Here is a 115,343-nt window from a genome sequence, read left to right on the forward strand (position 1 = left end):
TTCACAGACCCGCTGGGCAAGCCCTTGATTCAAAGCGGAGGCGGTGATATTGACCCTTCGGTTTTTATTAATGAGGATGGGCAGGCCTATCTGTATTGGGGCAACCCCAAATGCTACTACGTCAAACTGAACGAAGATATGATTTCTTACCAGGGAGAAGTCATGCCCGTGCCCAACACCATAGAAGCCTTTGGCAAGCGCGAGGGCAACCCCGAAAGGCCCACCACCTACGAGGAAGGCCCGTGGCTCTATAAACGCAAGGGCTTGTACTACCTTCTATTCGCCGCTGGCCCCCTACCCGAGCACATTGGCTATTCCACCAGCTCCAGCCCCACCGGCCCCTGGAAATACCAGGGCGTTTTAATGCCTACCGAGGGAGGCAGTTTCACCAACCATCCGGGCCTGGTAGATTTTAAAGGAAAGACCTATTTCTTCTACCACAACGGGGCCCTGCCCGGCGGCGGCGGCTTTACCCGCTCCGTGTCTGTAGAAGAAGCGGCATTCAAAAAAGACGGAACCCTCCAGCCCCTAAAAATGACCAAAGGAATTACCAAAGGTCTGGCTCCTTTAAACCCCTTTGTGAAGAACGAGGCAGAAACCATCGCCTGGTCAGAAGGCGTGAAAGCCATGCAGAATGAGAAAGTGGGCGTGTTCGTGACGGCCCTCCGGAGCGGCGCCTATACCAAAGTAAAAGACGTTGATTTCCGGAAAACAGGTGCTACCAGATTTACGGCCCGGTTGGGCACCACGCATAACACTGAGGTGACCCTGGAAGTACGGCTAGGAAGTGTAGACGGGGAATTACTGGGAACCGTGAAAGCGCCCCTCACCGGCGGAAATGACCGTTGGGCCCTGGTCTCTACGGAGGTTAAAAAAGTAACCGGCGTGCATGATGTCTACTTTGTCTTTAAAGGAAAAGAAAGAAGCAATATCCTGTTTTTTGATTACTGGAAATTCTCCCAATAGGCATTGCACCTGTTAACTAATGGGTCGCGCTGCCTTTGTTGGTGTTCACAGGGGCCAACAAACCCAATGGCTGGAGCATTTATGCTTGTTGTGGATAGCACCAACAAGGGCTAAAAGGACAGGATACCGCCTTCTTTTTTGTCATCCTGAAAGGATCTTGGTAGCGAACGGTAATGGCGGGTCAAAAGAGTATTTCTAGTTCGCCCACAAGATCCTTTCAGGATGACAAAAAGGGGTAATACATAAAAGGGGAAACCCTAAAATACAGTCAGCATATCAAATCTTATAGCGACCATATCTAAATCATCTCCCTATGAACTACACTCCATTAAAACTGGCTAAAAGATTCCTACTGGCCGCCTTATTAGTCTCTTCCGCCACCGCCATGGCCCAAGACGGCACTATCTATCCGCTCAAAGCCCCTGCTGAACCCAAAGCCATTCCGCTGGGCACCGGTGGCGTGGAGGGCCAGAAAGCCCCTGAGACCTGGTTCAAGCAATGGGGGGACCCCATGGCCAGAAACATCTCCAAGGCTACCCTCACGCCATTCCTGCCTGCCCCGGGCAAGGCGAATGGCACGGCCGTGATTGTGGCACCCGGTGGTGGCTACCGGTGGCTATCCATGGGCAATGAGGGCTGGGAAGTTGCCCAGGCCCTCGCCGACAAAGGAATCACTGCCTTCGTGCTGAAGTACCGCCTCCACCCTACCCCGGAATTATTAGAGGAATTTACCGCCTCCATGAATCCACCCCGCCCGGCTCCCCCTGCGTCTGCCAACGCATCGGCCAGTGCCACTCCACCCCGCATGCCGCAAGTAGATCTGTCTAACCAACTCCAAGACGCCGAAGCTGCCTATGCCCTCATCCTCAAAAGAGCCAAGGAATGGGGCGTTGATACGGACAGAATAGGCATGATTGGTTTCTCGGCGGGTGCCGGCCTCACCATGCACGCCACCCTAAACTCCAAGACCATGAAACTGGCGTTCATCGGGCCAATCTATGGTGGCATGGGTCCGGTGGAAGTGCCTAAAAATGCGCCGCCCATGTTCAACGTGATCGCTACGGATGATTTCCTTTTCAAGGGTCAGTTTGGCGTGGTGGATTCCTGGTATAAAGCCGGCATACCGGTTGAGTTTCACCTCTACCAGAACGGTGGCCACGGCTTCGGGATTGGCAACCCAGACCGAACCAGTAACCGCTGGTTTGATGCCTTCATGCATTGGCTGGACGTGAATAAATTTCTCAAGCCTCAGGCCAAGAAATAAGCAAGCGATCTTTTAAGAGAAGGCCACCTTTGGCCATTCACAGATATAAGTAACCACTTAAAATTTAAGATGAAGAGAATTGAATTTGGATCTGCTCCTCAGGGAAAAACACGGGTAAGAATACTCTGTGTTTTGGTGGCCCTGTTTTCTTTGATAGGAGTAAGCGGCAACAGCCAGAATGTAAAAATGCCTAAAAATGCCCCGGTGTTTTCGAACTCGGTCTACGAAGGCCATGACAAAGTTTACCAGGATAATCCCCTTAAACCCGGCGAGTTTTATAACCCCATTATACAGGGTGCTTATCCAGACCCGGCCATTACGCGCAAGGGCGGAGATTACTACATGGTACACTCCTCTTTCGCCATTTTCCCGGGGGTACCTATTTTCCATTCAAAGGATCTGGTGAACTGGACGCAAATCGGGCATGTGCTGGATCGTGTTTCCCAGTTGAATGTACATGATACCGGAATAAGCCAAGGGGTTTATGCCCCAGACATAGAGTATAATCCCAACAATGACACCTTTTATATGATCGTGACGGCCTTCGCCGGAGGGGCCGGGAACATTGTGGTGAAGTCAAAAGACCCGGCCAAGGGTTGGAGTGAGCCGTTCAAGCTGAACTTCGGGGGAATAGACCCCTCTCTTTTCTTTGATGACAACGGCAAAGCCTATGTGGTCCACAATGATGCCCCGGACAAAGGGAAAGAACTGTATGAAGGGCACCGGGTGATCAAGGTGTGGGACTATGACCTGGAGAAAGACCAAGTAATTGCCGGAACCGACAAGATTATCGTAGACGGTGGCGTGGACCTCTCCAAGCGGCCCATCTGGATTGAGGCCCCGCATATCTACAAAAAGAACGGACGGTATTACCTCATGTGTGCCGAAGGCGGTACCGGCGGAAACCACAGCGAGGTGGTTTTTGTGAGCGACAGCCCCAGAGGCCCCTTTACCCCCGCCCCCAACAATCCCATTCTCTCACAAAGGCATCTGAACCCCAATAGGCCACACAAAGTAGACTGGGCCGGTCACGCTGATTTAGTGGAAGGCCCCGACGGCAAACACTACGGCGTGTTTCTGGGCATCCGCCCGAACGAGAAGAACCGCGTGAACATAGGCCGTGAAACCTTTATCCTGCCGGTTGATTGGTCCGGTGAATTCCCGGTTTTCGTCAACGGGCTTATCCCCATGGAACCGAAGCTGAAAACGCCTGACGGCGTGGTAAACAAAACCGGAAAAGAGGGGTTCTTCCCCAACGGCAATTTCACCTTCGCAGACAACTTTACTTCTAAAAAACTGGACTACCGCTGGGTGGGTTTAAGAGGTCCCCGCGAGGCGTTTATTTCCCAGACAAAGAAAGGGTTGCAGATCAACCCGTTCCCGGTCAACATCAAAGAGGTAAAGCCCACCTCCACTCTTTTCCTGCGTCAGCAGCACAATAGTTTCTCCTACACTACCACCCTAGACTACAAACCTGCCTCAGAAAAAGACCTGGCGGGCATAGTGTTGCTGCAAAGCGAGAAGTTCCACTACCTGTTCGGACTTACCAGAAAAGGCAAAGACGCTTACCTGGTTCTGGAAAGAACAGAAAAAGGAACCTCAAACCTCATCGCCAGCCAAAAAATAGATATTAAAAAGCCCATACAACTTAGGGTAAAGGCAGAGGGAGACGCCTACCAGTTTAGCTACTCCACAGACGGGAAGACCTTTGTTGATCTAGGTGTCCCTGTATCAGGTGATATCCTCTCCACCAATGTGGCGGGAGGCTTCACGGGTACTTTGATTGGTTTGTACGCCACCTCGGCCAATGATATACAGCCTCAGTAAGAGCTCCTACTAACACTTATTCTTTTTGAACAGGAAAAGACGGATTCAAGAAATATGAAAAAACGAAAATTATACTCCCTGGTATTGCTGCTACTAGGGGCATTCCAGTATGCTACGGGCCAGGACTTGAAACTCAATGACCGGGAGTATTTTGAGCAGCAAGGCGTCAATGTGCTGGTGTACAATAACCTTTTTACCGGAGGCTTCAATGATGAGAAGAACGCCGGGATAGAACTGATTCACCATGGCGTGAGAACAGCGCAGGGCGGCGCGGTTCGGCTCTCCAACACGCCGGAGCAATGGGACCTTGTACCTGACATACTAAACCGGAAGGTGGACCGGGCGGCAAAGACCATAGAAGCAACGCTACGCTACAAAGAGTACAACTTTGATTCACGGGTAGTGGTGACGGCCAAGGGGAAAGGCGTAGAGATAGCGGTTTACCTGGACAAACCCCTCCCCAAAGCATTGGAAGGAAGTGCCGGGTTTAACCTGGAGTTTCTGCCCTCACAATATTGGGCGAAGAACTATCTGGTGGATGGGCGCCCTAATCTCTTCCCGCGCTATGTGGTGGGCAATACGGTGACCAAACCTAACAGCCAGAAACCGAAGCAATACAAAGGCTATGTGACCTCAGATGACCGGGGCACCGGCAAATTCATTGATCCCCTTCCGCTGGAAACCGGCCGCACCTTTCTCTTTGCCCCTGATGCCCCGGAACGGATGGTAAAAATCACTTCGCCAGATACTGACCTGATGCTGTTTGACGGCCGCATGCTGGCCCAGAACGGCTGGTTTGTGGTGCGCAGCCTGCTCCCGGCCGGCAAAACAGGCAAGGTATTGACTTGGACCATAGAGCCAAACGCCATCAAAGATTGGGTAAGAGAGCCCAACATTGGCTTCTCCCAAGTGGGCTACCTTCCTGCGCAACCAAAAGTGGCGGTTATTGAACTAGACAAGAAAGATAAACCAGCTAAAAGCGCCTTCATCTTTAAAGTAGGCGACGACGGCAAAGCCACCAAAGTGTTCAGCGGCGCTATTAAACCCTGGGGCGACTACTTCAAGTACCACTATGTGAAATTTGATTTCTCTGCGGTGAAGACGCCCGGTATCTACTACATCCAGTACGGAGGCAACAAGACCAATAATTTCCTCATTGGCGATCACGTGTACAGCAAGATCACCGATGCTACCAGCGACATCTGGATTCCCATCCACATGAACCACATGTTTGTGAACGAAGCCTACCGGGTGTGGCACGGCGAACCTTTCAAGGATGGTTACCTCCAGGCTCCGCCCAACACCGATCACTTTGACCTTCACGCGCAAGGCCCCACCACCGATACTAAGTTTAAACCGCTGGAAGTAATTCCTGGCCTGAACGTAGGCGGCTTTTTTGATGCCGGGGATTTTGACATTGAGACCGGGTCTAACATTAGCGTGGTGCAGAACTTTGTCAAAACCTGGGAAAGTTTCAAGCCCTTGCGTGACCAGACGTTCATTGACCAGAAGCAACGGTACGTAGACCTTCACCGCCCCGATGGGACCCCAGACGTGCTGCAGTTCATTGAGCACGGCACCCTTAACCTGGTAGCCCAGGCAGAGATTCTAGGTCACATGGCCCAAACGCTCTCTAACTCGGTGCTGGATAATTACCACCACCTGGGTGACGCCGCCTCTTTAACAGACGGTCTTCCCTACAACCCTAAGTTGGGCCCTTACGAAGTAGCCAAGGATGGCCGGTCCAGCGGCGTGAAGGATGATCTATGGGCCTTTACCAGCCGTGAACCCGAACTGGATCTCAGGGCCGCCACCATGTTTGCCGCCGCCAGCCGGGCCTTGAAGGGATACAACGACGATCTATCGGCAAGAGCATTGACACAGTCAAAAAGACTCTTGAAAGAAGCGACCGCTTTAATGGCCAATCAGAAGCAGGATACATCTGGCCGGGGCAATGCCGCCAACATGGCTACCAACCTCCAACTGTACATTGCCACTTCTGAAAAGCAATACCTTGATAGATTTCAGGAGCTTCTATGGCCTGCTCTGGAGCGTAACGTGAGTGCTAATTTGTTAACGGCCCTGGATGCTATCCCGCACCTGGACGCCTCTTATAAAGAAAAGCTCCGTCCGTATGTAGTGAAGTACAAAGAATACATTGCCGGCCTTGAAAAGAATAACCCTTATGGAGTGCCCATTGGCCTAACCAACTGGGCAGGCAGCGGAGACGTGACGGCCTTTGGGACCACCGTTTGCTTTGCCAGCAAATACTTTCCTGAGATCATTGACGCCAGCCATGCGTTCAAAGCGACCAACTATCTGTTTGGCGCCCACCCGTATCACAATTATTCTTTAGTAGCCACAGTGGGTGCCACACGCCCCAAAGCAGTTTTCTACGGGAATAACCGGGCTGATTTCTCCTTTATTCCAGGCAACGTGGCTCCCGGTATCTTATTCAGAAAACCAGACCATTTTGAGAACTACGACGACTGGCCTTTTCTGTGGGGACAGAACGAAGGCACCATTGGCGGAAATACCGCTTATTTGATCTTTGGATCAGCGTTTAAGAATCTGGTGAAGTAAAACAGGTAGTATTGAAAAGGCTTGAATCAGCAAATGACTCAAGCCTTTTCACATGCCAGAATTTGCCGACCAGAAGCCGCTTTTCATCCTGCCAGCTTAAGTTAGCATATAACAGAAAGGCCGCTTGAGATTTCTCCCAAGCGGCCTTTCCTTTTCTAAACTTATCTTCCTCCTAGAACTGCTGCAGGAACGTGTTCAACGTAGCACTTGGGCGCATGGCTTTCTCGGCTTTGGCCAGGTCTGGGTGATAGTACCCGCCTAAATCCACTGGTTTGCCTTGGGCGGCAATCTGCTCTTCCACAATCTTGCTCTCGTTCTCGGTGAGCTGCTTAGCCAGGTTAGAGAAACGGTCTTTCAACTCCTGGTTTTTGGTCTGCTCAGCTAAGGCCTGGGCCCAGTAAAGCGCCAGGTAGAAGTGGCTACCGCGGTTGTCAATGCCCCCTACTTTTCTAGACGGTGACTTGTCTTTCTCCAGGAACTCGGCATTGGCCGCGTTCAGGGCTTCGGCCAGAACCTCGGCTTTTTGGTTTTTGGTTTTGTAGGCCAGGTCTTCTAATGAAACAGCCAGGGCCAGGAACTCGCCCAGGGAATCCCAACGCAGGTAGTTTTCTTCCATGAACTGCTGCACGTGCTTAGGGGCAGAACCACCAGCACCGGTCTCAAACAGTCCGCCGCCGTCTAGCAGAGGCACAATGGAAAGCATCTTGGCGCTGGTACCCAACTCAATAATCGGGAACAAATCCGTTAGGTAATCACGCAGTACGTTACCGGTCACCGAGATGGTGTCTTTGCCGGCTTTGGCGCGCTCAGAGGTGTACCGAATGGCTTTCACCGGAGACATGATCTGGATATCAAGGCCGTTGGTGTCATGGTCTTTGAGATAACGCTCTACTTTCTTGATCAGGTTGGCGTCATGCGCGCGCTTCTCATCTAACCAGAAAATGGCCGGCGTGTTGGTGATGCGGGCACGGGTAACGGCCAGTTTCACCCAGTCCTGGATAGGCAGGTCTTTGGTCTGGCACATTCTCCAGATATCGCCTTCCTCCACTTGGTGCTCCATTAAGGTAGTGCCATCGGCGGTCACCACGCGTACGGTACCGGCCTCCGTGATCTGGAAGGTTTTGTCATGCGAACCGTATTCCTCAGCCTTCTGGGCCATTAAGCCAATGTTAGGCACGGTGCCCATGGTTTTAGGGTCAAAGGCGCCGTTCTCTTTGCAGAACTGGATAATCTCCTGGTAAATACCGGCATAGCTGCGGTCTGGGATCAGGGCTTTGGTGTCATGCAGCTTACCATCGGCACCCCACATTTTACCTGATGACCGGATGGCGGCCGGCATAGAGGCATCAATAATCACGTCACTAGGTACGTGTAGGTTGGTAATGCCTTTGTCAGAGTCTACCATAGCCAAGGCAGGGCCATTTTCATAGGCGGCTTTCAGGTCGGCCTCAATGGCGGCCTTCTGATCTGCTGGCAGGCTCTCAATTTTGTTGTACACATCGCCTAAGCCGTTGTTAGGGTCAACGCCCAGCTGCTTGAAGGTATCGGCGTGCTTAGCAAAAACGTCTTTGAAGAACACGGTTACCGCGTGGCCAAACATGATAGGGTCAGAAACCTTCATCATGGTAGCTTTCAGGTGCAGCGACAACAGCAAGCCGTTGGCCTTGGCATCTGCGATCTCTTTTTCAAAGAAGGCGCGCAGGGCTTTTTTGCTCATTACGGCGGCATCAATCACCTCGCCGGCCTTTAGGCTGAGCTTGTCTTTCAATACCTTGGGAGCACCGCTGGCGCCTACCAGTTCAATGCGCACCTCGGTGGGCTGCTCCACTACCACAGATTGCTCACTGCCGTAGAAATCGCCGCCGGTCATATGAGCCACGTGCGTTTTAGAATCTGCCGTCCAGGCACCCATGGAGTGCGGGTGTTTTTTGGCGTACTGCTTTACGGCATCGGCCACGCGGCGGTCAGAGTTCCCCTCACGCAGGACAGGGTTTACGGCGCTGCCCAATACCTTGGCGTAACGGGCCTTGATCTCTTTCTCGGCGTCGGTTTGCGGGTCTGCCGGATAATCTGGGATGTTGTAGCCCTGGGCCTGCAGTTCTTTAATGGCCGCGGTGAGCTGCGGAATAGAGGCAGAGATGTTGGGCAATTTAATGATGTTGGCTTCGGGGGTCTTGGCCAGGTCGCCCAGTTCCGCCAGGTCATCGGCCTGCTTTTGCTCAGCCGTCAGGTTCTCCGGGAAGGTAGCCAGAATACGGCCGGCCAGGGAAATGTCTCTGGTTTCTACTTCAATGTCGGCTGCCTTGGTGAAGGCCTTTACAATGGGCAGGAACGAGTGCGTGGCCAGGGCCGGCGCCTCATCTGTGATGGTATAAATGATTTTAGCGGTATTTTTCGTCATAGCGTTCTTTTGGTTTAGGGTATAGGGCCCGGGCCTGTGGCGTACCGGCAGGAAACCCCTGCGCGGCCTCCTTATACGCACCGGACAAGGATTGGCAAATATAAGCGTCTTTTCTTTACAGGCTACCCCGGCGCCCGCCTTTCCTACCAATCAAATAGACATAAAGAAAACAGGCTACTGCGGAAGCGCTAAATTGTGTTTTAAGCCCGTTTTCCCAAAAACGGGCTTAAAACACAATATGGGTATACCTCCCCAATATTTAGAGTAGGGGCATTGCCCTTCAAGGTTAGTATTGGAACGAGGCAGCCAAAGGGAATGCTCCAACCATTTACTTTTACCCGAAGTCCTCGTATATAGCGTTATGAAGATATACCTTCCCCTCCTGGGCCTTGGCTTGCTGCTGGGCTGCCAAAGCAATTCCACCACCCAAACCCCGGAAAGAACCAGCCCCGCCACCGCCACCCTGGCAAAATCTGAGGCCCGTCGGCAAGCCGATGTCCTGGTAAAGGACACTCTGAATGCGGTGCAGGAAGAAGTGGTGCGCAAACCGTCGCCCAAGGCCGAAGATGATTTTGAGAAGTTTTTCAAGCGGTTTGAGAAAATCATTAAAGAGCAGGACCGTGCTGCCTTCAACCAACTCATTGACCCCGAGCTGGGCCTTTACCTCATTGACACCCCCGGCGCCATGCCCCAGTTTACCCGCGTCACAGACATTACCACCTTCAAGCGCGCCGACCAGCAGCAGCGGCCTTTCTTCACCATTGGCGAGACCTTCAAAGACTGCCACCTCAAAGAAGTAAAGACCTTGCCCAAAGTCACCTGCGAAGGCGACGTAGAACCCTATTCTGAGCACGGCTGCTTTATAGCCGACGCCACCGCCTTCCGGAAAAACGATGCCTACAAATATGCTAGTTTGCCACCTGACGAAGAGAAAACCGTAGGCCAGACCCAATTGCTTGTTCAGAAAACCGTGCTGCATACCGCCAGCGGTTTCAAATTCCATTTCGGGCAGGTGAAGGGCCAGTGGAAAGTGCTCTTCATTGACCTGATGATTCCGTGTAGCGCGTAAACGGTAGCAAGTAGTGCGTATCACGTAGCAAGACACAGGATATGGGACATTGGACACAGGACATAAATCGTAAGGCCGTCTCCTTGGTCTGTCCCCTGACAGACCAACAAAGCAGGGGTGCGGGTTGAAGCGCAAAGAGAATGGTTGCAGGTTTAGGCGCCGTCTTTCCGTCCTGTCAGGGGACAGGCCGGAGGTAGGTTTTAAAATATCCGATTACAATATTGATCGTCCCCCTTCAAAGGGGGACGGAATGCGTGGGAATCCTAAAGACGGAACAAGCCTTCCAGCCAGGCGAAGCATCCAAAGAACTAAGAGCCCGTAAGAGAAAAGGCAATTCCTGTTTTGGGCCCGTTTTCCCGAAAACGGGCCCAAAACAGAACTTTCAACTCCTAACTCCCTCCTATGGCCTGGCCCAACCATCTTCCGCCCCCAGATCCAAAGATTGTCAAAGAATTAACCGAGAAGCAGGAGCAACTCCGGCAGCAGGTTATCCTCCAGAAACCAGACTTTGAGCTGAAGTTGCTGGCAGGTTGTGACTCATCGTTTATAGGGGAGAACATCTTGTCGGTGTTTGTGGTCTTGACCTACCCGGAGCTGGAACTGGTGGAGAAGGTGTACCACTACGGGCCGGTGGAGTTGCCCTACATTCCAGGATTTCTGGCGTTCAGGGAGGCGCCCAACCTGGTCAAGGCCTATGAAAAACTGCAGCACAAACCAGACCTGATCATGGTAGACGGCCACGGCATTGCGCACCCGCGCCGCCTGGGCATTGCCAGCCAACTGGGCGTGCTCCTGAACAAACCTACCATGGGCGTGGCCAAGAAAGTGCTCACGGGCAAGCACGAGGAACCGGCTATGGAGAAAGGCAGCATTACGCCCCTCACCCACCGCGGCGAACTCATTGGCGAAGTGATCAGGACCAAGGACAAGGTGAAACCGGTGTTTGTGTCGCCGGGGCATTTAATGGACCAGGAAACTGCCACGGCCATCGCTTTGAAAACAGCCATCAAACACAAACTACCGGAACCCACCCGCCTGGCCGACCACTACGCTGAGGTGTTCAAAGCCGAGGTTCGGTAAGTCAATATAGACCTCTTAAAGCGATTTAATAAGCATAGCACAAAGGCCCGGCGACCTCGTATCGCCGGGCCTTTATGGTAAAACCCAAGAAACTCCCTAAGATTCACCGCCCAACCCTAGCCTTCTCTATATAGATTGTTTAATATTGGTTTCTGAACCTGCTTGTCGGCTACCACCCATGAAACCCAAACAATTGCTTTTGCTGCTACTGCTCATCCCGGTAGACTTCCTTTCCTATACCCAGATTACCCAATTGCTGCGCCAGCCCTCAGACAGCTCCGTGATGTTCGGCGCTTTCTTTTTATTGGCCTTACTAGTCGGCAACTTCATTATCATCCGGTACCTCATCTTTAAATTCAAACGCCCATGACCCGCCCCGTCCTCACCAGCATTATCTCTGGTCTGTTAATTCTAGTGTTCGCCATTACGGCTACCCAGTCCTGCACCCGTATTGACGCCGGGCATGAAGGAATTCTGGTAAAAATGTACGGCACCGAGAAAGGCGTGCAAGATGTGTCCCTGGTGACGGGCCGCGTCTGGTTCAACCCTTTCACCGAGGACGTGTATGAGTTCCCTACCTTCATCCAGACCCAGGACTATACCGCTTTCACGGTCAATGCCCGAGACGGGTCGGTGTTCACTGTTGACCCCACTATTTCCTTTTTCGTGAAGCCGGGGGCGTCACCTCAGATTTTCAAGAAGTACCGCAAGCCCATTGATGTGATCGCGCAGACCACGCTGCTTAACTACGTGAAAGACGCCTTCAGAATCAGGCTGAACCAGTACAGCACCGAGGAGATCATTTCTAAGCGCCAGCAGTTTGAGGCCCAGGTACAGTCTACCCTGGACTCGGCGCTGCAGAAAGACGGCTTCAAGCTGGAGCAGATGACCAGCGGCCTCTCTTACCCAGAGGAAATTGTACGGGCCGTGAACCTGAAGAACCGCGCCGTGCAGCAGGCCATGCAGGTAGAGAACGAACTGAAGGTTGCCGAGGCCCAGGCCCGCAAAAAGATAGTGGAGGCCCAGGCCGAAGCCGATGCTAACCGCCTGCGCCAACAGACCCTCACGCCGCTGCTCATCCAGCAACAGTTCATTGAGAAATGGAACGGTGCCACCCCTCTTTACGGCAATTCGCCGGTGTTCTTCAAAAACATGGAGTAGGCGCAGGCACGCCAGTTCTGAGTCTTGAGTTATAAGTTCTGAGTCTGATCTGTTTTAAGGCCGTTTTATCGAAAACAGGCTTAAAACAGACAGCGGCTTTTGGCGGTGCAGGTTGATTGCTTAACCTAACAGCACGGCGGCACGTCTATAGGTGTGCAGCCGGGCTGTTGTTTTTCTGAGGCCCAGCTTCCCTAACCCAACGCAACCAAAACTATGGAAACCATCAAGACTTTCACCGCAACTACTGAAGACGAACTTTGGCAACAGGTAGCCACTGATATGGCCCAACACCAGGACCTCCTGCAATATTCCGCGCAATTAAACCAGGGCGACCAGACCATCTACTTTGATATTGACATAGACCTGGGCGGGGGGTTTGAAGGCGGATTCTCCAGCACCAGTTTTCTGGCGCCCGTCCCCGGCAACCCTTCCCTCCGGTTCCACCTGCACGAGCAGGATTGGGTGAATGAAATCGGTACGGTCTTCGGTCTGGAAGATATTAAACTGGGGGACCCCGAGGTAGACGAAGCCTTCATCATCAAAACCAACCAACCCGACACCCTCAAAGCCCTCTTCGCAGACCCAGACCTCCGCGCCTTCCTCCTCACCCACCGCGACTGCGAACTGGAACTGAAACATCATGACGACGAGGGCGGCCTACAACTGACCTTCTCAAAAGATGACGCTATCTTAAATCCCGCAGAACTTCGGCAGGTGTACCACTGGTTGCGGGAGGTAGTGGCGCGGGTGAGCGGAGAGTAAGGGAAAGGCGTTTTACCGGTGTTTTGCGGAAAACGGGATGGAAACGAGTTGATCTGCAAAAGTGGTCATCCCCCTACCCCCTTCGAAGGGGGACGAGGAAGAGGGCAGCAGTATTTCCTCTTTTATGGCGCGGAAGCTACTTGCGTGCCTTTTGAGTTTGGAGATTTATCGTGCAGATTTACCCTCCTTTGTAAACACCCCTCTTCAGAGCTTCGCTCGCTTCCTCAAACTCGCGTTTGGGTAATCCTCAAGGGGAGAGTCTGCGTTTAGTTGGCGCTGCAGCGTTTTGAGCCTGTTTTTCAGAAAATGGGCTTAAAACACATTCCTCACACGCGCCATGCTGTTCGGGATTTTCAATCCCGAACTTCTGAAAAGCGGATTTGCAATCCGCCGGGGAACCAAGAACAAAGTCGCTACCGCCGGGGATTGCAAATCCCCCTTTCGGAACTTCCGGATTGCAAATCCGGAAGAGCTAAACTTTCATTCCCCAATTCCAGTCTTTACCTCGGGCGCCTCGCTTGTGGCCCTGCAACAGATTAAGCTAAGAGCGATAAACAAGAGTAGGCCGCAAGGGCAATGCGAGGGGGAAAGACGGGGTCCCGCGGCCGTGAGCGCTCGGAGGGGAAAAATGAAACATTACAGCATAAGGACTCAGGCATCAGCTACCACTACGCCAGCAACGGCCAACTGCATGCATAAAGGCGAAAAATTCCCGCCATTATGTCCATTTACCCAAAATCAACCTCTCAATTTACTGTCATTATTTCCGAAAAACGTCCTATTCCCATATCGGTACCCCATTTGCTAGTATCGTCGTAGAAACAAAAGGGAAAAGAAAATAAAGCCATGAACTTTAACAACTATACCATCAAATCGCAGGAGGCGGTGCAGAAGGCCACGGAGATTGCCGGCGTCAACCAGCAGCAGGCCATTGAGACCGGCCACCTGCTCAAGGGCATCCTGCAAACCGATGAGAACGTCTCCAACTTCTATTTCAAGAAGCTGGGCGTGAACATCAACCAACTCAATACCCGCCTGGACGAGGTGGTGAACGGCTACCCCAAGGTCAGCGGCGGAAGTCCGTATTTGGGAAATGACGCGGCGGCGGCCCTGCAAAAGGCTACCTCTTATCTGAAAGAATTCGGCGATGAGTACGTGGCCATTGAACACTTGCTACTAGGCTTACTGGGCGGCAAAGACAAAGTAGCCACCCTGCTCAAAGACGCGGGCATCACCGAGAAAGGCCTGAAAGCGGCTATCAAAGAACTGCGCGGCGACTCCAAAGTCACTGACCAGAACGCCGAGGCCAAGTACAACTCGCTCAAGCGCTACGCCATTGACCTGAACGAGCAGGCGCGCCAGGGCAAGATTGACCCCGTGATTGGCCGCGACGAGGAAATCCGCCGGGTGCTCCAGATCCTGAGCCGCCGGACCAAGAACAACCCTATTCTTCTGGGGGAACCGGGCGTGGGTAAAACCGCCATTGTGGAGGGCCTGGCCCAGCGTATTGTGTCTGGCGACGTACCTGAGAACCTCAAGTCTAAAACCATTATGAACCTGGACATGGGCCTGCTGGTGGCGGGCGCCAAGTACAAGGGTGAGTTTGAGGAACGCCTCAAAGCGGTCATCAAAGAAGTGGTGGACGCCGAGGGCGAGATTGTGCTCTTTATTGACGAGATCCACACCTTGATTGGCGCGGGCGGAGGTGGCGAAAGCGCCATGGACGCGGCCAACCTCTTAAAACCAGCCCTGGCCCGTGGCGAACTGCATGCCATTGGCGCCACCACGCTCAAAGAGTACCAGAAGTACTTTGAGAAAGACAAAGCCATGGAGCGCCGGTTCCAGGCCGTGACCGTAGATGAGCCCAGCATTCCAGACGCCGTTTCCATCTTACGCGGTATCAAAGACAAGTATGAACTGCACCACGGGGTGCGTATTAAAGACGATGCCATTATTGCCGCCGTGGAACTCTCCAGCCGTTACATCACCGACCGGTTCCTGCCCGACAAGGCCATTGACCTGATTGACGAGGCGGCCTCCAAGCTGCGCATTGAGATGGACTCTCTGCCGGTAGAGCTGGACGAGGTGCAGCGCAAGATCATGCAGCTGGAAATTGAGCGCGAAGCCATCCGGAGGGAAAACGACAAGGAAAAGGAAAACCAACTCTCCAAAGAGATCGCCGACCTGAGCGAAACCCGTGATGCCCTGCGTGCCAGATGGCAGAGCGAGAAGCAGGTCATTGAAGGCATCCAGAAAGAGAAAGAGGCTATTGACCACTACAAACTGGAAGCCGAGCAGGCCGAACGTGCCGGTGATTACGGCCGCGTGGCGGAGTTGCGCTACGGAAAGATCCAGGAAGCCGAGGCCAAGCTGAAAGAACTGCAGGATCAGGTGAAACAACAGCAGGAAGGCGAGCACATGCTGCAGGAAGAAGTCACCGCAGAGGACATTGCCGAAGTAGTGGCCAAATGGACCGGCGTACCGGTGAACAAAATGCTGCAGAGCGACCGCGAGAAATTGCTGCACCTGGAAGAAGAACTGGGCCGGCGCGTGGCCGGTCAGGAGGAAGCCATTGCCGCCATTTCTGATGCCGTGCGCCGCAGCCGGGCCGGGCTGCAGGACCCCAAGCGCCCCATCGGGTCGTTTATCTTCCTGGGGACAACCGGGGTGGGTAAAACTGAACTGGCGAAGGCCCTCGCGGACTTCCTGTTCAATGACGAGAACGCCATGGTGCGCATTGACATGAGCGAGTACCAGGAACGCCACGCCGTGAGCCGCCTGATCGGGGCGCCTCCAGGATACGTGGGTTATGATGAAGGCGGCCAACTGACTGAGGCCGTGCGCCGGAAACCCTATTCTGTCATTCTGCTGGACGAGATTGAGAAGGCGCACCCAGACGTGTTCAACATCTTGCTACAGGTACTGGATGACGGTAGGTTAACGGACAACAAAGGCCGGGTAGCCAACTTCAAGAACACCATTATCATCATGACCTCTAACATTGGGGCGCACCTTATCCAGGAGAACTTCCAGGATCTGGACGAGAAGAACCCTGAGCCCACCATTGAGAGAACCAAGGAAGAGGTGTTTGAGCTCCTGAAGAAAACGCTCCGGCCGGAGTTCCTTAATAGGATTGACGAGCTGATCATGTTCCGTCCGTTGAGCTCCAAAGAGATCCGGAAGATTGTGGAGATTCAGTTCCGCCACATTCAGGAGCGACTGGAGGACAGCGGCATCCGTCTGGAAGCCACCGACGAGGTACTGGACTTCCTGAGCCGCGAGGGTTACGACCCGCAGTTTGGGGCCCGCCCATTGAAACGCGTGCTGCAGCGCCGTATCCTCAATGAGCTCTCCAAAGCCATTCTATCTGGTGACATCCGCAAAGATGCCGTGGTAGAAGCGGTGCTGGACCGAGACCAGATCAGGTTCGTGAACATTGACATTGATCTGCCGGTGAGCCGCTAAGGCACTAACTTATTCCTTTGCAAAGGGGCGGGAGAAATCTCCTGCCCCTTTTTTTGTTTTCCCCTACCTCACCTCTTACCAAAAAAGTAGTATTTCATTCCGTTTCAAGGGTGTTTTCCGGAAAACAGTGCAAAAACAGAAACAGCCTTAAACCCCCTGCTTCCGTCCGAAAGGCTGGGGAAGATGCAAGTTTTACTACATCAGCAAAGCCCCAGCCGCACACCAAGTGAATATAACTTTAGGGTACTGAAGAATTTTTAAGTTGTTTTAAAAAGTGTTAAAACTAAATATTCAGGGAACACTATTACATTAATCCATGAACCAAGCGTAGCATGAGGGTTTATTTAAGGCTTTCTCTCCTTTACCATTTCCCCAGATTATTCAATCTTTACCCCTACCCTTGCCTAATCAAGCAATTTTTATAATTTTGTTTGTTCCTGTATTACTAAAATAGCCGAAATAGTGTCTTCTGTCTTCTCTACTTATCTCCAATTAGGGTTTCAGCATATTTCAGATTGGCGTGCCTATGACCACATGGTGTTTGTGCTGGCTATGTGCGCCGTGTACTCCGGCAGTGAGTGGCGCCGCATTCTGGCCCTCATAACCAGTTTCACCATTGGGCACTCCATCACGCTGGCGCTGTCCACGCTGGAGATCATCAAATTCAATACCGCCCTCATTGAGCTTCTGATCCCTGTCACTATTCTGCTCACCTGTATCTACAATTTCACGCAGTTGGGCACTTGCCAGCGTCGCAGCACCACGGCCTGGGCGCTGAACAACGTGCTGGCCGTTGGGTTTGGCTTGGTGCATGGCATGGGCTTCTCTAATTACCTCAAATCTCTGCTGGGCCAGGGCCAGAACATTGTGCTGGAATTGTTCGCATTTAACGTAGGTATTGAGCTGGGGCAATTGCTGATTGTAGTCTTCGTGTTACTGCTAAACTTTATGCTGACCCGCATGTTACCTGTTAAGAAACGCGACTGGGTTTTGGGGGTGAGCAGTGCCGCCGGGGCCATTGCCTTAATGCTTATTTTGGATCAGGATTTTACGGCTATTTTTTAGAAAACTGCCGTAAAACAGGAAAAACAAGATCCCTTACTTTTAGCTGCTTTTCCTGATGCTCGCCGAGTCTTACCGTGTGCTGCAAGTCCCATTTGGCACAGACATGCCCCAGGTAAGGCATGCGTACCGGCGGCTGGTGCTCCAGTACCACCCAGACCGTAACCGCGAAGCCGGGGCGCAGGAAATGTTTTTGCGGGTACAGGCCGCCTATGAATACCTGCAGCGTTTCCACAACGTGGTGCCCGTTACCGCCTATGCCACCGCCGGCGCAGCCTCCGCCTCACAGCCTAAACCGCAGCCCGTTTCAGACTGGGACCGTTACCAGTATGTGTATGACCCGCCGGCAGACCCCAAGGAATACAATGCCTGGGCCGCCGTGGCCCGTGAACGCGCCCGCAAACAGAAGGAAAAAGACCACGCCGCCTACATACGCGCTACGCTGGCCATGAAAAAGAAATGGTGGTACCCCGTGGCCCGCTACGGCAGCTATGGCGTCCTGCTTTTTGGCGTACTGGTGGGCGCTTCCTTTATCTCCATCCCTATATTCTTTTTGCTGAATGGCTACTTCAAACCCAGCCTCATGGGAATTATCACGGTGCCCATGGGCCTGAAAATAGTGCAGGTAATGCTGGCGTTTAGGGTAGACATTAGAAAGCATTTCGGGGAGGACCTGCCGGAGACCGTTTCCTAGGCCATGTAATTTTGTTCTTTGCCCATATTTCGCCAATTTGCTGCATTAGAGCTTGCTTAAACTTTGATTTTGCAGGCGAAAAATGCTAATGCACGGTTCTGCCGAAGCGATTTATGAGCAGCGTAGCAGCGCTACGGTGCGAGAAAAACGCAAGCGCAGGTTCTTGCAATGGCGTTTTGCAGCGCAAAAGGCAATTTTAAACAAGCTCTTACCCAAACAACAAACCGCACTTTTTCTTAATGAAACACTTCTTATTTGCTTCTGGGCTACTCCTGAGTCTGGCGGCACCGGCCCTGGCGCAGGAAAACATTGATAAGTCCAAATTCAGGCAACTGGCCCAGGAATTACCAACCCCCAACACGTACCGCACCGCTTCGGGGGCGCCTGGCCATGAGTACTGGCAACAGCGCGCCGACTACAACATCAAAGCCGAGCTGAACGATGACAACCAAAGCCTCATTGGCTCTGAGACCATCACCTACACCAACCTCTCGCCAGACGTGCTCACGTATCTTTGGGTGCAGCTGGATCAGAACATCTTTGAGAAAAATTCCATGACCAGCCTCACCCGGAGCACCAAGATTCCGGAGAAACCTACCTTCGGCGTAGCCGAGGCTCTGGCGGAGCAGACGTTTGACGGCGGGTACAAGATCAAGTCGGTGAAAGATGCCAACGGCAAAGCCCTGCCCTACATCATAAACTTCACCATGATGCGCATTGACCTGCCCCAGCCGCTAAAGCCGAAGCAGTCTGTGAAGTTTTCCATTGACTGGTCCAACCTCATCAATGACCAGAAAAAGCAAGGCGGCCGTGGCGGCTACGAGTTCTTCCCTGAGGATGGCAATTATGAATACCAGATGGCGCAGTGGTTCCCGCGCATGGCCGTGTATGATGACGTAAATGGCTGGCAGCACAAGCAGTTCCTGGGCACCGGCGAGTTTGCCCTTCCGTTTGGGGACTATAAAGTAAGCCTGACCGTACCCGCTGACCACGTGGTAGCCTCTACCGGAGAGCTTCAGAATGAAGACGTATTAACCTCTACGCAACGCAACCGTCTGGCCCAGGCCAAGAAAGCCAACAAGCCGGTCTTGATCGTGACTCCAGAGGAAGCCCTGCGGGCCGCGAAAAACAAAGCCAAAGGCAAGAAGACCTGGACGTTTGTGGCCAAAGACGTGCGTGACTTCGCGTGGGCCTCTAGTCGCAAGTTCATCTGGGATGCCATGAACGTGAACTACGCCGGCAAGAACACGCTGGCCATGAGCTATTACCCTAAAGAAGGCAACCCTTTGTGGGGCCAGTATTCCACGGAGGTAGTGGCGCACACCATCAAAGTGTACTCTAAGTTCACCATTGACTACCCGTACCCGGTGGCCATCTCAGTACACGGCGCCGTGGGCGGAATGGAGTACCCGATGATCTCGTTCAACGGAGGCCGTCCGGAGAAAGACGGTTCTTACACCGAGCGCACCAAGTACGGCATGATCTCCGTGATCATCCACGAAGTGGGCCACAACTTCTTCCCGATGATCATCAACTCTGATGAGCGCCAGTGGACCTGGATGGACGAAGGCCTGAACACCTTTGTGCAGTACCTGGCTGAGCAGGAATGGCAGCGGGACTACCCGTCTAGCCGCGGTGAGCCTCGCAACATGACCACGTACATGAAAATGGACAAAAGCATGCAGCAGCCCATCATGACCAACTCTGAGTCGGTGACGCAACTGGGCAACAACGCCTACGGCAAACCGGCCACCGCCCTCAACATCCTTCGCGAAACCGTGTTGGGCCGCAAGTTGTTTGACTACGCCTTTAAGGAATACGCCCGCCGTTGGGCCTTCAAACACCCTATGCCCGCAGACTTCTTCAGAACCATGGAAGATGCTTCCGGCACTGACCTAGACTGGTTCTGGAGAGGCTGGTTCTATACCACTGACCACGTGGAACAAGAGCTTACCGGCGTGAAATGGTACGCGGTAGACACCAAGAATCCTGAGGTGGAGAATGCCCGCCGCCGCGCAGAGATCAATGAGGCCCCAAAAAGCCTGTCGCAGCAGCGTAACCTGCAGGACATCCCTAAGACCCTGCTTGATGCCAAACCAGAGCTAAAGGACTTCTACAATACCTATGACCCGCTGGCGGTGACCGCCGAAAGCAAGGCCCAGTACCAAAAGTACGTGCAGAGCCTTACCCCAGAAGAGCGTGCCCTACTGGAAAAAGGCCTGAACTTCTATGAGGTGAGCATCAAAAACAACGGCGGACTAGTGATGCCGGTGGTGGTGCAGATGACCTTCCAGGACGGCTCTAACCAACTGGTGCGCATTCCCGCGGAAATCTGGCGCTACAATGACCAGGAAATCACCAAGGTGTTTGTGACCGAAAAGCCGGTGGTAAGTTTCCTGCTGGACCCGTTCCAGGAAACCGCCGACATTAACATGGACAACAACGCCTATCCGCAGCGCGCGCAGCCTAGCCGCTTTGAGTTGTTCAAGCAGCAGCCCCAGGCCATTACGCCTAACCCGCTGCAACGCCAAATGCAGCAACAACCGCAGGCCGCACCTACCAGCAACCGGTAATCCTGTTTTAGGGCTGTTTTCAGAAAAACAGCCCTAAAACGAGTTTGTGACAGAAAGGGCCGCTCTTTTACAAGGGCGGCCCTTTTCGTTTTCCCCGGAGGTAGTGACTCAATAACTTTTGTAGGGGCAATCCCTGGTGGTTGCCCTAATACGGTAACGAACGTGTAGGGGCAACCACCAGGGATTGCCCCTACTTTTCTGCCGTAACTTCCATCCTCTCCTTCGCACCCCCTTTGAAGTGGACAAAAAATCTTCTCCCTCCTCATACTACCCTTCCCCCTTAGAGAGAAGGAACTGGTGCATTGCGTTTTGGGCCTGTTTTCTGAAAAACAGGCCCAAAACAAGAAACGGCAAGTCTTCTGTCTCCAGAGGTGCCTTGCCGTTTCTTGTAGCTACCTATAAAATCTATTCTTTCTTCTTAAAGTCTCCGCGCTTAATGCCTTTGATTACTTCATACCAGGCAAAAGGGTTCAGGAGCGGGTTGGTGGCCCCCGGGTTGTAGCCGCCGCGGCGCATGTTCTGCTGGTTTTGAAGGCCCATGTAGGTGCGGTGGTTGGAGGTAGCGTCCATGGGCGTGTTCCTGAACATCTGGTCCAGGATCTGCTGGCTCATGGCATTCTCGCGGTCAATGTCGCCAATAGGCGATTTCATGGCCAGCACGGCTTGGGTAAGATCCCGGAAGGTAGTGTACGGGAACACCCTGATCTCAGGCAGCATATTGGGGTCTTCCAGCATTTCAATAATGATGGAATAACTGTCCTTGGCGAAGTTTTCCGGAATCACCAGAGACTGCTTGGCATAGCCCAATGAACTGAACACCACGCTATCGCCGGTTAAGACCGGCAAAGAGAAATAACCATATTCATTGGTGTTGGTGCCCCTCCCGGCCTTAGGTATGTAGACACTGGCACCCGGCAACCCGAAAAGGCTGTCGCCGGCGGTGATCACCCCGGTAAGCTGTACTACTTTGCGGCCGCCCTGGGCCTGGGCAGAAGAAACATTGAGAAGTGACAGAAACAGGAGCCCCAGGGAAAAGCGCATTAAAAGCAGCCACTTGCGCGAGAACGAACGGGAAAGGAGAAAATATAGCGTAGTCATGGGTAAGATCGTTTACAAGTATAGGCTTTTTATGCTACTTTGTGCCGTAGCGCTTTAAATAATTTACGAAGAGATACTCCATGAGGCTCAAAAATTTTAACGTCAGTTTTGGGGAACAAGTATTCAAGGCCCTGAGCGATGCCTCCAGAATTCGGGTTCTCCACCTGCTGTTGCGCAACAAGGAGCTCTGCATCGCGGACCTGGAACTGGTCCTGGACTTTACCCAAACTAAGACCTCGCGCCATCTCATCTACCTAAAGAACACGGGCTTGGTCTCTTACCGTAAACAGGACCAGTGGGCGTTTTATTATATCAAAGATGAAATGATGGACTTTCTGCAGCAGATGTTTGGCTACATGGAGAAAGACCAGCAACTGCTCAAAGACCAGCAAGTGTACCAGACCCTGTTTTCTAACCGCGAACTGGCCGTGAACCGGCTGCAGCAGCGGCGTTTTACGGGTATTTAATCGCGGCTGCATTTTGACCCAAGAGAAAGCCTACTTCCCGGCCCTCACCGGCCTTCGCGCCGTGGCCGCCTTGCTGGTGTACGCGCATCATGCCCTTATTCCGTCTATTGGCGCTACTCCTTTCGGTTTTCTGGGGCAGGAGGGGCATCTGGGTGTAAGCATCTTCTTTGTGTTGAGCGGTTTTTTGATTGGCGCCCGGTACAGCAACTCTTTTACCAACATCAGTCTGGCTGAAACCAGGCGCTTTTTCCTGCACCGGTTTGCCCGGCTCTACCCCATGTACCTGCTGTGTACCATAGCGGCTCTTTTGTTCAGGCATGATGTCAGGGGCATTAGTTGGGGGGTAAATTTGCTCATGGCCCAGGGCTTTTTCTCAGATTTGGCTTTTAGTGGCATAGGCATAGGCTGGTCGCTCACCGCCGAGGTCTGCTTTTACCTGGTGGCCCCGCTCCTGCTCTTTTATTTGCCCAGGCTCGGCGTAGCCGGAAGTGTAGTGGCAGTGGTAATTATTGGTGCTTTGCTGGCCGTGGCAGGCAACACGTTTCTTGCGTATGGCTTTATCCCGGACTGGCATTACTTCCTCCGGATGACCTTCTTTGGCCGGTGCCTTGAGTTCTGCCTGGGTATCTGGCTGGCCCGGCACCTACTGCGTATGTCGGCCCTCGGCCTCACTACCCGCGTGCCAGACGGGCTTTGGACCTATACCAGCGCACTCGTTCTGCTGGGGGGCATGCTGTTCCTGAACGCCTTGCCGCGGCTGTTCCCGGCTTACCAGAGCTGGCTGTTCCTGGGCACTTATCATGTGCTGTTACCGGTGGTCATTGCGGCGCTACTGTGGGGGCTTTGCCGGGAAACCACGGTGCTTTCCAGGGGGCTGGGGTCCCGACTGGGGCAGGAGCTGGGCAAAGGCTCCTATATTTTCTACCTGGTGCACTATACCTTCGGGTTTGATCTGCTGTACTTTCATGTGTGGCCCAACCGGGGCGGGGTCCTGCTTCTGCTGGCAATTTTTTCCGTGGCCGGCTATTATCTCCTGGAAGCCCCCCTGCACAAAAGTATCATCCGGGCGGGTGCTTTCACCCTTCCCCTCAAAACAAAACCGCTCTAAGTTCATTAATAAAGAAGAACTTTGTGCAGAGCTGGCTCGTTCCAGAGAAGCATTGCCGTTTACCCCATGAGAAAACCAAAAACGTACCGTCACCTGTTCTTTGACCTGGACCACACCCTCTGGGACTTTGAAAAGAACTCAGAGGAGACGCTTTATTACCTGTATGACCACTTCAAGCTAGGCGAACTGGGGAATTTCTCCCGCGAGTCCTTCTACAAAAAATACAGCTTTGTAAACACCCGCATGTGGGACCTGTTCCATAAAGGCAAGATCACGCAACAGCAGCTCCGCGAGAACCGGTTCACCAAAAGCCTAACCGGCCTGGGTATGGCTGCCGCCGATATTCCGGAAGGTTTGAGCAAAGCCTTTACGGACATCTGCCCTACCAAGACGGCGGTCTTCCCCTTTACCCATGAGGTGCTGGACTACCTGCAGCAGAAATACACGCTGCACATTATCACCAACGGGTTTAAAGACGTGCAATACATCAAGATGAAATCCGCTAAGCTGGATACTTATTTCTCTGAAGTGGTTACCTCTGAGTGCATCAATATCACCAAGCCAGACAAACGCATTTTTCAGCACGCCTTAGAGCGGGCCGGGGTAACCGCCCAGGAAAGCCTCATGATTGGTGATAGCCTGGACGCCGATATCCTGGGCGCTATGAACGCAGGCATTGACCAGGTGCTGTTTAACCCCGAGAAAAAGCGGCCCCGCCTGAAGCCTACCTATGAGGTGCACTGCCTCAGCCAGCTCAAGGAGTTTTTGTAGAAAGCCGTTTTAGGCCTGTTTTAGCCAAAACACCTCTGAAACAGGGAACCAGAAAAGACTGGTATTTGTCTTATATTTGGTTACTTTTGCAGGCATCGGCCGTAGAATAACCGAGATAGTTCTTTCACAATTGGGGATGACCGGAATTGACAGCTTGAGCAAGCTGAGTGTAAGCATGTCGGGAGTTGGCTGTTTTCCCGTAAATCAGAATTGACCGACTATTATCTGGCGAGTCTAACTACGCCATGGCTGCCTAGTCTAGGTACTAAGCATTTTGCCATTGTCCTGCAGCTCCTCGGTTCGGTGGGGGTTGGTCACAGGGCATCGTAATGCCGATCTAGTGTAGTCCAAGGTGCGGGGACTGCATGAAACTAAAGCATCTAAGGTGATTTCATAGGCCAGGCTTGGGCCTGAACTCACACGAAAACCTAACCAAGACTAAACATGTAGAAAGTGCTCAAGTTTCCTTGTCTGGACCAGGGTTCGAATCCCTGCATCTCCACTTTAAAAGCCCTTGTTACTTTTTGGTAGCAAGGGCTTTATTATTTACCGCTTCCTTTCCCGGAAAAGGACAAAAAAACTAATCCACTAATGTTTGTTTTCACCTCGCTTTTGCTTAAAATTGAACCGTCTGCAGAAAGCCCGTCCCCACGCCTTGTTCAGCTTTAACCAAAGAAAGGAATGCCTAAAAACTTGCCATTCCAGGAAATACCCCAGCCAGCATTCAGCACCGACTTTGTCTCTATCCTGGTTTTTGAGGCCTACTCGCTGCTTTTTCTAAAGTGGAAACGGCAAATTACTTTGCCCGAACGCAAAATTGGCTTTTTGAAAGGACTGGAGTTAACTAACCAGCACCACATTCGCTTCTGGCTGATTGACGATCTGGAAATTTCTATCATCAGGGAGGAAGAAAAGGCCTGGATCCTCACGGATTGGGTCACCGAATCTTCTAAGTCTTCCATTCTCAAACTTGGGGTGGTTACGCCAGATTTCTATCCTTCTTTGGTAGCCAATACCCAGTTCACAGACACAGGCAAAGAGAATTACCAGGCCACTGGCACCATCCAACACGAGGTTTTCACGGATTACACCAGCGCCTTGCATTGGCTTTACCCCAAAGGAATACCAACACTTTCATAATGTTGCTTCTATTGGTGTCACTTTAAAGCAACAACGTATGTTTGAAAACTATGCTTTCCTGTTTTAAGCACGTTTTCAAGGAAACAGGCCTAAAACGCTCAAAAGGTTTCCAGGCACACAAGTAACGCGAGATTCAGTAAATAAAAGAGGGCGTTGGTGTAAAACCAACGCCCTCTTTTATTTACTGAATCTCAAAGAAGCCTTAAGCTCCTCTCCTCTTTAAATAGCAACGACTGTTATTTCTTGGCCTTGTCCGAACTCGTCTCTACAAAGCTTATCGCGTAGCCTCCGCCGGGCGCCACGAACTGGGACAGCTTGGTTTTGCTGGTGACCTCCACCTTCCGGATGGCGTAGGCCTGCGGGTTGGTCTTGTAGTGGGCGTCTTTGGCATCAGCGTAGATGGTGGCCACGTATTTTTTGCCTTTGTCCAGGAAATCAAGCTTAATGGTAGAGGTGCGGGCATTGTTGCCGCCCACGCTGCCCAGGAACCACTGGCCGGTCCCTTTGGCCTTGCGGGCCACGGTGATGTACTCGCCGGGCTCGGCCTCCAGGTAGTGGCTGTCGTCCCAGTCCAGGGCAACGTCTTTGATGAACTGGAACGCGTCCAAGAAGCGCTCGTAGTTCTCCGGGAAATCGGCGGCCATCTGCAGGGGGCTGTACATGGTCAGGTAGAGCGCCAGCTGGTTGGCCAGCGTGCTGTTGACGTGCGATTTATTGGTAAGGTCCATCTCAAAAATACCGGGCGTGTAGTCCATGGGGCCGCCAATCAGCCGGGTGAAGGGAAGCACGGTCACGTGGTTGGGTTTGGAGCCGCCAAAGGCCTGGTACTCGGTGCCACGGGCAGATTCATTACCGATGAGGTTGGGCCAGGTGCGGGCCACCCCGGTGGGGCGCACGGCCTCGTGGGCGTTCACCATGATCTTGTACTGGGCCGCTTTCTCAATGGCGTACTGGTAATGGTTCACCAGCCATTGGCTGTAGTGGTTTTCGCCGCGCGGGATAATGGAGCCCACGTAGCCGCTTTTCACGGCGTCATAGCCGTTGTCTTTCATGAACCGGTAGGCCTGGTCCATGTGCCGCTCATAGTTGCGCACCGAGGACGAGGTCTCATGGTGCATAATCATCTTCACGCCCTTCGCCTTGGCGTACTCCCGTATACCTTGCACGTCAAAGTCTGGGTACGGGGTCACGAAGTCAAACACGTAATCCTTGGAGTTCCCGAACCAGTCTTCCCAGCCAATGTTCCAGCCTTCCACCAGCACGCCGTCAAACCCGTGCTTTGCCGCGAAGTCAATGTAGCGCTTCACATTGGCCGTGTTGGCGCCGTGCTTCCCGTTGGGCTTGGCCTTGGTGTAGTCTGTGATGCCTAACTGCACCGTGGGGTACTCATCGGTATAGGACCAGGTGCTTTTGCCCGAGATCATCTCCCACCACACGCCTACGTACTTCACGGGCTTGATCCAGGAGGTCTCCTTGATCTTGCTGGGCTCGTTGAGGTTGTAGGTCATCTTGGAGGCCAGGATCTCCCGGGCGTCATCACTCACCATCACGGTACGCCATGGGGTGCTGCGGGGGGCTTGCATGTAGCCTTTGTCGCCAATGGCATCGGGCGTGAGCCAGGACTCAAACACCAGGTTTTTGTCATCCAGGTTAAGGTGCATAGCCGGGTAGTCCAGCAGGGCAGCTTCGTGCAGGTTAATGTAGAGCCCGTCCTTGGATTTCATCATGAGGGACGTCTGCACGCCAGTGGGCGAGAACGGGGTCTGCGACAGGTTATTGGTGACGGCCTTGGCCATAATGCCCCTGATCTCAGACAGCCGGGAGGTGGTGTAGTCATACTCCTGGGTGTCATAGTCCCCGGCAATCCAGTAGGCGGTGTGGTCGCCGGCCATGGCAAACTGCGTCTTCTCTTCCTTGATCACAAAGTAGGTGAGGTTCTTCTGGGTAGGGAACTCATACCGAAACCCCAGCCCGTCGTCAAACAGCCGGAACCGGATGACCACCTGCCGGTCGGTCCCCTTCTGGCTGAGCGTGACGGCCAGTTCATTGTAGTGGTTTCTTATGGTTTTCACCTCGCCCCAGATCGGGTTCCAGGTATCGTTCACGCTGGCCGTTTTGGTGTCTGCGACCGTGAAGTTGCTGTGCAGCGAGCTTTGCAGGTTAACGGCCTTCTGGTCCATGTTGGCATCAGAGCCCCCAGACGCGGCGGCGGCAGTTTTGGTCTTCAGCTCAAACCCCATCTTGCTGGGCTTGACAACTGGCTTGCCTTTAAAAGCAAGCGTGTAGCTGGGGGTGCCGTCATTCAGGAGGGAGAATTTCATGACCAGTTCCCCGTTGGGGGATTTCAGGCTCTGCGCCTGGGCCAAACCCAGGAAACACAGCAGAAGAAAGGCGACTAAGGAAAGTTTATTCATGTGCAGTAAGCAATTGGTAAATGGTTGTTTTTTTTTGCGTTTTAAAGCCGTTTTCTTAAAAAGAGGCTCAAAACAGAAATAGCGTCCTGGAAAGCAGAAGCACTTGATGTTGGTCATAAAGGACGCCTCTGGTGATTTATTCAATTTTAGTCAGGCGAAGGTAATCTACCAGGGCCCGGTTTATGGCACCGTTCATGTTTTCGTTGGCCGGTTCAAAAGATAAGGTGAGCTTTTGGGTGCCTTTCTCCAGTTTTACCTGTACGGAATTGGTGAAGCCCCAGTCAGACCACTCGCCGGTGCCCCGTTGCGGTAGTACCACGGTCCCCAAAAAGCTATTGCCTTGCTTAAGCGACCTGATAGCGCATTTGTTCTCGGTGTTGATGGGCCCTTCGCCGTTGGCGTACCGGAAGTCAATGGCATACACCCCGGTTTCCGGCACCGACACGGTAAAGATGACGCTGGTGTTTTTAGTCTTACTGACCTCTATAAACCCCTTGCCCGAGAAGCCCTTGTAAGGCAAACTGGCTTTGGCCATCAGCGCCTCGGCCTCATAGATCTTCTGGTTGCTTGCCGGGGCTACCACCAATGGTTCACTGGCGAAGGATTCATGGCCTTTGCCGTCTACGGCTATGACCTGGTACTCGGCGTAGCCTTGGTCACTGGTTTTAAAAGCGGTGCTCTGGGTTTTCTCTACCTGCTGGCCATTTCTGAGCACGCGGTACTGCTGCGCCCCTTCCACCGGCCTCCAGGAAAGCGCGCCTTTGGCGAAGGTAACGCTGGGGGTTACCGGTGAAAACGCCACCGGCACGCGGTTCACGGTGCCTTCTGGCAGGGTATTATTGGCCAGCACTATTTTCACAGTGTGTTGGCCGCGCAGATTGCCGGGGATCTCAGCGTTAGGCAGAGGCTGGTTATCCAGGGTGATGGTCTTGATCTGGTCACCATGGCCTTCCATCTCAATATGCAGGACGGCGTTGCGATAGGTAAAGTTGGTCAGTTTTTTATTCCCGGCGAAGGCCTTGGGCACCACCGGCTTCAACACCAGGCTATTGGCTTTATACTCCATCCCGAAAATCACTTTATAGGTCATGCTCAGGTTACCGGCCAGGCTCCAGAGCATGTTGCTGGAGTTGATCTGCGTGCCGGCATAGTCTCCGTTGGTAGCCACAAAGTTCTCCTTGTTAGTGAGCCACAGGGCCGCCGGCCGATAGATGGCGCTCATGCTCTCCACCAAGGCCGCCTCGTTCTTCACCTTTGCCGCGGCCAATGACCAGTAGGACTGCACAAAAGGCCAGATACCATTATTGTGGTACGGCGGAATATTGGGGATCTGCGGATAAATGCAGGTAATCCCGAAGGGGGTCACGGGAGTGTTGGCTACCAGTTGCTTTTGCCTCTCGGGATCGGCGATGTCAAAGAGCACCGTGAGGGCCTCTCCCAGCGCCTCGGCTTTAGGCGAAAGGCTCAGGTAGTTGCGCCCGTACAGAAACTGGCCGTAGTAGCCTTTGTCGGGCATCCAAAGGTACTGGTTAATGCCTTGTTTTACTTTCTGGGCCAGGTTCTGGTATTTGGCGGCGGCGGGGGCATCTTGTAATAGCGTGGCCATTTCCGAGAGAATTCTGTTGGCCTGGTAAAAGACGGCATTGGTGCCCAGGTTCTCAGATTGGTAAATGTCTGCGGGCTGCATCCAGGCGGGGTAGGTTTGTTCGCGCCAGTCCAGGAAAGAAGATTCACCTTTAAACAGGCCCGTCTGGGGGTTATACACGTTCTTGAGGTCATCTTCCAGGGAGTTTTGGATGATGGGATACGCTTCTTTTAGCCAGTTCTGGTCGCCGGTCACCTTGTAGAGTTCCCAGGCGGCCACTGCCCAGACCATGCGGTCGGACGAGGCCGGGTAAGCCCCGCCGGTGCCAGTGTCCTGCACAATGCGGCCGTTCTTCACTTTGCGCATCAGACTATATTTGGCCACCCTGGGCTGCAGCGCCGCCATAGAAAGAATGATGCTGTAGCTGATGTCACGGGTCCAGACGCCGGCCCACTCCTTTCCTGTCCTGAAGGTGCTGTCCGGCTCCACGGCATTGACCATTTCCTCCAGGGCCAGGTTATACACCGCATCTAAGACCGGGTAACCCGACTGATACTGCGGGAAAGAGGCGGTGTTGCGGGTCATTTTCCAGGTAGAGGCAGTGGCGGTGCCGTCCTGGTCAGGGTTGAACACGAGCTCCAGTTCGTAGATTCCGTCCTTGTCCGGGTCTTTGAGTTCCAGCTGTTGGTAGTTGTGCAGGTTGTCAAAGTCCCAGGTGAGGGGCGCGGTGCCGCCGGCCACAAATACGCCCTTGAAGTCTTCTCTATATATCTTATCTCCGTTGAAGCTGGTATAGAAGCCTTTCTGCTGGAAGGCCTCCAGCACGTGGCGCATGTCCAGCCTGATCTTGAACCTGGTATTGGGTTTCAGGTAAGTATTGGCCGGCACATCGCCCGCCTGGGTCTGCGTCCCGAAGGTGATGAGTGGGGGTTCACAGGCTGCAGTGAGGCACGCAAACAGATGATCCCGGCCCGACACCATCTCATTGTCTTTGCCGTTGATGCTGAACTTGAACTTAATGACCGGGCTATTGAACTCCTTGGCCATGCTTTTGTAAGTAGACACTATCTCTTTGGGAGAAAGGATCCTGGCCTCAAACGGCCCCTGCACCACCCGGTTAGGGTAAAGGGAATAGGCTTCAGAATGAAAGATGGGTTGTTCCTGTGTTACCGTGGTGGTATCTGCTACCGGGCTGCTTCCCTTCTGGGTTTGGCAGGCGCCTAAACACAGGACCGATAGGGCTAGACTTATTTTCAGATAGATATTTCGCATAGCTGGCGGCTGGTAGTTCTGTTGTCTCCATGGAAGATAGGTAAGCTGGTTTGGCTGTTTTGAGGCTGTTTTACAGAAAACAGCCCTAAAACAGCATAGCCATCCTATTTAATCTACAGAGGTTGTGATTCCTTTAAACGGCAAAGCTAGCTTCTGGTGCAGGCACTTCTTTTCTTCCACCAACCTTTGCCTGCTACTACAACTGTAGCACCATGAAGTTCGCCTTTATTCCGTTGGGGTAAAGTTACGTATTCTCCCCATTCGGGCTAGCGACCTTGGCAGTGGGCTTCCTCAGCGAGAGAAGAAGAGGCAGCAATATTGGGGTGACTTACCGGCGGTTATACAACTCCATGAACTCCTGCAGCAAGCGGGTACCTTCCTGGCTGCTCCGATCCAGCACGTTAATAATCTGCAGGCCGTCTTCTTCTACTGCGTTTCCCAATTGCTCTTTTAACACTCCGGAAAGACTGTGAATCATACCAAGTGCCCCGGCAAGGTCATGGGCCAGAATATTCAGTTCGGGGTTCTTTGGCTCGGTTGGGTTCTGGGTATGCTTCTGGGCGGAAATATCTGCAGCAAAACCCAGAAGAAGCGGTTTGCTTAGCGCTTGCTCTAGCACGGTGAGGTTGAGCCGTACCCACCGCTCTTGCTGCATCCTGAATTCCAGAACCCCGCCCTGGTCTGGTTCCTGAAAAGTGGTCAGCGTTTGTGCTACCTGCCCTTGATCTACCGGGTGAACCTGCCTTAGAAGCACCTCTACGCTGGGGCATTCGTCTGGAAGGCTGAAAAGTGCCTGACAAGCCGGGCTCAAATACTGGAACTGCTGGGTGCCCTGGTCAAACGCAAAGAACGCCTGATGGGTCTTTTCTACCAAGGCTTTATATACATCAAGGGAGGCAGGCATAGGGAACTGGCATAGTAAAAACGGTCTGGTGCCAGGGCCGTTTCCTTTAACAAACAATTTCCCAATTTATACAATTTACTCCCGGCAAGTGTTTACGGCGAGTCGCAAAATATTTTAATGACTCTATTTATTCTCCTATTTCAAGATCCTACCAAAACCTGCCGCACCCACTTTTAGTAAAAGAAGACTTTTAAGGGGGGGGAAGCACCACCATTGACTGCAGGAGATACTTATGGAACCTATCCATTCGGAGGATAATATCAATTCTTTTTTTGTAGACCAGGTAAAAGACTACGCCATTTTTACCACAGACCCCAACGGCATCATTAATTCCTGGAACAAGGGGGCGGAACGTCTGAAAGGATATACTGAGGCCGAAATCATAGGGCAACACAAAAACGAGGAGCTGGAAAGAATCAACCTGGACCTGGATAACTTCATCTACACCGCTCGCATGACCTGCGGTCACCTATCGTCAATATTGAGGCGCTCATGGATGTCTTAAAGGACCAGTTAACCGAGAAGGGCTGGCTGAGCCCAGATATTGAGGAGATCCTGCAACGGGTGATCCTATCGGTGAACCGCTTTAAAAACACCGTGGCACACCTAACCGAGATCAGTCGCCTGCAGAAAGATTTCAATGAAGAGGCCCCTGAAGTGGTCTCCAACGTGAAAGAAATCTATGAAGATATTATGGCCGATCTGGACTACCCCACCAAACAAAAGGCCTGCTTTATCAAGACCGATTTCTAGGTGCACCAGTTTAACTTCTCGCGCAAAAACTTCCGGAGCATTCTCTATAATTTGATCAATAATGCCATCAAGTTTCAGTCGCCGGACCGGGATTGTATTATCCACATTGACACTCGCCTGCGGGAGCCCTATGTAGTAGTAAGCGTGAAAGACAACGGCCTGGGCATGAACAAGCGCCAGCAGGAGCAGCTGTTTACCATGTTCCGGCGTTTCCATGACCACGTGGAGGGCACCGGCGTGGGGGGGGCTTTATGGTGAAGCGCATAGTGGAAGGGGCCGGCGGAAAAATTGAGGTAGATAGTGAGGAAGGAGTAGGCACCGAATTTAAGGTGTACCTGAAGGCCGCCATGTAAGCCTTGCCTCCTCATACCCCACCCTTAACTTTAACTAAGAAATAGATTAACTCATGGAGATGGAAGAGCAAAACGCCGCCGGGGCTACCCCCCAGAAACTACGGCAGGTAGATACCATTATGGTGGTAGACGATGACGATAACTGGATCTTTGTCTCCAAACTTATCTTGAAGAAAGCCAGCGTGGGAAACGAGATCATCACCGCCAAAAACGGCCGCGATGCCCTCTCCAAGTTAAAGGCCATGGCCACAGAAGGCGACCAAAAGATGCCAGACCTGATCTTTCTGGATATTAGAATGCCGGTTCTGGATGGCTTTGAATTTCTGGAAGAGGCCACCCAACCAGACGGCCTGGATTTCACCAGAACCCGAATCTACATGTGCAGCAGCTCCCTGAACCCCGTTGACCAGGCAAAAGCAAGCCAGTTTCCGGTCTCCGGTTTCCTCACCAAGCCCCTCACCCAGGCAGCCTTGCAGGAAATTCTGGGCTGATTTAAAAGCTGAGCTTTGGTTTCGTAAAGATTGGATGGGCTACTGCCAGAGCAGGTTCTGTTTTAAAGCACAAAAGGCCCGTAACATGTTCTGTTACGGGCCTTTTGTGCTTTAAAAGAAGAGGCAACCTTAATACGCCAACTCCTCTTTCACAGAGGCGCCGGGCGCAGACCCGAAGAAGCCGTAGTAGACAATGAACAGATAGCAGGCCAACGGCACTAAAAACGACAGTTGTAGGGAGGTCACATCGGCCACGAAACCTTGCAGTGGCGGAATGATGGCCCCGCCCACAATGGCCATTACCAGCAAGGAAGAACCTTGGCTGGTGTGCGCGCCCAAGCCTTTAATGGCCAAGTCAAAGATGGTAGGGAACATGATGGAGTTAAACAACCCTATGGCAATAACCGACCACATAGCCATCTGGCCCTCGCCAAAAATAGTCACCAGCAGCAAGCCAATCACGCTGGCTGCATAAAGACCTAATGTACGGCTAGGAATAAACCTACCCAGGAACAGTACCAACATGTTCAGCACAATCAGGCCAACGGCGATAAGCGCTAGGTTTAAACCATAGATGCTGAAGATAACCAAAAACGCCACCAGCGCCACGGCGCCAATAGCCAGATATTTATAGCTGTTATTCTTAAACTGCGCCAGGCCAATGGCCCCAAAGAAACGGCCTACCATGGCGCCTCCCCAGAAAAAGGCCAGGTAGTACTTGGCTTCAGACTCGGCTAAGCCGGCAATCTGCGGCAGCTCCAGAAACCCGATCAAGGTACTGCCAATAGAGACCTCGCCGCCCACGTACATGAAAATACAGATAATGCCCAGCACCAAGTGCCGGTGTTTTAGGGCTCCGGCATCGGCCACTATGCGGCCTTCGCCGGCAATATGCGGCAAACGGGCAATCTTGATTATAACGACAATCACCAGCAAGGCCGCCGCCAGTGCCAGGTAAGGCATTTTGACAGATTCTGCACTCGCATCTCCCACGCCTTGGGCCGCATCAAAGATGAGGTAACCACCTACCAGAGGCGCCACCGTGGTACCTAGCGAGTTGAGCGCCTGTGTCATGTTCATGCGGCTGGAAGAACCTTCGGGCGGCCCCAGAGCGGCCACGTAAGGATTGGCCGCAATCTGCAGAATGGTAATGCCGGAGGCCAGCACGAAAAGAGCCAGCAAAAAGAACCCATAGCTCAGCAGGCTGGCCGCTGGCAAAAACAACACACAGCCCACCGCGGCTACTACCAGCCCCACAATAATGCCGTTTTTGTAGCCTATCTTCATGATAGGGTCTCCTTTGGTGATGGAGAACAGGAAGTAGGCCAGCGAGATGATGAAGTAAGCCCCAAAGAACGCCGTCTGAATGAGCATGGCCTGCCAGTGCTGCAGGTCAAAAACGCCCTTCAGTTTAGGGATAAGAATATCATTCAGGCAGGTGATAAAACCCCACATGAAAAACAGCGACGTGACCACCACCAGGGGTCCCAGGTACTTGTTGTTTTCAGGGGATACGCCCGTGCCGGGTGCGCTTGACGTTGCCTTTGCTGTGTTAATGATTCCAGCCATTGTTTGGTTACTCGTGTGTAGTGAAGAAAAATAGTAGCTAGTATGCCCTTAAAGGCGGTACTTGTATAATTGGTCTGTTTGACGGCAAAAGCAATTTGCTTTGCTTATCCACTTTAGCGCCCTTTCCGGAAAAACAGGCTATAAACAGAAACCTACCAGCGCCTGAATACACCCTCTCCTCGGGCTCCTGGCCGCTAATGGTTTTTCAATTATACAGCTTAATCATCAAAACTTAGAGGAAAAACGGCAGAGATTAACTTGTCAAATTGACGTTTGAGCAATTTTCTGGCCTATAAACGGGTACCCAAGCCTAAAGAATAAGCTGACTTACGTTAAAGGCTTCTTGGTTTTCTTTGCCCTTACTTGTTCCCTTTATCTGCCAAACCCGCCTTCTGCTGGAGCGCTTCCAGGGCGCCGGCCAGGTACACCAGCGGGGCGTTCCAGTTGATGGCTATTTCATTGGAGGCATAAGAGCAGTCATGGTCCAGGTACATTTCGTCTGGGGCGGTGGCGGTATAGCCTTCGCACTTGTCCTGCTTGGGTGCCTGGGCATTGGTTCCCCCAGATAACAACCCCGGCACGGGTTCCTCCAGGCCATCGGCCACTGATGGGCGGTGGTGAGGGTGCCTGGTAGATTTAGCACCGTACCCCGTCACGAAGGAATAGCCTACGGCGTTGCGGCCCAGGAGGTAATCCAGGTTGGAGAGGGCGGCCTTCAGGTACTTCTTGTCCCGGGTAAGCTGGTAGGCCTGCACCAACAGAATGCCCTGGTTGGCCGCCACCGAGGAACTCCCCCAGACATAGTCTCCCTGCGTGCGGCCCATCACTGTTTGAAAAGCCCCGCCGGCAGCCCCCACCACCATGGTAGTACCTACTTGCAGCAGTTGGGTCTTGATGAGGTCTGCCTCTTTTTTAAAGACCGGAGGCAACGTGGCACTGTGCCGAAGCAGAGTATAGTAGCCCAGTAAACGTACCTGTGGCCAACCGGGCAGCGGCATGGCAGCATCTGGCAGCATCTTTACGGCCTTGTAGTAGCTTTCTTGCTTAGTAGTGGTATAGAGTTCGGCGGCGGCCCAGATCCATTCATCCGTAAAGGTTTTATCGCCGTAGGCGCCGGTAGTAATGTCTGGGTCAAAGGCCTTGTTCAGGGCATCCTGGTTATACTCCAGGTGGTGGTTCTTCTGCGCCCAGGCCCAGGCGTTGGTGGCCGCCGTAAGGCAGGAATCTGCCAAACCCGGGAAGTCTTTCTCATAGTTTTTGTACACCCGGCTGGCCTGGGCCATGACGGCGGCAAAGTCTAGCGCGGCGGCGGTCCCTTTCTGTACCACGTACCGGGGCGTGCTGCTGGCCTGGTGCGGCATGACCATGGCGTCAAAGTCGGCATTGGTGAGTTTATGGTACACGCCCCCGTCATGCGGGTCCTGCATGGTCAGCATCCAGCGCAGGTTCCACAGCGACTCGTCCAATATATCTGGCACGGTGTTCTTGCTTTCGGGGATGTTGAGGGTCTGCCGCTGGTAGAACTCCGGAAAATCTTCATAGGCAGAAAGCAGGGTGCCCATGGTAATGCCGCTGTTCACAATGTATTTGTTGTAGTCGCCGGCATCATACCAGCCCCCGGGGGAAGAAATGACGGTGCCCGCCGGACGCTGGGCCGTGGCTGCCGACGGGTGTACCAGCACCTGCCGGTCTGGGTGCCCTGCGGGCCGGTGCCATTTGCCGGCAAACGCCTCCGGAAGGTCCACGGACGCCCGCTGGTAGTAGAACCCTTTCAAGGCGGCCGCCGCCAAGGCCGCATGCACCTGTGGTTTAATCTCAAATTCATAGGACTGCCCCACGCCCGCCACCTGCAGCACATAGGTACCCGGGGTAGTGAAGGTACTGAAATCTGCCGCCCGGGTAGGCTTGCCGCTCAGCTCCGTGGGTTTAGGAGCTGACAGCTTTCCCGTGAACGCCACCTTGGAAGACCCCTTGGCCTTGACAGAAAAGGTATCTCCGGTGGGTTGCCCCACCACTACGGCTACTTTTCCGGCATTAGGGTAAAAACCTATTTGGTTCAGCCTGATCTGTTCTTGGCCCTGGGCTGGTTTGCCGACAGGTTTGGGAGCCTGGGCCCAAGCTCCGGAAGCAGAAAGGCTTATAAGAAGCGCTCCCAGCGCTTTAGGTAGAATTTGCATGGTAGATGGTTTGCGTACAGGTAGAAATTAGCTGGTAAACTATGCAGGAAACAGCCGTTGTTTATTCAAGCTCGCTCTTAAAACAAGGCTCTCTAAAAGATACCGAAAGATACGCAGGCGGAAATCCCAACAGGGGTATCATTTGTTTCAGATACACGCCCCGCTGGTTAAATGGCTCCTTTTCAGTTCCCGGAGGTAACTTCTGTGCGGTGAATCGTTTTCTGAAACGAGCACGTTTTTGCCAAAACAGGCTTAAAACGCCAAGGCCTTTCCCTACCCCTAAAAGCCACCAAAGAGTAGGGCAGAAAAACATGCCTCCTAAACCGGCCGCCTATGCCTCTCCTATTGGTTCCTTTTGTTCTTGCTCCGCGTAGACCGAAGGCAGCATCTGGTACTCCTCTTTAAAGTATTTGGTGAAGTATTTCCGGTTATTGAACCCTACCTTATACGCAACCTCGGCCACCGTCAACTGGCTTTTGCCTAGCAGTTGGGCAGCGTGCTGCAGCCGAATCTTCCGGATAAACTCTACCGGCGACTGCCCTGTAATGGCCACCATTTTCTTGTACAGGTGCACCCGGCTCACCCCTAATTCGCGGCTCATCTCCTCTACGGTAAGGTCTGTGTTAGACAGGTTCTCCTCCACATACTTGATGGCCTTCTGGATGAGTTTATCATCCAGAGACACAATTTTCTCCTGGCTGGTCTGCACGCTTATCTTTTTCTCAAACACTTTCTGCAATTGCTCCCGCTGCGTAATCAGGTTCCTGATTCTGGTGAGGAGCAACTCAAAATTGAAGGGTTTGGTCAGATAGTCATTGGCGCCTACGTCTAGCCCGGTCAGGTGCTTTTCCTCAGAGGCGTGGGCCGTTAAGAGCACGAACGGGATATGGGAAGTGCGCGGGTCCTGTTTCATTTTTTTACAGAAGTCCACCCCGTTCAGTTCAGGCATCATGACATCACTTACCACCAAGTCTGGCAGCAGGGCCAGCGCCTTTTGCCAGCCTTCTTTCCCGTTAGAGGCCTCTACCACCCTAAAATGACCCTGCAGGTTATCTTTCAGGTAAAACCGGAAGTCGTCGTTGTCTTCCACCACCAGTACCAGCGGCTTCTGCGGGCCTACTGCCGGCGCTGGCGGTGAGGCATTCACTACCGGAATTTCTATGGGTTGTGTCATGGGCTCTTCCGGAGTGGGCTGTTCCTCTGGAAGGGCAACCGGGTTCTGGAGTTCTTTCACCGGCAGCGTCACCGTGAAACAACTTCCCTGGCCGGGCGTGCTCTCCACTGAGATAAGGCCGGCATGCAGGTGCACAAACTCACTGGCCAGCGCCAGGCCAATGCCGCTGCCCTGGTTCATCATATGATCTGGCACGGCATCCCTGAAAAACCTTTCAAAAATCTTGGCCTGGTTATCTTTAGGAATGCCAATACCCGTGTCACGCACCTTTATCTCCAGTATTTTCAGGCCCTCAACGGAGGAGTCATTTTCCCGGCAATGGAGCTCCACCTCAATACGGCCCTGCCCCGGGGTGAATTTAAAGGCGTTGGAAAGCAGGTTGAACAGTACTTTTTCCAGCTTGTCATGGTCAAAGGCAATCTGCAACCGCTCCACACTGGACCTGAAGGACAGGGAAATCCCTTTTTTATCAGACAAGTCCAGAAACGAATGCACCGTTTCGCGCACAAAATCCACCACGTCGCCTTCGGCCAGCGAAAGATTCATTTCCTCCAGGCCCATCTTCTTGAAATCAAGCAACTGGTTCACCATGTGCAGCAATCGCCGGGCGTTCTTCTGAATCATCTGGAACTGCTGTTGCTGGTCAGGGTCTGGGCTGGTGCGCAGCAATTTCTCAATGGGGGCCAGAATTAAGGTAAGCGGGGTCCTGAATTCATGGCTCACGTTGGTAAAGAACTTTATTTTCATGAGATCCAGCTCATGCAATTGCCTTACCTCGCGCTTTTCCTGCTCTGCCAGGAACCTGGCCCGGGCTTTCCTAAGCTCCAACCGCCTTACCGCCACCAGGGCCAGCCCCAGTAAAACCACATAACCCGCATAGGCCACCGGGGTTTGCCAGAACGGGGCCAGCACCACCAATTCCACGCTGGCGCCCTGCCGGTTCCAGACGCCGTCATTATTGGCAGCCATCACCCTAAAGGTGTAGTGGCCGGGGTCCAGGTTGGTGTAGGAGACCTTGCGGTTATGGCTGTCTACCGTGCGCCACCCCTGGTCAAACCCTTCCAGCTGGTATCGGTAACGGTTTTTTTCCGGGTGAATGTAGTTAAGGGCGGCAAACTCAATGGAAAAGGCGTTCTCATCATGTTCCAGGGTAATCTGCCGGGTATCTGCTATGGTTTGCGACAAGATCACCCGGCCATTATAAGGCTGGTTGGGCGCCAGGCTCTTATTGAACAACTGAAAATCTGTGAACACCACCTTGGGGGCCACGGCATTCTTCTCAATGCGGGCCGGATGAAACAGGTTGAACCCGTTCGGGCCGCCCAAAATAACTTCCCCGCTTTTCAGGCTAATGCCGGCCCGTTCATTAAAGGTTTTCCCCTGCAGGCCATCCAATTCATCAAAATTCCTGATGGCGTAGGTAATGCCGCCTTTGACTGATTTCTGCGGTATCACTTGGAACACGCCATTCTGCGTGCTTACCCACAGGTGTCCGCTTTGGTCTTCCACCACAGAACTCACGGCGCTGTTAGAAAGACCGCTCTCCGGGGTGAAATGCGTAAAGGACCCGGTTTTCTCCTGGTAAAGGTCCAGCCCTTCTGCGGTGCCTACCCACATGTTTTGCCGACTGTCTTTAAAAATAGCGGTGATCTGGTTGCTTACCAGGCTGCCGGGGTTCTTGGGGTCATGCAACAGCAACGAGCTTTTGCCGGTTTCCTGGTGGAAAATGTCTATACCATAGCCTCCGGCCACCCAAAGGTTGCCGTGCCGGTCTTCGGCAATGGAGGAGATGTAGTCACAGTGCACCGGGTACTGGCCTCCTTTTAGGGTAGAATGCACTAGTTTCTTCCGGGCCGGGTCCAGCATTTCCAGGCCACCCCGCAGAGTGCCTATCCAGAGGTTGCCCCGGCGGTCTTCATACAGTTCCCAGATGCTGTTATCAGAGATGCTGGCCGGGCTGCCGGGCTCGTTTTTAAAGTGGGTGAACTTCTTTCCATCAAACCGGTCCAGGCCTCCCAGGTACGTACCCACCCATAGTTGTTTGTTTCTGTCAATAAGCAGGTTTACCACCACGTCAGAGGCCAGGCTGGAAGCGTCCTGGGGGTTGTGGCGGTACCGGGTGTAGGCGCCTGTGGCCCGGTCCAGGTATAATAAGCCCCCGCCGTTGGTCGCCATCCAGAGGTTTCCCCGGTCATCCTCGGCAAAGGCATTGATATCTTCATAAGGCAAGCTTCCGGGCGCGGTGCTCAGGTGCTTGGCCGCCGGAAACCGGATGATGTTCTTGTGGTAATAATTCACCCCTTTCTTAAAGGTCCCTACCCATACAATGCCTTCGTTGTCTTTATAAAGCGTGTTGATGCTGTTATGGGCCAGGCTGCTCTCCACCTCGTCGTTGTTCCTGATGGGCTGCACCGTCCAGGACCGTTTATCCAGCACATTAATGCCGCCGTGGTCTGCCCCAATCCAGATCTTGCCTTTCTCCCCTTCCACAATGCCCCGGGTAAGGTTGCTGCTCAAGGCCAGGCGCTGCGAGCCCTTATCAAAATGCTGCAGGGTCTTTAAGGAGCTATCATAGAAAAACACGCCGCCTTCCTTTTCCCGCATGTACAGCCAGAGGTCATTGTCGCTGTCCACGGTGAGGGCGTAGTCCAGTTGCTGTTGGCTGTAGGTGCGGTAGATCTCGTCATTCCGTTCTTCTATTTTAAGGGTCTTTCCGTTCAGCCGCTCCAGAAGGCCGTTGCGGTGCACTATCCAGATATCGCCGTGGGTGGTTTGGCCTATGGCTGAAATAGTATTGGTACTGAGGCCGCCTTTGGCCCCAAGGGAATGCCGGAGGAGATGCGTACGCTGGGTGCGGGGGTTGTACCTGGCCAGCCCCATTCCCCTCACCACGAACCAGAAATTGCCGTCTCTGCCTTTCAAGACATGGTCAACCGTGGCATCTGCCGGCAAAGCCATCTGCCGTAAAAGGTCCCGCTGGCGCCGGATGAACTGTTCCGTGGCCGGGTTGTAGATGCACATGCCCTGCGAGGTTTTGACCCAGATCTTGCCGCCCGGCCCTTCCGCCAGTTGGAGCACATCGTTATTCCTTAAGGAGGTGGAGTCATTGGAATGGTACCGGAAGACCTTGCACCTGTAGCCGTCATACCGGTTCAACCCCGAGGCGGTGCCCACCCACACGTACCCCCGGCTATCTTTCAAAATACATTTGACCTGGTTGCTGGACAACCCGCTATTGATATCCAGCAAGGAGAACCGGAAAGGCTCCGGCACGCCGGCCTGCGCCAGGGGTATTCCTCCTATCAACCACCACAAAAGCAAAAACCATCTCTGAAAACGCATCATCCCTGCAGGAGTAATAAAAACAAAGCTGACCCTGAAGGCCGTCTTTTGGTAACAAATGGAGCCCTCAGCACTAGTGCCTCTCTACCCCGATGGAATTTACTCCTTATTTGCAGATTTTACAAAACTGCCCCCTGAATCAGGCAGCCACACCCGCCATTTTCCGTTTTGAGCCCGTTTTTTTGAAAACCTGCCAAAACCAGGGGGCCTTCCCTTTGAAAATAAAGCTGTAAAAGGGCTTCCTTTCCGCGGCTCGGCAGGCCATACGGGATCAAATGTTTCAATCTGTGGTATCATTTGTTAAGTAGGGCCTTTTTAGTCCTTTTTCCCGATTGGGTTGAATTCTAAATCCCTAATTTCAGTGCACCATCAGGCGTACAGCAAAAGTTTTTCCGCCCTGCTTGGTACTACTTACCTAACCCATGAGGCAGTTTTCACCTTACATTCTGGGCCTTGCCCTCTTGTTTCATTCATGCGGACCTACCCAATCGGCCCAATCCTCTAAACCAGAGGCGGCCCCGGTAGCGGCCGGCACTTCTTCTGCGTCTACCCCAAAAGACAGATTCATTGAAGACCTGCTGGCCCAGATGACCCTGGAGGAAAAAGTGGGACAAATGACCCAGCTGACTATTGACGTTATTCTGCAAGGGAATGAGGCCACGGTGATAGACACGGCCAAGCTTCGGCGGGTAATTTCAGACTACCATATAGGTTCGCTTTTGAACGTGCGCAACCGTGCCTATACCATAGAAGAGTGGCACCGCTTGCTTACCGCCATCCAGAACGCGGCGGCCACTACCCGGCTGCGCATACCGGTCATCTATGGCATTGACGCCATCCATGGAGCTAACTACATAGCCGGCTCCACCCTTTTCCCGCATAACATAGGCATGGCGGCCACGCGCAACCCAGATCTGGTGAACCAGCTAGCGCGCATCACTGCCCTGGAAACCCGGGCTGCCGGCATTCCCTGGAACTTTGATCCGGTACTGGATGTGGGCCGCCAGCCGCTGTGGCCCCGCTTTGAGGAGACCTTCGGCGAAGACGTGTTTATGGTCAAGACCATGGGCGCCGCCGCTATTAAAGGATATGAGCAGAATGGCCTGGGGCCCGATTTTACGGTAGCCTCCTGCATGAAGCATTATCTGGGTTACTCCTACCCGTCTACCGGCAAAGACCGCACTCCTTCTTATATACCAGAGCAGATGCTGCGCGAGATCTTCCTGCCTCCGTTCAAGGCGGCCGTAGACGCGGGGGCCTCCACCGTCATGATCAACTCAGGGGAGATCAACGGTGTGCCGGTACACGGGAGTAAATACTTTCTCACCCAGATTCTGCGCGACGAACTTGGCTTTGAGGGCGTGGCCGTGTCTGACTGGGAAGACGTGATCAGGTTGCACACCCGCCACAAGGTGGCCGCCACGCCCAAAGAGGCCGTGAGAATGGCCGTAGAAGCCGGCCTGGACATGAGCATGGTGCCGTATGATTTCACGTTCTATGACCACTTGGTGGCCCTGGTGAAAGAAGGCGCTATCTCAGAGGAGCGCATCAACGTTTCGGTGCGCCGTATTCTGGCTCTCAAGAAGAAAGTAGGCTTGTTTGAGCAGTCTTTGCCAAAAACCGCCCTGAAAAGCAGCGTGCACAAGCCCGAGTTTGACAAAGTGTCTCTGCAGGCGGCCCTGGAAAGCCTGACCTTGCTCAAAAACGAGAAGCAAACCCTACCCCTCCGTAAAGGCACCAAGATTCTGATAGCTGGCCCGGCCGCCAACTCCCTGAGCACCCTGCACGGCAGCTGGTCTTACGTGTGGCAAGGCAATGATGAAACCAAATACCCCGCTAAAGCTAAAACCGCCCTGCAGGCGCTGGTAGAGAAAGTAGGGAAAGACAATGTCATCTCCCGCTCCGTGGCAGATTTCGGGGCCGCGGCCAATTACAACGTAGCCCAACTGAAGAAAGACGCTGCCCAGGCCCAGGCCGTGGTGCTGTTCCTCGGGGAGAAAGCCTATGCCGAAAGCCCAGGTGTGATAGACAACCTTAATCTGGAGGAAAACCAACTGGCCCTGGTACGGGCTGCTAAAGAAACCGGCAAACCTGTAATTCTGGTGCTGCTGGAAGGCCGACCACGCGTGGTTTCTGCCATAGAGCCTTTGGCAGACGCTATTTTACTGGCCTACAGACCAGCCACCTTCGGGGGAGCCGCCATGGCGGACGTGCTGTTCGGTGACTACAACCCAGACGGTGCGCTGCCTTTTACCTATCCGCGGCACGCGGGAGATGTGCTCACCTATGACCATAAAGGGACAGAAGTAATCAGGGAAGATGTACCTAACGTAGCCGGGAACCGGGGCTTCAATCCGCAGTGGGAATTTGGCCATGGGTTAAGCTACACCACCTTTGCCTTCACAGACCTGCGCTCCAGCAAGACCGCCTTTAGCGACAATGACCAGCTGCAGGTAACGGTAAAAGTGAAAAACACAGGCAGCAGGGCCGGCAAGAAAGCCGTGGAGCTCTACAGCCATGACCAGTTTGCCAGCATTACCCCCAGCGCCAGAAGGCTAAGGGCTTTCTCTAAAGTGGCCCTGAACCCCGGCGAGGAAAAAGAAGTGAGCTTTACCTTATCTGCCAAGAACCTGGCGTTTGTGAACGAGGCCGGAAAATGGGTAACCGAACCGGGCGCCTTTGACCTGATGGTAGGAAACCTGAAAACCACCGTGACGCTGCAACAAGCGGTGACCTTGAAAAAGCCTTAACCTGTTTTAAGCACGTTTTCCGGAAAACAGACCCAAAACGCAGGTTTCAGAAGCAGTTGGGAGATGCCAGGTGTTGCCTTGGCACTAAATGAAAATACGGGAGCCGGAGTAGTTCTGCCGGAATTCCTTGGGCGTGCAGCCGTTCTTGCGCTTGAAAATACGGTTGAAGTAAGACAAGTTATTGAACCCGCATTTAAAGGACACCTCAGAAACAGTTTCGGTGGTGTCAATGAGCAGACGGGAAGCGTGACCCAGCCTTATTTCATTAAGGCTTTCAATAAAGGTTTTACCAGTGCGCTTTTTGATGAACCGGCTGAAAGAGACCTCGGGCATGTTCACCACCTTGGCCACATCGGCTAAAGAAACGGGTTTGTCATAAGAAGCGTGCATGTACTCAAAGGCTTTCTCAATGCGGCGGCTGTAGTAATTGAATTGGTCTGAGGTAAAGGTAGCGTTGGAGAGGGTGCGCATGTTGCGCGAGATAGACAAATCATGAAGGATAGAGATCAGTTCCAGCACCGAGTCAAAATCGCCTTTTTGGGTGAGTTTCGCCAGCCGGGGCCTGAACGCCTCTTTTACTTCCCGGGAAAAGGAGATGCCTTTTCCCGCCTGCTCCAGCAGGGTTCTGATAAAACTCAGCTGGTTGCGGCGCAGGAATTTTTCATCCAGCAGATCACGGTGAAACTGGATGGTGATTTCCACTATTTCCTTGCTTTGGCACTGGTGCGTGAACCAGCCATGCGGCAGATTGCTTCCTATCAGGACTAACTCCAGGTCGTCAATCACCTCAACATGGTCCCCTACCACGCGCTTGGCCCCGGCCGCGTTGTAGATGAAGTTCAGCTCAAAATCATCATGGTAATGGAGCGGGAAGTTAAACTCCTGCTTTACCCGGGAGAACATAGTAAAGCAGTCATTTTGGGTTAAAGGGGTAATCTCTCTGTAAATGGCACTCATACAAGTGAAAATTAGGCTCTGCTATTACCTGTAAAGGTACACCATAGGTCATAGCTAAAATAAGACTATTAAATTTTTTTAAAAAGTATATTCTATCTTTAAAAAACCCAGCAACAACTACCTCTTTTAGAACCTTACATAATTCTTTTATAATTATTTATTTTTTGCAGCAACTTGGTTTGGTTAGAATTTCAACAAAATAAATTATCTTTAAGACATGCTTTCTACCACTTTTACAAACCTCAGCCAAAAAGCACGTTTTTTTCGCCTGTTATGCCAACGTTGGCATAACACTGCCTGTTTCCATCAAACAATTGATAAAATAGTATTACCTCACCCTTGGTCCTCCTCTTAGCTTTGTATGGCCAATAGGAAGGACGCTACCCCAGGGTTGGCAGAGGTGAGTTCCCCTTAGAATCTTCTTCAGGCCCGGGCAAAAAAGAAGACTTACTCCTTATTGTGCCTTACCTACTTATCTCTGAATGCCCTTAGTTTTTTACACTGTACCCATAGCCCGGCTTGCGGGCATGTTTAATCAATTACTTAGTTCACCCTTTAATTAAAAATCATCTTATGATTAAAAACCTCTACTCAGACAAAGGTTACCCCAAGCGTACTTTTGTGTTCAGGCCAAAGGCAGTCTGGACCATAATTGCACTGCTCCTGGTAATCTTACTTCAGGCTCAGGCCGGTCTGGCCCAGGACGCCAAAAGGAAAATAACTGGTAAAGTAACCTCAGCGGCCGATAATTCTGCCATGCCTGGGGTAAGCGTGGTGGTGAAAGGGACCACCAACGGAGCTGCCACCGACGCCAGCGGAAACTTTTCCCTGGATGTCTCAGACAATGATGTGCTGGTAATCACCTTCATTGGCTACGTTTCGCAAGAAGTGGCGGTAGGTAACAAGACTTCGCTAACGGTAAGCCTTAAGGAAGACGCCCAGGCACTGAGTGAAGTAGTGGTGACCGGCTATGGTGAGTTAAGAAGAAATGACATCACCGGCGCCCAATCCACTATCACCGCCGTGGAGATGGAGAGAACCGTGAACACCACCATTGAGCAGGCCATTCAGGGCCGTGCCGCCGGGGTGTACGTAACCCAGAACACCGGGGCTCCGGGAGGAGGCATCTCGGTGAACATTAGAGGGGTAAGTACGCTGGGCGGTTCCAATGAACCATTATATGTGATTGACGGCGTTCAGATTCAGGGCTCCAACTCTGCTTCCGGAACCAACCCTTTGTCAGCCATTAACCCGGCAGACATTGAGAGCATGGAAGTGCTGCAAGGCCCTTCGGCCACCGCGGTGTACGGCTCAAGAGGTACCAACGGGGTGGTATTGATCACTACCAAACGCGGTAAATCTGGGGAGATAAAGCTTAACTACGGGTACTTATACAGTTTGCAGACGGCCCCAAAACGCCAGAATGTAATGAACCTGCAGCAGTATGCCCAAATGGAGAATGAGTATAAAGCCCTGGCAGGCGGCACCCCCAGAGAAGAATTTCTGGATCCTTCTTTATTAGGAAAAGGAACCGACTGGCAGAAGGAATTATTCAACAACGCCCCTATGCAAAAGCACCAGCTTAGCGTAAGCGGCGGAAGCGACAAAACCACCTACTACCTGTCTGGGGAGCACATGACCCAGGACGGTATTGCCCTGGGCTCTGGCTTCAACCGTAACTCGGTTCGCCTGAACCTGGACAACCAGGCCAAGAAATGGCTCACCATTGGCGGTAACTTCAACTTTGCCCAGACCAATGAAAAACTGGCCTCTACCCAGTCTAACCTTATCTCATTGGCCCTGCAGTTGCCTCCGCATATCCCGGTCCGCAACATTAACGGTACTTACGGCGGCGGAACGGAGACTCCTACCAATCAATCTGAGCGCTACACTCCACCCAACCCTATTGGTCTGGCCAACATTGTGACCAATGAGCTTACCAGAAGACAACTATTGGGCGGTGTGAATATTGGCATCAAGATTCTGGAAGGCCTTGACTTCCGGACCTCTTTCAACGGAAACGTAAACTTCTCCAACTCACAGTTCTTCCAACCTACCTATGAGTTTGGCATTCAGAGACGCGTGGAGGCCCAGCTGAACAACAGCCACAATTTGGGTACCTATTGGAACTGGAACCAGATGCTCCAGTACCAGAAGACTTTTGGCAAGCACAGCATCAATGCCATGGCCACCCATGAGTCACAGGAATCTCAGTGGAGAAACCTGTCTGGGGAGAGACGCGGGTTCCAGACCAATGACGTGCTTGACCTGAACGCAGGAGCCATTCTTACCAGCGTGGCCGGTGGCGGACATGGAGACTGGGCTATGGAGTCTTACCTGGGCCGTGTGAACTACAACTTCAATGACCGCTACATCTTGCAGGCTGCCTTCAGGGCAGATGGTTCTGTGTATTTCGGTCCGGAGAACAAATGGGGATACTTCCCATCTGTATCTGCAGCCTGGAGGGTTTCTGAAGAACCTTTCTTCAATGTGCCAATGGTGAGCGACCTTAGGTTACGGTATGAAATTGGTCTTACTGGTAGCCAGGCACAAGGTGGCGGGGCTATTTACGGCACCCTATCTGCAGGACCCTCTCCTTTTGGCGGCGGAACCAGCTTTATCCCTAACCGGTACCCTAACCCTAACTTCCAGTGGGAAGAAACCAGAACCAACAACTTTGGAATTAACCTGGGCTTGTTTGAGAACCGCATTCAGTTAGAGGCAGACTATTACATCAAGAACACAGACAACCTAATCTTGCAGGCTAGTTTACCATTCTACATGGGTACCAGCGGTGTGGGTTCTGTATCTGCGCCAACGGTGAACATCGGGTCCCTCCAGAACAAGGGCTGGAACTTCGCCCTTAACACCATCAACATTGACAACGGCGCTTTTAAATGGTCTTCTAACTTCAACATCTCTCATTTTAACACCACTGTTAAAAGCCTTTCCACAGAAAGCAGCATCTTGAACAGAACCACCAGAGAGTGGAACCTGTGGTCACAGCGCACAGTAGTGGGTCAGTCGCCCTGGTTGTTCTATGGCTATATAGAGGACGGCATTTTCGGAAGCGTGGAAGAAGTAGAGAAAAGCGCACGCCCAGCAGACAACAACGGGGTTCTTTTCCCGGTTGGACCAAACAGCGTTTGGATTGGTGACGTGAAGTACCGTGACATCAGCGGCCCTGAAGGCAAGCCAGATGGTATCATTGACAGCTATGACCAGACCTTTATTGGTAACCCATGGCCTAAGTATACCGCCGGCTTCACCAACAACTTCTCTTATAAAGGCTTTGACCTGAGCATGCTCATCACCAGCACTGTTGGTAATGACATCTACAACTGGGTACGCAATGAGAACTCCAACCCTAACAACATCAACTTAGGCCGCAACCTGTTTACAGGAGCCTTAGATTATGCTAAAGTGGGCGTGAACGCACAAGGCAACCCAACCTTGTTGAACCCTGGCACTACGGTAGCCAGAATGTCTGGTGGTAACAGAAACAACAACTTTGGTCGCCACACAGACAAGTATGTGGAAGACGGTTCTTTTGTCCGCTTGAAGAACGTGAGCCTGACCTACAATTTACCAGGCAGCCTGGTTAGCCGCCTCAAATACATTGGCGGAGCCAGAATTGGCGCCAGCGCCCAGAACATCTGGACCATTACCGGCTACTCTGGTTATGACCCTGAAGTTGGTTCCCACGTGGGAGGCCTGGAGAACCCGAACAACGCCGCCATTGGCGTTGACTATGGCCGCTACCCGCTTACCCCAATGTACTCTGTGAGTGTTGGTATTGATTTTTAACGTAACTCTTCCTTCAAAATGAAAAATAAATATTTATACCTGGCAGCCATTTCCGCTTTGTCTGTCTTCTCAGGCTGTGAGAAAGAATTTCTGGAAAGACCGCCGCAGGACACATTGGTTGATGCTAATTTCTTCAAGACCAATGACCAGATATTAGCCGCTTCGGCTCCCCTGTATACCGTGGTTTGGAAAGACTACGTGGACAAGAGCTACTGGGCCCTTGGCGATGTAAGGGGCGGTACCCTGCAACGGGGATTCTATGATGTGTTCAAGAATGACGTGATGTTCCGCACCACGGGTATTGACGTCTCTAACGTGGAAGCCTACCGCTCTTTTTATGTGGTAGTGGGCCAGGCCAACACCCTTATCCAGAACATTAACCGCTATGCAGGGGCAGCCGTTAGCCCAGAGATTAAGAACCATGCCATTGCCGAAGCCCGGTTCATGCGCGCCATGGCTTACTTCTTCCTGGTTTCCAACTATGGCCCTGTTCCTATCATTGAGAACAACCTGGAGCTGCTGAACAACGCTGATGTGACCCGCAACACGGTAGAAACCGTGTGGGAGTTTATTTCCCGGGACCTTGAGTTTGCCGCCGCCAATCTTCCTACCGCCCCGGTGCAGCCGGGCAGGATCACCAAATGGTCTGCCGAAGGGATGCTTGCCAAAGTATTCCTGACCAGGGCGGGCGTTGAATCTAAGGGCGGTGCCCTGAAACAGGAGTACCTGGACAAAGCCAAAGAACTTTCTGAGCGGGTAATCACCATGAGCGGGAAAGCCCTTCTTCCTAAGTATGAAGATCTGTTCCGTTTTCCTTATGACAACAACAATGAGTCTTTGTTTGAGCAGCAGTGGGTTTTCACCTCAGACTATGGCTATGCCAACACTATGGTGTCACAGCTTAACTTCAGCAATGACATTGCGCCAGGCTCAGACGGCTGGGGCGGTGACTTAGGCGCCTCCTGGTGGATGCTAAGCCTTTATGACGGGCTTATCCAGGACAATGGCACCAAGCCCGGCTTCACGCTGGACCAGCGCCTGAAGGCCACCTTCATGCTGCCAGGTGCGCAGTACCCAGAGATCACCCAAACCGTTAGAGACGCCGCCGGGAACGCAAGCAAACAGAAGTTGGTCTTCCCGGCTCCGGCCGCCGCTGACCAGTTTAGCTTTGCCAATGTTAAGAAATACGTGATTGGCAACAGAGATGATGTTGGCGACCAGGTGACCCAGCAACGCTACCCTAACAACACTTATATGATCAGGCTAGCTGAAATGTACCTGATCTATGCTGAAGCAGCCCTGGGAAGTAACTTCTCTACCTCAGACAAGAAAGCGCTGGACTACTTTAACAAAGTGCACATGCGCGCAGGTTTGCCGGTGTATGAGGGGCCTCTTACCTGGGACATCATTTTCCAGGAACGCGCCAAGGAGTTTGCCGTGGAAGGCCAGATCTGGTATGACCTGGTGCGGTTACATTACTCTAACCCGCAGAAGGCTTATGACATCATCAACAGCCAGGACCGGGAGATATTTGTGATCAGACCAGACCGCATGCCTAACCCAACCGGCTGGACTTTCACCAAGACCTCTTACGTGACGGCCAGAACGGCTACTGCCAACTCCGGTAACTTCCTGTTGCCTATCCCAACGGTAGAGCAAAGCCAGGCGCCGGGCTTAAGAAACCCGCCGGTTCCTTATGTGTTCAAGTAAGCATTGTATTCAGAAAAGAAATAACCAAGCATATGAAAGTTAATTTTAAAACTCTGTTATTTCTCTTCATCGCCTTGGCGATGGGGGGGATGTTTACAGCCTGTTCAGAAGACGACGATCTTTCCAACGGGGGTAAACCCATGATCAGCTATATTAGAGTCACCCGCCCTAACGCTTCAGACTCCCTTGTGGTGAAGGCTGGCCAGGGCAAAATGGTGGCGATTGTAGGAGATAACCTGGCCAACGTGCGCGAGCTTTGGTTCAATGACCAACAGGCCGCCTTAAACCCCTCTTACATCACCAATACTACTATCATCACCAGAATACCTTCTCAGATTCCCAATAAAATCTCCAACAAACTTCGTATGGTTTTCGCCAACGGAGAGGAACTGCTGCATGATTTCAATGTGGACATCAGCAAGCCAAGAATTGACCGGATGATGAGCGAATACGTGAACATTGGCGAGAATGCCACCATAGTAGGTGACTTCTTCTATGAACCGCTTAAAGTAACGTTTACCGGTGGTGTACAGGGCGAGATTGTTTCTATCAAGGATTTCAAAACCCTTACCGTGAAAGTACCCCAGGGTGCACAGCCAGGCCCTATCACCATCTCCTCTAACTTTGGAGAGTCAGAATCTGTTTTCTGGTTCCGTGACAACCGTAACATCATTGCTTCTTTTGACGCGGGTACCAGCGGCTTATGGCATGGGCCAAACTACATCAAAGCATCTGACGCCGCGGTGCAGCCAATCAACGGCAACTTTTTGAGAATTGACAATAACCTGGGCGCGTGGGCCTGGTTTGAGACCTATGTAGGGGAGCAAAGCAGTGTTGCCGCCACAGAGAACAAAAACATTCCTGCCGATGCCTTTGCCAACCCCGGAAAATACAGCCTGAAGTTTGAGATCAACACACAAGAGCCTATGACCGGAGCCTGGTACAGAATGTACATGGGACCAGACATGGCCACCAAAAGAGGAGATGTGTACTACAACTGGCAGCCTAACCTGCACACCGAAGGGAAATGGCAGACCGTTACCATTCCATGGGAAGATTTCTGGAAAGCAAACAAAGAGTTTGCCTATAACCCAAATGGCTACGGCGTGTCTATGCACTTTAGCGGGCCTAACGCCGTGAAAGTGAAGTTTGCCTTAGATAACATGCGGGTAGTACCTAATACTAAACTTTAATTTCAGAAAGCGCCTCATATGAAAAACCTTTATAATATTAGAGTATGGTTGATGGCCTTGCTGGTGCTCTCCTTAGGGTACCTCACGGCCTGCGGTGACGATGATGATGATCTGGGATCTGACAAGGTAGAGCTCATCAGCTTCGGGCCGACCGGTGCCAAGCACGGGGAGAAAATCAAGTTTATTGGGAGAAACCTGAATAAGGTTGAGTCTATTGCGCTGGCCGGGGTTACTGTCCCCAAAGCCCAGTTCACGTCTCACACTTCTGAATTAATTGAGTTGGTAGTGCCCGCAACGGCTGAGCAAGGAAGAGTGGTACTGAAAATAGCCGGTGGCGAAGAGATAACCTCTAAAACGGTATTAAGCTTTGATGTACCCGTTAAGGTAACCTCTGTAACCGGTGAAGCAAAACCAGGCACCAATATCACCATCAAAGGTGATTTCCTGAACTGGGTAGACAGCGTGCAGTTTGGCTCACTCCAAAAAAGTGTGAAGACGTTTGCCACCAAGTCCAAAACAGAATTGGTGTTGACGGTACCTATGGAAGCCAAGACTGGTTCGCTTTTCCTTTTCACAGGCGGCACCAAGCCCCTGAAAATGGAAACAGAGCAAGTGTTAACCGTAACCTTGCCAAAAGCGACAGGCTTCTCTCCTGCTTCTTTAAAGCACGGCGAGAACCTCACCATTACCGGCACAGACCTTGACCTGGTAAAGGAGATTGTGTTTACGGGAGTGGGCACGGCAAAAACAGCCACCTTTGTAAGTCAAACGGCCACGCAACTAGTAGTAACCGTTCCTAACAACGCCTCAACCGGCACGCTGAAATTGGTAGCCAAATCAATGGTGGAAGCGCCTACTACGCAGAGCATCACTATTATTTTACCGGCCATCACCACCTTGGCGCCTAACCCGGTAGACCCAGGCGCTAACCTGACCATTACGGGTACTAATCTGGACCTGGTGAAGACGGTAAACTTTACCGGCGGGGCCTCTGTCTCCACCTTTATCAGTCAATCTCCTACCCAGATTGTGTTAAAGATGCCAACCACTGATATCCTGAACGGAGCGGTTACATTCATTACCACCCGCAACTACACGGTAGCTACCGGCAAGACCCTGACCATTAATGTGGCCCGCCCGGCGTATTATATTTACAATGATGTGCTTAATTCTGGTTGGCAGAAATGGGATGGCTGGGGAACCACTACCCAGGACATTGAGAACACCGAATTTGTGAGCCGTGGCACTAAGGCCATCAAGGTAAGCTTTAATGATCCCTATGGCGCGTTCCAGTTACACCCTAACAACAAAGATGTCCTGGATGGCTATACCACCATTGTGTTGTATGTGCGCGGTACCGTGAACAGCAGAGGATCTATTCAGATCAAGAACATGGCGGGCACTTTTGGAACGGACGCTCCATTTGATATTGTAGCAGGTCAATATACCCGCATTGAAATTCCAATCAGCGCCTTAGGCAATATTACAGGCGGGATTAATGAGTTCTATATCAAGAACTACGGCACTAATCCTAACACCTTCTATATTGATGATATAGAGCTGAAGTAATTTCTAAGTTCATCATTATTCCATAATAAAAAGAGGAAGAGCCATTTACTCTTCCTCTTTTTATTCCCTCCCCAGACAAACAAGTAGTTACAAAGAGCAAGGCATGGCAACCCTTCTTTATTCTTGTCAAAAAGTGCACCGCTAGCATCAATTTACCGCTAACCTAATCAGGAGAAGATCGCTCAGTTTCTACCTGTTTTCCGAAAAACAGGCCAGAAACGGAAATAGTGACTTAAAGAAGGGCACAACTCATTATGCTTATCAATAATTAATACAGCATATTCTACAGCCACTATTTTTCATAACACCTTACCGGTAACACCCTCCGCCTTCTTAACCATAACAGAAAGAAAGTAGTCTTGAATATCCCCTTTGAAATAAGCACTAATTACTAACCTACGTAACATGACAAAAGCTTTACTTTCTTTGTTCTTACTGCTGCTTCCCCTATTTCAGTTAAGGGTTCAGGCGCAGAATAACACCCCTCCTTCCTGTGTCATTACGGCTCCTCATAATAATGCTTATTTTGAGGCCGGCAAAGCCATGACCATCAAAGTTTACGCAGCAGATATTGGAGGAACCTATGCCGATGGAACAGTTACCAAAGTAGAATTCTTTAACGGAGCCACTAAGTTAGGGGAGGCAACCTCTGGCACTAACAGCACCTACACCTTTGTCTGGAGCCCTTTGGTGGCAGGTACTTATACCATTACGGCCAAAGCCACTGATAACCTGAACGCTGTGAGCACTTCTGCCGGGGTAATGGTAACTGTTGGAACTACTGCGGCAACGAGCAGAGGCTTGAGTGCCTGCAAAGGAAAATACCTGGCGCAGATCATTGCCGGAAGCGTGCCCGGTAATTTCAACTCACTCTGGAACGGAGTTACGGCAGAAAACAATACCAAGTGGGGCGTGGTAGAATCTACGCGTGATGCCATGAACTGGACCGGGGCTAATATTGCCTACAACCATGCCAAAAACAATAATCTGCCTTTCCGGTACCACGTGTTTGCCTGGGGAAGCCAGTTCCCTGCCTGGGCCATTAACTCCAGTAACAACCTCTTGATTAGCCCTGCTGAGTTTCAGGAAGAAATGGAGGAATATATGGCAGCGGTGGCCGCGCAGTTCCCAATGGGTATTGACCAGATAGATGTCTTAAATGAAAATCTGCGTACCCATGCCGCCGCCACGCCCGCCTTTAAAACTGGTTTGGGCGGAGGAGGAACTACCGGACATGACTGGATTATCTGGCTTTTCACCAAAGCCCGGCAATACTTCCCTAATTCAAAGCTGATTTTAAATGACTATGGCCTAGAGAACGACCAGACTGCCATTAACGAGCAGCTTGCCGTTATAAGAGTTCTGCGTGACCGCAACCTGATTGATGGATTTGGCACGCAGGCGCACGAGTTCAACATCAATACCCTTTCTGCCACGCAGCTTAAGTCTTCTTTAGATTTGATGACCCGGGCCGGTGTTCCTATTTATGTGACAGAGCTGGATATTTCAGGAGATGACAATATTCAGTTTACCAGGTACCAAAATTTGTTCCCCGTGTACTGGGAGCACCCAGCCGTAGCTGGGATTACGCTCTGGGGCTATGAATCTGGCAAAACCTGGAAAACCAACACCAACCTGCTTCAGTCTTCCGGTTTTGACCGCCCGGCCATGACCTGGCTCAGGGAGTATATGGCCGGCAGAGCAGATGTGGGATATCCCTTCTGCACGCAACAGGCGGTGGTAACCGGCATAGGAGGTGAGCTGGGCGCTCAAAATTTCTCTTTATACCCTAATCCCTTTACTGAGAATTTCAGATTTGAACTGAGCGGGAAATTTGAGTACCAACTATTCAGCAGCGCAGGTGCCTTGCTGCAAACCGGAACGGCTACCGGCGAGCTAGTATTGGGAGAAGGACTTGCGAAAGGCCTTTACCTATTAAAAGTAAGTCATAAGAATCAGGTTAAGACCCTGAAGTTGATCAAGCAATAAAAGCTTTCATGCTTACAAGTTAAGGCGCCGTCTTTCTGTTGCCAAGCAACGCTTTGGTAACTGAAAGACGGCCCTGCCTTTTAGGATACCTGAATTGCCTTTACCTAAATGTATTACCTTACTGCTTTTCAGGAAAAGGGAGCCGCCAGCGTAACCGATCTTCTCATACTAACAGAAAAGAATCGACTGCACTGATGCATTTTACTTGTGGTTTTTCCCCTCCAGGGGAAGGCTGGCATTCCTTAAGCCCGATTAGTATTCAGCAAAAGTTCTGTTAAAAAAAGACTACTAAAAGAGTTACCAATACAGCTCCCTCTTAGGCCAGAAAAGGAAAACTTCCAAAATATTAACCATCTGTCTCTATGATAGGCCAATATATTATTATGGGTCTTCTGGCAGCTATAACCTATCTCAACAGCTTGCAAATAGTAAAGCAGATAACCCAAACAGGGTAAAAGTTTTCTGGTTCTTGTAATCTTCAGGCTGTAAGGATAATGCTTTAATAAAACCCCAGCATTATCCCTGAAAGGCAGTTTCCATCAAACAAATGATAAAATAGTATTATATTTTACTAGAGCATGTGGTTAGTTTTGTATAGGTGCAAAAGTGTAAGGAATAGAACCAAAGGATAGCAGGTGATAACGTCCTAAAGCCCTGCCCCAATGCAGCTGCGGGGAAGAAAAAGTGAGGTTCTAAAATCTCCATCTTTCCTGCTATCTTTTACCTGTAGTAGCTTTCTAAATGATTCAGCCATGACAAAACCTTTATTGGTATGCTTTCTTTTGCTACTCTCCCACTTGGCTTCCTATGGGCAATGGCTCCCTGTCAATAAAAAAGCTACCCCTGAGACCAGGAACCTGTATGCCAACCTGAAGCGGCTCTCGCAAAAGGGAATCCTATTCGGGCACCAGGACGCACTAGCTTATGGCATGGGCTGGAAGTATGAACCTGGCCGGTCAGACGTGAAGGAACTGGTAGGCGAGTACCCGGCGGTGGTGGGCTGGGACCTGGGCCACCTGGAACTGAAGAAACCGGTGAACCTGGACAGTGTGCCTTTTATGAAGATGCGCGCCTTTGCGCAGGAAGTGTACGCCAACGGCGGTCTCAATACCTTCAGTTGGCACCTCAACAACCCCCTGGACCCCGGTAAATCCAGCTGGGACCCTATGGACTCTACCATTCAGCACCTCTTCAAAGACAGGAAAGCCTTGAAACGTTACAAATCATGGCTAGATGAGGTGGCAGACTTCATGAAAAGCCTGAAAGGGCCCAAGGGCGAGCTAATTCCTGTGGTATTCCGGCCTTTGCACGAGCATACCGGCAGCTGGTTCTGGTGGGGCCGCAACCACAGTTCCCCAGAAGAATATAAGCAGATGTGGCGTTTCACGGTAGATTACCTCAAAAAGAAAAAAGCCCACAACCTACTCTTTGCCTACTCCCCAGACCGCTTTTCCTCAAAGGCAGATTACCTGGAGCGCTACCCAGGCGATAACTACGTAGATATTCTGGGCTTTGACATCTACCACCGCCTGCCTGCAGATACTTCCCTCACGGCCCAGGCCACGCAAACGTTCATCAAAGAAACCCGCCAGATGGTGGAGACGCTGCGGCAGATAGGCCAGGAGAAAAACAAAGTCTGGACCCTGAGCGAGACCGGACTGGAAACGGTGCCCCTCGCCCATTGGTGGACCCAGGTTCTTTACCCCATTGTGAAAGACGCCGGTTTATCTTACGCGCTGGTGTGGCGCAACGGCCGACCCGACCATTACTATGCCCCTTTCAAGGGCCAGAAAAGCGCCGCAGACTTCAAGGATTTTTACAACCACCCTAACGTGTTCTTCATAAAAGACGCGGCCCGGGAGCAGTTGTATGCACCGGTACCTACCCAGCCCAAACAAGCCAAAAACTAACTCCTTACCCAATCCTAACAGACAAATCCTTCTATTTCCTGCATGAAACTAACCGCACTTGATATCAGCATCATTGCCTTCTACTTACTGGCGGTGGCGGCCATAGGGCTGGTCCTGCAAAACAGGGCCAAGGCCAACAAAGAGGCGTACATGCTGGGGGGCAATACCCTGCCCTGGTATGCGCTGGGTCTCTCCAACGCCTCGGGTATGTTTGATATTTCCGGCACCATGTGGATGGTGATGCTGGGCTTTGTCTATGGCCTCAAAAGCATCTGGATTCCGTGGCTGTGGCCCTCGTTCAACCAGATTTTTCTGATGATGTTCCTGGCCGCCTGGTTGCGCCGCTCTAACGTGACTACCGGTGCCGAATGGATGCTCACCCGCTTTGGCCAGGGCCGTGATTCTGCCCGGTCGCACAGCATTGTGGTCGCCTTTGCCTTGCTGAGCTGCCTGGGTTTTCTGGCCTACGGCTTTATTGGTTTGGGTAAGTTTGTGGAGATCTTTGTGCCCTGGTCTTTGGTGCAGCCGTACGTGCCGTTCACCGTCTCCCCGGAGTTCGTGCCTCATTTCTATGGCATGCTGTTTACCTTCTTCGCGGTGTTTTACTCCATTCTGGGCGGCATGGCCAGCATTGTCTGGGCAGATGTGCTGCAGTACGCCATCATGACGGCAGCCTCTATTGTAGTGGCCGTGCTGGCTATCAACAACCTGGAAACCACGCCCCTCAATGTGCCAGAAGAATGGAAAACCCCTTTCTTCGGGGCCACCCTGGACTTGGATTGGACCGGCATTATTGATGACGTCAACGCCAAAATCAAATCTGACGGGTATTCGCTCTTCGGGATCTTCTTTTCGCTCATGGTTTTCAAAGGCATCCTGGCCAGCCTGGCCGGACCCACGCCTAACTATGACATGCAGAAGATCCTTTCGGCCCGCTCACCGCAGGATGCCGCCAAGATGAGCGCCTTTGTTTCCATCGTGCTAATCCCTACCCGTTACCTTATGATCATGGGGTTCACGGTGCTGGCCATCCTCAATTATGACCAACTGAACCTCACCTCTGCCAGCGGCATTGACTTTGAGCGCATCTTGCCGGCTGCTATCCAGCGCTTCGCCCCTACCGGTATCCTGGGTCTTATCTTAGCGGGTTTGCTAGCCGCCTTTATTGGCACATTTGCGGGTACGCTCAATGCTGCTCAGGCCTACCTGGTCAATGACGTGTACCTGCGCTACGTGAACCCCAAGGCCAGTAACAAAACCGTAAGCCGCATGAACTACGCTACCGGCATAGTGGTGGTACTTGTGAGCATGGTGCTGGGCTTTATGGCTAAAGACGTGAACAGCCTGCTGCAGTGGATTGTGGCGGGACTGTACGGAGGCTATATCTCCGCTAACGTGTTAAAATGGTACTGGTGGCGCTTTAACGGAAGCGGCTTCTTCTGGGGCATGCTCACCGGTATTGTGCCAGCGCTCATTTTCCCTTATTTCACTGATGGGCTTGATCTGTACTACTTCCCGTACCTGCTCCTCATCTCCCTGTCCGGCAGTATCATAGGCACGTTCATGGCCCCGCCTACTGATGCCCACACCCTGAAAAGCTTCTATAGCAATGTGCGCCCCTGGGGCTTCTGGGGCCCGGTAGCCGCGCAGCTTAAAGCCGAGGACCCGGCATTTGAGGAAAACAAAAACTTCTGGCTGGACATGTTCAATGTCATAGTGGGCGTGACCGCGCAGATGTGCCTCACCCTCTTGCCTATCTACCTGATTCTAAGCATGTACAATGAACTGATGGTCGTGCTGGGCATTTTGCTGGTCTGCGGCTTTATTCTCAAGAAAACCTGGTGGGACAAGCTTCCCACAGACGGCCTTTCTGTAGCAGCCTCTATCAAAAGAAAATTAGTTACCCATTCATAAGCGGCCATCCGCTATTACCATCTTTGACCCTAGTACCATGGAAAACACCTTCCAGACAAGATTGAATGAGCTCACTGCGTTTCAAGCTGATTTGATTACCAGAGCAAACGAAAAGCAGCCCTTAAGCAACGGCATCTATGACAGATACATCTTTCCGGTCCTAACCCACCAGCACGCTCCCCTGTCCTGGCGGTATGACCTGAACCCCCAGACTAACCCGTTCTGCATGGAACGCATTGGCATTAACGCGACTTTTAACGCGGGTGCCATTAAACTAAATGGCAAATACCTGCTGGTGGCCCGCGTGGAAGGCAATGACCGTAAGTCCTTTTTCGCGGTGGCGGAAAGCCCCAACGGTATTGACAATTTCCGGTTCTGGGAAAAGCCTGTCACCCTGCCCGAGACCAATGACCCAGACATAAACGTGTATGACATGCGGGTGGTCCAACATGAGGACGGCTGGATTTACGGCCTGTTCTGCACTGAGCGCAAAGACCCCCAGGCCAAACCCGGCGATGAGTCCTCAGCTGTTGCGCAATGCGGCATTGCCCGCACCCGTGATCTGGTGTCCTGGGAACGCCTGCCCGACCTGGTCACCACCTCGCCGCAACAGCGCAACGTGGTACTGCACCCTGAATTTATCAATGGAAAGTACGCCTTGTATACCCGCCCGCAGGACAGCTTTATTGAAGCCGGAAGCCGCGGCGGGATCGGCTGGGGCCTCACCGATTCCATGGAAAATGCGGTGGTAAACGAGGAGCTCATCATAGACCCCAAGACCTACCATACCGTGTACGAGGCAAAAAACGGACAGGGCCCTGCTCCCATTAAAACCGAGAAAGGCTGGCTGCACCTGGCCCACGGCGTGCGCAATACCGCCGCCGGACTGCGTTATGTGCTGTACCTGTTCCTCACGGATTTAGAAGACCCAACCAAGATACTCTACAAACCGGCCGGTCATTTTATCGCCCCAGAGGGCGAGGAACGGGTAGGCGACGTGTCTAACGTGACCTTCAGCAATGGCTGGATTCTGGACGAAGACGGCACCGTGTTCATCTACTACGCCTCCTCAGACACCCGTACCCACGTAGCCACCTCCACCGTGGACCAACTGTTGGATTACGTCATGAACACCCCGGCAGACGGGTTCCGCTCGGCGGCTTCTGTGCAGCAGATTAACCGGTTAGTGGAGAAGAACCAGGCGTATCTGGCCAGCCAACAACAGGAAAAAGCCTATGAATTAACCGGGGCCCGTTCATGATTTCGGCCACATCGTCTGCCCGCACGCACCAGCTTACCCTGTACCAACAGGAAATGGAGCAGGAATTGGAAAGGATTCTGACTTTCTGGGCAGAAAACACCCAAGACCACCAGCATAGCGGGTTTGTGGGGCAGATGGACGGGACCGGCATGGTCATTCCAGAAGCCCCCAAGGGCAGCATCCTGAACGCCCGCATTCTCTGGACGTTCTCGGCGGCATACCGGCACACGCAGAAGAAAGAACATCTGGAGCTCGCCACCCGGGCTTTAGATTACCTGCAAACCCATTTCCTGGATTCCGCCCACGGCGGAGTTTATTGGATGGTAGACGCGCAGGGCCAACCGCTTAACACCCGTAAGCAGGTGTATGCCCAGGCTTTCGCGCTGTACGGGTTCAGCGAGTATTACCGGGCCACCCAGGCACCAGCGGCCTTAAAAAGAAGCCAGGAGCTGTTCACCTGGATAGAGCACTACAGCTATGACCCGGAGCACGGCGGTTACCTGGAGGCTTTTAGTCACGAAGGGCAATTGCTGGAAGATCTGCGTTTGAGCGAGAAGGACCGCAACGACCCCAAGACCATGAACACCCACCTGCATGTACTGGAGGCCTACGCCAACCTGTACCGCATCTGGCCAGACCCGGTGCTGGCGGAAAGGCTGAGGGATTTGATAAACGTTTTCCTGCAGCGCATCATAGACCCGGCCACCGGGCACCTGAACCTGTTCTTCGGCCGGGACTGGACGTCTACTGCCAACCTGGTTTCCTACGGGCATGACATTGAAGCCTCCTGGCTTTTGCAGGAAGCCGCCGAGGTATTGAACCACCAAGCCTTGCTAACGCAGGTGAAAGAAGCGGCCCTCAAACTGGCCCAGGTCACCGCTGAGGCCCTACTCCCTGACGGCAGCCTGTATCATGAACTCAACCTGGACCAGAACCACTTTGATACCCACCGCGAATGGTGGGTGAGCGCCGAGGCGATGGTAGGCTTTTTGAATGCCTTTGAACTGACCCAGAACGAAGAGTACCTGCGCCACTCCTGGAACGCCTGGCAATTTGCCCAAAACCATCTCCTGGACCACAAGAATGGTGAATGGCTCTGGGGCGTGCACCATGACTATACGCCCATGGCCGCACAAGACAAAGTAGGTTTCTGGAAATGCCCTTACCACAATGCCCGCGCCTGCCTGGAGATCATTCACCGGTGCCGCCAGCAGTTAAGGCAAGAGAACCATACGTAACTTTATATCTGTGAATTTACTTAACGCGCCTGCTCAGCACCTAGCCCACAGGAAGCGCCAGAAGCGGAAGGTCGTTTTGGGCACGTTTCCATAAAACGGGCTCAAAAAAGGAAAGAAAGACAAGGATATTCCAACTACAGACAGTGAAAAGGAGTGGGTCTTTCCTGTTAAAAGAAAAGTAAAACTTACCTCCTGTTTTAGGGCCGTTTTTGAAAAAACAGGCCCAAAACGGAAAACAGAAAAAAGAACGTATGGCATACAAGACCACCAAATGCATTGTGTTGTTTCTGCTGCTGGCGGCGGTAAACGGCTGCGCGTTCAAAAGCACCTCGTTCAAGAGCAAGCCCAGCCTTACGGAAGCCCGTGCGCTTTTGGTGGACAAAAACGCCACTGAGCAAACCGCCTCCCTCTTCTACAACCTCAAGAGAATCTCTGAGGAAAAGATCCTGTTCGGGCACCAGGAAGCCACCCGCCAGGGCTACGGCTGGAACTGGCGGACCGGTTTGCAAACCCCAGACGTAAAGGCGGTCACCGGTCAGATGCCGGCCGTCTATGGCTGGGACTTTATAGATATTGCCAGTTTTAAGCCCCAGGAAGAGGTAAAGAAAGTAGAAGCCTCGGTACGGGAACAGATCCTGAAAGGCTACAAGCGCGGCGGGCTCCACACCTTCTCCTGGCACTATAGCAACCCCGTTTCAGAAGGCAGCTTTTATTGGGAAAAATCTCCGGTAGAGGCAGTCAGTCAGATTCTGCCTGGTGGTTCTGCCCATGGAAAATTCAAGAACTCGCTCCGGCAAATAGCCGATTTCTCCAAGTCACTGCAGGTAGACGGCCAATTGGTGCCGCTCATTTTCAGGCCCTGGCATGAGTTTGATGGCGAGTGGTTCTGGTGGGGCAAAGGCCACCGCAGCCCAGAGGAGTTCAAGCAGCTCTACCAGTTTACCGTCACCTACCTGCGCGACAGCCTGCAGGTGCGCAACATGCTCTACGCCTGGTCCCCGGACTGCCGGTTTAGCAATGAGGAAGAGTTCCTGAGGGAGTACCCCGGCGATGCATACGTGGATCTGGTAGGCACCGACAACTACTGGGATTTAAAGGAAGGCAAAGACCCGGCCGTGGCCGGCGCCAAATTCAAGCTGGTGTCAGACTTCGCCAAAAGCCGAAACAAGCTGGCCGCCGTCACAGAGTCGGGGCTGTTGAACGTGAGCCAGGCAAACTGGTACTCCCAGATGCTGATGAAAGCGCTGCAACATGACAAGCTGCAACTGGCCTACGTACTGCTCTGGCACAACCGCCAGGACGAGTTCTGGACGCCGTTCAAAGGCCACCCGGCGGAGCAGGACTTCGTGCAGTTTCTGCAGCACCCGTACGTGCTCACCGAAGAGAACATCACGGACCTGTACAAGATAAAACGCCAGCTGCCCTACAAGAAAAAACAGTCCCTCAGGCCATGACCTCGCAACCGTACTTCCCAGAAACTTCACTTTATCTCTTCCCCTTATGACACTACCTTTACCTTTAATCAGGGAGTCTTTCCTCCAGGCAAGGGCGCTATGGGTAGTAGTCTTTTTACTTACTGCGTGGCCGGCGCAGGCCCAGGAGATAAAACTGGAAGCCGAGAACGCCACCCGCAACGGTGTGACGGTAGGCAACAGCCTGGCCGGGTATTCTGGCACCGGCTACGTACAGGGCTTTGACAACTCGTTTGCCAAAAACGTGACCTTCACGGTCAATGCGCCGGCGGCGGGTATTTATGATTTGGCCATAAGGTACGCCACGCCCTCCGGCGAGAAAGGATACGCCCTGGAAATAAACGGCCAGCGCACCGAAGGCATGTTCTCTAACGTACCCGGCTTCGCGACGGCGCAGGCCGGCAAGCAGTACCTAAACGCCGGCACCAACACCCTGGTCATTGGCGGTAGTTGGGGCTATTACTACATTGACTTTATTGCCCTTACCCCGGCTACTATTCCGTTACCGGCCAAACCCCCTAAAACGCTCACCGATGCCAACGCCACAACCTCCACCAAAAACCTGTTCAGCTATTTGGTAGACCTGTACGGCACCAAGGTGCTGGCCGGGCAGCAGGAAAACAACCTATTGCAGGAAATAGATTACGTGCGGGAGCAGACCGGCAAAGACCCCGCCATTGGCGTCTATGATCTCATTGACTACTCACCCTCGCGGCTGCAGTACGGGGCCAACCCCAACAACCACTCAGAGAACGCCATTACCTGGGCGAAGAAAGACCAGGGCCGCGGCATCATCAGCCTTATGTGGCACTGGAACGCCCCCACAGATTTGATCAACCAAAGCCCCGACAAACTCTGGTGGAGCGGGTTCTACACCCGGGCCACCACCTTTGACCTGGCTGCGGCGTTGGCCGATAAAAACGGCGCCAACTACCAACTCTTGCTCCGCGACATGGATGCCATTGCCTTGGAGTTGAAGAAGTTTCAGGCCCAGGATATTCCGGTGTTGTGGCGCCCGCTGCACGAGGCCGCCGGGGCCTGGTTCTGGTGGGGTGCCAAAGGCGCGGCCCCGTTCAAAGAGCTCTGGCAAATCATGCATGACCGCTTCACCAACCACCACCAACTGCACAATCTCATCTGGGTCTATACCGCCGAACCCAACAAACAAGACTGGTACCCCGGCGATGCCTACGTGGACATAGTGGGCATTGACATCTACGAGAACTCCGCTACGGCCTCTAACCACAGCGCCCAATGGACCGAACTGCAAACCTTGTTCAACGGCAAGAAACTGGTCACCTTGTCGGAGACCGGCAACCTGCCTAATGTAGAGTATATTAAATCCTTCGGCACGTGGTGGTCCTGGTTCGCGGTCTGGACCGGCCCAGATTATATCAGGAAACAGCCTATCCCGCTGCTGCAATCGGTCTTCACCCACCCAGACGTCATCACCCTGGATGAACTCCCCAACTGGCGCACCTACGGCACCCTGACTGGCCTTGCCCTGGAAGAGGCTTCGGGGGGCCTCCGCATTTTCCCCAACCCTTCCGCCAACGGCAAGCTAACGGTTGAAATGACCGCCACCTCGGCTCGGGCCACCACCTTTATCCTGCTTACCTCTACCGGAAAAAAGGTGGCGTCTGTGAAGCAAAAGCTACAGGAGGGGCAGAACGTGGTGCAGATACCGGTGCAGCAGCTTCCGGCCGGCGTGTATGTTCTATTGGTGCAGCAGGGGAAAGAACGGTTTACCCGGCGGGTGATCCTCCAGAAATAATGGTTGAGCTCACTTTCTGTTTTGAGCCTGTTTTTGGGAAAACGGCCCCAAAACGGAAGTAAGAAAAGCTCAGAAAACATCTTTACCCAAAACGCATGAAACAACTGGTTCTCCTTTTAACTGCCTTTGCGTTATCCCTCACCGGCTTTGGCCAGGGCAACAACTATGTGCAGAACTACAAGAAGTTTGAAGGCCTGGCCCTCACCCCACCCATGGGCTGGAACAGTTGGAACAAATTTGCCTGCAACGTAGACGAGCAGCTGATCAGGGAAACCGCCGATGCCATGGTCAGTTCGGGCATGAAGGAGGCCGGCTACACCTACATTAACATTGACGACTGCTGGCATGGCGACCGCGACAGCCTGGGCTTTATCCACCCGGACCCCAAGCGGTTCCCCTCGGGTATGAAGGCGCTGGCAGATTACGTGCATTCAAAAGGCCTGAAACTGGGCCTGTATTCAGATGCCGGGTCGCAGACCTGCGGGGGCCGTCCGGGCAGCCGGGGCTTTGAGTTCCAGGATGCCAAAATGTATGCTGAGTGGGGCATTGATTACCTCAAATATGACTGGTGCAACACGGAGGGCCTCAAGGCCGAAGGCGCCTACAAGACCATTACGGCCGCTCTAAGAAAAGCCGGTCGGCCCATAGTGCTGAGCATCTGCGAGTGGGGCGACAACAAGCCCTGGGAATGGGGCAAAGAGGTAGGCCACCTCTGGCGCACCACCGGCGACATCTACAACTGCTTTGACTGCGTGGAAGACCACGGCACCTGGAAGTCCTGGGGCGTGATGCAGATCCTGGACAAGCAGGAGAGCCTGCGCCAATACGCCGGCCCCGGCCACTGGAACGACCCAGACATGATGGAGGTAGGCAACGGCATGGCCGTAAACGAAGACCGCGCCCACTTTACCATGTGGAGCATGCTGGCCGCCCCGCTCATTGCCGGCAATGACCTGCGAAAGATGAGCAAAGAAACCGTAGCCCTCCTCACCGACAAAGAAGTCATTGCCATCAACCAGGACAAACTGGGTATTCAGGGCTTTAAGTACGCCAGCAAAGACAGCGTGGAAACCTGGCTCAAACCCCTGGACAACGGCAAGTGGGCCGTGGCCTTCCTTAACCGCGGCAAGGCGCCCCGGAAAGTAAGCTTTGACTGGAAAAACACACCGATTACAGATGATTTCTCTAAAAAGGAATTGAACGCGGCCAAAACCACCTACAACATTAGGAACGTGTGGGCCAAAAAATACTTGGGCAACACCAAAAAAGCGTTTGCGGGCACGGTGCCCGGCCATGATGTTATTCTGCTGGTACTAGGCACCTGATCCAATTCCTATTTTAGGCCTGTTTTTGGGAAAACAGGCCTAAAACATATTGCATAAAAAACCCAATCGCACCTATATGAAGGCACACCGCAATAAGCACTTACTAACCGCCATCAGACTCTTCACCCTCATGGTTTTCTGCGGCCTTGCGTCCTCGGCAGAAGCCGTTACGCTGCCGGCCATCATTGGTCCCCACATGGTGTTGCAACGGAACGCTGAGGTGACCATCTGGGGCTGGGGCAAGACCGGTGAGGAAATCACGGTGACCGGAAGCTGGGACAACCAACCCGTGAAAACCAAAGCAGACAACCAGGCTAGGTGGGAGGTGAAACTGAAGACGTCGGCGGCTGCGGGTCCGCATACCCTTACCGTGAAGGGATACAATACGCTGGTGCTGGAAGACGTGCTGCTGGGCGAGGTGTGGCTGTGCTCGGGCCAGTCTAACATGGAATGGAGCGCCAGCGCCGGCATTGACAATGCCGCGCAGCACGTGGCAGAGGCCAACTTTCCGGCCATCCGCTTCTTTCAGGTGGCGCACCGCACCGCAGACACGCCGCAACTGGACTTGCCGGGGCAGTGGGTGGTCTGCACCCCCAAAACCATGAAGGACTTTAGCGCCGTAGGGTACTTTTTTGGGCGGGAGATCCATCAGAAAATGAAGGTTCCGGTTGGGCTCATTAACAGCAGCTGGGGCGGCACCCCCGCTGAGACCTGGCTTAGCAGCCAAGCCATTTCCGCTAGCCCGGTACTGGCCCAGGCTGCCGCCGCCCGTAAAGAAGTGCCGTGGGGCCCGGTGCAGCCCGGCAAAGCCTATCATGCCATGATTGCCCCGCTCACCTCCTTCCGGCTAGCCGGCGCGCTGTGGTACCAGGGCGAATCGAATACCGACGCCCCCGAGGTGTATGCCCAACTGCTGCCTGCCCTCATCCAGAACTGGCGTACCCAATGGAAGCAGGATTTCCCGTTCTATTTCGTGCAGATTGCCCCCTTTAACTACGGCTCCCCTGAGGAGCGCGTGCGCCTGGGCGAGGCGCAGTTGAAGACGCTGCAGGTCCCTAACACCGGCATGGCCGTCATCAATGACCTTGGTAACCCAGATGACATTCACCCCCGCAACAAGCTGGACGTGGGCAAGCGCCTGGCCGCCTGGGCCCTGAACAAGACTTATGGCCAGAAAGACGTGCTTTTCTCAGGCCCGCTGTACAACGGCCAGATGAAGGTGGAAGGAAATAAAATCAGGCTGTTCTTTGATCATGCAGACCAGGGCTTGGTGATAAAAGGCAAAGAACTCACCCATTTTGAGATAGCCGGCGAAGATAAAAATTTTGTACCCGCCACCGCTAAGATTTCCGGCAGCACCATTGTGGTCAGCGCCAATGGCGTGAAAAAGCCGGTGGCCGTGCGCCTGGCCTGGAGCAACACGGCCGTGCCTAACCTGTACAACAAAGCCGGTCACCCGGCCTCCAGTTTCAGGACAGATTCCTGGACCAGGTAACTGGTTCCTTTTTACTTCGGCTTACGCCGATGAAGTGCTTATTCACCCTACTATATGAAAAAGATATTCTTCCTGCTCACATTTCTGCTCACCGCTTACCTGCCCCTGCAGGCCCAGAAAACAGATGATTTTGTAAAGACCAACGGCCACACCTTTACCCTCAAGGGGAAGCCTTATTACTACATTGGCACCAACTACTGGTATGGCGGTCTGCTAGGCTCTACCGGCCAGGGCGGCAACCGGGCCCGGCTTATTAAAGAACTGGACCTGCTAAAGAAAACGGGAGTGAACAACCTGCGCGTTCTGGCAGGCGCCGAGGGGCCCAACAACCAACCTTACCGGGTCTCACCGGGGCTGCTCATGGCCCCCGGACAGTACAATGACACGCTGCTGGCCGGGCTGGATTTTCTGCTGGCGGAGATGGGCAAACGCGACATGAAAGCCGTGCTGTACCTGAACAACGCCTGGGAATGGTCGGGGGGCTTTAGCCAATATGTGAACTGGAACACCAAGGTAGCCATACCGTACGCCCTGGCCAATAACAATGACTGGGCCAGCTTCATGAAGTACTCTGGCCAGTTCCACCAATGCGCGCCCTGCAAGCAGCAGTTTGAAGACCACGCAAAGTTCATGCTCAGCCGTACCAACCAGTTTACTAACCAGAAGTACACCGCAGACCCGGTAATCATGGCCTGGCAGATTGCCAACGAGCCCCGGGCTTTCTCCATGGCCAATGTGCCGGCCTACAGCCAATGGATTAAAAGCATGGCTGCCCTAATCAAGTCCCTGGACCCGAACCACCTGGTGTCTACCGGCTCAGAAGGCTCTCACGGCTCAGAGGGTTCTATGGACGTCTTTAAACAGGTTCACACAGACCCCAACATTGACTACTTTACCATGCACATCTGGCCCAGAAACTGGGGATGGCTAGACAACAAGAACATTGGCGGCTCCCTGGATTCCGCCCTTATAAAAACCACGCAGTACATGGACCGGCACATGGCCTTCGCCCGGGAACAGAAGAAACCTATTGTGCTGGAGGAGTTCGGGTTGCAGCGGGATAACAATGAGTTTAGCCCGGCGGCTACCACCACGCACCGTGACCGGTATTACCAGCAGCTCTTTGCGCGGGTGCTTTCCAGCGCCAAGGAAAAAGACGCGTTGGCCGGGGCCAACTTCTGGGCCTTTAACGGTACCGCCCGCCCCAACCCCACCCGCCATTTCTGGCAACCCGGCGATGACCTCATGGGTGACCCTCCGCAGGAAGAACAAGGCCTCTATGGTGTCTTTGACACAGACTCCACTATGCCATTAATTAAGAAGTACAGCAAGAAGGTGCGCAAAGCGGGCACGAAAAAGAAGCAGCGGTAATAGCTTTCTGACGCTCGCTGCGGTTTCGCTTTTTGCAACATTTACTACCTTCAAGACCCAACCACCAAAACCTTATGCACCAGCACCTTTTCCCGCTCCTTTTACTGGTTTGCCTTTTCTTTACCGGGTGCAAGACCAGTGATAGCACTACCCAGGAGGCGGTGCTCTTTGAAGCAGACCACCCAAATATCCAGTACACCGGCCGCATTGACTTTTCTGACCCTAAGAAGCCTCGGTTCTGGGCTCCGGGCGTGTATGTCACCTTCAAATTCAAAGGCTCTTCCTGTGAGGTCATTTTAAACGATGAGGAATACGGCAACAAGCACAATTACCTGCAAGTAGCCATTGACAAGGCCGCGCCCTACCGTATTCAGACCACCGGCAAAAGCAACACCATCACTATTGGGGAGAATCTGGGTCCGGGCGAGCATACGGTCACCATCTGCAAAAACACCGAGGCGAATGTGGGGTACCTGGAGTTTTTGGGTGTTAAAGCCCAAGCCTTGTTGCCGCCGCCGGCCAAATCCACCCGCAGGATTGAATTCATTGGCAACTCCATCACCTGCGGCACCGGTGCCGACCTCTCGGGCGTGCCCTGCGGCAAAGGCCAGTGGCATGACCAGCACAACGCCTACCTGGCCTTCGGTCCCAGAACAGCCCGGGCGTTAAATGCCCAATGGCACGTCACGGCCGTGTCTGGTATTGGCCTCATGCGCAGCTGCTGCAACATGCCGGTAGTCATGCCGCAGGTATTTGACAAAGTGAACCTGCGCGAGAATGAGTTGCCTTGGGATTTCAGCCGCTATGTGCCAGACGCGGTGACTATCTGCCTGGGCCAGAATGACGGCATTCAGGACTCCACTGCGTTTACCGGAAATTACCTGAAGTTTCTGCAGACCGTGCGCAGCAAGTATCCGCGTGCGGAAATCATCTGCCTTACCAGCCCTATGGCCGATGCTAAACTCGCCGCGGCGCAGAAGAACTACCTCACCGGCATTGTGGCTGCGGCCAATACCGCCGGCGACCAAAAGGTGCATAAATTCTTCTTTTCCCGCTCCTACACCAATGGCTGTGACAACCACCCAAACCTGGAGGAACATGTCCTCATTGCCGCTGAGCTTACCACCTTCCTGAAGAAGACGTTGAACTGGTAAACCTGCTGTTGGAAAAGGGAACGTTTGCTATCTCACCTCCAGGAGAAAATCCTGTTAATAGCCAAAAAGCCCGCAACTGCTCTAGTTGCGGGCTTTTTGATAGATAACCGTTTTAAGACCGTTTTTCTAAAAACAGGCTTATACCAAAAATTCAGGGGCAGTTCCCTACCCTGATTATGTATGGCGTAACAGCGTTTTTTTCACGTAGTCGCGGCTTTGGGCAATGCTTTTGAAGGGGTCCATAAAGGCGGCAAAGTTTTCCTGTTCCACAAAAACATGCTTTAATCCCGCCTGGCGGGCTTCCTTGAAAATAGCTTTGTAGTCAATGCTGCCGCTGCCAATCTCGGTGTTCAGGTTGGGGCTGTTTTTGTCCATGTCTTTCACGTGCCACATGGTAAAGCGGCCCGGGTGCTCCTTAAACAGATCAGTGGCTTTTTTGCCGGCGCGGGCCACCCAGTAGAGGTCGGCTTCAAAGTCTACCAGGGCGGGTGAGGTTTCTTTGAGCAGGATCTCCAGGCCGGTGGTTTTGCCGTAAGAAGCCAACTCAAAGTCGTGGTTGTGGTAGGCCAGTTTCAGGTTGGCACTCTGGCAGATTTCGGCGGCTTTGTTGAGTTTCTCCGCCAGGGATCTGTAGTCATCGGCTTTGCTGCGGAGGCGCTTTGCCAGGAAGGGCACGGTGAGGTAGGTTTGGCCCAGCGTGGTGGCCGCCTCAATGTATTGTTTTATCACTTCCGTGTCGCCTTTGGTGATGTATTCCTCAAAGTCATAGTGGCCGCTGCTGGAGACCAGGTCATTGTCTTTCAACAGCTCAGCGAAGGCTTTGGGTTTCACGCCCCAGTAGCCGTTCTTCACCGAGTAACCGTAGGTTTCCACGTCCTGGTAATCGGCCTTGGCCACTTTCTTGATCACCCCTTTCACGTCTTTCTGGATAAATTCGCGCAGGGTATACAGCTGCAACCCCACCGACGTAATGCTTGCCGCAGCCGCAGCCTTGCCTTCGGGACTGTTTAATTCCCCGGAGGGCTGCTCATTCAGGGCCTGGGCCAGTAATGTAGGCGCCATGCCTAAGCCCACGGACAACAGGCCCAATTGCTGCAGGAAAAGTCTTCTTTTGTTCATTCTAACATCAGGTAAAAAGGAAAGTTGGGGTGGCTAAAGCCGATATTTTTACACGTCACAGATCTGGATGGCCTGAAGCAGAGAGGCCAGCTTGTCTTTGGCCGTGGGGATGAATTCCTGGGCCACAATGCCCTTGAAACCGGTCTCCTTGATGGCCCGCATAATGGCCGGGTAGTTTAGTTCCTGGGTGTCATCTATCTCATGGCGGCCCGGTACGCCGGCCGTGTGGTAATGGGCAATATATTGGTGGTTGTCTTTAATGGTCCTGATCACGTCGCCCTCGTCTATCTGCATGTGGTAAATGTCATAGAGCAGCTTAAAGTTTTCTGAGCCCAGCTTTTTGGCCAGCGCCACGCCCCAGGCAGTTTTATCACACTGGTAGTTCTTGTGGTTGATCTTGCTGTTGAGCAGTTCCATCACCAAGACCACCTTATGCTTTTCGGCGAGGGGCAATACTTTTCTCAGGCCCTCTGCGCAGTTGTTCAGGCCGGTTTCGTCATCCAAGCCGTTGCGGTTGCCACTGAAGCAGATCAGGTTCCGGTACCCGGCCGCCGCCACCTTCGGGATCATGTCTGAATAGTTCTGAATGAGGGTGGCGTGGTGCTTCGGGTTATTCCAGCCTTCGGTGAGGCTGATCTCAGCGCCGTTGCACATGGTAGATTCCAGCCCGTGTTTTTGGAGCGTGGGCCAGTCCTGCGGGCCAACCAGATCAATGCCTTTCAAGCCCAGTTCTTTCGCTTTCACGCAAAGCTCTTCTACCGTAAGGTCTTTAAAGCACCACCGGCACACGGCCTGGTTGATGTTTCCTTTCAAAGGCATAGCCGCCGGCTGTGCTGTGGCGGCCAGCGCCGGCAAAAAGCCCGTGGCCGAAAGCGCGGCAGACCCCATGACCAGATTTTTAAGGGCAGATCTTCTTTTAGGCTGAAAACTCATAATACACGCAGGAAAAAGCAGGTTAAGCAGAGAAAGATGTGACAGGGACCGCTTCTTCGGGTTCGGGCTGCATAACCGGGGCCTGGCCCGGCAAGGCGTTTCGGTCTTTGAACAGCAGCAGGAACAGCACCAGCACCGCCGCCGCAATGCCGGCCGGAATAAGCCAGATGGTTTGCCAGTCATGCCCCGCGGCCGGGGTCTGGTTGGCGTCTACCACCACCCCAGAAAGCAGCGAGCCCAACAGCATGCCCACGCCATAGGTAGCCAGCGTGATCAGGCCCTGGGCCGAGCTTTTATAGCGTTCGCCGGCCAGGTTGTCTGTGTAGATCTGCCCGGTCACAAAGAAGAAGTCATAGCAGATGCCATGCAGCACAATGCCGCCAATGAGCATCCAGTAGCCGCTTTCCACGTTGCCAAACGCGAAGAAGGCGTAGCGCACCACCCAGGCCGCCATGCCGATGGCCAGCATCTTTTTCACGCCCAGCCGGGCGAAGAAAAACGGCATGAGCACCATGAACACCACCTCAGAGATCTGCCCGAAAGACTGTTTGCCGGCGGCGGCTTCCATACCCAGTTCGTTCAGGAAGGGGTTGGTAAAACCGTAGTAAAACGCCAGCGGCACACAAATGGCAATAGAGGAAAGAAAGAACAGCAGGTACGAGCGGTTCTTGAGAATTCCAATGGCATCCAGCCCCATAAGGTCCCCCAAGGACGTTTTTTCGCCTTTCTTTACGGGGGGCGTATTGGGCAGCGTGAAGCTCAGGAGTCCCAATACCCCAGACGCAATGGCCGCCATCTGAAACGTAAGACCCAGTTGTCCGCTCTGCTCCCAGTTCAGCCAACCAATGGTAAGCCCGGCCACTACCCAACCCACCGTACCCATCACCCTAATGGGCGGAAATTCCTTGCTGGGGTTCTGCATCTGCCGGAATGAAATGGAATTCACCAGCGCCAGCGTGGGCATGTACAGAATCATGTACACCAGAATGTAGGGGTAGAACGACTCAAAATCTCCCATGGAAGAGGCCTGCCACAGCAGCACCGCGCCCACCAGGTGCAACACCCCCAGAATACGCTGCGCCGGGAAAAACTTATCAGCGATCAGCCCAATGAAAAACGGAGCCACAATGGCGCCAATAGACTGGGTCAAAAAGGCCACCCCCACCTGGGTACCAGAGGTTTTCAGGTTAGCCAGCAGGTACGTGCCTAAGGTCACAAACCAGGCGCCCCAGATGAAAAACTCCAGGAACATCATCAAGGATAGTTTGGTGCGGATAAGGGCATTCATGGGCATTGTTTGGTTAGGTGGACAGAGTGGGCAATTGTGGGTCTGGGAGTAGGTTCTTTTGTAATTTATGCTGGGTAACCGGTGCGTTTTAGAGCTTTTGATCACCGGTCTGTTTTAAGCCTACTTTGCGGAAAACAGGCCCAAACCGGCTTCCGGTCACAGGGCTTATTGGAGGCAGCCGCCGCTATAGTCGCTTGATCATGATGTTGCGGTACCACACGTTGTCGCCGTGGTCCTGCAAGGCAATCTTGCCCGATTTGAACGTGCCAAAGCCTGGCCGGTTGGCGAACTTGCTGCCTGCAATGAGGGCCTTCCACTGGTCATCCCACATAGTGGCAGACACTACTTTCACCCCGTTCTGCAGCACCTCCAGTTTGCCTTTGTTGCTGATGATTTCCACCTGGTTCCACTCGCCGGCGGGTTTCACCGTCTCTGGGCTGCTGGGAATAAGGTCATAGACATCGCCGGCGCGGTGCTTGTGGATCTTGGCATCGGGGTGGCCGTTGTTGTCCAGTACCTGAATCTCTGGGCCGGTGTGCCAGGTGTTCTGGTATTTGGCGGGGTCTTCCTGCACGTACAGAATGATGCCGCTGTTGCCGTTGGGCGCAATTTTCCAGTCCAGCTTCAGGTGGAAGTTGTCAAAAGACTCCTCAGTGACAATGTCGCCGCCCTCTTTGGTTTGCCAATCTTTCTTGGCGGCGGCATCCAGGTGCAGGGCCCCGTCACTTACTTTCCAGGCCTTACCAATGGTTTCTTTGCCGTAGGTGTGCCAACCCTGGGTGGTTTTGCCATCAAACAAAGGTTTCCAGGCGGCCTTTTCACCGGCGGAGGCAGAGGAAGAAGAAGCCATAGTTCCGGCTGGTTGAGAAGATTGGCAGGCCAGCAAGGCGGCCAGGGATACAAGAGAAAGTGCGCTTCTAAGCATAATCAGGGGTTACTGCGTGAAGAATTCCAAAGTAAAATAGCCATTTGGGTTGGCCTTAAAAAATCTACAGTCAAGCTAGGCCATAAAATCAGTCCATTTCTCCTGGCTGTTGCTGCTGGCCACCACGGTTTCAATAAAGGCCATGCCGCGCACGCCTTCCTCCACCCCAGGGAAATCCAGGGCCTCCGGCGAAGCCGGGGTACCTTCCAGCAGCGCAGACAGGGTAAGCGCGAAATTGCGGTAGAGGTTAGCGAAGGCTTCAATGTAGCCCTCGGGATGGCCGCCGGGCGTGCGGGTGTTATGCTGGGCATAAGAAGACAGGCTTCCGCCACCCGCCCTGAGCACCTGCATAGGTTGGTCCAGCCATTTCACCACTAAGGTATTAGGTTCCTGCTGCGCCCATTCCAGTCCGCCGTTTTCGCCGTAGATTTTGATTCTGAGGTTGTTTTCCTCGCCGGCGGCAATCTGCGAGGCCGTTAGCACACCGGTCACGTTTTCCTCAAAGCGCAGCAGTACATTGCCGTCATCGTCCAGGGCCCGGCCGTTTACCACGGTGTTAAGCTGGGCGCAGACCTGCGTGATCTTCAGGCCTGAAATATACTCTGCCAGGTGCGCGGCGTGCGTGCCAATATCGCCCATGCAGCCACTGATGCCGGAGCGGGCGGGGTCGGTGCGCCAGGCGGCCTGCTTGTTGTCTTCTTTTTCTGAGAGGCGGCTGAGCCAGCCCTGGTTGTACTCCACCAGCACCTTCCTGATCTTTCCCAACTCCCCGGCCTGCACCATCTGGCGCACCTGCTTGACCATGGGGTACCCGGCGTAGGTATGGGTGAGCAGCAGCAGCAGCCCGGTTTCCTCTACTTTCTGCTTTAGTTGCCGGGCCTCTTCTAAGGAAAAGGTCATGGGCTTTTCCAGTACCACATGAAAGCCCTTTTCCAGGGCCAGCATGGCCGGGGCGAAATGCGCGAAGTTGGGCGTGACAATGGCCACAAAATCCATGCGTTCCGTGGCCGGTAACTGGCTCTCGCGCTCCAGCATTTCCTGGTAGCTCTGGTAAACACGGTTTTGGGGCAGGAAAAGGGCGCGGCCGCTTTCCAGGGCATTCTCTGGGTGTTGGCTCAGCGCCCCGCACACCAGTTCAACGGCGCCATCCAGGGTGGCGGCCATTCTATGGATAGCACCGATAAACGCCCCTTTGCCGCCCCCAATCATGCCCATCCGCAGTTTCCTGTTCATGTAAATAACGTTATAACCGGGCACCCGCGCAGGTGTACCCGGTCTGTAAGTGGTGAATCTGTTTTGGGTCTGTTTTAGCCAAAACGGCCCAAAAACGGCATTTCTTTAGTAACCCGACTCCAGGGTTCTAAGCCCAGGCCCGGTCTCCTTTTTTGTAGGGCATGCAGCCGTCATACCGGCCGGGCACGGCCTCATAGCGCAGGGCCTGTGTAGCGCCCACTTCTGAGGTAAAGAAGCCCAGCAGGGTAAGCTCCTTCATCATCCTGAAATAGTGGTTACCCTTCTTGTTCTCCCGGTACTCTTTCTGCTCGTTGTCCAGTTGCGTGAGGAGTTCGGTGCGTTGTTTGGCGTTGCACTGCATAAAGGGCTTCCCGTTTTTTTTCACGCAGGCTTCGTCTAATTGGGTCAGGCCTTTGTAGAAGGTTTCACGGTCTTTGGGAGTGTAGCAGTCCTCTACCATGGTCAGCATGAAGGCCCCCACGTTGGCGGCCTTGGCGCCGGGCGTCTTGGTGGCTGGCAGAATGGTCTCCCCTACCTCGTTCAGGAAAGCGATCTGGTTCTTGTCTGCTACGGCCAGGGCTTTGGCTACCGCCGATGTGGGGTTTATTAAAAGGTCTGCACCAATGATGGTACCGCCCAGAAGCCAGCCTACCGCGGTTATTGCGTCTCTTCTGTTCATCTCTTTTGATTGCTGCGGGTTAGAGGTTTTTCTTTTTCAGTTCGCTCACGGCATGGTCTACGGCGCGCGCGGTCAGGGCCATATAGGTAAGGGACGGGTTCACGCAACCCGCCGAGGTCATGCTGGCCCCGTCGGTCACGAACACGTTTTTGGCGTCCCAGACCTGGTTCCATTCATTGAGCACCGACGTCTTGGGGTCACGGCCCATGCGGGCGGTGCCCATTTCATGGATGCCCTGGCCCATGCCGTAGCCGTTGTCATAGGCCTTCACGTTTTTGAGCCCGGCCATCTCCAGCATCTCTTTGGCGTCATTGGCCATGTCCAGGCGCATCTTGCGCTCGTTTTCCTTGATCTCACTGTCAAAGTCCAGCACGGGCAGGCCCCATTTGTCTTTTTTGGTTTTGCTCAGGGTTATCTTGTTGTCATGGTAAGGCAGAATCTCCCCGAAGCCGCCAATGCCCATCTTCCAGGCACCTGGTTCGCAGAGTGCGTCTTTCAGGTCGGCTCCAATGCCCAGCTCGGCGACGTCGCGGTTCCAGCCGGTGCGGCTGGCGCTGCCCTGGTAGCCAAAGCCCCTGATGTAGTCACGCTTGTCGCCGTTCACGTTCCGGAACCGGGGCACGTACAGCCCGCTCGGCCGGCGGCCGAAATAGTATTTGTCTTCGTAGCCGTCTACATCGCCGCTGGCACCAACCTTGAGGTGATGGTCCATGAGGTTATGGCCCAGTTCGCCGCTGCTGCTGCCCAAACCGCCTTCCCACACATTGGTAGCCGAGTTCATGAGCACCCAGGTGGAGTTAAGCGTGGAAGCATTCAAGAACACCAGCTTGGCGAAGTATTCATAGGTTTGGTTGGTCTCGGCGTCCAGCACCTCTACCCCTTTGGCCTTTTTGGAGTCTTTGTCATACAGGATTTTGGTGACAATGGAGAAGGGCCGCACGGTAAGGTTACCCGTGGCTACGGCCGCCGGCAACGTAGCACTCTGGGTACTGAAGTAGGCGCCAAACGGACAACCCAGCCAGCATTTGGCCCGGTACTGGCAGTTCACGCGGTCATTGTGCGGCACAGTGAGGTTAGCAATGCGGCCCATGATCATGTGCCGGTTGCCTTTGTAATGCAACTTAATGCGGGCAGCCACGTCTTTCTCCACGCAGTTCAATTCCATAGGCGGCAGAAACTCGCCGTCTGGCAGGTGTGGAATGCCCTCTTTGGAGCCACTGATGCCGGCAAACTTCTCTACATAGCTGTACCACGGGGCCAGGTCTTTGTACCTAATGGGCCAGTCTACGGCAATGCCGTCTTTGGCATTGGCCTCAAAGTCTAGGTCTGACAGGCGGTAGCTGTGGCGGCCCCAGGTAAGGGAACGCCCGCCTACGTGGTAGCCCCGGTACCAGTCAAAGCGCTTGGTCTCCACATACGGGCTTTCCTTCTCGTTCACCCAGAAGTCAATGTTGGCCTCATTAAGGGTATAGTCACGTTTCAGCACCAGATAGTTGTGGATCATCTCCTGGGTGTTTTTGCCCCGGTGGGCAATTTCCCAGGGGTCTTTGGTGGCGTTCACATAGTCTTTGACGTGCTCTATGTTTCTCCCGCGTTCCAGCATAATGGTTTTGAGGCCTTTCTGGGTGAGCTCTTTGGCGGCCCAGCCCCCCGAGATGCCAGAACCTATGACTATGGCATCGTACGTATTCTTGGACATGACTTATAAGATTGGTAAGAGAAGCGTCTGCGGTTCCATTGTCTTGTGGCCTAGTAAAAGAGACAATTCCTTTTCACCAGCGGGCGCCTTGCCAATTTGGCAATAAAACAATGAGTTCTTAATTCTAATTTTTAATTTGTAAATACACAAGCACCTTCCGGCAAAATCTCCAAACGTTACAGAAAATCTACAAACATTATAAGGGGAAACCGTTGTGCAGGAGCACTGGGCTTGGTTTCAGGCTTTGTAACATACTTTCGGCTTGGTGCCGTGTAAAAAAAGCCCCCGCCGTTTCGGGCCTGTTTTTGAGAAAACAGGCCCGAAACGACGGGGGCTACTAGGGGTAAGTATGATTACAGGCCTTTATTTCTGACTTAGCTTCTCCATGGTCATGAGAGATTAGTTGTGGTAAACAATGTATGATTGTGGAATAAGTATGGAAGCAAGAGGATTGACAGGAGGTTGTGTTTGAGATTACTATCAAGGTTAGCTGCCATAGCATGATGATAGCAAAAGGCATAATGCGCAAAGGCAAGCAGTGTCTTTATGCCGCGACTGCGGCAGGAAGTTGCTGATTGAGTGTGCAAGGGTCAGCTGCCGGCTTTTGGGCAAGTAGCTGCCCCTGCGGATGCTGGTGCGGAACTTCGGGACTCTAAGGACCAGGAAAGTGGCGAGCGCGCGCAGACAGACACTGCACTCAGGCGGCTCAACCAGAAGGCACAGCCAGTAGCAGGCACCGAAAGCTACGCCTAGTGCTTTCTTCCATTACTGCAATGATTAAAAGAAGCCTTATAACATAGTTTTAATAAATAGTTTAATAGAATTCCAAACAAGCTGAATGTTGAAACTAGTTATTAAGGCTTGCCTTATTTGCGCTCTTACAGCTTGTTTGTCATGCAAGTCTTCCCATATTATGTTAGCCTCTACGATAGCGAAATTAGCATAGTATTTTTTTGATTTAGCCAAAACAGCCTTTCTGCTTCCCTTAGGAAGTTGTTGATTTATAAATACCGCTGCTTTTCTAATATCTTTCAATAACTGAGCATTTTGCAACTTCTGCCCAGATATAGAAGTTGAGTGCTTTCGATATTCAGCAAGAACGGTTGGGGTATAAGCTACTTGGTAATGCCGCGCAATACGAACCCACATTTCCCAATCCTCACCATATGTAATACCATAAAAAGACCCTAATTTTTCGTAAACTTCTCTTCTAACTGCTATTGCCGCAAATTGTATTCGTTGGTGCTCAGCTATTTTAAATAACCAATTATTCAAAATCCCATCTGCTTCCATCTCACTATCTTGAAGAAACAAGTTATCCCCTTGGGCATTTATGTAACTGTATCTACAGAAGGCAGCCCCTACTTCAGGGGATAAAGTAAATAATGATTCTAACTTCTTATAAAATCCGTCCCTTACTTTATCATCCCCATGCAATATATGTAGTAACTCCCCCTGAGAACGGTTTATACATGTCTCAAAATTACGCAGGGATCCTACGTTTGAGATTTGCCTGTAATAACTTATCCTTCCCTTTCCAATGGCATGCACCAACTTCTCCACATCTGTATCTGTGCTTGCATCATCCACTACTTCAATTTGCATTTCCTGTAGTGAATACCCTTGTTGCAAAACAGATTCTAAAGTTTCTTCTAAATATTTAGAACAGTTATATACAGGGATCATGACAGACCACAAAGGTCTATTACTTTCCGAAGTTTTTGGAGCAATTAAAGGCGGGGAATATGGGATTCTGTCTACCAAGGGAGTATTATATTATATGTAAAACGCACTCCTTTTTATACATATCACTTAAAGTATCAATATTTAATTTTTAACGCAACTATCCTCCACTCCAAAATCTCCAGGTGACAAAAACTAACACCATTATTTCAAGATTTAGCATCTGTAACAATGTCTTTCATAGAATGGGAGATAAATACCCACGCCTTCGCAAAGTAGGCGTTTCTTGAAAACCTATTAAAGTATTAATGGTAGTTTCATCTTTTGCCTTATAATGGTATTCTTAAAGTTTGGGCAGTAATCATTAATCTTTAAATCTATTAAGAAAGCTAAGGAGGAGGTTTATAAGGATTATACTTTGTACCTGACTTAATACAAGCACCGACTTTTACGAACTAAATGCACCCGCAGGCATAAAGTTTTCGACAAGGGCCTTTATCCTCTTTGGCTCTTGTTAACGCTCTGGCTTTCTGTATACTATCTGTATACTATTAGACAACATTATCCTGCACTTAAAGGGACTTGAGCCACTCATCTGAAGATTTAATAAAAACTAGACCCTTCTAGCACGTGGAATTCAACAGCAGAAAGAGGTTAAAGCAATATTTAGATTATAATATTCATATAATGAAACATTAATCCCTAAATACAAGTCAGTTAATGTATGCTTTGATTTTTAAGAATTTAGAAACTCTATATAGATGAAAAAAACTCCACAAATTCACTCTGTACAGCTTTGCAGGACATTGGTGATACACATTGTAATGATTTCCTTTTCATTAGGTATGCTTCTTTTTTCCTGTAATGACAATTCAATGCCTGATGTGGATGACCCTACTCCAAAGCCGCCTGTGCTACCAGAAGCTAAAGGATACTATCTAAGCGAGCAAGGCGATGATGCCAATCCTGGCTCTAAGGAAAAGCCCTGGCGTACTCTGGGGAAATTAAATTCTGTGGACTTGGAACCAGGGGAGATAGTTTATTTGGAAGGTGGTACTACTTTCCAAGGCACTCTTATACTTGACTCTCTGGACAACGGTATTGAGGGTAAGACCGTGATGGTTACCAGTTACGGCAACGGGGTAGCAACTATAGATGGGGGAAATAAAGAGGCAGTCATTATACTTAGCGACTACTTCCACTTAAAAACCATTAACGTTAAAGGCTCAGGCCGCAAGGAAGGAAACAAGGCCAATGGAATAGAGGTAAAAAGAGCAAACCAGGGAACTTTAGAGCAAGTGACTGTGGAAGGCTTTCAGCACTCAGGGTTGTGGCTTTATAGCAGTCAGAACATTAAGGCTATTAAGGTTGTGTCCAGAAACAATGGCTTTAGTGGAATATTCGTGACAGGTGACTATGTTTCCCGCAATGGAAGATACCAGTATCCTGATGAGGATAAAGATTGCTCCAGAAACATAATTTTAAAAGATTGTACTGCAAACAATAACCCTGGAGACCCATCTGTATTTGACAACCACAGTGGCAGCGGGATATTAATGGAGTTTACGAAAGGCGCTTTAATAGACCATTGCACCGCAACCAATAATGGCTGGGACATGCCCCGATCCGGAAATGGACCAGTTGGGATATGGGCTCACTCCAGCGACAGTGTAGTCATACAGTACTCTATCAGTTTCAGGAACAAAACAACTACAGGGGCAGCTGACGGTGGAGGCTTTGCTTTAGACGGAGGGATGACCAACTCTATAATTCAGTATTGTCTATCCTATGAGAACGAAGGAGCAGGCTATGGGCTTTATCAATACTATGGAGCAATGGACTGGGGAAATAATATTGTCCGATACTCTATCAGTATAGATGATGCAGTTAAAGGCGTTACTAATCCAGTCAAATATGGAGGTATAACTACTTGGAATGGAACTGACAACACCAAACTATTCAGAAATTGCCAAGTCTACAATAACATTGTTTTAAATAATTTTTCTCCCGCAGTTTACTTTGTTACAGCTAGGGACAAAGAAAACTTTGGATTCTATAATAATATCTTCATTGCCAAAAATGAGATTATAAGTGGGCCCTCCTCGGGTGACAAGTTCTTGGGCAACACCTATTGGAATATGTCAGGGAGCCCAATTCCTTTCCAAGGTTATAGCAACCTACAAGATTGGGCCAATTACACCGGGCAGGAGAAGTTGGAAGGTAAATTGGTGGGATTGTTCGCCGATCCCCTCCTCATGGGCCCTCTCTCCACCACCCTATCTGAACCTTCCCAACTGCGTACCCTTTCCGGGTTCAGCTTACACCCAGACTCCCCTGTTAAGAACAAAGGTTTAGATCTGCAGACTCTGTTCAAGCTCAAACTGCCGGCTCAAGACTTCTTTGGCAATCCTGCCTACAGAGGTATTGCTCCAGAGCCAGGTATCCATGAACTAGATTGAAAGACTAAAAGAAATACTGCCAAGAAAATAAAGTTCTTAGTAAGTGGCTTTGATATCTCTTATTAAATAAACCATTTAATAAATCTTATTTTAACGCCCTGTTCAAAACCGATTTTATCAATAACCAGGCCTTGGCTTTTAAGTATTTTAAGTACAAATGCTTATCGTACTCCAAAAGCAACATTTCTTCACCTTTTTTATTGTTTTGGCTGTTTTTATTTAATGCTATAAACAAACTTTTGAGCGCTTCTTTTGTATAATATTCCTTCCAATATGCTACTCCTCTAATCCAGGCCTCCCTCTCTACACTGGATTTTAAATAGCTTTTTTGCCGCTGCAAGGCTTTCAAGCTCCCTTCCAACATTTCCCGGAAATTGTAAGAGGTATTTGCTTCATGGAATCGATAAATGGCAATAAACTCCTGATGGTGCAAAATGAGGTGGTTTCTGGCAATTCGTAAGTACAAATCATAGTCTTCGCATGCCCTTAGCGAGGGGTCAAATCGATAGTGTTCTACCACCTCTTTCCGGAACATCACAGCCGCAATCATACTAATATAATTACGCTCCAGGAGATGCACAAAATGCCTGTCGCTAACAGAGGTTTGGAAGGAAAGAAATTGCTGCCGGCTCTCGTAGAAATCTTTGTAGGCTCCTGAAACAAATGCAATGTGGTTATTTTCCTGCAAATAGCGTGCATTGGTTGACAAAGCCCCCTCTACCAGCCAATCATCTGCGTCTAGAAAGACCACAAACTCTCCCCTACAATGGTCTAACCCAGTGTTGCGTGCGGCAGATGGCCCCTGATTTTCCTGATAAATATATGTGACCCCGGGAAACCTATTTGCTACTGCTTTGCTCCCATCCGTAGACCCGTCGTCCACTATTATTATCTCTACTCGGTCAACCTGCTGTGCCAGGACGCTTTCAATGGCCTGCGGCAAATATCGCTCGTGGTTATGGCAGGGGATAACAACAGATATCAGATTGGCTATTGGCCTTTTATCCAATGTATTCATGATTAGAAAGCAGACGCAGATAAACCTACTGGAACGGGTTTCATGGCAAAGGGGAACCTAGGGCGTACCCACCCCCACCATTTCCCGTACCAGTCCATACTTTCGCGACAATCTTCCACTTCAAATGCCAGACAGTTTTTGAAGTAAAAAAGCTCTTTGGAAGTATCTTTCCCAAAATAAAGGGAGAAATAATAAGAGCCATCATTCAGAAAATTGCCGGGCACGGTACACTCCCCCTCTATATAGCCCTCGGGGTAAATACCCCCCTGAGTAGGTACATCAAACACACAATCGCCGGCAATTGTGAACAAAAGCAGATCTGCTGTGAGCTTAAGTTGTTGACAGTAATTATATATCTTAAACCTAACGGTAATAGGGGTACTAGTATTGATAGGCATTAATGGATCCGGTAGGTCAGGAATTAGCTCTACTGAAACAATTTTAATGGATGCATTCCCAGGGGCATTATCTAAAGTATCCCAATGCTGGCACCATAACTTGTTTTGAGAAACAGATAAATAACTACTTACCAGCTGCTTACTGTCCCCTTTCGCGTGAAGCCGTCCATCCTGTAACCAGATAGCCTCGGGACAAAGGTTGGTAATGGCCTGCATGTTATGGCTCACAAAAAGGATGGTTCGGCCCTCTCCGGTTACCTCACCCATTTTCCCCAAGCATTTCTTCTGGAAGTCAGCGTCCCCAACCGCCAATACTTCGTCTATAATAAGGATCTCCGGCTCCAGATGGGCCGCCACTGCAAAGGCTAACCGAACCGACATTCCGCTACTATAGCGTTTCACCGGCGTGTCTATGTGTTGCTCTACCCCAGAAAAGGAAATGATTTCGTCCAGCTTGCTTCTAATCTCCCGGGTAGTCATCCCCAGAATAGCACCATTCAGAAAGATATTCTCCCTTCCAGTGAGTTCTGGGTGAAAGCCGGTACCTACTTCCAGCAGACTGGCAATCCGCCCTTTTATTCTTATTTCGCCGGTGGTGGGGCTGGTAATCCTGGACAGAATCTTTAACAAGGTTGATTTGCCCGCTCCGTTCCTTCCCATAATACCAACGGCCTGGCCTTGCTTTATCTCAAAGTTAATATCTTGTAATGCCCAAAAATCCCCCTTCTTTGAAAGAGAAGATTCATCGTTTTCTAACGAGGCATAGGGATTCCCTTTGCCCCTTACAGACGCCCACCATTGACTTAAATCTCCTCTGAGCGCTCCTGTTCCAATGGTGCCTAACTGGTATTTCTTACCAAGTCCCTCTACTTTGATGGCCACATCTCCCATATCTATAATCAGATAACGTCCACAAAGCTTTTCTCTACTCTATTGAATATCAATATGCCACCCAGTAAAGTCATGGCAGTGAAGAAAACGCTATACCCTATATACCAAATGTTCCATTCGCCTACTCCTAATAAAGCATACCTAAACAATTCAACAAAGCTGGAAAGCGGGTTAAACAATATTAAAGGCTTATATTTTCCGCTTAAAAAGGAAAGTGGGTAGATAATAGGCGTAGCATACATTAGCAGTTGCACCCCAAAAGACACCAGATAAGTCAGATCACGGTATTTAGCGGTTAAAGAGGAAACGATGACCCCAAGCCCTAAGCCCAAAGTACCCACGAGCAAGAGCACCAATGGAATTAAAAGCAATGCGCCTGAAATCTGAATAGAATAATCCTGCACAATGGCAAAATACGCCACGACCATCAGAAGCAAAACAAACTGAATACTAAAACTTATCAGCGCCGATATGGTGCTTGCAATAGGAACAATTAACCTTGGGAAATAGACTTTCCCAAACAGCCCTGCGTTAGCTGAAAAAGTAACGGATATGTTATTGATACAGGAAGAAAAGAAATTCCAGAGTACTAACCCTGATAGATAGAAAACCGCGGGAGGAACGCCATCGGTAGGAATACCCGCCATCTTACCAAACACCAGAATAAACATAATGGTTGTTAGAGCTGGCTGCAGCAAATACCACAGCGGCCCTAGGATCGTCTGCTTATAAATGGCTACGAAATCGCGCTTTACAAACATCACTACCAGGTCCCGGTAACGCCAGACCTCCTGTAAATCAAGCTTAAACCAGGAAACCTGTGGCTTAATTATTAAAGTCCATTCCTTATCTGAATCTTGGCTTGAAGGATATTCCATTCCTAAATATAAATTTCAGACAGATTGCTTTTAGCTAGTTCCTTTATTAGGGATTTTAGGGAGCATACCAATTTAAGTCGAAAACCATTTATTCAAGATAACCACTTTAGAAATGGTAAATACCTTTACACACCATTTTTAATTTGAGCAGAAAGGAAACAGAACAATAGTCACTTATATTTTGAGTGAAATATTCCTTTAGGCTTTTTAGTCTTTTTTGCGGATAATGGTAACAAGCATAAAACCACCGGGAAGCCAAAAAGCTTTGCAGAGCAGCCTCATCAAAAGTTTTGCTCTCCTCATTTAAGACAAGAATTTTATTAAACAGATTGGCTACTTCTTCTAACGTGTGCGGTGCCAAGGGCTGGTCTAAATTATACAGGATATCTAATAAAGCAAACTCAGATTCAGCTAAGGCAAACCCCCGCCTTGTCAGGAACTCCCTTCTTATAGCATCTACCTGTTTCTTCCTCTCAAAAACAATACATTCCCGGCTGGCATTCGCATAAGTGCGGTAATGCATCAAGGGTTCAGGCAGAACATCTGCGCATAACTGTTCAGTATACCTGGCAAAAAAATCATAATCTTCGGCCTGCCTCAGTGAATTATCATAGCGCATACCCTGTTCAAAAAACAGTTCGCTTCTTAGCATAGCAGAAGGGTTCCCGATGGGCATCCCAAATAATGTTCTACACATAATATGCGCAGGACCTGAAGGATATTGATGCAAATAATTGCTATTACCAAAACACTGAATCCAGGTTCCAACGGCATTAACCTGAGAATACTTTTCCAGGAAAGCAACTTGCTTCTCCAACCGTTGAGGATGGCAAATATCGTCACCATCCATTTTAGCGATATATTTTCCTTGCACGAAGGGCAAGGCATTGTTGTCAGAACCGGCACGCCCTATATTCTGCCTGTTCTCCAGCAACTTGATGCGGGAGTCCTTAAACTTCTTAATTATGCCAATAGTATTGTCAGTGGATTTGTCATCCACGATAATCAATTCAAGGTCAGTAAACGACTGACGTAGTACACTACTTACAGCATCGTGAATATACTCTTCACAATTGTAAACCGGCAGAACAACTGACACAACTGGCTCCATAAATCTTCCCCATTAGCGTTATCTACCCTTGGCAATTAAGTTATACTGAATATTCCTTCTATAACTTGTGATATTATTAAAAGCAAAAAATGCCGTTTTACGGTTCTTGAAGGAAGATATTAGGTTTGCCACATTCCTATTCACTTCAATCACGTTCCAATCCTGGGTACTGTATTTATTGAATATAAAATGATAAAAACTTATTGGGCTTTTTACTACTTGCCCCAAAAGCCAAACCAATCGCTTGTAGTACAAATACCTAAACCTTGTATCATTTAGGTTTGAATTCCTGAATATGAAGTAAAATACCGCTACTGAAATATCAGACTCCCCGCTGCCTTTGGTTGAGCGTAAGATGAAGTCCCAATTCAGCCTTTCTTTAGGGATAAAATGTTTGAATACCAGTTTATCGTCGTACCAAAGTTTATAATTCGCCAGCCGCATAGCGTTCTCCAGTTCTACATCCCCACCGCACAGCAGATCTGACCCTTTGCGGTCGGTCAGGATACTTTGGAAACCTGCCTGAAGGACCTCTAACCAAGCTGATTTTCTAACGACTGCACCGGCCCCGTACAAAAACCCATAATCTTTGATCTCCCCTGGCTGGCTTGCCTGTTTGCCTGCGGCGTAGGCTAGCTTATATTTCTCAAACCAGGCAGGCGGATCAATTTCCAAAACCGGCATACCCAGACCACCCAAAACGCCTATCTGCTTATTGTCTTCCATGATATGGAAGGCCCTTTCCACATAATCATGTTGGAGCCAATTATCATCATCTACCCAAACCATGTACTCGTAAGCAGATTCTCGAAGGCCGGCAGCCCGGGCAAAATTCAGACCTGGCTGGTGTTCATAAATGATTTTAAAAGAAACCTCCGCCTTACTGTCCTTATATATGCTTAGAGCCACCTCTCTGGTGTTATCAGTAGAGGCATTATTAATAACTAACACTTCCCATGGTATACCCTCATGTACCTGCTGAGCAAACAAATGGGTTAAGGTCTGCGGTAGCCTTCTGGCGCTATTATAACAACATACAATGACAGAAACGCCTTTCTTATACTCTTCCATGAGGGTAATAATTTTTAATAAACAACTATTCAGGAAAGTATATATTTTAAAAATATTAACATTTAATATAACTGTAACGATATTTTTGAAAATTAATTCATAGTTATCTACTAATTACTCATTAGTAGGTAGTCATGAAAAGGAAAGAAAAAATTAAAGGGGTGACGCCATAGAACCAGAACAGGAAATGAGGTATTTCTAACCTTGTCACCTCTTCTACACTTTTAACTAATACTTATTAAAATACTGATTGACCCAGATAATATTAATCAGGTTAAACCTGAAACAGGTCAAGAGGGAAGCAATTAATCACACTTTATACATGCAGTAGGGACCGGGCATCAACTGAATAAACACTACGTAAGCCAAAGTTTCTATTCTGGAAGTTCCCAAGGCAACTTTGATTTGAAATTGATACTACAGATGGTTATCTAGCAAAACCAAGTATTTTGATTGCAGGCAGTTAACCACAACTTAGTAGCTTTTTAAGTGCATACAATTAATTAAACCCACTGTTTCTACCTTGTAGTGGGTTACACAAATTCCGGTACACATATCTAACTTCAGGTATGATCTGTCACCTATTCACTTCAGAGCCTTAAAGCGCTTTTAACCCTATCCCGCTATTACTTAAACCAAGTTTTTACCTTCTTCTATATATATGATAATTAATATTTTAAACTGTTCAGCTGAAGAATAAAAATATTTTTCATTTTTGCATTTAGCACATAACCAACCTAATGAAAAAGCCTATATATTTGCAGCAGACTTTAGACTTTTTATAGTAAAACAAAACAACACCACTCTCAGCATAGATATTAATATAATTTTATCAATATTTTTTTTACAACATGAATAAATAAGCATTACTCCTTTCTTATAAATTTTTGAATATCCTTTTCCACTAATGTGTTTCCAAAAAAGAACACATTCGCCCCCTTACGCTTTCTTTACATCAAAATACCTCATGAGTTTATATGACTAAAATCTACCCTCTTAACTATTTATTTCTTTTAAAAAAGAGCCTATCCCTTTCCTATGTGCTCCTTTTCTCTTCACTCACTTTTTTACTTTCCTGTAGTTCAACTCTGGACCCAGAGACCGACCAGCCAACGCCAACTACTCCATTGCCGGTCGCAGTGGCGGCCAAAGGCTATTTCTTGAGCAAGAACGGGAATGATGCGAATCCTGGAACGAAAGAGTTACCATGGCGCACGTTAGAAAAGATCAATTCCATTAACCTTGAACCTGGTGAAACGGTGTATCTGGAAGGAGGAGCTATTTTTCAAGGCACGCTATTATTAGACGCAGAGGACAGTGGCACAAAACAGCAACCAATCACGGTAACCAGTTACGGGATTGGAGTTGCTACCATAGAGGGCGGCAATAAGGAAGCCGCCATTATCAAAAGTAATTTCTTTAAATTAAAAGCCCTTCATGCAAAGGGGGCCGGAAGAAAGGAAGGTAATACCACCAATGGCATTAAAGTGGAGAGAGCTTCCAATGGCATTATAGAAGAAGTAACAACTGAAGGATTCCAAAAATCAGGATTGTTGCTTTACAGTTGTAAAAATATAGAGGTAATCAAGGTGGTGGCCAAGCACAATGGCTATAGCGGCATTTATGTAACCGGAGACTATACTCTACGCGGAGGAAAATACCTTTACCCAGACAAAGAAGAGGACTGCTCCAGAAATATCACCCTACGAGGCTGCACAACTGACAATAACCCCGGCGACCCTACTCTCTTGGACAACCACAGCGGCAACGGCATCTTAGTAGAATTTACTAAGGGTGCACTGGTAGATTACTGCACCGCCACTAACAACGGCTGGGATATGCCTCGCACCGGGAATGGCCCTATTGGTATTTGGGCTGCTTCCAGCGACAGTGTTATTATTCAGAACTGCATTAGTTACCGCAACAAAACGGCCCCAGGCGCACATGATGGTGGTGGGTTTGATTTTGACGGAGGGGTTACTAACTCTATTATCCAGTACTGCCTATCTTATGAGAACCAAGGGGCTGGATATGGTCTTTACCAATGGAATGGTGCCATGGACTGGGATAATAACACCGTGCGCTACTCCATTAGTATTAATGATGGAATCAATGCCTATGGAGGCTTTACCATATGGAATGAAAGCAATGATAGCAGAGAATTCAGGAATGCCCACATCTATAATAATATTGTCTACAACACCACTTCACCAGCAGTTGTTTTCTTTAACCCCAGTAACAATGAAGGCTTTGGGCTCTATAACAACATCTTCATTGGCCAGGGCCAGATTGTAACAGGACCCACGTCTGGAGAAAAGTTCTTAGGCAATGTCTATTGGCCTACCCCAGGCAATGAACTTGTTTTCAGAGGCTTTAACAGCCTGGCGACATGGGCCGGAGCTACCGGACAGGAAAAGATGGATGGCAAGTTGATAGGCATCTATACGGACCCCCTGCTTGCCGGACCATTTACCACTACGCTCACAGACCCTTACCAATTGGTGAAACTTGGAGGCTATAAACTGAAACCCGACTCTCCTTTGCTGAATAAAGGCTTGGATCTCCAGAGTTTGATGAAATTAAAGGTTCCTACCTCAGACTTTTTTGGCAATAAAATCTATCAGGGGATAAGCCCGGAACCTGGTGTGCATGAACTGAATTAGCAAAACAAGCAATGCAAAAGGGCTGTTTGGTTTCCTCTATCAAGGGAGAGCTAAACAGCCCTTTGTGTTTTTAAGGAATAACTTAAACCCAATTTCTCCTATATCTGATTTAACAGGCAACACTCCAAAAGGCACCTTGCCTAGGCTTTGACATAAATGGCTGGCGGAAACCATCCCAGAAACGTATCTTCTGCTTCATTTCTAAGGCCATCCTAGTGCCAGGCACAACTTATTCCATCATTCGCTACCTGAGAAAGGGAGCTGCTGCTACGCCTTTATCAATTGGCACCTAAATTCTTACCCCTTACTCTCAAAGGAGAATAAGTTAATGGAGTACGTCTTCCGGCGTTTTGGGCCTGTTTTCTTAAAAACAGGCCCAAAACGCCGGAAGAAAGTAAAAAGGGAAATGGCAGCTATTTTTGCTTAAGTTTCTCCATGGTCATGACCGGGATATCCTTCTTCGCATCGGTTGCCAATTCTCTATACTCTTCTGGATTGTACTGGTACCCCTGCTCCGTTAAAGGCCACAGCATTGGCGCCAGGCAAAGGGTGGCTGCTTTAAAGCCCTGCATAATGGCGCCCAGGTTGCCAGTGCCTTTAGATAGGGCGGCCTCATTCTCTATCTCAAAGGGGCCGGTGAAGTTCTGCTGTTGGAGGGTGTTCACAAAGGCCCGCCAATCCATGCTATCTGAGCCCCCGAAGCCCGGAAGCATGGCCTCATAGTGATGCCGGTCCCACTCGTGCCGGGCGGTAGGCACCCCGGCTTTCTGGGCCAGGTCGGGGTTAACTTGTTGCTGGGGATATAAATTCCCCCAGAAGACGCTGTTGCCGTTTCGGGTGCCTTTTACGTGAACGCGGTGCAATCTGGACATATCAGTATTTCTAATGACAGCGCTGGGGTCTACGTGCTGCCAGACGTCATGCGAGGGGTCATAGATTTCGCCGTGCGCCTGACTGGGGATGAGCTCATACATCAGCTTGCGGGCGGCCAGCACCCCGGGCAGGTTATTGAACGTGGTGGCGTAGCCCGCCGAGCGCCAGCCTTCCATGGGGCAGTTCTCATAGAGCACGGTCACGCCCAGGTCCTCAGCATATTGGATGATGGGCGTAAACACGCGGGCGTACTCGTCCAGGTTTTTCTGGAAGCCGTTTTCCTGGTTGCCCAGTTCATGGTTGTAGCCCACAAATGTGCCCACTTTCACGTCATTGGAATCGCCGCCTAGCAGGTGCGCCATCCTGATGAGCCGGAGCAGATGGTCCTGGTTTTTAACGCGGTGAGCCGGGTCTCCTCCTATGAGGTTGTCAAACGCTCCCAGCGAGAGCCGCAATTGGGCCCGGTTAAACTTCTCTAGCACCCGTTGCGCCTCTTCCGGCCCAAAGTTCATATAGTCCAGGTGCGTGGCCACGAAATCATCGCGGGTACCGTCTTTCCGGAACACGCACACGTCCAGCCCCTGCACGCCCACTTCCTTTGCTTTTAGTATGATGTCGTCTAAGGTGAGTTGATCAAACGCCGAGGTCATGATCCAGATGGGATTGTTCATGGGGTTGGGTGCAGGTGAAAGAATAATTGCGTGGCAATGAAATAGGCGAATCTAATCAAAAAAGGCAAATGCCACTCAGGAAAATAGATTATCCTCCTGAACCTCAATAGTTTTACCTCTTCTGCAAGAATTTTAAAAAGCTTTCTTATCTTGGTATAGTATATTATAAATCCAATATATTTCAATATACTTTCTTTCACCTAACAAGTCCCCGCATGAAAAAACTTCTACTCAGTTTCCTGCTATTTTTTGCCCTACACGCCTTTGCCCAGGCGCAGGCCCCCAAACGCGAATTCAGGGGCGCCTGGATTGCCACCTACGCTAATATTGACTGGCCCAGCAAGACTCAGACCCCGGCCCAGCAACGGGCAGCCCTGATCTCCATTCTGGATCACCACAAGGCCACCGGTATCAACGCCATTTTCCTGCAGGTCAGGAGCCAGAGCGATGCCCTGTATGCCAGCACCCTGGAGCCGTGGTCCGCTGATTTGACTGGTACCCAAGGTAAGGCACCCAGCCCTTTCTGGGATCCGCTGCAGTTTGCCCTGGATGAATGCCACAAGCGCGGCATGGAACTGCACGCCTGGATCAACCCTTACCGCGCTATGGCCAACTATAACCAACTCTCTACTTTTGCCCTTAACCATGTAGCCAGGCAGCACCCTGAATGGCTTATTACCTCAGGCAGCCTGCGCACCCTTGACCCTGGCCTTCCGCAGGTGCGCAACTACATTATGACCGTGATTGCCGATATAGTGCAACGCTATGACCTGGATGGCATTCATTTTGACGATTATTTCTACCCCAGCGCTGCTTTCAACGACGATGCCACTTACAACACGTACTCCCGGGGCTTTACTGACCGGGGCGATTGGCGCCGCGACAACGTGAACCTGCTCATTCAGCGGGTGCATGACACCATTGACGTGCTCAAGCCTTGGGTAAAATTTGGGGTATCGCCGTCTGGCATTTACCGCAACAGCACCAACCCAGACATCGGCAGTAATACCAGCGGCCTCCAGCATTATGTCACCTTGTATGCCGATTCTAAAAAATGGCTGCAGGAAGGGTGGGTAGACTACCTGGCCCCACAGGTGTATTGGTATATTGGGCAACCGGGCGCGAACTACGGCGTGGTAGTGCCCTGGTGGAACAACAATTCCTTTGGCCGGCACATTTATATAGGGCTGGCCGGTTACAAGGTGAATGACCCTGCACAAGGCACCTACTGGGCCAACCCCAGCCAAATCCCCAACCAGGTGCGGTTGAACAGATCTCTGGCTAACATATACGGGCAAGCGGTCTACAACACCAGTAGTTTGCGCAGCGCCACTAAGCTGGGCTTCCGGGATTCTTTGCGCACCAACCTTTACCAAAAACCGGCTTTGCTGCCCAGCATGCCCTGGCGTGATGCCACCCCTCCGGCCGTACCTTCCACCTTGGTAGCCAACCGCCACAGCGCTGACTCTGTGTTGCTCACCTGGGATGCTTCGCCCACTGGGCTTAGCCCATTTGACCAGGTAGTACGCTACGTAGTGTACCGCTCTGAGAGTTCGGCCCTGGATATTACTAACACAAGTCAGCTGCTGGCCATTACGCCTACTGCCGGTAACACATTCAGAGACCGCGTGCCAGATGCCTCCAAGACCTATTATTACACCATTACGGCCGTGGACCGCTTCCATAATGAGAGCGCCCCATCTAACGTCACCGATTACACTGCCCCGGTCATTGCCTGCCTGGAGAGCCAGACCCTCTCGCTGGCCACAGAATGCACCGCCGCCCTGCCTGATTACCGCAGCCTGGTGACCGTGACAGATGACGTTTCCAGCGGCAGCGCCCTCACCCTCACCCAGAGTCCCGCCGCAGGAACGCTGGTGTCTGAAGTAGGCGCCTTCACGGTGACCCTTACCGCTACAGATGCCTCGGGCAAGTCTGCTTCCTGCTCGTTTGCGGTGGAGAAACAAGACACCACGCCACCGGTGCTGCTGGCCCAGAACCTTACCCGCTCTCTACAAAATGGCACCGTGACCGTGCTGGCCTCTGAGGTGAACAACGGTTCTTATGACAACTGCACCCTGGATATAAGCAGCCTCACCTTGTCTAAGAGCACCTTTACCTGCGCCAACATTGGCCAGAACATTGTGACCCTCACCGGGAAAGACGCCAGCGGAAACGAGGCCTCTGTCACGGCGACTGTTACCATTGTAGGCCTTCTTCCGGCCCCAGCCATTGCCATAAGCCGCCAGGACCAGACCTATACCGGCCTGCCTGACAATACCATCGCCTTGGGTTACGGCGCCCAGCAGGTAACGCTCACTGCCAGCAATCCCTCCTCGGCCCCAGGCCAGACCACTTACGCCTGGAGCCCGGCCGCCGTCCTAAGCACCACCACGTCTGGCACCACCGTTTTCACGCCCACTACGGCTGGCAGCTATACCTTCACGGTACAAGCTACCAATGAATACGGCTGCTCTCAAAGCGCCCAGATAACCCTGCAGGTGATAGACGTGCGCTGTGGCAACAAAGGCGACAAAGTGCTAGTTTGCCACGCTACCGGCAGCGCCAGAAATCCTTCTAACCCGCTCTGCATTGCTCCTAGTGCTGTACCTGCGCACCTGAAAAACGGAGGCTCACTGGGCAACTGCACCACAGATGTTTTGGCAAGCACCAGAACCTCATCGGCCCTTAACCTGAACGGTCCGGTTCTGGCGGCATATCCTAACCCTTTTGCAGACCAACTGACGGTTAACTTCACGTTAGAGACAGCCGAAGAAAAGGTGACCCTGGAGATTTATGACCTGTATGGCAAGAAAGTGACGCAGGTGTACTCCGGCGCCGCCGAGGCCTTTAAAACCTACAGTTTTGAGGTGAACGCATCGGCTTTGGCCGGAAGGTTCTTCTATGTGCGCCTTATCACGCCAGGCAAGATCCACACCTTTAAACTCAGCCGGCAATAAGCCTTTCAGAGTTTAGCGTAAAACAGAAGCGCCTCCTGAGATATCAGGAGGCGCTTCTGTTTTCAGGACTTTCCAAATCGGGTTTACCTGGGTAACCACTGCAGAATTCCGTTTCTGTTTTAAGCCTGTTTTCAGAAAAACGGGCTTAAAACGGCTCTACCTTTCTTAGCTCAGCCCAAAGCCTACCCGGTACTGGCGGCCCAGGTATTGGTTGGCCTCTGGCAGGTTGGTGAATTTCATGGCGGCCGCGTCCCAGAGGAGTTTCTTGCCCGGGAAACGGGTGGCAATCACGCCCAGCAACATGGTCTCGGTTAACGGCCCCGAGTAGTCAAAGCTGGAGGAGGGCTGGCGTTTGCCGTCTTTGCAGCAATTTACCCAATCCATCTCATGGGTGGTCTCAATTCTGGGGATGGTGGGCGTGGGCGGGGCATAGCCCTGCATGCGGGAAACAGGGATCAGGCGGGGTTTGGCGCCATAGGTGTTGTGTACCAGCTTGCCTTTGTCGCCTAGGTAAAGCACCCCGCCGCCGCGGTCGCCCAGTGGTTCTTCATCGGTCATTTCCTCTGGCCGGGCGGGGGCAATGCCGCCGTCTGACCAGATCAGTTGCACCGGTCCGCGGTTGCCTTTGGCGGCAAACTCAAAGGTGACCTGGCTAGCCAAGGGGTAACTGACCATGGGCTCTTCTTTGGTACCTCCCCAGGGGGTACAGGACGCCTGCACGCTCACGGGCGCGCCCAGTTCCAGGGCCCAGTTGGGGTGATCCAACAGGTGAGCACCCATATCGCCAAGCGCACCCACCCCATAATCGGCCCAGCCACGCCACTTGAACGGGTGGTAGGCCGGATTATATGGTCTTAGCGGAGCGGGGCCAATGAACAGATCCCAGTCCAGGGTAGGCGGCATGCCGAAGGTTTGGGTGGTGCGGGGCATGCCCTGGGGCCAGATAGGGCGGTTGGTCCAGGCATGAACGGTAGAAACCTGGCCTATGTCGCCGTTCCGGATCATCTCCACGGCCTGCATGCCCTCGGGGTTGGAGTGGCCCTGATTACCCATCTGGGTGATCATCCTTGCCTTTTTGGCGGCAGCCGTTAGAAGGCGGGCCTCCTCCACCGTGTAGGTGAGCGGTTTTTCCACGTACAGGTGTTTCTTGCGCCGGAGCGCCTCCAGGGCAATGATGGCGTGCGAATGGTCTGGGGTGGCGATCATGACCGCATCAATATCACGGCCCATTTTGTCCAGCATGACGCGGTAATCCTTGAAGGTTTTGGCGTTGGGGTATTCGGCAAAGGTTTTGGCGGCAAAGCCGAAGTCCACATCGCAGAGCGCCACAATGTTCTGCGTGGCCATGTTCCTGAGCACGCTGGCGCCGCGCCCGCCCACGCCAATGCCGGCAATGTTGAGTTTATCGCTGGGCGCCACAAAGCCGGGGCCGCCCAACACGTGCCGGGGGAAGAAGTAAAAGCTGGCCACTGCCAGGCCGGCGCCTTTTACAAACGTGCGCCGGCTAATGCCGTTAGAGGTCTCCTTTAGGGGTTCTTTTTCTGGAGAGGCTTGGGGTTCCGTTGACATAAGGTTGAGGTTGAAAGGTGAGCGACCAAAACAAAAGTGCAGATATTGCTAGCAAATAACCTCCACCCTACTCCTGCTCCTCCTACCTTCGCCGCTCCAGGCAAACGCACAGGTGAGGAGATTGCCTTCGCCGTTAATACCTCGCTCCGGAGTGGTGGTCTTTGCCGATTTTAAGGTAATTTTTTTTGTCGCCCTGCCCAAGTGGCGGCAAAAAATTTACAGCATCTGGCACAAAAGTTACAGCATGCCTTTCAAGGTGAGCCCCTGAAGAGGCCATGCCCGTTTTAAGCCTGTTTTCAAGAAAACAGCCCCGAAACAGAAACTGGTTAACCCCCACTCTCAGGCAGCTTTCGTTTTCAACGGGTGCCGGAACGTGATCAACCCAAAAAGCACCGCGAAGATCCCGTACAGCCCCAACAGCACCCACACGGCATCCCCTGTTTGCGGTACTGTCTGCGCCCCTTTCAGCAAGGCCATGGCTCCAATAAAGAAGTGCGCAAAGTTGCCCATGGCCAGTGGACGTGCGTAAATGCCGCCTATTAAAATGCCTTTCGCCATCCAGTTGAGCATGGCAAAACCCAGGTACAATGCCCCTAGTAACTGCCCCAGCAAAGCGGTACTACCACTGGGCTCAACGCCTAAAAACCTAAGGGCCTCCAGGGGAAGAAAAGAAAACACCAGACCTATCAGCCCCATCAGGCAGGCACTGGCCAGCATCACTAGTTTTGTGTTCATAAGGTGGGTTAGAGGAAAAAGACAAGGGCCAAAACTACACAATTAACCGAGGCTTAAAAAAGCAGTGCCCGGCAGGATCTGGGTCCTGCCGGGCACTGCCGGGTGTACTCTGTTTTGGGCCCGTTTTTCAGAAAACAGGCCCAAAACGCCTTAAAAAGAAAATGCAGAGACTGCCTGCGTTCTGGTTATTTACTTAATGGGGCACCTACCGGAACAGCGCAATCATGCCCGGGCTGGCCATGCGGCGGGTTCAGACCCTTAGCCGTGGAGATGGGTGGGGCCGACGGCAAAACCGGGGCTTGCGGCACCGCTGATGGCGTACCGGAGGTGATGACAGGGACCGTAGCCGGCGCCGAATTCAGGGGCGCCCCCACCTGAATATCGCAGCGGTGGCCCGGCTGGCCGTGCGGCGGGTTCAGGCCCGCGGTAGCGCCAGACGCGGCCGGTTGCGCGGGTCTCTCCCAGGGCTGGGCCTGCGGGGTGCCCGGGGTTGCCGTAGCGCCCGGCTGGGAAACGCCCTGCGGCGCGGTAGTATTAGACTTATTGTCTCTTGGCCCGGAGCAACCGGCCAGCGAGAAGAGGGAAACAGCTAGTACTAAAAGGGTATTCTTCATCATGATGTTATGGCGTAAAGACAGGAAGTGGGTTTGCGGGGCTTCCGTTGGTGAAGATAAGAGAAACAGTTGGAAGTGCCACTTCCGTTCCCTGCCATGCCTCATGATTTCTCTTTCTGACTGGCTGCCGTCTCTGCTAAAGGGTTCTAGTGCCAGGCGTTGCATAACGGTTAGCGGAAGGTCTTTTCACTCACCGGCACAAAGCTTAATTGAGCATTGGCTTCTGCGGAAATTTGGAGATCTTAGATTTAGACGCGAAGACCAACATCAGAATCATGACGCCAATGCAGATGATGAGCACCAGCTCAAACTGGGTTAAAATGGTGGAACCGGCCACAATCTGCTTTGACTGCTCGCTTAAGCGCTTCCCTTCGGCCACTTGTATATGTGACAACTGGTTAAGGTGCCCAGAGGCCAGGGTGTATTGGGCATCCATTTGCCGCTGTCCGCCAGGTGTCTCCTGCCCTGCGGCTGCCTTGGTCAGGAAACCGGTTTCCAGGGCCTGAATGGCGGCCATATTCTGCTTTAAGGCGCTAAAGTGCCGGGACTCGTCTTGGGTAAGCTGGGTTTTTTCATAGTCCTGGAGCAAGGTGGAAATAGCCGCGTTGCTGGAGGTTAACTTGTCCTGCAGCAGGGCATAATCCTTTACCTGGTAGTAATTGTCTACCGTCATCTTTTTCTGGTACAAGTGCCCAGACAGCTGGAAGATATAGCTTTCCACCAGCAACCGGTCTTCATACACCGCCGCAAAAGAGGTACCTAACTGGCGCACGTACTTGCTGTCCAGCATATTTTTAGCCAACACCAACACCAGCACCAAGGCAAGCAGCATAGCGGCTTTTCCTTTCTGTTTGACACTATAAGCCCATTTCATCTTGCCTGTAGTTTAAATGGATAATAGGTCCGCCCCTAACGTTGGCACTATTTGTAAGGCTTGATGGAGGCAGCCCTGCTATGAAGATACAACATTTTGCGGCTAAAAACCAGCCTTTTACGCTCTACCTCCGCATCTTCATGGGCTTGTTCCAGCACTGCAGCCTTACGCGTCCAGAGCTTTCCCTGGCCATGGCCGGCAGCTTCTTTCTTGGTGGTCAACCAGAAAAGGGACTTGGCAGTATACCACCCATCTGGTGTAAATGAACGTTGCCCCGGCGCCCTTTTACAATACCCTCAAGGAATGTTACTTTTACCTACCTTCTTATGACACAATCTCCGCCGGAAACTCCACCAGAAAAAGCCGCTAACGGGCCGCTTCCCCCAGAAAAGCCCTCGTTCAAAGAGGCATTCCTTTTCTGGCTGAAGCTGGGGTTTATCTCCTTTGGCGGGCCGGCCGGGCAGATTGGCATCATGCACCATTTTCTGGTAGACCAGAAACGCTGGGTCTCAGACTCCAGGTTTCTGCATGCGCTCAACTACTGCATGCTGCTGCCGGGGCCCGAGGCCCAGCAACTGGCCACCTACCTGGGCTGGCTTATGCACGGGGTAAAGGGCGGCCTGGTGGCGGGCATCCTGTTTGTCTTGCCATCGGTGTTTCTGCTGCTGGGGCTGAGCATGGTCTATGTCTCTTTCGGGCAGATCCCGTGGGTGTCGGCGCTGTTCTATGGGCTGAAGCCTGCGGTGGTGGCCATTGTGGTGCTGGCCCTGCTCAAGATTGCCGGTAAGTCTTTAAAGAGCTGGTTCCATTATACCATAGCCGCGGCCAGCTTTGTGGCCATCTTCTTTTTGCAGGTGCCTTTCCCACTCATCATTCTGGTCACGCTGGCCCTGGCCTTTGCCTTGCAGAAACTGCACCCGTCCTTTTTGGAAGAAAAAGCAGGCGACACCACGGCCCACGCCAATGAAGAGGCCTATTACCTTAATGCCCATAGCGTGGTGGTAGGCGCAGGGTTCAACCTGGTGCGCAGCGCTACGCGGGCTTTGGTCACCCTGGTGCTGTGGGCACTCCCACTGGTGCTGTTCTATTTCCTTACCCGCCAGTTCAGCTTTTGGAGCACCTTAATTACCTTCTTCACCAAGGCCGCCCTCATCACCTTTGGCGGCGCCTATGCCGTGTTGCCGTACGTGGCACAGGTGACGGTAGAGAAACTGGGCTGGCTTTCCAAATATGAGATGATTGACGGGCTGGCGCTGGGCGAGACCACGCCGGGCCCCCTCATTATGGTGCTGGCCTTTGTAGGGTTTATGGCGGGTTTCCACCAATACGGGGGCTCCCTGGCCATGGGCGCGCTGGGCCTTTTCACTACTACCTTTTACACCTTCCTGCCCTGCTTTTTCTTTATTCTGGCTGGCGCGCCCATCATTGAGAAGACCCGCGACAACGGCACCGTGAAAGCAGTGTTAGGCGTGGTGACAGCCGCCGTGGTGGGGGTGATTCTTAACCTGACGGTGTACTTCGGGAAGGCGGTTTTATTTCCTGAGCAAGTGTCTCTAGCCGGCCTGGAGGTGTTCAGCCTGGTCTGGATTATTATCTCCTTTGTGGCCATGTACCGGTTCAAGATTGGCATGATCCCCTGGATTGCCGTCAGCGCCCTGGCAGGCCTGGGATATTACCTGGCCATGGGTGGTGTCTCCTGAGCGGAATTCCTGCACTATTAAATTTCTGTTTCGGGCCTGTTTTTTTGAAAACAGGCCCGAAACAGGTTTAGCTCAACCGGGCATTCATCTGGGCAGAGAAGGCGTCGTTCTCCGCGCGAGAGGCGTTTCTTCTTTCCTCTGAACTGCCAAACCCTACTTCCAACTCCCCCTGGTCTACGCGCTCCATTACAGAATTTGTAAACTCGTTCAAATCGGCACCGAAGGTATGTAGGCCAGCCCCACCCAGGTCTGTGTTGACGGCAGGCGGTACAATCTCCACTACCTCTACATTGGTCTTAGCCAGCAAGTACCGCAACGACATGGTATAGGAATGCAGGGCGGCTTTGGTGGCACAATAGATAGGCGCGAAGGCGGCCGGGGTAAAGGCCAGGCCCGAGGTTACATTCACAATGGCCGCCGTAGGCTGCTCCTTCAGGTGCGGAATAAACAGGTGACACAGGTGGATAGGCGCCCCCAGGTTAATGGTTATTTCCTGCTGCGTTTCGCGCCAGTCTTCCTGCTGCGCCACAGGGTTGATGCGGCGCTGAATGCCGGCATTGTTGACCAGCACGTTGAGCTGAGGAAAGGTAGTAGTTGCCCACTCCAGCAAGGCCACGCGGTCTGCCTCCACGGCCACGTCACACACCCGGGTGTGCAGCGCAGGATGCTTCTGTTGGGCTTCCTGCAGTTTGTCCTGGCGGCGGCCGCAGATAATGACGGTACTGCCGGCCTGTAAAAAGCGTTCGGCCATGGCCAGGCCAATGCCCGAGGCGCCCCCGGTCACCAACACGGTATTTCCAGCTAATTTCATAGTTTTTGTGTAGAGGTAAAAGGAAAGATTGGTAAGGTTTACTGGCCCGCGCCTAAAGAGGTTCGCTTACCCTGAAAACCTGGGGCTGACGCCAGCCTGTTTCCAGCCCATTTTCCCAAAAACACCCCCAAAACAGAAAAACAAAAGGGCGGAAACCGTTTGCACCGTCTCCGCCCTTTGCCTGCCACCTATGCAGTTTCTTACATTAGGGTGTCTGGGTTGTTATCGTTGTCCAGGATCTCGTTCTGGCGCAAGTGCACCGGCACGGTTTTCTTCCTGAGCCTCATGTTCAGCATCTCCACTACCAGGGAGAAGAACATGGCAAAGTAGATGTAGCCCTTAGGGATGTGGGCGTGCATGGCCTCCACCATGAGCATCACCCCAATCAAAATCAGGAAGGAAAGGGCCAGCATTTTCACGGTAGGGTGGTTGTTCACAAACTCGCTCACGTACTTGGCAAAGGCCAGCATAATGCCCATGGAGATGATCACGGCTATGATCATCACGCTCACGTGGTCCACCAGGCCCACCGCGGTTAAGATGGAGTCAAAGGAGAAAACAATGTCTACCAGCACAATCTGCACCAAGATCTTGCCCATGGAAGCGGTACCGCCGGTAGCGGTGGCACCTTCCTCCTCGCCTTCCAGCTTGTTGTGAATCTCGGTGGTACTCTTGGCCAGCAGGAACAAGCCCCCACCAAACAAGATGATATCGCGCCAGGAGACATCAAACGGCTCATCTAGCCAGAACAGGTTCCAGGTGACCAGGGGCTGGTTGGCGTTGACAATGTAGCTGATGAAAGAGAGCAGTATGATCCGGAAAACCAGGGCCAGCATAAGGCCTATGGTACGGCCGCGGGCCTGCTGGGCCTTGGGCAGCCGGGCCACCACAATGGAGATGAAAACAATATTGTCAATCCCCAGCACTACCTCCATAAAGGTAAGGGTGAGAAGACTTAGCCAGACATCGGGGCTGGAGAATAATTCAATCATAGATATAAGCTGAAGAGGGAAAAGAAGGATACGGGCCGCAAGTTAGCAGAATTTACCGCAGGCAACAGAAGGGGGCGGCTAAGAAACCTCCCGCACTCCCTATCTACTGGTATACCAGCTAACCGCCTTATGACTTCATGTTCACAAACTGCAGCGGAATGCCCAGCTCGGCGCGGCGCAGCATGGCCATCACCTCTTGCAGGTCATCAATCTTCTTGGCGGTTACGCGCACCTGGTCATCCATGATGGCGGGCGTCACCTTCAGCTTGCTGTCTTTGATGAGCTTTACAATCTTCTTGGCGTCTTCCTTGTCAATGCCGGCGCGCACTTTCACGTCTTTCTTGATCATGGCGCCGCTGGGCACATGCTCATTGGTGAAGTCAAGGGCGGTGGCGTCAATCTGCTGCTTTACAATCTTGCTCAGGATAATGTCTTCAATCTGGCGAAGGCGCATGTCGTTCTCGGTGACTAGGTGCACCACGTTGGTTTTCTTGTCCAGCTCCACGCTGCCTTTGGTATCCTTGAAGTCAAAGCGGGTCTGAATTTCTTTTTTTACGGTGTTGATGGCATTTTCCAGGGTCTGCGGATCAACTTTGCTCACAATATCAAATGATGGCATAACAGGATTTTAGATAGAAAATTTATTTAAATACGCACTTCTTTTACACGAAGCCGATCAAAGTTACTAGTTTAGCGGGATTTTACGGAAAAGAGCTTAAAAACGCAGTTATGCAAATTATTCAGCCCTCTACCTTCCACGAGTTTGAACAGTATTACCGTTTACGCTATGAAATGTTACGCAAGCCCTGGCACCAGCCGCTGGGCAGCGAACGCATGGAAGATGATGACACCGCAGTACATTTAATGGCCATCAATGATGATTCAGGAGAGATCATGGGTGGCTGCCGCGTACACATGGAAACCGACACTGAGGCGCAGCTGCGCTTTCTGGCGGTAAGTGCCCAGTACCAGAACAAACAGGTAGGCCGCCGCCTGCTGCAGGCCGTGGAAGAGGAGGCCCGCAAGATGGGCGCCAAGGAACTGATCGTGCAGGCCCGCGAGTACGCCAAGAACTTCTACAAGCGTAACGGCTTCATAGAGGAACACCCTACCCACCTGCTGTTTGGCGAGGTGCAGCATTACCAGATGCGCAAACCCCTTTACTAAATGCCCCCGTATACCCGGTTACCGTTCCAGGTAGCCGGTGGTCGGCTGATGGCCTCCTGCCCCGGGCGGGTTCACGCCTTTAGCCACCATGAAAACCTCCAAACTTCTTCTCAGCCTTGGCGCCGGGCTTCTGGCCTCCGGAGCGTTATATGCGGCGCTCAGGCCCCAGCCTGCGCCCCTGCCAACGGTTTCTTCGGTAGACCTGGCCCGGTATGCGGGCACTTGGCATGAGATTGCCTCTTTCCCGCAGCGGTTCCAGCGCGGCTGCCAGTGCACCACGGCCCAGTACACCCTGAAAGAAGGCTACGTAGAGGTAAGGAACACCTGCCGCAAAAACGGCAAGCGCACCGGCATTACCGGTAAGGCCTTCGCGGTAGAGGGCAGCCACAACGCTAAGCTGAAGGTGCAGTTCTTCTGGCCCCTGCGCGGCGACTACTGGATCCTGGGCCTGGCCTCCGACTACTCGCACGCCCTGGTGGGCACCCCAGACCGCAAGTCCCTCTGGATTCTGGCCCGCGCCACCACCCTTCCCGCCCCCATTTACCGGCAATTGGTGCAGCAGGCCCAACAACTCGGCTTTGACACGGCCCTGCTCCAGAAAACCGATCAGAGTTGCAAAGAAGAGCAGTAAGTAACCATCCAGGCGTAACTTTTCTCTCTGTCATCCTGAAAGGACCTTGTGGGCGTACTAGAAAAGCAATGTAGTAAACGCTACTGCCGTTCGCTACCGAGATCCTTTCAGGATGACAAGATGTAGGATGTGGTTTGAGGGTTATGGCCATAAAAAACAGGACACGTATAGGGCACCTCCTGCCGCCAGAACAACTCAGGACCTCAAGTCCCCCTTCCCAAGCCCAACTGGAATAGCCTTCCGTTTTAAGCTTGTTTTTCTAAAAACAGACCAAAACCACCGCGCAAAACAGATTAATTATATCCGGCCATTTGATAAGCTATCCCTCATAGGAAAAGCAGGCGAAGGAACTGGGGCCTTCCTTCTGGCGCGCAGGCAGATTTTATCCGGTTTATTATAGCAGATTCCCTATTCTTCTGTAACCACAGCTATCTGTCTTGAGTACAAGTAGCATCTCACAAAATTGCTACTCTATTTAACTTGTCTACGCAGAACGTTAAGAAATACACGCTGAAGACGCTGGTCGTGCTCCTGTGGATCATTGGGGGGGTATTGGTGCTGGTGGTGGCGTTGCTGGTTGCCCTGAAGGTTCCCAAGGTGCAGGACTTTGCCGCCCGAAAAGCAGAATCTTATCTTCAGAACAAACTGGGCACAGAGGTGCGCATTGGTAAGTTCCGGAGCGACTTCCGGAAAGACATCCTGCTGGAAAACGTGTACCTGGAAGACCAGAAAGGTGACACGCTCTGGTACTCGCAGCGCCTGGCCGCCAACCTGGACATTCTGGGCCTGCTCAAATCTAAGGTGGGCCTCAAGTCATTGGAGCTGGAAAACGCCACGGTGCACCTTTCCCGCACCCTGCCAGACAGCGTCTCCAACTTTGACTTTATCATAGATGCCTTCACCACGCCCGTTGACACCACCGCCACAGACTCCACGGCCAGTTTCTCTTATGACATTGGCAGCGTAGACCTGAAGAACATCTACCTCACCTACAAAGACGAGGTGAACGGCCAGAACGTGCGCACCCGGGTGGGCAACCTCACCCTGGACATGGACGAGCTGGACCTGGAGAAAGAGATCTACCGCATTAATGACATCGCGCTGCGCGATACCTGGGTAGACATGATTCAGACCAAAGTGCCGCCCGAAGGCGAGTCTGAGCCCTTGACCATGCAGTTCGGGCTCAAGACCGTGTCTCTGGACAATGTCAGGTTCAAGTACCGCAACGGCGTAGCCAAGCAGTACATAGACGCCAACCTGGGCCAGGCCAAACTGGCCGCCGATAAGATTGACCTGGTGAACACCCGCCTGGACCTCTCTAACTTGGAACTGCACAACAGCACCCTGGCCTACTCCCAGAACGCCGAAATGCCCGCCGAGTACCGCGTGGTGAATCCCGCCGAGGCCATTGAGGCCATTGAAGAGGCTGTCTCCAAAACCACCGGCGAGCCCGTGAAATGGGTAGTTACCCTGGACAAACTAAACGTCACCGAGGTAGATGCCGCCTTTGACAACTATGACGCCCCCAAACAGGCCCGCGGCGTAGACTACAACCACTTGCAGGCCCGCAACCTAAACCTGCAGCTCCAGGACCTGTACTTCAGCACCAACCGTACCACCGCCCAGCTGGAGCAGCTCAGTTTCCAGGAGAAAAGCGGGTTTGAGGTAAAGAACTTCACGGCTGGCATCCTGTTTGACTCCGTAGAGACCGAACTCACCGACCTGGTGCTGGAAACCGGCCATAGCCGTATTGCTCGTCGCATTAAAGTAGGCTACCCTTCCCTGGAGGCCGCCGCCGATGACCTGAGCAAACTCACCCTTTCCGCCGATTTAAAAGACACCCACATCGGGTTTAGAGACGTGGCCCTGCTGCAGCCCTCCCTTGCCAAACAGCCGCCCCTGGCCGGAAACCTGAACGAGACCGTGTACCTGAGCGGGCTGGTGAACGGCCGTATGGACAACCTGCTCTTGAGTAACGTGCGCGTGAGCGGCTGGCGCAATACCCAACTGGCTTTGAGCGGCCGCGTGAAAGGCTTGCCAAACCCAGACAACCTGGCGGCCAACCTCCAGATCAACCGCCTGCATACCACCGCCGACGACGTAAAATCCCTGCTTCCCGCCGGTACCTTGCCCGCCAACATTACCTTGCCGCCGGTCATGGACATAGAGGGTTCCTTCAGTGGTACCATGACCGCCTTTGACCTGGACGCCACCGCCCGCACCTCCTTCGGGAATGCCGTAGCTAAGATTGACATGAGCCCGGGCCGGGCTCCCGGGCAGGAACGCGTGCAAGGCAACGTACGCCTCCAGCGCTTTGACCTGGGCAAGCTCATGCAAGACCCCGCGCTGGGCAGAGCTACCATGGTGGCCACCATCAACGGCACCGGCATTACCCCAGAGAACATGGTAGCTAAAATAAATGGCACCGTGCAGAGCCTGGAGTACAATGGGTACAACTACCGCAACATAGGCTTCAATGTAGACGCTAACCGCAACCGCTATGACATTAAAGCCAGCAGCAGCTCAGATGAGAACCTGGCCTTCAACCTGAACGGCGTAGTGAACATGCGCGGCGCGCAACCCAGCTACAGCTTTAACACCAACATCAAATCCATTGACTTCCAGGCGCTCAAACTCTATTCAGAGGACCTGCGCATGCGCGGCAACATAACTGCCAACCTGAGCGGAAGCAACGCCAACAGCCTCAACGGAACCATCATTGCCAGTGATGCCGCAATTACCAGCAACAACCAGGTGCTGCCCTTTGACACCCTACACCTCACCCTTACCCAACGCCCCGGCGATACCCGCGTGCGCCTGTTCTCAGACGTGCTCACCGCCAACCTTGATGGCAACGTAGCGCTGGGAGATATTGGTCCGGAACTCATGAACCACATCAGCCGGTACTATGACCTGGGCAACGGACCATATAAACCACGGTCTACGCCGCGGCAGTTTACCTTTGCGGCGGCCTTGCACAAACCCCGCCTGGTGGCAGCCTTCATACCCGGGGTAGACAGGCTGGCGTTAGATACCTTGCACGGTTCCTATAACAGCCAGACAGCTAACCTGCAGGTGGTGGCGCGGCTCCCTCGGCTCCGCTACAACGGCATCAGGCTAGACTCCCTTTCCCTGGACGTATCCTCTGACCCCAGCAAACTGACCTACGCCACCCGCGCTGAGCGCATCCGGCAGGACACTACCTTCAGGTTCAACAATATTGTGATGGCCGGTAACGTGCAGAACAATACCGTGGCCCTGCGCGCGGCAAACCAAAGCGCCGCCGGCGATGAGGAATCAGCCATCGGGCTGCTGGTGCGCCAGATGACCGGAGGCTTTGAGGTGAACGTGACCCCAGACCTGCTTATTAACCGCGACCGCTGGGAAGTAGGACCCAATAACTACCTGCGCTATTACACCACCTCTGGAGCAGTGGTGGCCAACAACCTGCGGTTATCACAGGGCGCCATGGCCATTCTCCTGCAGAGCCAGAACCCTAATGCCCAGAACTCGCCGCTCAACGTGAACCTGACGGATGTGGACCTGGGCTACCTGGCCCGCGCCGTTGCGCAGCAAGACAGCCTGGTGGCCGGCACCCTCAACGGTCAGGCCACCGTCAATAACCTCACCGGTAACATGAGCTTTACGGCAGACATGAACCTGACCGGCCTGCGCTACCTGCAGAACCCCGTGGGCGATGTGTCACTGCAGGCCAGGAACACCAGCCCCAGCCGCTATGACGTAACCGCCCGCCTCACCGGCAACGGTAATAATGTGACCCTGGGCGGCTATTACCTTACCACTGCCGGTCAGCCTATGTCCTTTGACCTGAACTTTGACCAGTTGAACCTGGCCAGTTTGCAGCCGTTCACCCAGGGCCTTATCAAAAACATGGGCGGCGGCTTACTGGGCACGGTAGCCATTAGAGGCAACATAGATAACCCCCAGGTGGCCGGCGACCTGCAGTTCCAGAACGCTACCTTCAACCTGGCCATGCTCAATTCTACCTACCGCATTTCAGATGAGCGCCTGAGCGTGACCAACCAAGGCATCAGGTTTGATGATTTTGAGTTGCTGGACTCCCTCAATAACCGCGCGGTGGTGAACGGCAATATTCTTACCTCCAACTTCCTGGACTATAAGTTTGACCTAAGGGCCACCACCGAAGATTTTATGGTCATGAACAGCACCGCCCAAGACAATCCGCTTTACTTTGGGAGGGTGTTCGTAGACAGTGACACCCGCATTACCGGAGATTTGAACGTGCCCATCATCAAAACCAACGTGACGGTGGCGCCCAATTCCAATTTCACCTATGTGATACCAGACGAGGCAGTGAGCGTGAACCGCGAAGGCATTGTGCTCTTTGTGGACGTGGACAGCACCCGAAACCGCCGCATCTCCCGGAAGAAACAACTGGACACCGTAGATGCCGAGGTGCAGGGCGTGGAAATGGCCATGGTCCTGAACCTGACCGATGACACGCCAATTACCGTGATTGTGGACCAGGAATCTGGCGACAACCTTATCTTCAAAGGCGAGGCCAACATGAACGTGGGCTATGATGTCACAGAGAACATTACCCTATCAGGACGGTTTGATGTAACCGAGGGCATGTACACCCTGAACCTGTATGAACTGGTCAAGCGCGAGTTTGAACTGGATCCCTCCAGTTACGCGGTCTGGAACGGCGATCCCTTTGACGCAGATATCAACGTGACCGCCATTTACAACGTAGACGCCGCCCCGCTGGAGCTTATCCAAAGCCAGACCGCCGGCATAGACGCGAGCAGCGCCGGTCAGTTCCGCCAGAAACTGCCCTTTGACGTGCGCCTGAACCTGGAAGGCGAGATCATGAAACCAGCCGTCTCCTTTAACATTGAGTTAGATGAGAAAGCCAAAGGCGCATTTAGCGGAGAGGTAGACGCCCGCCTGGAACAATTAAGCCAGCCTACCCAGGAATCTGAGCGCACCAAACAGGTCTTTTCCTTGCTGGTGCTGGGCCGGTTTATGGCGCAGGACCCATTGGCCTCGTCGGCGGGCGGCGGCATTAACAGCACCATAAGGGGTAGCGCCAGCCAGGTGCTGTCAGACCAACTGAATGCCTTGACTGGGCAGTACCTGGGCAATCTGGGGCTGGAACTGGGGCTGAACTCCTATGATGATTATTCCTCGGGCGAAGCCCGCAGCCGCACAGACCTGAACGTGGCCATGCAAAAGCAATTGGCCAATGACCGCCTCACCGTGCGCTTTGGTACCGACATCAACCTGGAGGGAAGTGGGCAGAACAACGCCCGCAACAACGCCAGCGGTTTTGCCGGTGATATCTCAGTAGAATATTCTATTACCAAAGACGGCCGTCTGCGCATGCGGGCCTTCCGGCAAAACGCCTATGAAGGCTTCCTGGACGGGCAGCTGCAACGCACCGGCCTGTCCCTCATTTTTGTGCGCGAGTATGACAGCCTCGCTGAACTTTTCAGAAACATAGGCAAAGCAAAATAATGATATCCTTGTTCCACCCGTTACGCGTTTCCCAGTATCCTTGCCTAAGGGTGTTGCTGCCCGTGTTGTTACTAGCCTTGTTGGCCAGTTGCAGCAGCACTAAGAGTGTGCCCCAGGGCGATTATCTCTACATTGGCGGCGCCATCAAAGTGACTTCCACAGACCAGAACACCAAAACCAAAGACCTGGAATCTGAGCTCAACGCCGCCATCAGGCCGCAGCCTAACACCTCTTTTCTGGGGTTAAGGCCCAAGCTCTGGATCTACAACGCCATGGGCGGAAACAAGAAAACCAAAGGCATTCCCAACTGGATCAAGACCCGCCTGGGCGAACCGCCCGTGCTCCTGAGTGAGGCCCACCCAGACCGCGTGCAGGGCCAGATGGTAAACCGCCTCTACAACAATGGCTACTTCTCCCCCACGCTGGAATTTAAGATAGACAGCACCGGCAAAAGGAAAATGGCCCGGGTAGACTATGCCGCCACCGTGGGGCGCCAGTACATTATTCAGCAGGTGCAGTTCCCGCAGGGCAATGACAGCCTGGCCCTAGCCATACGGGAAACGGAGCCTAATAGCCTGTTAAAGGTCAACGACCCCTATAACCTGCAGACCATGATTGGCGAGCGCCTGCGCATCAATGAGACCCTCAAAGAGAAGGGCTTCTTTTTCTTTGACGAAGATTACCTCATTTTCCACGTAGACAGCACCCTCAACAACAAGGTGAATGTATACGTGCGCATTAAAGACACGGCCCCCAGAAAGGCCTTGATCCCGTACCGTTACCAGCAGGTGAGCGTGTTCACAGACTACTCCCTCACAGATTCTATTGGTGACTCTTCCACCCCACCGGTGCAGTACAAAGACTACAAGTACTACCCAGACGAGAAAACGTTCAAGGCCCGCACCATTCTCAATGCCGTTTTCATAGAAAACAATGACCTCTACAGCCGCAAACGCCACCTGCAGACCATTAACCGTTTAATGGACCTGGGCACGTTCAAATTTGCCGAAGTACGGTTTACACCCCTTGATTCCATTGGCCTGAACGGCCGCCTGAAGGCGGATATCTTATTGACCCAGGCCAAGAAAAAATCTGTGCGGGCCGAGATTCAGACGGTGCAGAAATCTAATGGTTATGCCGGGCCGGGCATTACCGTAGGCTTCAGGAACCGGAACGCCCTGCGCGGCGGCGAATTGCTGTTAATCAACCTGGTGGGATCGTTTGAATCTCAGATTAGCGGAGACTCCACCAGTTCTGGCCTCTCCTCTTTTGAGATGGGCGCCGATGCGGAGATGAACGTGCCGCGCATTATCTCTCCCTTTGACATTAGAATCTCCAGCAGTATGTACCAGCCCAGAACCCGCTTCATGTTAGGGTTCAGGTTTATAGACCGTCAGGAATTCTTCCAGCAGAACTCCTTCAATTTTGAGTACGGCTACAGCTGGAAACAGCGCGCCACCACGGAGATAGTGCTTAACCCGGTGCAGGTGACCTATGCCCGTTTACTCAACACCACCCCCGCCTTTGAGACCGCCATAGAGGAGCGCCCGTTCCTGGCCCGGGCCTTTGACCAGCAGTTGATCATTGGGGGCAATTACCGCCTTGTCTTCAACACCCAGAATATACCCGGTAAAACCCATCAGATCTACGTCAGCCCGGGGCTTGATCTGTCAGGTGGGTTATGGGGCCTGTTTTACCGCGTTAAGAACAAGCGGCCCGCAGACCCAGACAACCCTAACCAGTTTAGGGGGCAGACACTGTCACAGTACGCCAAAGTAGACCTTGAAACCCGCTATTATTTTAATTTCTCTGAGAAACTGGTGCTGGCCACCCGCCTGCTGGGGGGGTACGGGTTACCCTATGGAAACTCCCGCGTGCTCCCCTACATCAAGCAGTACGGTATTGGTGGCCCCAACAGCATACGGGCCTTTGCGGCCCGCAGCATTGGCCCGGGCGTATACAACCCCAACCTGCTCACCGAAGGCGGAGACCCGGTAAAACGCAGCTTCTCCTACTTTGACCAGACCGGCGACATCAGGATTGAAGGCAACGCCGAGGTCCGCTTCCCGCTCCTGGACCCGTACCTGAAAGGTGCTTTCTTTGTGGACGCCGGTAACATCTGGCTGGTGAACGAAGACCCTACCCGCCCGGGCGGAAAATTCAACGGTAACTTCATGAGCCAGCTGGCCATTGGCGCCGGGGCCGGGCTGAGAATAGACGTGCAGTTTTTTGTGGTCAGGTTTGACCTGGCTTACCCCCTCCGTGACCCGTCTTACCCTAACGGCGGCCGACCTTCCTCGGGCCTCTTTGGGAACGGAGTGCTGAACCTGGCCATTGGGTATCCTTTCTAGAAGCATAGGTTTAAGAGGCATTTCCGTTTTAGGGCCGTTTTCCTGAAAACAGCCCCAAAGCAGAAATTTCTTTGGCCCGCTGCGAAGGAAGATGTCTGCTTTTTAAGTAACATTACGCCTGGAGCTTGTTTAAATTTTGATTTTGCAGGCGAAAATGGCAAGAGTAAGGTTCTGCGGAAGCGGTTTGTGAGCAGCGTAGCAACGCTACGGTGTGAGGAAAACGCAAACGCAGGTTCTTGCCATGGCCTTTTGCAGCGCAAAAGACAAATCTAAGCATGCTCTTACCTAAAAAATAAGCCATGAAAACTGTATATAAAATCCTGTTAGCGCTGGTGGTGCTCCTGGTCCTGATCCAGTTTATTAGAATTGACACCACCAATCCGCCGGTAGACCCTGCCAAAGATTTTATCACGTTAAAGAACCCGCCGCAGGCTGTGGCAGGCATTCTCCGGGCTTCCTGCTATGACTGCCACTCCAATGAAACCACCTACCCGTGGTACACCAACGTGGCGCCATTTTCGTGGTTGATCAAAGACCATATTGACGAAGGCCGCCGCAAACTCAACTTCTCAGAATACGGAGACCTGCCCGCCAAAAGAGCCAAACACAAGCTGGATGAGTCTTATGAGATGGTAGCCGAAGGCGAAATGCCCATGACCTCCTACACCCTCCTCCACCGTGACGCCAAACTGAGCGATGCCCAAAAACAGGAGCTCCTGGCCTGGCTGAAATCTATTGGGGCTAAGTCTACGCCGGAGGCAAAGTAAAGACCGGCACCTCTTTGGGGAACCAATTTTCACACAGGCTTTCATTTGAAGGTGTCCACTGGGCAGGCAGTGCACAACTGTCATTATAGTAAGTTCTTTACACCTATTGAGAGCAACAAGGATCGCTCACTTTTCATGGGCTGGCTGTATTTAGCGGTATTCTAAACCACTGGTTATTTTGCCCGCATTTCATTGACGGGGTCATGCTGTTTTGCGCCTTCACTTACAGACACGTTTTCCCCGGCTGTCAGGAGCCATTTCCCTTTCTTTTTCACATATACCAGGGTGGCAATATCATCTGTGTTGCCCATTTTATTGCCGCCTGGGGTAGTGAATTCTCCGTAATGGGTGATGATGTGGGCCACGGCGACGTCTTTTGTGATAAACCGGATGTCCGTTGACTTCAAATCAACCGGCACGTCTTTGAACATTGTTTTATGGAAGGCCTCATGGGCATATTGCACTTCTTTGCGTCCTTTCCACCGCATGCCCACTATGTTTACCCAATCAACATCTGGGGTAGTGTAGGTATCCATGTCACTGAACTGGTGTTGGTTCCAGCTATGGAGCATAGCCTCAATCTGCGTCTGCACCGCTTGTTTGTCTTTACTTGTCTGAGCGAAAAGATTTGACGTGCAGCCAGCGGCAATTAGTAGCATACAGAATAGATGTTTCATAGCTTCTTTGCTTTTTTAGTAAAACTACAAAAGCAGGAAACGGCAGGATAGTACAAACCCGACAACTTAGCTGAATACTCTGTTCTGGAGATTTATGGCTGCTTCGCGAAGCGAAATTTCAATGATGGAAGGGGTAGCGCCGGCAAATTCTTTAAAGTCCCGGATGAGGTGCATTTGGTCATAGTACCCGCAGGCATAGGCTATTTCTACCCAGCTTGCATCTGGGCGAGCTTCTTTGTACACCCAAGCGTTGGCGAACCGCACAAGCCTAGAGAAAAACTTGGGAGATAGGCCTAACCGGTCTTTGAAGGTTCTTTCAAATTGGCGGTTACTTAAACAAGCCAGGCTGGCCAGTTGGTCTACCGGCAATAAACCGCCGTGTTTGATCAAAAGCGGCAAGACATGGTCTATGGGTAGGCGTTTCTTCAGGGCGCCTTGTTTCTTCAGTAAAAACTGTTCTACAATACCCTGCATCTGGTGAAAGGAAGCGGCCTCTCTTAACTGTTCATTTACCAGGTAAACCTCTGGCCCAAAGAGGTCACTGGCATCAAAGGCTTCGGTGCGCAATAAGTGGTGCATGGGTATGCCCAGCAGCCGGTGTAACCCGCCAGGCTGAAAGCCCACTTTTATCACCAGGTGATCATAGCCCATGGTAATGTGTAGGGGCTCGGTTTGTGGCCCCACCAATACACAAGGCGAAAGCTTTTGCTTCTCCCCAGAAGCATACTGCACCTCCATGCAGTCATGCGGATAGAAGAAAAGGCATTGCTCTGGCAGCGGCGGAAATAGGAAACTGGGGTTAGGGATGGCGGCGTTGAAAGAGATCTTGTTGATCATGATGTTATTCACAATCTCTCCTAAAGCAGGGCTCGGCTTGAAAAATTGATGGAACATAAGATTAACTTGGGTGTAGTTACTCCAGAAGTTCTATTATACGCTAACGAATTGTTGCAGAAGAAGCCCGAAGAGTAACGAGGGTTAAGGCTGCACTGGTGGAAGTTTTGCTTATTTCCCTTTGTAGATGATTTTCACTTCATCACCACAGAAGAAGGCTTTTTCATTCTTCATTCCGAACTGAATTTCATTCTGATGAGTTACTTCCAACGTTTGACTATCGAGCCAACTGGCGGAAATCTCCATACCATGTCCTGTGAAATAAAGGATTGCTCCCCCGCCATTCTCCCACATTATAAGACCACTCGTATGGATGTAATTTTTGTTTGTGTACTCTTCACTTATCCTTATTGCCTTGTTTGAATCAGGGGATAAGCTGTTTACCAGGTCTTTGGTCTCAAATTCAAATTTAGGTTTAACTCTACGCTTGGGTTTATCTTTTTCTGTTGAGATTTGCTCTAAGAATTTGTGGAGTGTTTTCCTTCTCTTTTCAATTGTTTTTGCGTCAGCACCTAAATTTTTCCAGACTTGTAAGTCTTGCTCACCTTCAATTATGTCTCTCACCCTGCTGTAGATTGTTGGGTCAAGTGACTTCGTTTCCCATTGTGCAAATGCTAGGGCAAAAAGAGAATTGTTCCTATCATCTTCGTCTTCGAACATACCTTGATAATCAGCAAAAATAACTTTTGAGATAGCCGAAGGACTCTCCCCTTGGTTATACCTGTCATAAAAGGCGGAGTAAATATCAAGGCAAGTATCATTGCCCTTTATTAATGTGTCCCAAGCACCCATGCTCTTTTAATTAATTATAAATTAACACCAATGGTTAGTATAGACGGCGGCGAAGGCCGTCGGCCGATGCTGACGTTTATACTAACCGTTAGCTGCTGGCATTTTTCAATCTATGGTTGTAATGTTTGTAAAACCCATTTTTGGTTCTCTATTGTGTACAAATCCCGATTATGAAACCGAGTCGTTTTGAATTCTAAAAATTCAATTCGCGCAGGCTTTATTGTATAACCTCCCCAATATTCTGGTCTTCTTAGCTTATTATTTCCTGAGCTTTGCTCAATTCTATTATATTCCTCTATGA

The 115,343-nt window shown here is 52.0% G+C and carries 80 protein-coding genes and 1 other RNA gene (2 of these 81 cut by a window edge); 47 read left to right on the top strand and 34 right to left on the bottom strand.

Annotated elements, in window-relative coordinates:
- The 4 genes from TH63_RS14705 to TH63_RS14720 form a co-directional block, all read left to right on the top strand.
- A protein-coding gene (locus tag TH63_RS14705; RefSeq protein WP_048921604.1) for a glycoside hydrolase family 43 protein crosses the window boundary here: on the top strand, positions 1-966 show its 3' portion. 393 nt of this gene lie to the left of the window's left edge; the window shows 966 of its 1,359 coding nt (coding positions 394-1,359); the start codon falls outside the window, past its left edge; its stop codon occupies positions 964-966.
- Positions 967-1,279: 313 nt separating this feature from the next.
- Positions 1,280-2,230: an alpha/beta hydrolase gene (locus TH63_RS14710; RefSeq protein WP_048921605.1), complete on the top strand. Its 951-nt coding sequence runs from the start codon at positions 1,280-1,282 to the stop codon at positions 2,228-2,230.
- Between the two features lie 69 nt (positions 2,231-2,299).
- Positions 2,300-4,057, top strand: a complete 1,758-nt coding sequence (locus TH63_RS14715; protein ID WP_048921606.1) for a glycoside hydrolase family 43 protein — start codon at positions 2,300-2,302, stop codon at positions 4,055-4,057.
- Between the two features lie 54 nt (positions 4,058-4,111).
- The gene (locus TH63_RS14720) at positions 4,112-6,640 is read left to right on the top strand and encodes a cellulase N-terminal Ig-like domain-containing protein (RefSeq protein WP_048921607.1); all 2,529 of its coding nucleotides are present in this window, start codon (positions 4,112-4,114) and stop codon (positions 6,638-6,640) included.
- 172 nt (positions 6,641-6,812) lie between these two features.
- Here TH63_RS14720 and TH63_RS14725 read toward each other — a convergent pair whose 3' ends face one another.
- Positions 6,813-9,041, bottom strand: a complete 2,229-nt coding sequence (locus tag TH63_RS14725) for an NADP-dependent isocitrate dehydrogenase (RefSeq protein WP_048921608.1) — start codon at positions 9,039-9,041, stop codon at positions 6,813-6,815.
- A 361-nt stretch (positions 9,042-9,402) separates the two neighbouring features.
- Here TH63_RS14725 and TH63_RS14730 point away from each other — a divergent pair, with 361 nt between their 5' ends.
- From TH63_RS14730 to TH63_RS14775, 9 genes are all read left to right on the top strand, one after another.
- Positions 9,403-10,110, top strand: coding sequence for a hypothetical protein (locus TH63_RS14730; protein ID WP_048921609.1), 708 nt, complete (start codon positions 9,403-9,405; stop codon positions 10,108-10,110).
- A gap of 402 nt (positions 10,111-10,512) precedes the next feature.
- Positions 10,513-11,190, top strand: a complete 678-nt coding sequence (nfi, locus tag TH63_RS14735; RefSeq protein ID WP_048921610.1) for a deoxyribonuclease V — start codon at positions 10,513-10,515, stop codon at positions 11,188-11,190.
- Between the two features lie 178 nt (positions 11,191-11,368).
- Positions 11,369-11,560 (top strand): hypothetical protein, encoded by a 192-nt coding sequence (locus TH63_RS14740; RefSeq protein WP_048921611.1) that lies wholly within the window; start codon positions 11,369-11,371, stop codon positions 11,558-11,560.
- Positions 11,557-12,351, top strand: a complete 795-nt coding sequence (locus tag TH63_RS14745; RefSeq protein ID WP_048921612.1) for an SPFH domain-containing protein — start codon at positions 11,557-11,559, stop codon at positions 12,349-12,351. Before TH63_RS14740 ends, TH63_RS14745 begins: the two co-directional genes overlap by 4 nt.
- 213 nt (positions 12,352-12,564) lie before the next feature.
- The gene (locus TH63_RS14750) at positions 12,565-13,113 is read left to right on the top strand and encodes a hypothetical protein (RefSeq protein ID WP_048921613.1); all 549 of its coding nucleotides are present in this window, start codon (positions 12,565-12,567) and stop codon (positions 13,111-13,113) included.
- An 846-nt stretch (positions 13,114-13,959) separates the two neighbouring features.
- Positions 13,960-16,578, top strand: a complete 2,619-nt coding sequence (clpB, locus tag TH63_RS14760; protein ID WP_048921615.1) for an ATP-dependent chaperone ClpB — start codon at positions 13,960-13,962, stop codon at positions 16,576-16,578.
- A gap of 462 nt (positions 16,579-17,040) precedes the next feature.
- Complete coding sequence (locus tag TH63_RS14765) at positions 17,041-17,643, top strand: HupE/UreJ family protein (protein WP_048921616.1); 603 nt, start codon at positions 17,041-17,043, stop codon at positions 17,641-17,643.
- Between the two features lie 55 nt (positions 17,644-17,698).
- Entirely contained in the window at positions 17,699-18,334 is a 636-nt protein-coding gene (locus TH63_RS14770; protein ID WP_048921617.1) for a J domain-containing protein, read from the top strand.
- A 239-nt stretch (positions 18,335-18,573) separates the two neighbouring features.
- Entirely contained in the window at positions 18,574-20,907 is a 2,334-nt protein-coding gene (locus TH63_RS14775; RefSeq protein ID WP_048921618.1) for a M1 family metallopeptidase, read from the top strand.
- Positions 20,908-21,312: 405 nt separating this feature from the next.
- Here the strand turns inward: TH63_RS14775 and TH63_RS14780 are convergent, their stop codons facing one another.
- Positions 21,313-22,005 carry a carboxypeptidase-like regulatory domain-containing protein gene (locus TH63_RS14780; protein ID WP_082161715.1) on the bottom strand — a complete coding sequence of 231 codons (693 nt, stop codon included), beginning with the start codon at positions 22,003-22,005 and terminating at the stop codon, positions 21,313-21,315.
- Positions 22,006-22,085: 80 nt separating this feature from the next.
- Between TH63_RS14780 and TH63_RS14785 the strand changes: the two genes are divergently transcribed.
- The 5 genes from TH63_RS14785 (at position 22,086) to TH63_RS14800 (ending at position 25,491) form a co-directional block, all read left to right on the top strand.
- Positions 22,086-22,472, top strand: coding sequence for an ArsR/SmtB family transcription factor (locus TH63_RS14785; protein WP_048921620.1), 387 nt, complete (start codon positions 22,086-22,088; stop codon positions 22,470-22,472).
- Positions 22,473-22,485: 13 nt separating this feature from the next.
- Positions 22,486-23,580: an acyltransferase family protein gene (locus tag TH63_RS14790; RefSeq protein ID WP_048921621.1), complete on the top strand. Its 1,095-nt coding sequence runs from the start codon at positions 22,486-22,488 to the stop codon at positions 23,578-23,580.
- A gap of 66 nt (positions 23,581-23,646) precedes the next feature.
- A complete protein-coding gene (locus TH63_RS14795; RefSeq protein WP_048921622.1) occupies positions 23,647-24,351 on the top strand; it encodes a YjjG family noncanonical pyrimidine nucleotidase in 705 nt (234 codons plus the stop codon).
- 132 nt (positions 24,352-24,483) lie between these two features.
- Positions 24,484-24,856, top strand: a transfer-messenger RNA (tmRNA) gene (ssrA, locus tag TH63_RS20010).
- A gap of 176 nt (positions 24,857-25,032) precedes the next feature.
- Positions 25,033-25,491, top strand: a complete 459-nt coding sequence (locus TH63_RS14800; protein ID WP_048921623.1) for a hypothetical protein — start codon at positions 25,033-25,035, stop codon at positions 25,489-25,491.
- Positions 25,492-25,727: 236 nt separating this feature from the next.
- On the opposite strand, the gene TH63_RS14805 is transcribed toward TH63_RS14800, so the two are convergent.
- From TH63_RS14805 to TH63_RS14815, 3 genes are all read right to left on the bottom strand, one after another.
- Entirely contained in the window at positions 25,728-27,905 is a 2,178-nt protein-coding gene (locus TH63_RS14805; RefSeq protein ID WP_048922876.1) for a glycoside hydrolase family 97 protein, read from the bottom strand.
- Positions 27,906-28,041: 136 nt separating this feature from the next.
- Positions 28,042-30,762: an alpha-L-rhamnosidase-related protein gene (locus TH63_RS14810; protein ID WP_048921624.1), complete on the bottom strand. Its 2,721-nt coding sequence runs from the start codon at positions 30,760-30,762 to the stop codon at positions 28,042-28,044.
- Positions 30,763-31,090: 328 nt separating this feature from the next.
- Positions 31,091-31,666 carry a hypothetical protein gene (locus TH63_RS14815; RefSeq protein WP_048921625.1) on the bottom strand — a complete coding sequence of 192 codons (576 nt, stop codon included), beginning with the start codon at positions 31,664-31,666 and terminating at the stop codon, positions 31,091-31,093.
- A gap of 232 nt (positions 31,667-31,898) precedes the next feature.
- Between TH63_RS14815 and TH63_RS20740 the strand changes: the two genes are divergently transcribed.
- The 4 genes from TH63_RS20740 to TH63_RS14825 all read left to right on the top strand — a co-directional run bounded on the left by TH63_RS20740 (position 31,899) and on the right by TH63_RS14825 (position 33,263).
- Positions 31,899-32,171: a PAS domain S-box protein gene (locus TH63_RS20740; RefSeq protein ID WP_082161719.1), complete on the top strand. Its 273-nt coding sequence runs from the start codon at positions 31,899-31,901 to the stop codon at positions 32,169-32,171.
- Positions 32,159-32,419 (top strand): hypothetical protein, encoded by a 261-nt coding sequence (locus TH63_RS20745; protein ID WP_082161720.1) that lies wholly within the window; start codon positions 32,159-32,161, stop codon positions 32,417-32,419. The genes TH63_RS20740 and TH63_RS20745 overlap by 13 nt, the downstream gene beginning before the upstream one ends.
- Positions 32,420-32,677: an ATP-binding protein gene (locus TH63_RS20750; protein WP_082161722.1), complete on the top strand. Its 258-nt coding sequence runs from the start codon at positions 32,420-32,422 to the stop codon at positions 32,675-32,677.
- A gap of 154 nt (positions 32,678-32,831) precedes the next feature.
- Complete coding sequence (locus TH63_RS14825) at positions 32,832-33,263, top strand: response regulator (protein WP_076606672.1); 432 nt, start codon at positions 32,832-32,834, stop codon at positions 33,261-33,263.
- 129 nt (positions 33,264-33,392) lie between these two features.
- Here TH63_RS14825 and TH63_RS14830 read toward each other — a convergent pair whose 3' ends face one another.
- The 3 genes from TH63_RS14830 to TH63_RS14840 form a co-directional block, all read right to left on the bottom strand.
- Entirely contained in the window at positions 33,393-34,832 is a 1,440-nt protein-coding gene (locus TH63_RS14830; RefSeq protein WP_048921627.1) for a sugar MFS transporter, read from the bottom strand.
- 359 nt (positions 34,833-35,191) lie between these two features.
- Positions 35,192-37,009 carry a glycoside hydrolase family 9 protein gene (locus TH63_RS14835; RefSeq protein ID WP_048921628.1) on the bottom strand — a complete coding sequence of 606 codons (1,818 nt, stop codon included), beginning with the start codon at positions 37,007-37,009 and terminating at the stop codon, positions 35,192-35,194.
- A 331-nt stretch (positions 37,010-37,340) separates the two neighbouring features.
- A complete protein-coding gene (locus TH63_RS14840; RefSeq protein ID WP_076606501.1) occupies positions 37,341-41,528 on the bottom strand; it encodes a hybrid sensor histidine kinase/response regulator transcription factor in 4,188 nt (1,395 codons plus the stop codon).
- 419 nt (positions 41,529-41,947) lie between these two features.
- Here TH63_RS14840 and TH63_RS14845 point away from each other — a divergent pair, with 419 nt between their 5' ends.
- Positions 41,948-44,275, top strand: coding sequence for a glycoside hydrolase family 3 N-terminal domain-containing protein (locus TH63_RS14845; RefSeq protein WP_048921630.1), 2,328 nt, complete (start codon positions 41,948-41,950; stop codon positions 44,273-44,275).
- Between the two features lie 84 nt (positions 44,276-44,359).
- Here the strand turns inward: TH63_RS14845 and TH63_RS14850 are convergent, their stop codons facing one another.
- Positions 44,360-45,232 (bottom strand): AraC family transcriptional regulator, encoded by an 873-nt coding sequence (locus tag TH63_RS14850; RefSeq protein ID WP_048921631.1) that lies wholly within the window; start codon positions 45,230-45,232, stop codon positions 44,360-44,362.
- A 573-nt stretch (positions 45,233-45,805) separates the two neighbouring features.
- Here TH63_RS14850 and TH63_RS14855 point away from each other — a divergent pair.
- The 15 genes from TH63_RS14855 to TH63_RS14925 all read left to right on the top strand — a co-directional run bounded on the left by TH63_RS14855 (position 45,806) and on the right by TH63_RS14925 (position 70,414).
- The gene (locus TH63_RS14855; RefSeq protein ID WP_082161723.1) at positions 45,806-49,039 is read left to right on the top strand and encodes a SusC/RagA family TonB-linked outer membrane protein; all 3,234 of its coding nucleotides are present in this window, start codon (positions 45,806-45,808) and stop codon (positions 49,037-49,039) included.
- 18 nt (positions 49,040-49,057) lie between these two features.
- Positions 49,058-50,749, top strand: a complete 1,692-nt coding sequence (locus TH63_RS14860; protein WP_048921632.1) for a RagB/SusD family nutrient uptake outer membrane protein — start codon at positions 49,058-49,060, stop codon at positions 50,747-50,749.
- A gap of 89 nt (positions 50,750-50,838) precedes the next feature.
- Complete coding sequence (locus TH63_RS14865; RefSeq protein WP_048921633.1) at positions 50,839-51,942, top strand: glycan-binding surface protein; 1,104 nt, start codon at positions 50,839-50,841, stop codon at positions 51,940-51,942.
- An 18-nt stretch (positions 51,943-51,960) separates the two neighbouring features.
- Positions 51,961-53,511, top strand: coding sequence for an IPT/TIG domain-containing protein (locus TH63_RS14870; protein WP_082161725.1), 1,551 nt, complete (start codon positions 51,961-51,963; stop codon positions 53,509-53,511).
- Between the two features lie 405 nt (positions 53,512-53,916).
- Positions 53,917-55,500: an endo-1,4-beta-xylanase gene (locus tag TH63_RS14875; RefSeq protein WP_048921635.1), complete on the top strand. Its 1,584-nt coding sequence runs from the start codon at positions 53,917-53,919 to the stop codon at positions 55,498-55,500.
- 752 nt (positions 55,501-56,252) lie between these two features.
- On the top strand, positions 56,253-57,410 hold the full coding sequence (locus TH63_RS14880) for a glycoside hydrolase family 26 protein (protein WP_076606502.1): 1,158 nt from the start codon (positions 56,253-56,255) through the stop codon (positions 57,408-57,410).
- A 42-nt stretch (positions 57,411-57,452) separates the two neighbouring features.
- Positions 57,453-59,324 (top strand): sodium:solute symporter family protein, encoded by a 1,872-nt coding sequence (locus tag TH63_RS14885; protein WP_048921637.1) that lies wholly within the window; start codon positions 57,453-57,455, stop codon positions 59,322-59,324.
- Between the two features lie 37 nt (positions 59,325-59,361).
- Positions 59,362-60,585 carry a glycoside hydrolase family 130 protein gene (locus TH63_RS14890; protein WP_048921638.1) on the top strand — a complete coding sequence of 408 codons (1,224 nt, stop codon included), beginning with the start codon at positions 59,362-59,364 and terminating at the stop codon, positions 60,583-60,585.
- Positions 60,582-61,823: an AGE family epimerase/isomerase gene (locus TH63_RS14895; protein WP_048921639.1), complete on the top strand. Its 1,242-nt coding sequence runs from the start codon at positions 60,582-60,584 to the stop codon at positions 61,821-61,823. Before TH63_RS14890 ends, TH63_RS14895 begins: the two co-directional genes overlap by 4 nt.
- 251 nt (positions 61,824-62,074) lie before the next feature.
- Positions 62,075-63,277 (top strand): glycoside hydrolase family 26 protein, encoded by a 1,203-nt coding sequence (locus TH63_RS14900; protein ID WP_156180636.1) that lies wholly within the window; start codon positions 62,075-62,077, stop codon positions 63,275-63,277.
- Between the two features lie 46 nt (positions 63,278-63,323).
- Positions 63,324-65,069 carry a glycosyl hydrolase gene (locus TH63_RS14905; protein ID WP_053093826.1) on the top strand — a complete coding sequence of 582 codons (1,746 nt, stop codon included), beginning with the start codon at positions 63,324-63,326 and terminating at the stop codon, positions 65,067-65,069.
- A gap of 95 nt (positions 65,070-65,164) precedes the next feature.
- Positions 65,165-66,394 (top strand): glycoside hydrolase family 27 protein, encoded by a 1,230-nt coding sequence (locus TH63_RS14910; protein ID WP_048921641.1) that lies wholly within the window; start codon positions 65,165-65,167, stop codon positions 66,392-66,394.
- Between the two features lie 76 nt (positions 66,395-66,470).
- Entirely contained in the window at positions 66,471-67,889 is a 1,419-nt protein-coding gene (locus TH63_RS14915; protein WP_231583482.1) for a sialate O-acetylesterase, read from the top strand.
- A gap of 54 nt (positions 67,890-67,943) precedes the next feature.
- On the top strand, positions 67,944-69,260 hold the full coding sequence (locus TH63_RS14920; RefSeq protein WP_048921642.1) for a glycoside hydrolase 5 family protein: 1,317 nt from the start codon (positions 67,944-67,946) through the stop codon (positions 69,258-69,260).
- Positions 69,261-69,334: 74 nt separating this feature from the next.
- Positions 69,335-70,414, top strand: a complete 1,080-nt coding sequence (locus tag TH63_RS14925) for an SGNH/GDSL hydrolase family protein (RefSeq protein ID WP_048921643.1) — start codon at positions 69,335-69,337, stop codon at positions 70,412-70,414.
- A 174-nt stretch (positions 70,415-70,588) separates the two neighbouring features.
- Here TH63_RS14925 and TH63_RS14930 read toward each other — a convergent pair whose 3' ends face one another.
- The 8 genes from TH63_RS14930 to TH63_RS14965 all read right to left on the bottom strand — a co-directional run bounded on the left by TH63_RS14930 (position 70,589) and on the right by TH63_RS14965 (position 80,054).
- On the bottom strand, positions 70,589-71,533 hold the full coding sequence (locus tag TH63_RS14930) for a sugar phosphate isomerase/epimerase family protein (protein ID WP_076606503.1): 945 nt from the start codon (positions 71,531-71,533) through the stop codon (positions 70,589-70,591).
- A 48-nt stretch (positions 71,534-71,581) separates the two neighbouring features.
- Positions 71,582-72,421: a hydroxypyruvate isomerase family protein gene (locus tag TH63_RS14935; protein ID WP_231583483.1), complete on the bottom strand. Its 840-nt coding sequence runs from the start codon at positions 72,419-72,421 to the stop codon at positions 71,582-71,584.
- Positions 72,422-72,488: 67 nt separating this feature from the next.
- Complete coding sequence (locus tag TH63_RS14940; RefSeq protein ID WP_048922881.1) at positions 72,489-73,754, bottom strand: nucleoside permease; 1,266 nt, start codon at positions 73,752-73,754, stop codon at positions 72,489-72,491.
- A gap of 184 nt (positions 73,755-73,938) precedes the next feature.
- Entirely contained in the window at positions 73,939-74,679 is a 741-nt protein-coding gene (locus TH63_RS14945; RefSeq protein ID WP_048921645.1) for a 3-keto-disaccharide hydrolase, read from the bottom strand.
- 75 nt (positions 74,680-74,754) lie between these two features.
- Positions 74,755-75,912 (bottom strand): Gfo/Idh/MocA family protein, encoded by a 1,158-nt coding sequence (locus tag TH63_RS14950; protein ID WP_048921646.1) that lies wholly within the window; start codon positions 75,910-75,912, stop codon positions 74,755-74,757.
- Between the two features lie 127 nt (positions 75,913-76,039).
- A complete protein-coding gene (locus TH63_RS14955; protein ID WP_048921647.1) occupies positions 76,040-76,591 on the bottom strand; it encodes a gluconate 2-dehydrogenase subunit 3 family protein in 552 nt (183 codons plus the stop codon).
- 19 nt (positions 76,592-76,610) lie between these two features.
- Positions 76,611-78,290, bottom strand: coding sequence for a GMC oxidoreductase (locus TH63_RS14960; protein ID WP_048921648.1), 1,680 nt, complete (start codon positions 78,288-78,290; stop codon positions 76,611-76,613).
- A gap of 789 nt (positions 78,291-79,079) precedes the next feature.
- Complete coding sequence (locus TH63_RS14965; protein WP_048921649.1) at positions 79,080-80,054, bottom strand: glycosyltransferase family 2 protein; 975 nt, start codon at positions 80,052-80,054, stop codon at positions 79,080-79,082.
- Positions 80,055-80,734: 680 nt separating this feature from the next.
- On the opposite strand from TH63_RS14965, the gene TH63_RS14970 reads away from it, so the two are divergent.
- Positions 80,735-82,432, top strand: a complete 1,698-nt coding sequence (locus TH63_RS14970) for a right-handed parallel beta-helix repeat-containing protein (protein WP_082161727.1) — start codon at positions 80,735-80,737, stop codon at positions 82,430-82,432.
- An 85-nt stretch (positions 82,433-82,517) separates the two neighbouring features.
- On the opposite strand, the gene TH63_RS14975 is transcribed toward TH63_RS14970, so the two are convergent.
- The 5 genes from TH63_RS14975 to TH63_RS14995 all read right to left on the bottom strand — a co-directional run bounded on the left by TH63_RS14975 (position 82,518) and on the right by TH63_RS14995 (position 87,799).
- Positions 82,518-83,450 (bottom strand): glycosyltransferase family 2 protein, encoded by a 933-nt coding sequence (locus TH63_RS14975; RefSeq protein WP_053093828.1) that lies wholly within the window; start codon positions 83,448-83,450, stop codon positions 82,518-82,520.
- A 2-nt stretch (positions 83,451-83,452) separates the two neighbouring features.
- Positions 83,453-84,739 carry an ABC transporter ATP-binding protein gene (locus TH63_RS14980; protein WP_048921651.1) on the bottom strand — a complete coding sequence of 429 codons (1,287 nt, stop codon included), beginning with the start codon at positions 84,737-84,739 and terminating at the stop codon, positions 83,453-83,455.
- An 8-nt stretch (positions 84,740-84,747) separates the two neighbouring features.
- Positions 84,748-85,617, bottom strand: a complete 870-nt coding sequence (locus TH63_RS14985; RefSeq protein WP_048921652.1) for an ABC transporter permease — start codon at positions 85,615-85,617, stop codon at positions 84,748-84,750.
- A gap of 106 nt (positions 85,618-85,723) precedes the next feature.
- On the bottom strand, positions 85,724-86,728 hold the full coding sequence (locus TH63_RS14990) for a glycosyltransferase family 2 protein (protein WP_048921653.1): 1,005 nt from the start codon (positions 86,726-86,728) through the stop codon (positions 85,724-85,726).
- An 18-nt stretch (positions 86,729-86,746) separates the two neighbouring features.
- Entirely contained in the window at positions 86,747-87,799 is a 1,053-nt protein-coding gene (locus tag TH63_RS14995; protein WP_048921654.1) for a glycosyltransferase, read from the bottom strand.
- A gap of 1,040 nt (positions 87,800-88,839) precedes the next feature.
- Here TH63_RS14995 and TH63_RS15000 point away from each other — a divergent pair.
- Positions 88,840-90,462 (top strand): right-handed parallel beta-helix repeat-containing protein, encoded by a 1,623-nt coding sequence (locus tag TH63_RS15000; RefSeq protein ID WP_197088569.1) that lies wholly within the window; start codon positions 88,840-88,842, stop codon positions 90,460-90,462.
- A 413-nt stretch (positions 90,463-90,875) separates the two neighbouring features.
- Here TH63_RS15000 and TH63_RS15005 read toward each other — a convergent pair whose 3' ends face one another.
- Positions 90,876-92,006 carry a sugar phosphate isomerase/epimerase family protein gene (locus tag TH63_RS15005; protein ID WP_048921656.1) on the bottom strand — a complete coding sequence of 377 codons (1,131 nt, stop codon included), beginning with the start codon at positions 92,004-92,006 and terminating at the stop codon, positions 90,876-90,878.
- A gap of 215 nt (positions 92,007-92,221) precedes the next feature.
- Here TH63_RS15005 and TH63_RS15015 point away from each other — a divergent pair, with 215 nt between their 5' ends.
- Complete coding sequence (locus tag TH63_RS15015; RefSeq protein WP_048921658.1) at positions 92,222-94,966, top strand: family 10 glycosylhydrolase; 2,745 nt, start codon at positions 92,222-92,224, stop codon at positions 94,964-94,966.
- A gap of 165 nt (positions 94,967-95,131) precedes the next feature.
- Here TH63_RS15015 and TH63_RS15020 read toward each other — a convergent pair whose 3' ends face one another.
- From TH63_RS15020 to TH63_RS15035, 4 genes are all read right to left on the bottom strand, one after another.
- Positions 95,132-96,535: a Gfo/Idh/MocA family protein gene (locus tag TH63_RS15020; RefSeq protein WP_076606504.1), complete on the bottom strand. Its 1,404-nt coding sequence runs from the start codon at positions 96,533-96,535 to the stop codon at positions 95,132-95,134.
- A gap of 339 nt (positions 96,536-96,874) precedes the next feature.
- Positions 96,875-97,270: a hypothetical protein gene (locus TH63_RS15025; protein ID WP_048921659.1), complete on the bottom strand. Its 396-nt coding sequence runs from the start codon at positions 97,268-97,270 to the stop codon at positions 96,875-96,877.
- Between the two features lie 185 nt (positions 97,271-97,455).
- Positions 97,456-97,887, bottom strand: coding sequence for a hypothetical protein (locus tag TH63_RS19850; RefSeq protein ID WP_156180640.1), 432 nt, complete (start codon positions 97,885-97,887; stop codon positions 97,456-97,458).
- A 202-nt stretch (positions 97,888-98,089) separates the two neighbouring features.
- A complete protein-coding gene (locus TH63_RS15035) occupies positions 98,090-98,758 on the bottom strand; it encodes an MCP four helix bundle domain-containing protein (RefSeq protein ID WP_048921660.1) in 669 nt (222 codons plus the stop codon).
- Between the two features lie 326 nt (positions 98,759-99,084).
- Between TH63_RS15035 and chrA the strand changes: the two genes are divergently transcribed.
- The gene (chrA, locus tag TH63_RS15040) at positions 99,085-100,458 is read left to right on the top strand and encodes a chromate efflux transporter (protein WP_048921661.1); all 1,374 of its coding nucleotides are present in this window, start codon (positions 99,085-99,087) and stop codon (positions 100,456-100,458) included.
- A gap of 67 nt (positions 100,459-100,525) precedes the next feature.
- Here the strand turns inward: chrA and TH63_RS15045 are convergent, their stop codons facing one another.
- The 3 genes from TH63_RS15045 to TH63_RS15055 all read right to left on the bottom strand — a co-directional run bounded on the left by TH63_RS15045 (position 100,526) and on the right by TH63_RS15055 (position 102,880).
- Positions 100,526-101,269 carry an SDR family oxidoreductase gene (locus tag TH63_RS15045; RefSeq protein WP_048921662.1) on the bottom strand — a complete coding sequence of 248 codons (744 nt, stop codon included), beginning with the start codon at positions 101,267-101,269 and terminating at the stop codon, positions 100,526-100,528.
- Between the two features lie 200 nt (positions 101,270-101,469).
- Complete coding sequence (locus TH63_RS15050; RefSeq protein WP_048921663.1) at positions 101,470-102,261, bottom strand: TerC family protein; 792 nt, start codon at positions 102,259-102,261, stop codon at positions 101,470-101,472.
- A 127-nt stretch (positions 102,262-102,388) separates the two neighbouring features.
- Positions 102,389-102,880, bottom strand: a complete 492-nt coding sequence (locus TH63_RS15055) for a YajQ family cyclic di-GMP-binding protein (protein WP_048921664.1) — start codon at positions 102,878-102,880, stop codon at positions 102,389-102,391.
- Between the two features lie 110 nt (positions 102,881-102,990).
- Here TH63_RS15055 and TH63_RS15060 point away from each other — a divergent pair, with 110 nt between their 5' ends.
- From TH63_RS15060 to TH63_RS15085, 5 genes are all read left to right on the top strand, one after another.
- Positions 102,991-103,428, top strand: a complete 438-nt coding sequence (locus TH63_RS15060) for a GNAT family N-acetyltransferase (RefSeq protein WP_048921665.1) — start codon at positions 102,991-102,993, stop codon at positions 103,426-103,428.
- A gap of 88 nt (positions 103,429-103,516) precedes the next feature.
- Positions 103,517-104,059: a lipocalin family protein gene (locus tag TH63_RS15065; protein ID WP_048921666.1), complete on the top strand. Its 543-nt coding sequence runs from the start codon at positions 103,517-103,519 to the stop codon at positions 104,057-104,059.
- 480 nt (positions 104,060-104,539) lie between these two features.
- Positions 104,540-109,561 (top strand): translocation/assembly module TamB domain-containing protein, encoded by a 5,022-nt coding sequence (locus tag TH63_RS15075; RefSeq protein WP_048921668.1) that lies wholly within the window; start codon positions 104,540-104,542, stop codon positions 109,559-109,561.
- The gene (gene tamL / locus TH63_RS15080) at positions 109,561-111,912 is read left to right on the top strand and encodes a translocation and assembly module lipoprotein TamL (RefSeq protein ID WP_048921669.1); all 2,352 of its coding nucleotides are present in this window, start codon (positions 109,561-109,563) and stop codon (positions 111,910-111,912) included. Before TH63_RS15075 ends, tamL begins: the two co-directional genes overlap by 1 nt.
- 299 nt (positions 111,913-112,211) lie before the next feature.
- Positions 112,212-112,679: a heme-binding domain-containing protein gene (locus TH63_RS15085; protein WP_048921670.1), complete on the top strand. Its 468-nt coding sequence runs from the start codon at positions 112,212-112,214 to the stop codon at positions 112,677-112,679.
- Positions 112,680-112,852: 173 nt separating this feature from the next.
- Here the strand turns inward: TH63_RS15085 and TH63_RS15090 are convergent, their stop codons facing one another.
- The 4 genes from TH63_RS15090 to TH63_RS20950 form a co-directional block, all read right to left on the bottom strand.
- Positions 112,853-113,356 (bottom strand): SgcJ/EcaC family oxidoreductase, encoded by a 504-nt coding sequence (locus TH63_RS15090; protein ID WP_048921671.1) that lies wholly within the window; start codon positions 113,354-113,356, stop codon positions 112,853-112,855.
- 66 nt (positions 113,357-113,422) lie between these two features.
- Positions 113,423-114,250, bottom strand: a complete 828-nt coding sequence (locus tag TH63_RS15095; RefSeq protein ID WP_082161729.1) for a helix-turn-helix domain-containing protein — start codon at positions 114,248-114,250, stop codon at positions 113,423-113,425.
- Between the two features lie 111 nt (positions 114,251-114,361).
- Positions 114,362-115,042: a hypothetical protein gene (locus tag TH63_RS15100; RefSeq protein WP_048921673.1), complete on the bottom strand. Its 681-nt coding sequence runs from the start codon at positions 115,040-115,042 to the stop codon at positions 114,362-114,364.
- 110 nt (positions 115,043-115,152) lie between these two features.
- Positions 115,153-115,343 carry the 3' portion of a pyridoxine 5'-phosphate oxidase C-terminal domain-containing protein gene (locus TH63_RS20950; protein ID WP_197088570.1) on the bottom strand. 40 nt of this gene lie beyond the right edge of the window, so the window shows 191 of its 231 coding nt (coding positions 41-231); the start codon falls outside the window, past its right edge; it ends in the stop codon at positions 115,153-115,155.

The sequence above is a fragment of the Rufibacter radiotolerans genome (assembly GCF_001078055.1).
In the GTDB taxonomy this organism is placed as follows: domain Bacteria; phylum Bacteroidota; class Bacteroidia; order Cytophagales; family Hymenobacteraceae; genus Nibribacter; species Nibribacter radiotolerans.

Bases quoted from the DNA above. Each gene is read 5' to 3' on its own strand.
- TH63_RS14710 (WP_048921605.1), top strand. From the start codon at position 1,280: ATGAACTACACTCCATTAAAACTGGCTAAAAGATTCCTACTGGCCGCC.
- TH63_RS14715 (WP_048921606.1), top strand. From the start codon at position 2,300: ATGAAGAGAATTGAATTTGGATCTGCTCCTCAGGGAAAAACACGGGTA.
- TH63_RS14720 (WP_048921607.1), top strand. From the start codon at position 4,112: ATGAAAAAACGAAAATTATACTCCCTGGTATTGCTGCTACTAGGGGCA.
- TH63_RS14725 (WP_048921608.1), bottom strand. From the start codon at position 9,041: ATGACGAAAAATACCGCTAAAATCATTTATACCATCACAGATGAGGCG.
- TH63_RS14730 (WP_048921609.1), top strand. From the start codon at position 9,403: ATGAAGATATACCTTCCCCTCCTGGGCCTTGGCTTGCTGCTGGGCTGC.
- nfi (WP_048921610.1), top strand. From the start codon at position 10,513: ATGGCCTGGCCCAACCATCTTCCGCCCCCAGATCCAAAGATTGTCAAA.
- TH63_RS14740 (WP_048921611.1), top strand. From the start codon at position 11,369: ATGAAACCCAAACAATTGCTTTTGCTGCTACTGCTCATCCCGGTAGAC.
- TH63_RS14745 (WP_048921612.1), top strand. From the start codon at position 11,557: ATGACCCGCCCCGTCCTCACCAGCATTATCTCTGGTCTGTTAATTCTA.
- TH63_RS14750 (WP_048921613.1), top strand. From the start codon at position 12,565: ATGGAAACCATCAAGACTTTCACCGCAACTACTGAAGACGAACTTTGG.
- clpB (WP_048921615.1), top strand. From the start codon at position 13,960: ATGAACTTTAACAACTATACCATCAAATCGCAGGAGGCGGTGCAGAAG.
- TH63_RS14770 (WP_048921617.1), top strand. From the start codon at position 17,699: ATGCTCGCCGAGTCTTACCGTGTGCTGCAAGTCCCATTTGGCACAGAC.
- TH63_RS14775 (WP_048921618.1), top strand. From the start codon at position 18,574: ATGAAACACTTCTTATTTGCTTCTGGGCTACTCCTGAGTCTGGCGGCA.
- TH63_RS14780 (WP_082161715.1), bottom strand. From the start codon at position 22,005: ATGACTACGCTATATTTTCTCCTTTCCCGTTCGTTCTCGCGCAAGTGG.
- TH63_RS14785 (WP_048921620.1), top strand. From the start codon at position 22,086: ATGAGGCTCAAAAATTTTAACGTCAGTTTTGGGGAACAAGTATTCAAG.
- TH63_RS14795 (WP_048921622.1), top strand. From the start codon at position 23,647: ATGAGAAAACCAAAAACGTACCGTCACCTGTTCTTTGACCTGGACCAC.
- TH63_RS14800 (WP_048921623.1), top strand. From the start codon at position 25,033: ATGCCTAAAAACTTGCCATTCCAGGAAATACCCCAGCCAGCATTCAGC.
- TH63_RS14805 (WP_048922876.1), bottom strand. From the start codon at position 27,905: ATGAATAAACTTTCCTTAGTCGCCTTTCTTCTGCTGTGTTTCCTGGGT.
- TH63_RS14810 (WP_048921624.1), bottom strand. From the start codon at position 30,762: ATGCGAAATATCTATCTGAAAATAAGTCTAGCCCTATCGGTCCTGTGT.
- TH63_RS14815 (WP_048921625.1), bottom strand. From the start codon at position 31,666: ATGCCTGCCTCCCTTGATGTATATAAAGCCTTGGTAGAAAAGACCCAT.
- TH63_RS20740 (WP_082161719.1), top strand. From the start codon at position 31,899: ATGGAACCTATCCATTCGGAGGATAATATCAATTCTTTTTTTGTAGAC.
- TH63_RS20745 (WP_082161720.1), top strand. From the start codon at position 32,159: ATGGATGTCTTAAAGGACCAGTTAACCGAGAAGGGCTGGCTGAGCCCA.
- TH63_RS14825 (WP_076606672.1), top strand. From the start codon at position 32,832: ATGGAAGAGCAAAACGCCGCCGGGGCTACCCCCCAGAAACTACGGCAG.
- TH63_RS14830 (WP_048921627.1), bottom strand. From the start codon at position 34,832: ATGGCTGGAATCATTAACACAGCAAAGGCAACGTCAAGCGCACCCGGC.
- TH63_RS14835 (WP_048921628.1), bottom strand. From the start codon at position 37,009: ATGCAAATTCTACCTAAAGCGCTGGGAGCGCTTCTTATAAGCCTTTCT.
- TH63_RS14840 (WP_076606501.1), bottom strand. From the start codon at position 41,528: ATGATGCGTTTTCAGAGATGGTTTTTGCTTTTGTGGTGGTTGATAGGA.
- TH63_RS14845 (WP_048921630.1), top strand. From the start codon at position 41,948: ATGAGGCAGTTTTCACCTTACATTCTGGGCCTTGCCCTCTTGTTTCAT.
- TH63_RS14850 (WP_048921631.1), bottom strand. From the start codon at position 45,232: ATGAGTGCCATTTACAGAGAGATTACCCCTTTAACCCAAAATGACTGC.
- TH63_RS14855 (WP_082161723.1), top strand. From the start codon at position 45,806: ATGATTAAAAACCTCTACTCAGACAAAGGTTACCCCAAGCGTACTTTT.
- TH63_RS14860 (WP_048921632.1), top strand. From the start codon at position 49,058: ATGAAAAATAAATATTTATACCTGGCAGCCATTTCCGCTTTGTCTGTC.
- TH63_RS14865 (WP_048921633.1), top strand. From the start codon at position 50,839: ATGTTTACAGCCTGTTCAGAAGACGACGATCTTTCCAACGGGGGTAAA.
- TH63_RS14870 (WP_082161725.1), top strand. From the start codon at position 51,961: ATGAAAAACCTTTATAATATTAGAGTATGGTTGATGGCCTTGCTGGTG.
- TH63_RS14875 (WP_048921635.1), top strand. From the start codon at position 53,917: ATGACAAAAGCTTTACTTTCTTTGTTCTTACTGCTGCTTCCCCTATTT.
- TH63_RS14880 (WP_076606502.1), top strand. From the start codon at position 56,253: ATGACAAAACCTTTATTGGTATGCTTTCTTTTGCTACTCTCCCACTTG.
- TH63_RS14885 (WP_048921637.1), top strand. From the start codon at position 57,453: ATGAAACTAACCGCACTTGATATCAGCATCATTGCCTTCTACTTACTG.
- TH63_RS14890 (WP_048921638.1), top strand. From the start codon at position 59,362: ATGGAAAACACCTTCCAGACAAGATTGAATGAGCTCACTGCGTTTCAA.
- TH63_RS14895 (WP_048921639.1), top strand. From the start codon at position 60,582: ATGATTTCGGCCACATCGTCTGCCCGCACGCACCAGCTTACCCTGTAC.
- TH63_RS14900 (WP_156180636.1), top strand. From the start codon at position 62,075: ATGGCATACAAGACCACCAAATGCATTGTGTTGTTTCTGCTGCTGGCG.
- TH63_RS14905 (WP_053093826.1), top strand. From the start codon at position 63,324: ATGACACTACCTTTACCTTTAATCAGGGAGTCTTTCCTCCAGGCAAGG.
- TH63_RS14910 (WP_048921641.1), top strand. From the start codon at position 65,165: ATGAAACAACTGGTTCTCCTTTTAACTGCCTTTGCGTTATCCCTCACC.
- TH63_RS14915 (WP_231583482.1), top strand. From the start codon at position 66,471: ATGAAGGCACACCGCAATAAGCACTTACTAACCGCCATCAGACTCTTC.
- TH63_RS14920 (WP_048921642.1), top strand. From the start codon at position 67,944: ATGAAAAAGATATTCTTCCTGCTCACATTTCTGCTCACCGCTTACCTG.
- TH63_RS14925 (WP_048921643.1), top strand. From the start codon at position 69,335: ATGCACCAGCACCTTTTCCCGCTCCTTTTACTGGTTTGCCTTTTCTTT.
- TH63_RS14930 (WP_076606503.1), bottom strand. From the start codon at position 71,533: ATGAACAAAAGAAGACTTTTCCTGCAGCAATTGGGCCTGTTGTCCGTG.
- TH63_RS14935 (WP_231583483.1), bottom strand. From the start codon at position 72,421: ATGGGGTCTGCCGCGCTTTCGGCCACGGGCTTTTTGCCGGCGCTGGCC.
- TH63_RS14940 (WP_048922881.1), bottom strand. From the start codon at position 73,754: ATGAATGCCCTTATCCGCACCAAACTATCCTTGATGATGTTCCTGGAG.
- TH63_RS14945 (WP_048921645.1), bottom strand. From the start codon at position 74,679: ATGCTTAGAAGCGCACTTTCTCTTGTATCCCTGGCCGCCTTGCTGGCC.
- TH63_RS14950 (WP_048921646.1), bottom strand. From the start codon at position 75,912: ATGAACAGGAAACTGCGGATGGGCATGATTGGGGGCGGCAAAGGGGCG.
- TH63_RS14955 (WP_048921647.1), bottom strand. From the start codon at position 76,591: ATGAACAGAAGAGACGCAATAACCGCGGTAGGCTGGCTTCTGGGCGGT.
- TH63_RS14960 (WP_048921648.1), bottom strand. From the start codon at position 78,290: ATGTCCAAGAATACGTACGATGCCATAGTCATAGGTTCTGGCATCTCG.
- TH63_RS14970 (WP_082161727.1), top strand. From the start codon at position 80,735: ATGAAAAAAACTCCACAAATTCACTCTGTACAGCTTTGCAGGACATTG.
- TH63_RS14975 (WP_053093828.1), bottom strand. From the start codon at position 83,450: ATGAATACATTGGATAAAAGGCCAATAGCCAATCTGATATCTGTTGTT.
- TH63_RS14980 (WP_048921651.1), bottom strand. From the start codon at position 84,739: ATGGGAGATGTGGCCATCAAAGTAGAGGGACTTGGTAAGAAATACCAG.
- TH63_RS14985 (WP_048921652.1), bottom strand. From the start codon at position 85,617: ATGGAATATCCTTCAAGCCAAGATTCAGATAAGGAATGGACTTTAATA.
- TH63_RS14990 (WP_048921653.1), bottom strand. From the start codon at position 86,728: ATGGAGCCAGTTGTGTCAGTTGTTCTGCCGGTTTACAATTGTGAAGAG.
- TH63_RS14995 (WP_048921654.1), bottom strand. From the start codon at position 87,799: ATGGAAGAGTATAAGAAAGGCGTTTCTGTCATTGTATGTTGTTATAAT.
- TH63_RS15005 (WP_048921656.1), bottom strand. From the start codon at position 92,006: ATGAACAATCCCATCTGGATCATGACCTCGGCGTTTGATCAACTCACC.
- TH63_RS15015 (WP_048921658.1), top strand. From the start codon at position 92,222: ATGAAAAAACTTCTACTCAGTTTCCTGCTATTTTTTGCCCTACACGCC.
- TH63_RS15020 (WP_076606504.1), bottom strand. From the start codon at position 96,535: ATGTCAACGGAACCCCAAGCCTCTCCAGAAAAAGAACCCCTAAAGGAG.
- TH63_RS15025 (WP_048921659.1), bottom strand. From the start codon at position 97,270: ATGAACACAAAACTAGTGATGCTGGCCAGTGCCTGCCTGATGGGGCTG.
- TH63_RS19850 (WP_156180640.1), bottom strand. From the start codon at position 97,887: ATGATGAAGAATACCCTTTTAGTACTAGCTGTTTCCCTCTTCTCGCTG.
- TH63_RS15035 (WP_048921660.1), bottom strand. From the start codon at position 98,758: ATGAAATGGGCTTATAGTGTCAAACAGAAAGGAAAAGCCGCTATGCTG.
- chrA (WP_048921661.1), top strand. From the start codon at position 99,085: ATGACACAATCTCCGCCGGAAACTCCACCAGAAAAAGCCGCTAACGGG.
- TH63_RS15045 (WP_048921662.1), bottom strand. From the start codon at position 101,269: ATGAAATTAGCTGGAAATACCGTGTTGGTGACCGGGGGCGCCTCGGGC.
- TH63_RS15050 (WP_048921663.1), bottom strand. From the start codon at position 102,261: ATGATTGAATTATTCTCCAGCCCCGATGTCTGGCTAAGTCTTCTCACC.
- TH63_RS15055 (WP_048921664.1), bottom strand. From the start codon at position 102,880: ATGCCATCATTTGATATTGTGAGCAAAGTTGATCCGCAGACCCTGGAA.
- TH63_RS15060 (WP_048921665.1), top strand. From the start codon at position 102,991: ATGCAAATTATTCAGCCCTCTACCTTCCACGAGTTTGAACAGTATTAC.
- TH63_RS15065 (WP_048921666.1), top strand. From the start codon at position 103,517: ATGAAAACCTCCAAACTTCTTCTCAGCCTTGGCGCCGGGCTTCTGGCC.
- tamL (WP_048921669.1), top strand. From the start codon at position 109,561: ATGATATCCTTGTTCCACCCGTTACGCGTTTCCCAGTATCCTTGCCTA.
- TH63_RS15085 (WP_048921670.1), top strand. From the start codon at position 112,212: ATGAAAACTGTATATAAAATCCTGTTAGCGCTGGTGGTGCTCCTGGTC.
- TH63_RS15090 (WP_048921671.1), bottom strand. From the start codon at position 113,356: ATGAAACATCTATTCTGTATGCTACTAATTGCCGCTGGCTGCACGTCA.
- TH63_RS15095 (WP_082161729.1), bottom strand. From the start codon at position 114,250: ATGTTCCATCAATTTTTCAAGCCGAGCCCTGCTTTAGGAGAGATTGTG.
- TH63_RS15100 (WP_048921673.1), bottom strand. From the start codon at position 115,042: ATGGGTGCTTGGGACACATTAATAAAGGGCAATGATACTTGCCTTGAT.